Origin of the sequence: Moraxella boevrei DSM 14165 (assembly GCF_000379845.1) — a bacterium.
GTDB lineage: Bacteria > Pseudomonadota > Gammaproteobacteria > Pseudomonadales > Moraxellaceae > Faucicola > Faucicola boevrei.
In genome coordinates, this window is the sequence record NZ_KB903810.1 from 1 (window position 1) to 115,343 (window position 115,343).

Below are 115,343 nucleotides of genomic sequence, written 5' to 3' on the forward strand. Positions count from 1 at the left end.
TAGGTCGCATATTCTATCACAGTTTTTTAAGCTGTCAAGAACTTTTTTCGCTTTTTTTGTTTTCTTTTTTATGCTTTTTTTTATTTTCTTTTTTAAAAAAAAATAAATATTTAATATAAAAAAGATTTCTCTTTGAAAGAAAGCTCGCTATACCTTATACTTTCGCTTTGCCCCTATCGTGGGTGCGTATTATATAGTCTTTTTAATTCCAGTCAAGCAGTTTTTGTGAAAAAAATCGGGTTTTTTGTTGGGTTGGTTTCTAAATTATTGTTTTTAAAGCTTTTTTATTTTGAGTTTTTTCAAAAAATTGGTGGGTTAGATAAATCAACCCACTAATTTTATTATTGCGATTATCAATCAACCGTATGTTACCAATCAAATTATTTTTAGATTAAGTGGTTAAAAAACTCAAGTCTTCGTCTGGGCGAGTGGTAAAGACTTCGCAACCATTTTCTGTTACCATCAGCGTGTGTTCCCATTGGGCAGAAAGTTTGCGGTCTTTGGTAATAACAGTCCATTTGTCAGGCATAACTTTGGTTTGCCAAACGCCTTGATTTATCATAGGTTCAATGGTAAAGGTCATGCCTGTTTTTAGCTGTATGCCTGTATTTTTTTTGCCATAATGTAACACTTGTGGTTCATCATGGTATACATCGCTGATACCATGTCCACAATATTCACGCACCACGCTAAAACGCTCGGCTTCGGCAACTTTTTGAATGGCTTCGCCAATATCCCCCATATAGGCTCCATTGCGAACCGCTTTCATGCCTGCGTACAGGGCATCTTGGGCGACTTTGCAAATGCGTTGAGCCATGATAGACCCTTCGCCGATAATCCACATACGTGACGTATCGCCATGATAGCCGTCTTTAATCACGGTAATGTCTATATTAATGATGTCGCCATCTTTTAAAATACGCTCATCGTCTGGAATACCGTGGCAAACCACATGATTGATAGAGGTACAAAGGGTTTTTGGGTAGCCATGGTAGCCGACATTGGCAGGTATGGCTTTTTGTACATTGACGATATAATCATGGGCGATTTTGTCTAATGCCCCTGTACTAATGCCTTCTTTAACGTATTCGTCCAACATAACCAGCACGTCAGATGCCAGCTTGCCTGCAATTCGCATTTTTTTGACAGCTTCTGGATTATTTGCAAGTGTTTTCATAAAAATTTTGTCTTAATCAGTGAATAAAAACCGCTATTATACGTTGTTTTTGGCTTTTTCACAAAACTATGTGGTAATTTTTCACAAAATCTGTTAAATTCCTATTTTTGACAAAATCAATTAGGGGAAAAAATGAGCAAAATCAACGCAAACGCTTACCAAAAACCAAGCGATGAACAAATCCGCCAAAATCTGAGCGATGAACAGTTTTACATCACACAACAAAACGGCACAGAACGCCCATTTAGCCACGCATACGACCACCATTTTGAAAAAGGCATTTATGTGGATATCGTCAGTGGCGAACCTTTGTTTAGTTCTACTGATAAATATGATTCGGGTTGTGGTTGGCCTGCGTTTAGCAAACCCATTGACATGGCGGTGATTAACGAGTTTGAAGACAATTCACTCGCCCGCACTCGCACCGAAGTGCGTAGCCGTGTAGCGGATTCGCATTTGGGTCATGTGTTTAATGACGGTTTGCCAGAGTTGGGCGGTATGCGATACTGTATCAATGGCTCGGCATTACGTTTTGTGCCATTGGCAGATATGGAAAAAGAAGGCTATGGCGATTTGGTGGCGTTAGTGGAATAAAAGCTAAAAAATTGAGAATAGCATTGTATTCTCAATTTTTTTACGGTTTGATAAAAAATCATTTTTTATCGCCGTCTTCTTTTTTTTCTTCAACGTCTTGGTGCAGTGATAGCGACAAGGCGTCTTCTTTTTCCGCAGAGCCACGGGTAGATTTTAGTTTGATTTGTAAGCGTAATTCATTGGCAGAGTCAGCGTTACGAATGGCTTCATCGTAACTAATCGCCCCTTCGTTGTACAAGTCAAATAGGGCTTGGTCAAAGGTTTGCATGCCAAGTTCACGAGATTTGGTCATAATGCCTTTTAATTCGTGCATTTCGCCTTTTAAAATCAAATCAGCAACCAGTGGCGTGTTTAACATGATTTCCACGGCCGCACGACGACCTTTGCCGTCTTCGGTTCGGATAAGACGTTGCGAAATAATCGCTTTCATATTGGACGACAAATCCATCAATAGCTGACCTTTACGCTCTTCTGGGAAAAAGTTAATAATACGGTCAAGGGTTTGGTTGGCGTTATTGGCATGCAACGTGCCTAAGCACAAATGCCCAGTTTCGGCAAAGGCAATCGCATGCTCCATAGTTTCGGTATCACGGATTTCGCCAATCAAAATCACGTCTGGGGCTTGACGCAAGGTATTTTTCAACGCATTGTGCCAAGAATGGCTATCCACGCCCACCTCACGGTGGGTAATCATGGATTTTTTGTGTTTATGCACATATTCTACAGGGTCTTCCACAGTGATAATATGCCCTGCTGAGTTTTCATTACGAAAATCAATCATCGCCGCCAATGACGTAGACTTCCCCGAGCCTGTACCACCAACCACAAGTACCAAGCCACGTTTTTCCATAATTACGTCTTTTAGTTTAATTGGCAAGCGTAATTTTTCAAAATTAGGAATTTCGGCAGCAATGGTACGAATAACCATGCCAACTTGCAGTTGTTGCTGAAATACATTAACACGAAAACGTGAAACGCCTGGCACGTTAATCGCAAAATTACACTCTAAATGCTGTTCAAATTCTTCACGCTGTAAATCATTCATCAAACTATAAGCAAATAATTTGGTTTTATCAGCGGTCAAGGTTTTTTGGCTCAGCGGTTTCATCAAGCCTTGATGCTTGACACTTGGCGGAAATTCAGCTGTAATAAACAAATCCGAGCCACCGATTTCCACGACTTTACCGAGCATATTAAACATAATATTGCGTGCTTCGTGCAAGGATTCTTCAGCAAAGGAAAGGAGCGATTCTTCTTTTAACATACAGCCTCTGATAGTCAATAACAATAAACATGAAAAATAATCGTCTATTATAACCGATTTAATTACAAATATAATGCTTAATTTTTAAAAAATTTAAACAAAATATTTTTATCAGACAAACAAAAACCCATAATCAAAAAATTATGGGTTTTAATAGTTGTCAAACATAAAATTAACGGTCAATTTTCTCTTTAACGATTTTTAGGCTTGGATACAACATTTCAATGTCGTATTCTTGTCCGTTTTTGGTGGCTTCAACGCTTAATGACGGTTTACCACGGTAATCGTCAGCATCCACGTCCACTACATTATAGCCTTTTTGTTGCAAAAGTGTAATGGCTTTTTCTTTGGTAACATTAAAATTTTTGTCTTGATACACTTGGTTTTCAATTTGGTCATCCAAATCTTGATGGGCGTTTAAATCGGCGTGAGCCATGCCCATTCCCATTAAAAAAAATGCTGAGGCGAGACTGGTTAACAGTAATTTTTTCATACATTTTACCTTGTTTTGTTGGTTTAATAGCATTATAACAGATTTTTTTACCAATACAATCATTTTTGCCAAGCAATAACACAGCCTTACCAAAGGTTTACAATTTTTGAAATTTATCAAGGATTTGTATCTGCTTTGCAACGATGTTTCGTCAACATTTTTAGTAAGGTTTTTAGCAAAAACATAATCGTTAAGATTGTTTTTATGGTAATTATCCTTATTTAAGCCTATAATTTAGCAATTTTTTAAAAATTATTTTTTTAAACCGATTTTTAACCCTATTCACAACAATAAAAGTAGGCAATTTATGGCACTTAATAGCATTTCTGAGATTATTGATGACATTAAACACGGTAAAATGGTCATTTTAATGGATGACGAAAACCGTGAAAATGAAGGCGATTTGATTATGGCGGCGAGCCACATCACACCTGAAGCGATTAATTTTATGATTACCCACGCTCGTGGTTTGGTGTGTTTGACACTGACTGAAGCTCGTTGCCAACAGTTGGATTTGGCGTTGATGAGCGATAAAAATGGGGCAAAATTTAGTACCAATTTTACTTTGTCAATTGAAGCGTCAGAAGGCGTTACCACAGGGATTTCAGCGACTGACCGTGCCACCACGATTTTAAGTGCAGTCGCTCCGAATGCCAAGCCGTCTGACATCGTACAACCAGGGCATATTTTTCCAATTATGGCAAAAAAAGGTGGGGTATTGCACCGTGCGGGGCATACCGAAGCAGGCTGTGATTTGGCACGCTTGGCAGGGCTTGAGCCAGCGAGTGTGATTGTGGAAATTATTAAGCCAGACGGTACGATGGCTCGCCGTGATGATTTGGAAATGTTTGCCAAAGAACATGGGTTAAAAATCGGCACGATTGCCGATTTGATTGAGTATCGCCTTGCTAATGAGCAAACGGTGGAAGAAATCGCCCATTTTCCATTAACGACAACATTTGGCGAGTTTGATTTTTACCGTTTTTGTGAATATGGTTCGGACGATGTGCATTTTGCTCTTGTCAAAGGCGACCCAAAACAGGGCGTAACGGCGGTGCGAGTGCATACCTTTGAGCCATTACGAGATTTGTTTGGGATTTCGTTAAACAATAAATCTAACTGGGACAGCCATGCTAGCCTTGAGTTTTTGGCAAAATGTGAGCGTGGCGTGTTTGTGTGGATTGGGCATGGCGATGATATGGAAATGGCAAACGCCCTTGATAATCTTACCAAGAAAGTCAACCACGAAACGCCAACTGCTCGCAATGTAAAACGTCAGCCGTATAGCACGATTGGGGTTGGGGCTCAGATTTTACGCCATTTGGGGGTAAAAGATATGAAATTGTTATCCAGTGCACTAAAATTTAATGCGTTGTCAGGCTTTGATTTAAATATCGTAGAAATTGTGCAAAAAGAAAAATAATTTAACAACTATTTAAATTTATTTAATCATAAATTTAAATCTACCAAAAGGAATGTCATGTCATTTGCTCAAATTTTTACCCGTTCTGTGGTTGGTTTAAATGCCCCAAGTGTCATGGTAGAAGTGCATTTGTCGCAAGGCTTGCCGTCCATTACCATCGTCGGATTGCCAGAGGCGAGCGTGCGAGAGAGTAAAGACAGGGTGCGTTCAGCCATTATTAACTCAGGCTTTCAATTCCCCAACCGTAAACTCACCATTAACCTTGCCCCTGCTGACTTGCCAAAAGACGGTGCAAGGCTAGATTTGCCAATAGCGATTGGTATTTTGGTGGCAAGTGGCCAAATTGACGACAGTAAAGTAAAGGATTTTGAATTTATTGGTGAATTGGCATTAAATGGTGAGTTGCGACCAGTTTTTGGGGCGTTGGCGGTGGCAAGAGCCATTAAAAATAGCAAGCATACCTTGATTGCCCCCAAAGACAACGCCCAAGAAGCGGTAAAAGTGCAGGGCATTGATGTGTTGCAAGCGGATAATTTAAAACAAGTTTGCCAACACCTAAATGGCGAACAAAGTTTGCCTTATGCTGAGTTTAAAGCAAGTTATCAAGTCGCAAGCAAGCAACTAGATTTAGCCGATGTTAAAGGACAATATCAAGCACGCCGAGCGTTAGAAATTTGTGCCAGCGGTGGGCATTCGTTATTGTTCTGCGGTTCACCAGGGAGTGGTAAAACTTTGATGGCTTCACGCCTGCCGAGTATTTTACCGCCTTTAACCGATAATCAAGCCTTAGAAGTAGCAAGCATTTATTCCATTGCCAATGTGGCTTATGATTTTGGGACACGTCCGTTTCGGCAAGTGCATCACACCACATCCGCCGTAGCATTGGTCGGTGGTGGCTCAAACCCAAAACCAGGTGAGATTTCTTTGGCGAATTTTGGTGTGTTATTTTTGGACGAAATGCCAGAATTTGACCGAAAAGTGTTGGAAGTATTACGCCAACCCATTGAAAATAAGCAAATTATCATTAGCCGTGCCAATCATCAAACCAGTTTTCCTGCCAATTTTCAACTGATTGGAGCAATGAATCCTTGTCCTTGTGGTTATTATGGCGATAAATCGGGACGCTGTAACTGCCGTCCTGAACAAGTCCGCCGTTATCAAGAAAAACTGTCAGGCCCTTTGCTTGACCGTATTGATTTGTTTGTTACTGTGCCAAATCTACCCATGAGCGATTTACAATCTGCCAAAACAGGTGAAAGCTCGGCAGTCGTGCGTGAGCGAGTGATACAAGCCTACCAAATCCAACAAAACCGTCAAGGTAAACCAAATGCTGAACTAACCCCAGTTGAACTAGAACAATTTGCCAAGCTGGGCGAACAACAGCGTAATCTGTTAGCCATGGCAGGGCAACGGTTAAACTTATCTGCTCGTGGTTATCATCGAGTGTTACGAGTGGCTCGTACCATTGCAGACCTGGCAGGTGGTGAAAACATTGACAACTCACATTTGACAGAAGCCTTGAGCTATCGTGGTAATTTACAAAATTAAACGTTGGCATAAAAACCTTTTTCTCCGCTTTAGTGTAGCTATGTTATAATAGGTTCATTTTAAAAGACACAATACACAATAACGAGAAAGCCATGAGCCAACTACCGCCAAACGAACAGCCTTTTACCAGTCGTCCTGTAGAAATTTTGGAAAATCCATACGCCAATGCCAACCGAGATTTTCACGCCCAAATGCGATTGTTTGACGAGGACTTAATCAAAAAATACAACCGAGCAGGGCCACGTTACACATCTTATCCGACCGCATTGGAATTTGTGCCAATCATGGACGGCAAAGAAAGCGAAATTTTGCAAAACCGTGATGAAAAAGTGCCATTATCCTTATATTTTCATATTCCATTTTGCCGTACGCTGTGTTATTACTGTGCTTGCAACAAAATTATTACCAAAAAAAATAGCAATTCGGGTGATTATTTAGACTATTTATTTCAAGAAATTAAGCACAAACGCTCACTATTAAAGGGCAATCCGATTATAGAACAGGTACATTTTGGTGGTGGTACACCGACTTTTTTAAGTGATGATGAACTGGTGCAACTGTGGGATTTTTTGCATGAACAGTTTACATTTAGCGATAAAGATACAGCAGATTTTGGCATTGAAATTGACCCACGAGAATTACGCCCAACCACGCTTGAAACGCTGAGAAAAGCAGGTTTTAACCGTGTTAGCTTTGGCGTGCAGGATTTGGAAGAAAAAGTACAAATTGCGGTTAATCGCATTCAATCTGAAGAATTGATTAGAAATGTGATGACGGAAAGCCGAAGATTGGGTTTTCGTTCCATTAATATTGATTTGATTTATGGTTTGCCACATCAGACGGTGGACACGCTTGCCAACACGGTTGCAAAAATCATTGACATCGCCCCTGATAGACTGTCAGTGTTTAATTATGCCCATTTGCCAGAGCGTTTTACCCCACAAAAACAGATTAAAGATGAACATTTGCCGTCTCCTGCTGACAAATTGACCATGCTTGGCAACACGATTTTGGCATTAAATCAGGCAGGTTATCAATATATTGGCATTGACCATTTTGCCCTCCCTGATGATGAATTGGCAATCGCCCAACGTGAAGGCAAATTACACCGCAATTTTCAGGGCTATACTACGCATGGCGACTGTGATTTGCTGGGTTTTGGCGTGTCGTCTATCAGTCAGATTGGTCAGCATTTTTTACAAAATGATACAGTTCTATCTGAATATCAAGCAAAAATTGATAATCACCAACTACCTGCGGTGAAGCATATTGCGGTAAAACTCACCGATGCGTTACGCCGTTATGTGATTATGAATTTGTTATGTCATGATTATGTTGATTTTAAAGATGTGAATATGCGATTTAGCGTTGATGCGGTAACCTATTTTATTGATGAAATCAGCGAGCTTGGGCAAATGCAACAGGACGGTTTGGTAGATATGGACGCTAAGGGCATTCGTGTGTTGCCAAAAGGGCGACTCTTGGGGCGTAATGTGGCGATGGTGTTTGATGAGTATTTAAACAAAAAACATCAAAATCGGTTTAGTAAGGTGATTTGATAAAGGTTAAATTATGGAAAAATTTGCATTAATTACTTTGGTTGCCGTTACCAGTTTTGCCAATGCTCAAGATATTCCAAAGGCGTTTCAAGGTAAATGGGTAACTTCCGCCATTAAATATGAACAACTCAGCCCTAAACTTGTAAAACACTATTGTAATCCAAAAATGGAGAGTGATGGGGCTGTTATTTTGACAGTTTCCAACAAGAACATGGAAATGAACTACTGGGAAGCCAGCGAAACGGTTAATAACTTTAAATTCAGTCAAGTTAAACCAAATTATATATTAGGAACAGCAAGATTTGTGCAAAGCGGGTTTGTAGGAGATGAGGAAGGTAATTTAATAGATAAAGACATCATCTTAAATCGCAAGATTGAATTTACCCTTAAAAATGGTGAATTGATAGAGCTTTACCGAAATGACCAAAATGAAATAGGTAAGCCAATTTGGTACAAACGCTATTGGAAAAAATGTAACTGATTAAACTTTTAGGATAAAAAAATGCATCAAATCCCAACTGACTTATTAGCCAAATCAAAACATTGGCGACAAGATATTCAGTTTCGCCAAGAAGTGCTTGGCAAACCGTTTGACTTTGTCAGCACTTGGGGGATTTTTTCCCCTGAAAAACTGGACGAAGGCAGTCTGATGTTATTAGATTATATAGACTTTAAAGCAGATGACAATAGCATTGATTTAGGCTGTGGTTATGGTGTGCTTGGCATGACCGCAAGCCGTGAATGCCCCAATGGTCAGCATTTACTGATTGATAAAGACTTTGTAGCAGTAGAATATGCCAAAATCAACTGCCAAAAAAATGGTTTAACCAATGCAACCGTTCAGCTTTCCAATGGTTTTTATCATGTGGATAAATTGTTAAAATTTAGCCTTGTGATGAGTAATTTACCTGCAAAAGCCAGCAAGGAACAGCATTATTTGTACCTATTGGACGCTTATAACGCCATGCAAACAGGCGGACGGTTTTATGTGGTAACGATTAATGGCTTGCGTGATTTTATGAAACGTTCATTTACCGAAGTGTTTGGCAATGCGGATAAAATCAAACAAGGTAAAACTTATACCGTTACCATGGCAGTGAAAGATTAAATTTGTAAAATTTTAATCAAATCGTTTCTCAATCTTTCTAAAATATCATCAGCCAAAGCACCACCTTGTTGGTCGCTGATAAGAAACATATCTTCCACACGCTCACCAAGCGTGGTAATACGGGCAAAATGCACTTCAATTTCATGTTGCAAAAATACCTGCCCCACACGAGCAAGCAACGCAGGCTGGTCTAAGGTTTCTAACACCATCATGTGTTGCTGAGTTTCAGGGTTAAATTCAAAATTAACCTTGGTTGGCACGTTAAAATATTTTAACGCTCTGGGTAATATTTTTTTGATAACACTTGGTTTATTAAAATTACTAAAAGATTTATTTAAATACTCCATCAAATCCTGTTGGCGTAAGTTATCCGTTAAAATTGTGCCATAGCGGTCAAGCAACACATACGAGTCCAAGGCAAAATCACGACTGGCGGTAATAATCCGTGCATCCAACACGTCCAAATTCATTTGGTCAAACACCGACACGGTGGTCGCAAACAGATTGGCTTGGTCTTTGGTATAAATAAACACTTGCACCGCATCTAACGCCAGTTCTCGGTGTTCTCGCAAAATAATCAACGGCTCATCTTTTTGGGTTTTTTCATGTTCAATAATGGCTCTGGACTGCCAAATGATATCATTTGGCGTTTCTCGTAAAAAATATTCATCACCCAGCTCTTGCCACAAATTTTCAATTTGGGCAACATCTTTGGCAGATAATTGGGTGTCATTTTCCAGTAAATTGTTAGCCGTTTGTTTGTTATTGGCAATCATAGCTTGACGGTTCATCGGTGCATCAATGTCTGCACGCAAAATCCGCCGAGTTTGGGTATATAACTGTCTTAGCAAACTCGCCCGCCAGCTATTCCACAGTTGTGGATTGGTCGCATTCATATCGGCAACCGTCAAAACATACAAATGATTAAGATAGGTTACATTGCCGACTTGTTCTGCAAAATCCGCCACCACCGCAGGGTCAGAGATATCCTTTTTTTGGGCAGTCAGCGACATTAACAAATGCTGTCGCACAAGCCAACCCACCAAATCCGCATCCGCCTGACTTAACCCATGTGCCAAACAAAACGCAATCGCATCTTTTTCACCAAGCGTACTATGGTCGCCCCCACGCCCTTTGGCAATATCATGAAAAATCGCCGAAATAATTAACAATTCTTTGCGTTCAATCCGCCGATAAATACTACTCACCAAGGGTAACGACTGCTGATAATTGTCATCGGTAAAACGATGAAGCATCCGCACCAACAGTAAAATATGAGCATCCACGGTGTAACGATGAAATAAATCGTATTGCATTAAACCCACAATCTGACCAAACGCAGGTAAATATCGCCCCAAAACGCCATAACGTTTCATCACTCTAAGTCGCCAAAATAACAAATTTTGTTCTTTTAAATTTGCCATAAATAATTGTTGGTGTTGTGAGTTTTGCCGAAAATTATTATCAATCCCACGACTGGCTATCGCCAAGACTCGCAACGTGCGAGTGCGAATATGTTTAATATTCATCTGCCCCATTAACAAAAACAATTCCAAAATCGCCTGTGGCGACTGAGCAAACACTTTATTATGCACCACCGCAATCTGATTGCCTACCAATTTAAAGCGTTCATTAATCACTTTATGCACAGGTTTTTCATCATCATTTAAATATTTTTCAAAGACGACTTCATAATAATGCTGGGTTAGCATTTCTGATAAATTGGCATTAGACATCGCAAAGCGATAATAATCTCGCATAAATCGCTCCACGCCTGCATTTTTACTATCGTCTGCGGTTTGGGTATAGCCCATTTTTTCGGCGATACTGCGTTGATAATCAAACAAAAGTCGGTTTTCGTTTCGTGCCGTTATGCGGTGCAAATGATGACGCATTTGCCACAAAAAATCTTCTGCCGATTGGATTTCATCAAACTCTTTTTCGGTGATAAAACCCTGTTGCACCAAGTCATACAGCCGATTAACCCGCACATATTGTTTCCACACCCAACCAATCATGTGAATGTCTCGCAAGCCACCGGGGGCATTTTTGATATCAGGCTCAAGGTTGTATTCTGTTGCGTTATGCTTGTAATATCGTGCCTTGGCTTCCTCCATTTTGGCATGATAAAAACTCGCCTGCGTCCAATTTTTTGCCAATAACTGTAGCAGTATTTTTGCCAAACGTGTTTGCCCTGCCAAACAACGTGCCTCTAATAAACTCGTCGCCACCGTAATATCTTGGCACGCCACATCACATTCCGCCACCGACCGCACCACAATCGCAGGCTCAATGCCAATATCCCACAAATTTGTCAAAAATGGCGAAATTTTTTGGTTCAACGCTTCGTCAATTTCACCGTCATTTAACAACAAAATATCCACATCTGAGTGCGGATGCAACTCACCACGCCCATAACCACCTGTAGCAAATAATGCCATATCTGTTTGATTTAATTCATAAAAATCAAACAACGCCACGAGCAATTTATCCATGATTTGACTGCGACTTTGTACAATTTGGCGAATTGCCATTTTATTTTTTAACAACAAGTTGTCAAAAAAAATTTCACAATTTTTTAAATATAATTTAATAATTATATTGCTGTGTAAATCTGCTTTCTCCAATGTTGGCAATTCTGATACCATAATTTTCACCTTTTTAGCCCATGACACCGACTGAATAAATAAATGGCAATTTAGCATAAAATTTGGCAAAAACCTAGTAAATTGCCGATTAAACACTAAAACTGGATTGTAATCCGCCAATTTTTGGGCTAAACTGCTAAAATCTACCATCAACAAAAATTTTTATCCCTAAAAATGATGCCAAATATAACCCACCAACCAATTCACAAACTTTCCCCTGCCAAAATCAACCTATTTTTGCACATCACAAACAAACGAGATGACGGTTATCATAATTTACAAAGTGTCTTTCGTTTGATTAATCTGTATGATACGCTCACCTTTCGCCAAACAAGCCAACAAATTTCTGCAAATTTTAGCCCTGATAATTTGCCTATTGATTTAAGCATTCAACAACAAAATGGCTCAACTCAAGCGATTACTAAAAATTTATCAGATAATTTAATCGCTAGAGCCAGTCTTGCTTTGCTAGAATTTGCCAGAAATCAGCAAAAGTTGAGCATTGAACAAATTAGCCAACTGCCCATGATTGACATTCAGCTTAATAAAAAACTGCCGATGGGAGCAGGGCTTGGCGGCGGTTCGTCTAATTGTGCCACGACCTTAACCACGCTCAATGAGCTTTGGCAACTGCACTTTAGCCAACATGAGTTAATCCAAATTGGGGCAAGTTTGGGGGCGGATGTGCCGATTTTTGTGTTTGGGCAAGATGTGATTGCAGAGGGGATTGGCGAACGGTTAACACCGATTGAGTTACCGTCACAACGTTTGTTATTGCTCATGCCAAACTCGCATATCAATACCGCACAATTATTTGCTAATGCTGATTTAAAGCGGGATTGCCCTGCCCTGCCCCATGCGTTTTTGCGAGAGCATAAGGCAGATTTTACCGACCGTTTAAGTGATAATTTTGGCAATGTATTTGAGCCGATTGTCACGTTGTTATCGCAACCTGTCCATCAGGCGTTGCAGTATTTGCAAGGTTTGGCGAGCTTTACCAACACCACGCCACGCATGACGGGCTCTGGCAGTTGTGTGTTTTTGCCGTTGCCAATGCAGATAAAAAATCAAATTGGTGAACAAACGTTGATAGATTGGCAAAAAAATACCCCATGCCAAAGTGTGATAGTTGATACCTTATAATTAGCAAATTGCTGGGCAATTTTAGCAAAATAGTTAATAACTTATTTAGTATGTATGTATGAAAAAAATTATCTTTTTAAGCAGTATATTTTTCTTATCGCCTAGTTTTGCCGATGAAGGGATTTTAACCGCCGTTGTCAGTGAACTCACTCAAAAAAAATCTGAACCTGATGATAACACACCGATTACTACCGTAGCTGATAGCAACGCTACAAATACTGGCAAATCAGCCAGTGACCAAGATATCCATGCACGTATTACTGGGATTTTTAGTGAAATTGATGGTTTAGGCACGGTTAGCATTAATGTTAATCAGGGCGTGGTACGTCTATCTGGCACAGTACCGAATGAAGCCAAAGCAGTACAAGCCGTCAATCTTGCCAATCGTATCAGCGACGTGGTGGCTGTACAGGACAACATCAATCGTACACTTAGTGTGCAGGATAACGTTACACCTGTGTTCAATGATTTTGTAGAAACAAGTAAATCATGGCTCAATGCTCTACCACTATTTTTAGTAGCAATCTTAGCGTTTTTGATGGTTGCAAAATTTGGTAGTTTTTTGGCAAATCGCCACGCACTTTGGCGAAGTATCACACCAAATCCCTTTGTGGCAGAACTACTCTCTGGCACTGCGAAATTCGTGTTTATTATCTTAGGGCTGATCTTAGCACTTAGTCTTATCGGTGCCCAAAATTTGATTAGCACATTACTGGGCGGGGCGGGCGTGCTTGGGATTGCCATCGGTTTTGCCGTTAAAGATACCATTGAAAACTACATTGCAAGTCTCATGCTAAGTATTCGCCAACCGTTTCGTGCCAAAGACCATGTAATTATTAACGATAAAGAAGGGATCGTTATGCGTTTGACAAGCCGTGCAACGGTTTTAATGACACTTGACGGCAATCATTTGCGAATTCCTAATTCAGAAGTTTTCAAAGGTGTGATTTTAAATTACACCAAAAATCCTGAAAGGCGTTTTACCTTTAAGATCGGCGTGGACGCCAACAACGACCCATTGGCCGGTATTAAAGTGGGGCTTGATGCCATTCATGAACTTGATTTTGTACTAAAACAACCCAAAGCCATTGCAATTATCAACGAAATTGGCGACTCAAATATCATACTAGAATTTCAAGTTTGGGTCAATCAATCCAAAACCGACTTTGCCAAGGCACGTAGTATCGCTATCCGTGAAACCAAACATGCCCTTGAAAACCATGGATTTAGCTTGCCTGAGCCAATTTATATGGTTAATTTTGATCAAAATTTGGAAGATGCTCTAATCAGGCTTGGTAATCGTTTTGGCAGTCGTTTTGATAATCGTGTGAGTGATGTTATACAATCCAACCCAACGGACAGCAAAGAAAATCAGCAAAAAGATACGCCTAGCAAAAAACAAGCCAAGGCTCGTGCCAAAACCATTTTAGGCAATGACAATATCAGCGATATACTAAATGCCACCCCTGACCCTAAGATTATTGCAAAGGTGGAGGAAGCAATTTTGAATGAAACAGGTGAGCCTGATTTATTAGATAGGAAAAGTCCGCAAGAGTAAAAAATATGGTAATGTGCAATTATGAAGTTTTTAAAAAGCGACTTATAGGGTGGGTTAGCCCGTCTTTTTGGGCGTAACCCACCATAAAAAGATTAATATTTCGCCTAATTCGGTGGGCTACGCTATCGCTAACCCACCCTACCAAAGAACTTATAATTTTTACACTACCAAAAATATTACGTTTGATTGAATTAAAATAAGAACCCGCTCAGCCCTTACGCAAATTAAAATTTGTTATAGTCTAGCTTATACTATCCCATTTAAAAAAGCCAACTTATCAAAGTTGGCTTTTTGTGGTATGGATAATGATAAATATTATCCCCACACTTCATCGGCAATCTCTCTCACCAAATCCACTTTTTTCCACTGGGCTTCTTCGGTCAAGATATTACCCTCTTCGGTGCTGGCAAATCCGCATTGTGGCGACAGGCACAGCTGATTAATATCCACGTATTGCGTGGCTTCTTTAATGCGGGCAATCACGTCATCTTTATTTTCCAAATCGCCTGTTTTTGAAGTGATTAAACCTAGCACAACTTGTTGATTTTTAATGTGTTTTAATGGCTCAAATCCGCCTGCACGGTCGGAGTCATACTCTAAGAAAAAGCCGTCAATTCTACAATGCCCAAACAATTCTTCGGCAACAGGGGCATAACCGCCTTCTGAGAACCACGCTGAGCGAAAATTACCACGGCAGATGTGCATGGTGATTGCCATGTCGCTCGGTTTTGCGTCCACGATACGGTTTAAGAGTTTGACGTAATTTTGGGTGGTTTTGGTCAAATCAATGCCACGAGCTTCGTATTCGGCACGCTTGTCCAGTGAGCAAAATTGCCCCCAGCTCGTGTCATCAAGCTGTAAATTACGCAAACCCATTGCATAAAATTTATTCATCGCTTTAATATAGGCGTTCGCAATATCATCGTACAGTTTTTCTTCGTCTTTGTAGATGTCAAGCGGTGCGTAACTTTCATCTCTAATGGTGGCGATAATGTGGAGCATACATGGCGATGGAATGGTGAATTTGGTCGGATAATCACCCGCACAGTCCTTTAAAATCTGATAGGCTTTGACAAATGGGTGGTCGTCCGAAAAGTCCACTTTATCCACGATTTTAACGGTGTTTGCCTTAGGTTTCGCCCCTTTAAAATCCACAGGAAAATTTTCAAGGTCAATCATTTCCACGCCAGTGAGACCTGCCAAAAAGTCCAAATGCCACCACACACGGCTAAATTCACCGTCTGTAACTGCGTGTAAGCCATGCTGTTTTTGTAAATCCACCAATTTTTGTACTTCTGTTTTTAAAACGGTGTCAAACTCATCTTGGGAAATTTTGCCTGCCTTTAGGTCTGCTTTGGCATTTTGTAGATTTTCGGTACGCAAAAACGAACCGACCACATCATTGCGATAAGGGGCAGTGGTGCGTGGGGTGGTATTTGGGAATAAATTACTCATAACTTATCTCACTTGTTTTAATTTAACTGATTGAAAAAACGAATTATTTTAAAATTTTAGGGCAAATTTGGCAAATGGGGAATTTTCAGATTAAAATGAATAAAATTCATGATTTTACCAATCAAATGATTTTTTCTAACAATTATTTGATTGAGTTTCAAAGGATTGATATATTTGTATTATTATCACCCCAAAAATTCCCAATAAAAAAGAAGAAAAAAATCCGCCTTTTAAACTGCACAATTCCCAACAAAAATCATCATGAAGTGAGAATTTTTGTTGGATTTTTTATCTGCCAAATCGCCAAAAACGCCAGCACCAAAAACACACTTGCCCCCAGATACAGATGATTTTTGGTAAAGCCTAAATCAAGCAAATGCCCTGCCAAAATTGGCGAGCTAATCGCCCCAATCCGCCCCACACCAATTGCAACACCCACGCCCGTACTTCTAAAATCAGTTTCATAAAGCGTAGGGTTGATGGTGTAAAGACCTGTGATACAGCCGTTCATCACACCACCGACCAACACGGCAAAGACAAGAGCCACCGCCAAAGTTGGGCTAAAAATAAAACCGACAATCGCCAAAGATGATAAAGCGATGAACAATAATAATGTCTTTTTAGCGGTCAATTTCCCCACAAGCGTACCAAAAATTAGCGAGCCGACCGTACCGCCTAAGGATATTGCCATGCCAACAAGCTGGCTTTTGGATTTCTCTAACCCTGACGCTTCAAGTAACGCAGGTGTCCACGAACTGATAAAATAAAATGACGCCGAAATGACGATAAAACCAACCCAAATCAGTAGCGTATTTTTGCGAAATTTTGGTTCAAATAATCTTAAAATCGATACTTTTTGTACTGATTTTTCGGTGGTGTTTGGCAGAGCAAAATTGCCTGATTTGCCTATTTTTTTGGCGATATTTTGTAGTTTCTCAAGGGCATTTTTTGGTCGTTTATTGGCAATAAAATCCACCGATTCGGGCAATAAAGCGATGAGTGCGATAAGTGCCAAAGCGGTCAAAATCGCCCCTGTTAAAAACACCGAGCGAAAGCCGTAAGCGTTTTGTAGCACCACCGCTGACAGCCCGCCAAGCGTCGCCCCCACGCCAAATCCACAGGCATAGATGGCAATCGCTAGCCCACGCCATTTGTTATTGGCGTATTCGCTGACGATGACATTCGTACACGGTAAAATCCCGCCCACGCCTATGCCTGTGACAATCCGCCAAAAGCCAATCGTGGCAAACTCATGCGAAAAATAGGTCATGAGCATTCCCACAGCGGACAAGGTGGTGGCGACAATCAAAACAGGTCTGCGACCAAATTTATCGGCAAATGGGGCAAGTCCAAACGAACCAATCGCCATGCCAATAAAGCCTGCACTCATCAGACTGCCAATCGCCACACCGTCCAAGCCTAATTCTGCCTGAATGCTTTTAGCGGTAAAGGCAATTGCAAGCACATCAAAGCCGTCTAGCATATTTAAAATCACCGCCAAGGCGACAATTAGCCATTGATAGGCGGACATGGGACTGTTGGCGATAATGTGGCGTAGGTCGGTGGGTTGCGTGTAGGACATAAAATTACCGTTGTTTTTCTCAAATCTGTAAAAAGCGTCATGATAGAAACTTTTGGCAAATTTGACAAACGATAAAATTTTGACAAAAAGTGAGTAAAATTCAACTCAGAATAAAAATCATGAAAAATACGAATTTTTAAATTTTAGCTGAAAAAAAAGGAACATAATGTTCCTTTTTTATATCAAATCTTAAAATTTGATTAGTGAGCATGAGCTACACTGGCTGGGTTTGCTTCTTTAGCACCATCAACGGCATCTTTGGTTGCGTCAGCAGCTTCTTTAGCAGCTTCTTCTGCATTTTCAGCAACAGCTTCTGATTGTTCAGCAGCAGCGTCGTTACCTACAGCAACCGCAGCAGATGCGTTTGCAGCAGCAACAGAGGCAGTTGAGGCAGCAGCAACAGCAACAGATGCGGCTTGTTGTGCAGCAGCATCATTCGGAGCAGATGCAGCATCAGCCAAAGCAACAGAAGCCGCTTCTACTGCTTCTACTTTCGCTTCTTGAGCTTCTTCAGCTGGTTTTGAGCAACCCGTTAATGCTAGCGTTGCTAACAATGCAGATAATACGATTGATTGAAATTTCATACAATTTCTCCTTAAAAAGAATTTAACCCCGTCTTTACTCTGGTTAAAACTGTTAAACCCTATTAAGGGGTTTGTTAATGGAATATGCACGGGACATAAAGCGAGCGTATTTTAGCTCAGTTTTTTTGTAAAAGAAAATCTTTTTTTTGGCTAAAGTGTAACAAGATATTTAACTTTTTAAAAAAGATATCTTTTTTAAAAAAACTTCGTAACGCTTATTATAATATACAAAATCAGGTGTTGTATAGTATTTTTTTTGTTTGTTACAATTTTTTTGCAAAATTTTTATTTTTCTTGATTTTTATCAAGATTTTAGTTTAACTGTCGTTAGCTTAACCATGCCATTTTTAACGCATAAGCAATTACCAAAGGCGATACGATAATCGCAATGATACTGCCTGCCAACAATAACGCCAAAATCGGTAAGCCATTCATGCCCGTGGCAAATAAGTCTACCGCCCCTGTCGCAAAAATCAACACCGGCAACTGCATTGGCAACGCAATCAACGGCACGAGTACCGCCCCATTTTTTAGCGATAAGGTCAAACTACTGGCAATCGCCGACAGACACAGCAACAGCGGACTGCCAACAATGATTGACACGCTCAAAATCAAGGTATCCCGACCGCCAAGCCCAAATAACGGCATTGCCAACAAAGAGAGCATCGCCACCATGCCTGCACTGGTTAGCCAATGCACCATTAACCGCACCAACACCCATAACGGTAACGAAGCACGAGCCACCACGAGCTGAGCAAGCGTGCCATTATCCAACGCAGGGCGAAACAGATTGTCCATACCAATAATTAGCGACAACAGCCCTGCAATCCATACGGCAGGTACCCCAAGCTTTTGCAAAAGTTTTGGCTCCGTCCCCATGGCGAGCGGAAACAGGGTAATAATTATCAAAAACAATACCAACGGATACAGCCATTGCACTTTGTTTTGTTGTTTGATTTGCCATTCACGTTGCCAAAGGGTAGAAAAATCAACCGTATTCATGGGAAATTTGTGCTTGCCTTAAAAAATTAGAAAGAGAATTTAAAGATAAATGATGATTTTTTAAAAAATTATCGGATAAATGTTTGTAAATTTAAGGTTTTATTTGCGACTGCTACCGCTTGATGGCTGGTTAACAGCACTGTGCCACCTTGATTGGCAAAATCATGCATGATTTTTTCAACCTTAGCAATCATATTGATATCCAACGCCGTCAAAGGCTCATCCAGTAACCAAAACGGGATACTATCGGCTCGGCTTACACCAAACCATAACCGAGACAAACCTACTCGCCGAGTTTGCCCTGCTGATAGCTGATAACAGGCGATGTCTTCGTAGCCTGACAAGCCTACCCAGTCTAAGGCTTGCCAGAGTTCATCGGTGGTTGGTTTAATCCCATATAAACCCAGCAAAAATCGTAAATTTTGTTCAACCGTCAGTTGCAAATGAATGCCAACTTGGTGAGCAATGTATAGCGGTTGTATGGGCAAATTTGGCGTGCCTTGCCACAAAATTTCCCCTTGGATTAGCGGAATTAACCCTGCCAACTGCATGATAAACGTGGTTTTTCCTGTACCATTTTCACCAATCAAATGACAAATATCACCTTGATACAGTTGCAATACCACATTTTCACACAGGGCAAATTCACCCCGCTGAATGGTAACGTCATGACACGCCAACAAAGGCGTTAGGGTTGTTGGTTGGTTTGACATAAGTGATTGTATAAAACAAAAATTTGTACGTATTATAGCGAGTTATCAGTTGTTTTGCTAATTTTAATCATGTTTAAAACCATGCTTTAAAATTTTTGATAAAATAAAATGATATAACATACTGTTTTTAAAAAATTTTTTTGTTATTTTTAGTGTATTCATCACAAAAAAAATGCTAGAATAACAGTGAAAATGTTATTTTTTTTAACACGATTTTTAATTAACCATTTTTTAGCAAAAAAGGAAGCAACCATGGGTACAATGAAAGCCATGACCTACTACGGCAAAGATGACATTCGTTTTGAAGAACGTCCTGTACCGACTATTATTGAGCCGACTGATGCGATTATCCGCATGACTAAGACGACCATTTGTGGGACAGATTTGGGGATTTGGAAAGGCAAAAATCCTGAAATTGAAGCCACGGCTCGTGAAAAAACTGGCGAATGGAACGGACGTATTTTGGGACATGAAGGCATTGGTATCATAGAAGAAGTCGGCTCTGCGGTAAAAAACTTTAAAAAAGGTGACAAAGTCATCGTGTCGTGCATCAGCCGTTGCGGTTCGTGCGAAAATTGCCAAAAACAACTATACGCCCATTGTCAAAAAGAGGGTGGTTGGATTATGGGCTATATGATTGACGGCACACAAGCGGAGTTTGTACGCACGCCATTTGCGGATAATTCCTTGTATTTATTGCCAGAAAATTTGAACACGGACACGGCGGTTTTCTTATCAGATGCGTTACCAACTGGACATGAAATCGGCGTACAATATGGCGAAGTCAAACCAGGAGATACCATTGCGATTGTCGGTGCAGGCCCTGTCGGTATGGGCTGTTTGTTAACCGCTCAATTGTACTCACCTGCGACCATGATTGTGATTGATTTGGACGATAATCGTCTTGAAATGGCAAAACAAATGGGGGCAACCCATACGATTAATTCTGGCAAAGAAGATGCGGTAGCTCGTGTGCTAGAAATCACAAACGGGCGTGGCGTGGACTGTGCCATGGAAGCGGTGGGCGTACCTGCGACTTGGGATATTTGCCAACAAATTGTCAAAGAAGGCGGAAATCTCGCCAACGTGGGCGTACATGGGCAATCGGTAAGTTTGGCAATTGAAAAATTATGGATTAAAAACTTGACGATTACCACAGGGCTTGTCAATGCAAACACTACAGGCATGCTGTTAAAATCGTGCGAATGTAGCAAATTACCAATGGACAAACTTGCCACCCATCATTTTAAGTTTAGCGAAATGGAAAAAGCCTACGATGTGTTTAAACACGCATCGGAAAACAAAGCCATGAAAGTGGTGATTAGTTACGAGTAGTTTTTTCTCCTTAAAAAATCATTAAACACTATTCAACAAAAAATCCTTGCCAATTGACAAGGATTTTTTGACAATACAACGGATTAGATTATTAAACAACTTTCTGTGCGTAAGCATGGTTACGGAGTTGCCTTATATCCACCGCCTGAAGTCGGTGGTTTTACAGCAACAGAGGATAAAAAATAAAACGCCCAATCTTAATAATTGGACGTTTGTATTTAGTAGTATTTAAAAAACAATTATTTAGCAGCAGCAGCCTGTGCAGCAGCCACTTCTTCTGCGAAGTTTTCTTGTTTTTTCTCAATACCCTCACCCACTTCTAAACGTTTGTAAGCAACGACCGTCATACCTTCTGATTTTAGCACATCGCCAACCTTTTTCTCGTTGTCAATGACATAAGGTTGGTTGACCAAAGTTACTTCGTTTAGGTATTTTTGTACGCCACCTGAAATCATTTTTTCTACCACGTTGTCTGGTTTGCCAGACTCTTTGGCTTTTGCAGTGATGATATCAGTTTCACGAGCCAAGATATCTGCAGGCATATTGGCTTCGTCAACGGCGATTGGATTAAATGCAGCCACTTGCATCGCAACTGATTTACCCGTTGCTTCGTTACCACCTTGGTAAGATACCACCACACCAATACGGATACCATGACGGTAAGTCGCTAGGTTTTCGCCTTCAATCACTTCAGCACGGCGGATTTGGATATTTTCACCGATTTTTTGTACCAACGCAACACGGGCTTCTTCAACGTTTTGACCGTCTTCATAAGCCAATGCTGAAATAGTTGCAACATCAGTGGTATTGTTTGCAAGGGCAAGTTCTGCAACTTTGTTGGCAAATGCAGTGAAGTTTGCATCTTTTGCCACAAAGTCAGTTTGACAGTTCACTTCTAATAATAATGCTTTGTTGCCGTCTTGTACAATAGTGATTGCACCGTCAGCTGCGATGTTACCTGCTTTTTTAGCAGCTTTTGCTTGACCTGATTTACGTAAGTTGTCAATGGCAAGTTCGATATCACCGTTGGCTTCTTGTAGGGCTTTTTTACATTCCATCATGCCAAGACCCGTACGGTCACGCAGTTCTTTTACCAGTTGTGCTGAGATTTGTGTCATAAAATTACCTTTTTTCTTGTTGTGCATCACCCAAGCTATACCTTGTTTGGGTGATTTTGCAGTATCGTATCAATTTTTGAAAAAGGTTGGGCTTTGGTTGAAAAAGCCACAACACTTTTTTGGGCGTTGCCACGCTTTAGAGATCGCTTAGCATGCGTTACTATTTTATTTACGCTTAATCAAGATTAATAGTTGTTTACCACTTGACCTGCTTGGTCAATTTTATTTTCAACAGGTGCTGTGGCATTCGCTTGTTGAGCGTTTTGTGGGGTAGAATCTTTGCCACCTGCTTGGGCTTTGGCATATTCTTTACCTGCCAAAATCGCATCTGCCATAGCGGTCACGTACAACGTAATCGCACGGATTGCGTCATCATTTGCAGGGATAACATAATCCACGTTGTCTGGGCTTGCGTTGGTATCCACCACACCGATTACAGGAATACCTAGGTTTTTGGCTTCTTGAATGGCAATCGCTTCATGGTCAACGCCCACAACAAAAATCGCATCTGGCAAGCCATTCATGTTTTTGATACCGCCCAATGCACGCTCAAGTTTTTCCATTTCACGGGTACGCTCTAGGGCTTCACGTTTGGTTAGTTTCGCAAACGTACCATCTTCAGCTTGACGCTCGTACTCTTTTAGGCGAGTGATTGACTGGCGAATGGTTTTCCAGTTCGTAAGCATACCCCCTAACCAACGATGGTCAACGTATGGCATACCTGCACGGGTCGCTTGTTCGCTAATCACTTGGCTGGCAGCACGCTTTGTCCCAACAAATAAGATTTTGTTACCACGAGAGGCTTCACGATTGGCATAGGTTAATGCTTCGTTCAATGCCTTTACGGTATGCTCTAGGTTGATGATATGAATTTTGTTGCGAGCACCAAAGATATATTTGCCCATTTTTGGGTTCCAAAAACGGGTTTGGTGACCGAAGTGTGCACCTGCTTCTAGTAGGTCACGCATTGAAACTTGAGTTGCATTTGACATGATAGTTCCTTAAAAAAATGTTGGGTTATGCCTCCACATCGCCTATTAAACCGATTTAGCCAGTTTGTAAATTTTAGAAATTTAGCAAAATAACCAAACACCCAGTTTAAGTATTGTTTTGATAATTTTAAAAAAAATCAACAAAAACAGTGGCGGTGTGTGTGTCATGTTAAGATTAAATTTTTGTTTTGTAAATTTTTTACAAAGACAAACTGCTATTATAGCATGGATTTGTTGCCATTGACAATAAATAAGGCGAAAAGGTTTATGGAAGATTTACGTTAAATAATCAATGCTTGGTAACTTTAACGGTGGGTAGGCGGATAAATTTAGAATTTTGATAAAATCGTTGCTAAATTATCTCTATAAGTCTTTAAACTATACTCATAATTTTGCCATTCTTCACAGTTCATGTTGGCGATTTGGGCGGTTTTAAAGGCTTGTTCAAACACTTCGTTGCCTTGAAATACTTGCGGTATCATCTGTAAATCCTTTAGGTTTTTGATATAAAACAACCATTTGTCAAGATTGGTTTGTAGTTCATTTTCGCTCTTGTCAAATTTTGGCATTTCAAAATAGACAAGGGTAAATTTATCATAAAAAATCTGATTGTTTTGGTCGTCAAGATAAGTTTTGCTTAAAAGCCTTTTCTAATTTTATCGTTGCGTCATACCAAGCAGGTAATTCTGGGTTGCTATCTTGGTTGGCATTAAGTACTGCTTGCCTAAAACTCTCCATAAACTTTTCAAAGTAATGGTAACTTTCGTAAAACAAGCCGACATCTTTTTTGTCTATTAATTTTCTGTCTATCTGTTGCCAAACACCTGTCCAATATGTTAAAAACAGACTGAGACTTTCATGCTCAGTCAGTTTTTCCCTTTTGATATCTTTAGAAAAATGCAGTTCTCGCATATTTTCTTCAATTTTAAAATCTGGGTCATGTTCATAAATATGCTGGGTACCTGGTTGGTTATCATAGTTTACCCAAGCATCTACCACTGCTGTGCGGTACTCAGTCTTTTTTGATTCAGGTAGGTATTGCCATTTTACATAGATACCCCATACAGGCACATAGATTTGGCGATAAAAATCAATGCTCTGTAGTTGGTTCTGCACATCAATCGCTCGTTGTTTTTTGGTGTAGGCTTGTTGCATGGCATAAATCGTACACGATACCAATCCGCCACTGATAATCGCAGATGCGATATCTAGTAAAATTGACATGATACGTCTCCTTACTCTGACCGGACGGCACGTGCATACGCATTCTTCATATTTGTACCATATCTAGACCCAACATTACTATTGCCAAGATTAAAATTTACACCCCATGCAAGGTCATCAAATTGCACATAAGGAGATGAAGACCAATAAAAAGCAGTTTCTGTATTTGGGAATATACTTGTATTAATAGCAGGGCTATAGCATTTGGTTTCTATCAAGGACTGTAGCTCTTTGATATTGGGCAGGCGGTAGCCTTTGCCTAAGTTTTTGGCAACGGTTAAAGCCTGTTTCCATGTATGTTCGGTTGCTGTACCTGTACAGGTATTACCGTTCCATGTTTGCCCGATACTACAGCGTTGCCATATCAAGCCTGTTACATTATCTTTGACTTCTGCTCCCATGTCTTGATAGCGACTGTCTGGGCGAGTTTGTTGAATGTTGGGGCTACAGGTTTGGGCGTAGCTGGTGGTGGCTGTCATCGCCAAAATCAAAGCATAGCTAGAGATGTTAAGTATTTTTTTCATGTTATCGCTTTCCTTTGGTAGGGTGGGCTACGCCCACCTTGAGTGTATTAAAGATAGGTCAGGGCTTATGTATACGTTCTGTTAGTTGTCATGCTTCCACCCAACAAACCTACCTATCATGCTTTTCTATCTGTTGGTAAATGGTGGACTAAGCCCACCCTACTCACTACTCACAGAAAATCCCCTTTAAGGGATTTTCTCTTGCGAACCTAGCAAAGCCGTGCCTTGCTTTAACGGCTCTCACCGCACGGCACGCACATAATGAGAATTATTCTTACGAGAATTATAATCGTAGTCATATCCAGAACTGAAATATACTCCCCATACAGAATCTTTGCTAAATGTATGTGGAGATGAAGACCAATACAAGTAACTTTGCTGACCGCTCTGAATATTACTTTGTGTATAAGTAAATATTGGATCAATTGCAGGATAGGAGCGACTGTAATCCACAATACTATGTAGTTCATCTAAATTTGGTAGTCGCCAGTCGCTGTAACCACAGTAGTTGCTGTTGTTGAGCTGTTGGATATATTGGTGGGTGTTGTTACTGTTGTTTTCACTACCTGCATCACCACCATTGGTTTTTGGGTCTGGGTTGTACCATGTGTAGGTATTGTCTTTATCACGCAGTCCACCGTCATCGGTTTTTTGTTCCCATGTCAGTCCTGTTACCTTGTCTATCACGCAGGTTTCATTGTTGTACTGACGTAGCTCATAGCTCATCGGTTGCCCTGCTTGTACTTCGCCGTCTTGCAGTAGCCCACGCCAGTTGTTGTCTAGTAGGTTACAAAAGGCTCTACTACTTCTCTCCGTACCGCAACGTGTGATACCTGTGGCGGTGAGTTTGGTGGCGGTTGGGGTGATTGGCGGTAAGGTTGTCGCTGTTACTTTAAATTGTTTATTAAAGATTGTGGTTTTACCGTCTGTCCCTACAACTGATAGATTGTAGTTATCCGTTGCCGTGGCAGGAGCGGTACATTGGTAGATATGTTTATCCACCGCTAGGCTGACTTGGGTTTGGGCGTTACAGCCGTTTACGGTGAGCATTTTATCCGTGGGTAGATTTTGCCCTGTGATGATGAGTTCAAACGGTTGCCCTGTCGTAATTTGCTGTGGGGTGGTGGTGATATTGGTGATTTTGGTTGTTTTATCTTCTAAGACATTAAAGGCTAATGTCTGAGATTTTGCAGGTATTGGGAATGTACCGCCATTGGTTTTTCTAATGACAGGGGTCATTGTTAATTGATAGTCGCCTGCTTTGGTAAAGGTATATTGTAACACAGGCAAATCAGAATAAATGGTTTTATTCTCAGCTCCCAAAATACTAATTTGATAGCCGATGATAGATTTATCCAATTTATGCGTTGCGGTAAAATAAATGGGTTTGTTGATATCCACACGGTAGCTATCCGCTGTTAGTTTTGGCGGTCTGGCATATTTAATCAGCTGTGGCGATGTGATATTACCAAGTTCAATGGTGGCTTTGCTACCTGCTTTTCCTGCTAAAACTTGGTCTGACTTAGTTGCAATAGAACCTGCGTACAGTTCAATGATGGTTTGAATTTTGCTTGGGTTCATAAGGAGTGTTTTATTGTCGGTTTTGTTGGCAATATTAATAATTGCTGAGTTCCAAGCTCGTATTTTTTGTGAGTTATTTAGCTGATTATAATTGGGTATATTGGCATAGGTTTGGAAAAATAAATTACTATTACCACGCAAATCACAACCACGTAAGGCACTATCGCACAATCTATCATTACCATTTTTGCCCAAACGAATATATTCAGCAATAAAAGCTTGAGCTGTCAAGTTTTCTTTTAAACTAGCGTTTGCCTTGCTGATTTGTATGATGGCAATAGAATAGTGAGCAATTTCAGTAATATGTTGATTGGCAAATTTTGTAACATTTTCTACGCAATCCGCCGTTCCTGAAATACCTACACCATAATTTAAAGCTTCCGCACAAGCCCCACCTGTTTTCATAATTTCACTAGTAATTTCAAGTGTATTGACCCAACCATTACGTACAGCACTTTCTTCATCGCCACGAACATTATAACCTGTAGTAAATTTAACAATATCATCAACCATTTCTGTGCCAATTTTCATGGCATTATAAGTAGCATCTCTTTCTTGCAACAATCTTGCTATATTAGCCCCACTTTTAAAACTGGTTAAAATAATATTTGTAATATCTTTTGCATCTTTTTTTAATTGCTCATTACTCATATGTTCAAATGAAGCATCTAAAACTTTTGTTACAACTTCAACACATTTATCGATATTTGGTTGAGAAGTTGTAACCTTACATTCAGATGCACTAACTAATGCATCAAAAATAGCAGGTATTACTGTTTTCTTAAATTTATCTTTTATTTCCACACATTCAGCGTCTGACTTGCCAGAACACTGCCATGTTTGTGCATAATCTGATAAAGCACCCACATAATTGCCAGCAAAACCTAGCATTCTTTTCATGGCATTTTCTCTAGTTTCCGTTGATGTCGTAGGAAGTTCCGTTGCATATGCTTTCATGTATTTGGTAGTAGCTCCTATAGCATTTGCAACAATATTACTTTCTACAGCGTGTTTAATGCCTGCATGAATGGTTTGCTCATTGGTATTTTCTAAAAAATCACTGTGAAATTGTACAGCCGTGCTTCCTATATCTAAGGCGACATCTTCATAAAAAGCAATGGCTTGGGCTTTTTCACGACAAGTACGACCTTGTGTTGAAAATTTATCCTGCACACCTGGCAAATAATACGTTGAATCTGCAATAGATGTACAAACTTTATTGCGATTAGCGTGCTGATTGGCTTGTTCTGGTGATACCCAAGTTTTAGCAAAACCACCTACTTCTTCTGCATATTTTTTTAGACTATCTTGTACATATTCAGTTGGGCTTTTGAGTAAAATTTCTTGCAAACTGGTTGAGCCAACATCAACATCAAGAATTTTTTCTAATTTATATCTGTTAGCATCAGTTAACTGTATGCCATTTTCAGGGTTGTTATCACTGTCTAATATTTGCAAAGTTTGGGCGAGTCTTTCAACATAGCGTTTTCTTTCATCACTTCTACTACTAATCGTTGGCTCTATATCATAAATATGAACTTCACTTGTTGCTATTGCTTCACCAATATTTTGGTTACCAACAAAAAATTCTATTTTTTCGCCCATTTTATCATAAAAAAACTTACCATTTTTATCAGTTACACCTGTGCGTGTCGCTGTTTTATAAGTAACGCCTTCAATTTGAGCATCAATCAACCGACCTTCATAAACGCTTGGGGTTTGCTGGTTTGATGTTTGATGAGATTTATTGACACTATTCCCATTACTACACGCCGACAACGCCATAGCGGACGACACCGCTACCGCTAACAACGACAGATTTTTAGAACTTGGTTGCATAACTTTCTCCTTTATGCAAAAAAATTAAACCACTTGATAAAACTCATAAAACTCAAAACCTAAAGCGAACTTCTCACACCCAACAGCCAGCTTGTGTGTTTGGCTTTACCGCTTGGATATTGTAGGTCATCTTGAACAAGGCTTTTGCCATACTCATTCACTTGATGCGTGGCTTCCCCCAATATCGCCAAACTATCACTCAGCTGATAACTGGCTTTTGCACCGACTTGCCAGACTGTTTTTTTGTCTAACTCTTGTTCAAAGTTATGCTAGGGGACTTTGATGTCACTGATGATTTGTTTGCCAACATCTACCGATACTTCTAAGCCGATGTTTGGCGTGGCTTGGTATTGAGCGACAATCCCAGCCGATACGCTTCGCTGAGTAAAGCGTTCATCATACTGGCTAAGCTGTCTGTCCCAACGTTGGTGTTGTCCGCCGATGTTGGGTATGAGTTGGATTTTTTCTCCCACTGGTAGGGCATAGCCAACATTAGCGGATAACTTATACATGGTGTTATCGGTGATAGATTGATAAGGGATAAGCTGATTGCCTTGTTGCAAAAAACCGTCATAGTTGGTCGCCCCTGTCACGTGGGTGGCTCGTCCCTGTAACCATAAGCCTTGATGTGTGTGTTGGTAGCGTGTGTTAATGGCAAATTCGTGTATATCGGATTTTTCGGTGTTGAGAATGCCGTTGTCCACACGTTGATGGTTATCGTATTCTTGATAATCTTGTTGCATTAACCCTGTGGTAATGGATATAGTACGGTTGTTGGTTTGCCATGCTTGTGCCATACCAAGGTGGGTGGCTGTTAATAAAGCTACACCGATAGCAAGACGTAAAATTGTTACCATAGTTTTTCGCTCCGAAATTTTTTGTATATTTATACCATATTTTTCATGATAAATAACCACAAATTTATCAAAAATGTCCGAAAAATCGGACAATTTTTCATTATTTGCAAAAATTTTGTTGAATATTCAAAATTTCCATATTACTATAAAATAGTCTATTTTTTATCCAAAATTTCAATTATTGTTGAGTTTTTTCTATATGAAATCCACTTTTGAGTCTTTACCCAAAAATGATAGCCCTGCCATGGATAACGTATTTTTGAATTATTTAAGACAATATTGTAATCAACATAATTTAACTTTTATTGAGTTTTGTAAAAAAGTAGGTATTCGACGTAGCACAATGTACGACTTGATTGCTGTGAATAGTAATCCTAAAATTGGTTATTTTATTCAGCTAGGCGAAGCAATGGGGGTGCATCCCTTAGTTTTACTCAATCTCAAATGGTCGATGCTCTCTTTTCACACTAAATCTGAACAAGTAGAAAGCTTTAACAAACAATTAAATGATGCCAGTGCATTTATTGGTGAAACCATACCTGATGGTACAATTATGCCTGCAGGTGCAAAGTTTTCTAAGACTTGGACGATTCAAAATGTCGGAAAAACAACTTGGGAAGGGCGTAAACTTGTGTATCAAAATGCTCCCATGCAAAATCAATACCCAAACAGTACGTTGTTAGAAGAGCATCAACTCATTGTCGTTGAAAAATCAATCAATATTGTTAAAACCTTGCCACAACAAACCGTAACATTAGAGGCAGTTTGTATTGCTCCAAAGATTGCAGGGCATTATATTGCTTATTGGAAAATGGTGGATAATCATGGCAAATTATGTTTTCCAGATGGTGTCGGTTTATCTTTAAGCATTATTGTACGCACCGCTCAAGTTGCTTACTAGTTATCTTGCCAGCAAGTATTATTTGTGAAAAAGACGATTTTATATCACACTCTTGCTAAACAAACATTTGCCATTTGGTTAATCCAAATGATTATTTTGGTTATTCCTATGTTAGATACGTATTTTCTTATTGGTATCTCTAACCAAAATGTCGCATCGTATGCCCTAGGCAGTTCATTTTATGGCTTATGGATTTTAGTATGTAAGGGGATTTTGCAAGGTATTAGCTTCCGTGTTGCAGTAATAGCTAATGTTTACAATCACGATAACCAACAAAATTTAGCCATTCAATCGTTATATTTGGTTGTAATATTAACCCTTATTGCTTGGATGTTACTATATCTGAGCGGTATTGGCATACAACACCTGCCTATCAGTAATACTTTAAAGCACTTATCTTGGCAATACTTATATATTGCAATGTTTGGTGTTCCTGCTGTTCTAGGTGTGCGTGCACTGTCAGCATGGTATCAAGGTGTCAGTCTTGCAGGATTATTGGCAAAATGGTTTATCATTGGTATTATTATCAAAGTTTTTTTAACCAAACTATTCATTATGGGCGTTTTTGGTCAATATTGGCAAAATATTAGTGGCGTGGTTTTTGCCAATAATTTGATGTTCTGGTTTATATTTTTTGCGTTATTGATATCAATCCGCCAAGATTATCATGAGCATAATACCTCTTATACTACAACAAACTCAATTCATTATCAGCTCAATATTCATGAACAATGCCAAATTCTTCGCTATGGATTGCCTATTGGCATTGCTTATTGGTCAGAGTTTTCGATAGTTCCAATGATTACTAGCTTGATAGCCAGTCATAATGAACATCTACTAGTCATACACGAGATTTTATCCAGTGTTTACGATTGGCTTATGTCTTTACCAATTGCTACTGCATTAGCAAGTAGTATTTTGGCTAGGCAACTTTATCAATATAATTTTATAACTGCCAAATATATCAAATCATTATGCGATAAGCTATTAATCGGATTTTGTATCATGCTCTTTGGTTTAGTTTGGGCTTTTAAATATCAATGGCTATCCTTATATGATATCAATCATACCCAAACCTCGCTTGCCATTAGCATTATCCCAGTTATTTTACTACGTGCTATTGTAGAATCATTACAGACCTTATCTGCCTTTCATTTACGTGCAATTGATAAAGGTTGGTTGGTAGTTATCGTGAATGGGTTTAGTTTATGGGGCGTTACGATGTTAGGTATATACTGGCAAAGATTTTCATTATTAACTTTAGGTAGCATATGGCTATTACTAAGCCTAGGATATATGATAGGTTGGCTAATCCTACAGCTTATCTATGATAAAATACAAAATCTCAACCCAAAAATCTAAAATTATGCTAAAATAACCCTTTAATTTTTTAAATAGGATTTGTTATGTTAAACACCGCCTTTCGCACGTCAGTTTTCACTATCGCCTTACTTGGATTGACCGCTTGTCAAAGCACAAGCCTACCTTTTGCTAAAAAATCGGATATTGCTACCAACGCCCACGCCAGCCGTGTCGGTCATGTGAATTGGCAAAATTCAGGCAACAGTCCACTACTCAAACAAACCGATATCGCCGACAAACAAGCCAACCTTATATTTATCCGCCCTGCGAGCGAACTTGGCGAACAATCTGGCGTAAATATCGCCCTAAACGGTGAATATTTGGTGAGTTTGCAAGGCAATCATTACACCCAAACCCAAGTGTGTGCAGGTTCAGCAAACCTAAGCAGTCAAATCACAGGCAAAAAATCTAACGACTTAAACGCCCAAGCCCAAACCTTAAACCTGCACGCCAAACAAAACCATTATTTTTTGGTGAATGTGAACACTGATAATCAGACCATGATTACTGCGATTACGCCTGCTCAAGCCCAAGGCTATATTGGCGATACCAGCTACCAAGCCCATCAAATCAGCCGTATTCAAGCTAATTGTCAATAACTTTTAACAGTAACTTTTAACATTAAACATTGACCAAAAAAAAATCCCAATCTAGGACAGATTGGGATTTTGCTTTTTGGTGTACCCTACCACCAAAAATCATTGCGAAATTTGCAACGATTTTTGGTGGTTTATCGCAATTAGGCTTCAGTCGCCTTACGATATGACAATTTTTCTTTAATACGAGCAGATTTACCTGAACGCTCACGCAAGTAGTAAAGTTTGGCACGGCGTACATCACCACGGCGTTTTACTTCAATACCCGCAATCAAAGGTGAATGCGTTTGGAATGCACGCTCAACGCCAACACCGCTAGAGATTTTACGCACGGTGAATGCTGAGTTCAAACCACGATTACGTTTTGCGATAACCACACCTTCAAACGCTTGCAGACGCTCACGGTCGCCCTCACGTACTTTTACTTGTACCACAACGGTATCACCCGGTGCAAATGCAGGTACGTCAGTTTTTAATTGTTTGTTTTCAATTTCTTGAACCAATGGGTGTTTATTACTCATGAGAATTTCCTCATTTATAGGGGGATATAGGCTGATAGCAACGCTAAAATTAAGCTAAATCGCATTTTCCCCGTTAGTTTTTATGTATTTCGTACACGTTAGATATCCGTCAAGTGGATAATGCTATCAGTCATCCGACAACTTGGCATCGGCTAACCATTTTTGTTGCTGTTTATTGGGCAAAAAATCTTGCCACAAATCAGGGCGGCGGTTTTTGGTACGTTTGGCTTGCTCAATAAATCGCCATTTGGCAATATTGGCATGATGTCCTGATAATAACACGTCAGGGACAATATTGCCCTCAAAATCAACAGGTTTGGTATATTGTGGACAATCTAACAACCCATCCACAAACGAGTCTTGCACCGCTGATAAATCATCACCCATGACATCGGGCAAACGTCTTATCAAGCTGTCCATTAACACCATCGCTGGCAACTCACCACCTGTCAACACATAATCGCCAATAGAACATTCAATATCCACATAGTTGGCAATCAAGCGTTCGTCAATGCCTTCATAACGTCCACATAACAAAATCAATCCGTCATATCGACAAAAATCCAGCACCCCCGCTTCATTTAAGGTTTTGCCTTGTGGCGAGAGGTACACCACAGGACAGTTTTTGCCACGTTGCTGAGCTTGGTTTTTGGCAAACACAATCGCTTTTTGCAACGGCTCTGCCATCATTACCATGCCCGGCCCGCCACCAAAAGGACGGTCATCAATCCGCCGATAATTATCCGTGGTAAAATCTCTTGGGTTAATCAGCAAAATTTCGGTTTGTTGCCGAGCAATTGCCCGTCCTGTAATACCATATTGGCAAACGCTGTCAAACATTTGTGGTAAAATGCTAATCACGGCAAAAAACATTCAGTTGCACCTAAGCGTTTTGCTTTTGTTAAAACTACTATTAAAACCATTAAAACATGGCTATTAAACTTAATTAGTAATCAGAACCCCAATCCACCGTTATCATTTTTTCGGCTAAATTGACATCCAAAACCGTTTGTTTGTGCCAAGGGATTAAACGCTCTTCGCTATCTACGCTGTCATCGGTCGGTTCAACTACCATGATAGCGTGAGCTCCCGTTTCAAACAACTCTTTGACACGTCCCAAAATCACATCGTCTGTCTGACTTTTTACCGTCAAACCAACCAAATCTGCCCAATAATATTCATCGTCTGCCAAGCGACTTAAATGCTGTCTATCCGCCCACAAGGTTACGCCAAACATGGTTTCGGCGACATTGCGGTCGGGTACTTCGTTGAGTTGCACCACATAGCCTTTGCCCTGTGGTCGCCAATTTTTTACCGTTAAGGTTTTTTGTCCCAACGCCGTTTTGATAACCCAAGGTTGCATGGCAAACACCGCTTCACGGTCTTCGGTATAACTAAATAGCCACAGCCAACCTTGAATACCATAAGGTTTCTTTAGCTCGCCGATTTTTATCAAGTTATCCATGATGACACCGTTTTAGCGTGTTAATTTTGCAACGCCAAATTAGGCAGATGCGTTCTCTTTTTTGTAGGCTTTGAATAAGGCTTTTACACGGTCAGTTGGTTGTGCACCTTTGTTAACCCACGCTTCATAAGTTTCAATGTCAATACGAACAGGTACTTCTTGACCTTTTGCGATTGGGTTAAAAAAACCGATGTTTTCAATGTAACGACCATCACGTGGGCTACGTGAGTCGGTTACCACGATTTGATAAAATGGGCGTTTCTTTGCACCGCCCCGTGCTAAACGGATAACTACCATAATGTTCTCTCTATGAATGTAAATTCAGTGGTTAGAGCCTAAAAAACCTGTTGTTTTTGTCAAAAAACAGGGTAAATAAAGACCCAAACGTGTGTATTTTCTGCTGTTAAAAGCGATTTACGCCGTTTAGGTACACCAAAAAGGACAATATTTTAACACATTTTTTGACAAATCACTAGGTTTTTTGTGTTTTTTTCAAACAACCCAACAAAATTTCTTTTATCAATTATCAAGCAACACCTGAGCCGATGCGATATCTAGCGTGCCTTCATAAATCGCTCGCCCTGTGATAATGCCTTCTAAATACTCGCTATACGGTTTTAAATTTTCAATATCTTGCAAATCAGTTACGCCACCTGATGCAATCACAGGCAATCCGCTATATTTTGCCAAATTCACCGTTTGCTCTACGTTTACCCCTTGCATCATGCCATCACGAGCGATGTCGGTATAGACGATGGACGATACGCCTGCATCAGCAAAACGTTTTGCCAAATCCACCGCTTTCACATCAGTTACATTTGCCCAGCCGTGCGTTGCCACATAGCCGTCTATGGCATCAATCCCAACGATGATATGCCCTGCAAATTCTTGACAGGCTTGTTCCACAAATTCAGGCTGTTCCACCGCTTTTGTGCCAATGATAATATAAGTCAAACCTGCTTCGAGATAATGGCGAATGGTGTCAAGACTACGCACGCCACCGCCGAGCTGAATGGGCAGATTTGGGTGGGCTTTGGCAATCGCTGTTACCACATCTTTATGCACAGGCACGCCGTCAAATGCCCCATTTAAATCCACCAAGTGCAGACGTCTTGCCCCTTCATTCACCCAACGGCTCGCCATCGCCACAGGGTCATCGCTAAACACGGTGTCATCTTCCATGCGACCTTGCTTTAAACGGACACATTTGCCGTCTTTTAGGTCAATGGCAGGAATGATTAACGTGGGTTTGGTTGTTAAGATTTTATTCATAAAAAGATATCCTTTTGTTAAAAAAAAGTGAAAAATATTTACTTTAACAAACTTTTGTTAATTTTTGCACAAAAATTTTGGCTTTTATGTAAAAGAAATGTCATATTTGCTAGAATTTTTGCGTAATTTTACCGTATAATGGCAGGTTAGGTAATATTTTTTTATAAACTGATACAAATTAGAAAAGTTTTTGCTTTTCATTTGTATGAGTTTTTATGTTACACGATGTTATTTTTGGACTTTTTTTAAATTTTTCAAAATAGAAGATTGCTTATGATTACCATCAAAAAGGGGCTAGATATCCCCATTAGTGGCTCGCCAAGTAGCAATAGTAGCGACATTAGCCAGTTTAATCCAAAGCACGTTGCGTTAATCGGTTATGACTATATCGGCATGAAACCGTCCATGCTTGTGCAAGAAGGCGATACGGTTGCCAAAGGGCAAGCGGTTTTTACCGACAAAAAACGTGATGGCGTGGTGTTTACTGCACCTGCATCAGGGCGTGTGGTGGCGGTCAATCGTGGCGAACGCCGTGTGTTTGAAAGCCTTGTGATTGAAGTGGATGACAGCATCACTGCCAAAAGATTTGGGCAATATCGTTCTGATGAGTTAGCCAGTTTATCGCGTGAAAGCGTGGTTAGTCAGTTGGTTGATTCGGGTGAATGGACAGCGTTTCGTACGCGTCCATTTAGCCGTACGCCACAGATTGATAGCGTGCCTGTGGCGATTTTTGTCAATATGATGGACACCAATCCACTCGCCTTTGACCCATTGCTGATGATAAAAGAAGAACAGCAAGCGTTTGACGATGGCTTGGCGGTGTTATCTCGTTTGACTGACAAAGTGTTTGTGTGTCATGAAGGCAATGCCAATGTAGCAAAAGTTAGCTTGACAAATGTGAGTTATCACGGTTTTGCAGGGGTGCATCCTGCAGGATTGTCAGGCACGCACATTCACTTTTTGCGTCCTGTTGGACGTGGGGTAACGGTGTGGACGATTGGTTATCAAGACGTGATTGCGTTTGGTAAATTGTTTACCACAGGTGAGCTTTATACGGTGCGAATGCTAAGTTTGGCAGGACCTTCGGTGAATAAACCACGTTTAATCATCACTGACCGTGGGGCAGATTTGCGTGAGCTGACCCAAAATGAACTCGCTCAAGGCGATAACCGTGTGATTTCAGGGTCGGTATTGTCAGGACGCAAAGCGGTTGGTACATTACGCTTTTTGGGGCGTTTTCATTATCAAGTGTCAGCCTTGGCAGAAGGGCATGAACGTCCTGCGATGCACTTTTTTACGCTTGGGGCCAATCGTTTTTCGGCTATGCCGATTTATTTATCCCAGTTTTTTAAAGGCAAAAAATTTGCGATGACCACCAGTACCAACGGTTCACCCCGTGCGATGGTGCCGATTGGCAGTTATGAAAAAGTGATGCCGTTGGATATTTTGGCAACTCAGTTGCTCCGTGCAATTATCGTAGAAGATATTTTGACGGCGGAAGATTTGGGTGTGCTTGAGCTAGATGAAGAAGATTTGGCGTTGTGTACGTTTGTCAGCCCTGGTAAATACGAGTTTGGTGATATTTTGCGGGACAATCTGACACGCATTGAGCAGGAGGGCTAAACATTGAAATTTATTCATGATATGTTTGATAAGGCTGAGCCACATTTTACACATGGTGGTAAGTATGAAAAATACTTTGCTGTGTTTGAGATGTTTGACACATTTTTTCGTCAGCCTGCAAACAAAAGTTACAGTGCATCGCACGTTCGTGATGGGATTGATTTAAAACGCATCATGATTACCGTGTGGCTGTGTGCGTTTCCTGCGATGTTTTGGGGAATGTATAACACGGGTTTTCAAGCCTTAACGGCAATGGCAAAAACTGGGGCGACGGCTTCTGGTTGGCGAACCATGATTACCGATTTGGTGGGTTATAATGCGGACAGTATTTTGGCGTGTTTTACCTATGGAGCAATGCAGTTTTTACCGATTTATATCGTGACCTTTGTGGTGGGGATTTTTTGGGAAACGGTGTTTGCCATTTATCGTAAGCATGAAGTGAATGAAGGTTTTTTCGTCACGTCTATTTTGTTTGCCTTGACGTTGCCAGCGAGTATTCCACTTTGGCAGGTGGCACTTGGGATTAGTTTTGGTGTCGTGGTTGCCAAAGAAGTGTTTGGCGGTACGGGCAAAAACTTTTTAAACCCTGCTTTGGCAGGTCGTGCGTTTTTGTATTTTGCTTATCCTGCCAGTATTTCAGGCGATGCGGTTTGGACAGCCGTGGACGGCTATACAGGGGCAACGCCATTGGGACAAGCCGCCGTTGGCACGATGTCAAATACGTTTCACAATGGTTTTGACCAGACCTTGACTTGGACAAATGCGTTTTTAGGCAATATGCAAGGCTCTATCGGCGAAGTGTCAACCTTGGCAATTTTAATCGGTGCGGTTGGTTTGTTATGGACAAAGATTGCGTCATGGCGGATTATGGCAGGCGTGATGATTGGTATGGTTGCTACCAGCTTGTTGTTCAATATATTTGGTGATAACAACAGTGCCTTACAGATGATGCCTTTTTGGTGGCATTTTGTGTTGGGTGGTTTTGCTTTTGGTATGGTATTTATGGCAACTGACCCTGTGTCGGCGGCGATGACCAATATCGGACGATGGTGGTATGGGATTTTGATTGGGTTTATGACCGTGATTATCCGTGTGATTAACCCTGCATTCCCTGAAGGCATTATGCTGGCGATTTTGTTTGCCAACTTATTTGCACCGCTTTTTGATTACTTTGTCACTCAAGCCAATATCAAACGGAGAAAACGTTATGTCAGCCAAAAATAGTAATATCAGCACGATGATGACCGCTTTGGTATTATGTTTGTTCTGTTCGGTTATGGTATCAACAGCAGCAATTAGCATGAAACCAAAACAGTTATCCAACATTGAGCTTGACCGCAATAAAAATATTTTAATGGCCGCTAATATGTTTGACCCTGCCAAAAACTCGCCTGCTGATGCCGAAGCGATGTTTAAAAATGTACAAATCAAGCTCATTGATACCAAAACAGGGCAATTTGCCACAGACGAAATGCTAAAAGCTGACAACATCAGCGATGTCGGTGCGTATGATGTGGTGAAAGCATCCAAAGATATCGGTAGTCGCATTGATTTGGGTGATGATGACCCTGCCCAAGTGGGTGGTTTGCCAAAATATCTAAAAGTCTATATCATCAATGACGAAGCAGGTAAACTTAAAAATGTCGTCCTACCGATTAACGGCAATGGGCTTTGGGGACAAATTTACGGCTTTTTGACCTTAAAAGCAGATATTAACACCATTGAAGGCATTTCATTTTATCAGCACAAAGAAACCCCAGGTTTAGGGGCGTTGATTGAAACGCCAAAATGGCGTGCCTTATGGACCGACAAAAAAGCTTATGATGGTGATAAAATTATCACAGGTGTGGTTAAGTCAGGCAGTCCTAAACCCAATCCCAACTATGTGGACGGTATCACAGGGGCGACTTTAACCAGTGCTGGGGTAAACAATATGATTCAGTTTTGGTTGTCTGATAGAGCGTATAAGCCGTTTTTGGACAATTTACGTAATACTGCGACAGGGGGCTAAGATGTCAGACACAAAAAAACTTCTGCTAACGCCAATTTTTCAAAACAACCCAATCGGTGTGCAAGTACTGGGTATTTGCTCCGCATTGGCAGTGACCATTTCTATCAAAAATGCACTGGTTATGGGCATTGCCTTGACCCTTGTTACCGCATTTTCTAGCTTTTTTATCTCGCTTATTCGCAATAAAATTCCGTCAAGCATTCGTATTATTGTACAAATGGTAGTGATTGCAAGCCTTGTGATTGTCGTGGACCAAGTGCTAAAAGCGGTGGTCTATGATGTCTCCAAATCCTTGTCAGTGTTTATTGGGCTTATCATTACCAACTGTATTGTCATGGGGCGTGCCGAAGCATTTGCCATGAGTAATCCGCCTGTGCCGAGCTTTTTGGACGGCTTTGGCAATGGTTTGGGCTATTCAGTCATGCTGTTTTTGGTGGCGGTCATTCGTGAGCTGTTTGGCAATGGTTCTTTGTTTGACATTCAGATTTTGCAAAAGGTAACAGACGGCGGTTGGTATGTGCCAAATGGCTTGCTATTGTTGCCGCCGTCTGCGTTTTTTGTGATTGCATTATTTATTGCATTGTTGCGTATGAAGTATAAAAATTTGCAAGAACCTGCCGATTTTGTCATGAAACCACAATCAAAAGGCATGCTACATACCGCTCACGACCCACACCGTGATAAAAGTGGTAAATAAGGAGCAGGATTATGGAACATTATATTAATTTATTTATTACGTCTGTTTTTATTCAAAATATGGCGTTGGCATACTTTTTTGGTATGTGTACGTTTATTGCTGTCTCCAAAAAAGTCTCTACCGCCTTGGGGCTTGGCATTGCCGTAACCTTTGTAATGGGGCTGACAGTTCCTTTAAATAACTTATTGTATCAATATTTGTTAAAAGATGGGGCACTCGCTTGGGCAGGGTTTGGCAATCTAGATTTATCATTTTTGGGCTTTTTGTCTTATATCGCCTTGATTGCAGCAGTCGTGCAAGTCCTAGAAATGTTTATGGACAAGTTTATGCCTTCTTTGTACAATGCGTTGGGGATTTTCTTACCACTGATTACGGTCAACTGTGCGATTATGGGCGGTGTGCTATTTATGGTGGAGCGAGATTACAACTTTGGCGAATCGGTGGTGTATGGATTTAGTTCAGGACTTGGCTGGGCACTGGCGATTACCGCTATGGCAGGTATCCGTGAAAAGCTCAAATACTCTGATGTGCCAGCTCCTTTGCGTGGCATTGGCATTACCTTTATCACCGCAGGGCTTATGGCGTTAGGCTTTATGAGCTTTGGTGGTATGTCGTTATAAGGAGACAATATGAATTTTGGTGAATTATTTGGTGGCGTGGGTATGTTTGTCGCCATCATTATGAGCCTTGTGGTCGTTATCTTAATGGCACGCAGTCGGCTTGTAAATACAGGCAAAGTCAATATTAACATTAACGACAATGTTGATAATACGCTGTCTGTGGAAGCAGGTGGTAAGTTACTACAGACGCTGGCTGGCGAAGGTATCTTTTTATCATCAGCTTGCGGTGGTGGTGGTTCATGCGGTCAATGTCGCTGTAAAGTGGTCTCTGGTGGTGGTGATATTTTGCCTACCGAAGAGAGCCATTTTACCCAAGGTGAAATCCGTGACGGTATGCGTCTAGCCTGTCAAGTTGCGGTTAAACAAGACATGGCGATTGAGATTGATCCAGAATTCTTTGATGTGAAAAAATGGGAATGTACCGTCATCTCTAATGACAATGTTGCCACTTTTATCAAAGAATTGGTGTTAAAAATCCCAGAAGGCGAAGCAGTCAACTTCCGTGCAGGTGGTTATGTACAACTCGAAGCCCCTGCTCATGAAGTGCATTATAAAGACTTTGTCATTGACAAAGAATACCACGAAGATTGGGACAAATTTAACCTTTGGCAATATGTGTCAAAAGTGGACGAGCCTGTTATTCGTGCCTACTCAATGGCAAACTATCCTGAAGAAAAAGGCATCATCAAATTTAACATTCGTATCGCAAGCCCACCACCACGAGGCGGTGAAGGCATCCCACCAGGTAAAATGTCATCTTGGGTATTTAGCCTAAAACCGGGGGATAAAGTGACGGTTTCTGGGCCTTATGGCGAATTTTTTGCCAAAGACACCAAAAATGAGATGATTTTTATCGGCGGTGGTGCAGGTATGGCCCCAATGCGGTCTCACATTTTTGACCAATTAAAACGCCTAAACTCTGACCGTAAAATCAGCTTTTGGTACGGTGCTCGCTCTAAACGTGAAATGTTCTATGTAGAAGATTACGACAGTTTAGAAGAGCAATTTGACAACTTTGAATGGCACGTGGCACTCTCTGACCCAATGCCAGAAGATAACTGGGACGGCTACACAGGCTTTATTCATAACGTACTTTATGAAGAATACCTAAAAGACCACCCTGCCCCAGAAGATTGCGAATTTTATATGTGTGGACCACCAGTCATGAATGATGCTGTCATCAAAATGCTCAAATCACTGGGCGTAGAAGATGAAAACATCATGCTAGACAATTTTGGCGGTTAGTTTTTCAGCCATTTTATCTTCTCAAAAAAAATCTCAACCAAGTGTTGAGATTTTTTTTGCTTAAGCAAAAATTTAACAAAATTAACCTTGTAGGGCTTGTTTTACCAATTTTGAAATTATCGCTGGATCGGCACGTCCTGCAGTCTGCACTTTTAACGCATTCATGACACTGCCCATTTGTTGCATAGAAGTTGCCCCTTGCTTGGCGATTTCGGCATTCACCAACGCCACCACTTCATCTTCACTCATCGCTTGGGGCAAAAACTCGCTAATCACATCAATTTCAAACTGTTCTTTTTGTGCCAAATCTTCTCGTCCATTGGCGGTAAAAATTGCCAACGACTCTTGGCGTTGTTTGGTTTGTTTTTGTAAAATCTCTAGCACCCCCGCATCATCAAGGGTAGTTTGGCGGTCAATTTCAATTTGCTTAATCACCGCTTGCACATTGCGTAGCACTTTGACTTTTTCTAGCTCACGGGCTTTCATGGCGGTTTTTACGGTTTCGTTAAGGGTATCTTTTAGGGCGGACATTTTGAGCTCCTTTTTTAACAGCTTTAAAATTTTTTTCAAAAAAAAACCACTTTAACAAAAGTGGCTTTTATCATCTTCATATTTTGCAATAATGTTAATACATCACGCCAAATTAGTAAAGACGCGTGGTGCGGATAGATTCACGAGATACTTTCTTTTTGTAACGTTTTACCGCAGCCGCTTTTTTGCGTTTACGCTCTTGGGTTGGTTTTTCGTAGAATTCGTGTTTACGAACGTCTGCTAAAATACCTGCTTTTTCACACGCACGTTTAAAACGGCGGATAGCGATATCAACAGGTTCGTTTTCTTTTACCTTAACTGCTGGCATGAAGACTCCTTTAAGTCTAAAAGTTGAGTGGGCAAGGAACATTAATCTGGCTGTATAGTAAGTTATTTAGCCTTGCACGCCCTATAAGGCATCAGCTCAGATTAGGATAAAATATAAAAATAGACGAAAATGTTAGCATTTTTGACAAAAAAAGTCAATCTTTTTGATGATTTCAACGATTTTTGCTAAAATTTTGTGGTTTTTGGTGAAAAATCCTTTTCAAGATTGGGGTTTTAGGGTTACAATGCTGTAACACGTTAAAAAAAGTGTTATAATAAGCCTGCTTTAACCATTTTATAGCCAACCGCTAAATCTTTTTTTGAGGATATCACCATGGCAAAATTATCCGTTTTAATGGCAAGTCTTTTGGCAATGGGCATGACCCTAACCGCCTGTAACAAGCATGAAACCGCTCATCACCCAACTGAAGATATCGCCGCAGAGCAAGGCGAAATCGCCCGTGCAAATAACCCTGCTCCACAAGCCACAGAGTCTGCAACCCCTGTCGCATCAGTTGCCCCTGCGACCACCGCAACAGCGACAACATCATCTAGCGAAACCGTTACGGCGACTACAACCGCAAGCGACAGTGCGGTGGGTGAAAAATTATACAACACCACGTGTAAAACCTGCCATGAAGCCGGCTTGTTAGGTGCACCAAAATCAGGTGATAAAGCCAACTGGGCACCACGTATCGCACAAGGTAAAGACACCCTTTACAAACATGCGATTGAAGGCTTTACAGGTAAATCAGGTACAATGCCACCTAAAGGGGGGAGTAACGCCTCTGATGATGAAGTTAAATCTGCCGTTGACTATATGGTCTCAAAAAATAGCTAAGATTTGGCTTTTTTTCACTTTGTTTAAGTTTAACAATCAACCAGTTCAATTTGAGCTGGTTTTTTATTTAAAAATATTTTGATAAACTATTTAATAATTTTTATGAAAACTGGGAAAAAAAATGACGCCTGCTGTTAGCACCGCCAAAAACTTAAAACTAGACTTTTGTTTGCATGAGTACGAACACGACCCAAATATTGACAGCTATGGGCTAGAAGCGTCTGAAAAACTTGGGGTAAATCCTGCTCAAGTGTTTAAAACCTTAGTCGTGCAAGATGAGCATGGCAAATTAGCCGTGGCGTGCGTGCCTGTGCAACATTTGTTAAATTTAAAAAAAATCGCCAAAGCGTTGGGCTGTAAAAAAGTTCAAATGGCTGAGCCAAAACTAGTAGAACGTACGACAGGCTATGTGTTGGGTGGCGTCAGTCCGCTTGGACAAAAAAAGCGATTGCCAACGGTCATTGATGAAACTGCCAAAAATTTTGGCACAATTTTTTGTAGTGCAGGACGGCGTGGTTTGGAAATTGAGTTGTCACCTGTGGCATTGGCAACTGCGGTTGGTGGTAGTTTTGCAGATATTTTACAAGAATAATTTTACCCAAAATATGCGTGATTAATAAAAAACAGATAATTGTTAATTTTTTGATTTTAACATCACAAAAATTGATAAAAAAAGCGACAAACTAGCAAAAATTGCGTATAATTGGCGGGTTTTAGGTTACTTATTTTGGAGAAAAACTGATGACAAAAGCAATGGAACGAGACCCCTACGCCAACCAACGTGAGCTAACGCTTCGTGGTATGGTTCTAGGGGCATTCATCACCGTTATATTTACTGCTTCAAATCTTTATTTGGGGCTAAAAGTGGGGCTGACTTTTGCATCCGCCATTCCTGCAGCGGTGATTTCTATGGCGATTTTAAAATTTGCCAAAGACAGTAATATTTTGGAAAATAATATGGTGCAGACCCAAGCATCGGCAGCAGGGACCTTGTCGTCCATTATTTTTATGTTGCCTGCGTTATTGATGGTGGGTTATTGGACAGGTTTTCCGTTTTGGCAGACCGCTTTTTTGTGTATCGGAGGCGGTATTTTGGGGGTAATTTTTACCATTCCTTTGCGTTATGCCATGGTGGTCAATAGTGATTTACCCTATCCTGAGGGCGTGGCGGCGGCTGAGATTTTAAAGGCAGGTGAAGGCATTGTAGAGGATGATGACGGCAATGTGATACAAGCCCATGCTGAACAAAATACAGGCATTAAAGAGATTGGTATTGGAGTGTTGTTGGCAGGGGCTATCAGCTTTTTGACCAATGCATTAAAGGTGTCATCCGATGCAGCAAGTGTTTGGTTTAAGGCAGGCGGTGCGATTTTTCAGTTGCCAATGGGTTTTTCAGTTGCTTTGCTAGGAGCGGGGTATTTGGTTGGTTTGGCAGGCGGTATTGCGATTTTGCTGGGGATTTTTATTGCGTGGGGCGTTGCTGTACCGATATTTACCAGTCAAACCGTGCAACCTGCTGATGTAGAAATGATACCCTTTGCCATGCAAATTTGGAAAGAAAAAGTACGTTTTATTGGGGCAGGGACGATTGGCATTGCGGCGATTTGGACGCTGATTACCTTGATGAAACCGATGCTTGAAGGACTAAAACTGTCGGTGCGTGCCTTAAAAAGTGGCAATAATGTAGGGCTACACCGCACCGAGCAGGATTTATCGCCTAAGGCGATGATTGGCTATATGGCGGGTATGACGCTGATTTTGGCGGTGACTTTTTATCAATTTGTGGCGGATAGTAGCTTGCCTGCAGGACTTGCGTGGCTCTTGGTAATTGTTTGTACCGTTTTGACTTTTGGCATTGGCTTTTTGGTGGCGGCGGCGTGTGGATATATGGCAGGTTTGGTTGGCTCGTCATCAAGTCCGATTTCAGGCATTGGTATCATCTCTATCGTGGTTATCTCGCTTGTGCTTTTGGTGATTGGCAATATGAACCCTGATTTATTGACGCAAGCTGATGGACAGTTTGTCACTGCATTGGCGTTATTTTGTGGTTCGGCGGTATTGTGTGTGGCAACGATTTCCAATGACAATTTGCAAGATTTAAAAACAGGTTATTTGGTAAAAGCCACGCCATGGCGTCAGCAAGTTGCCTTGATTATTGGCTGTGTGGTGGGTGCTGTGGTTATCGCCCCTGTGCTTGATTTATTGTACAACGCTTACGGTTTTACAGGGGCGATGCCTCGTGCGGGTATGGACGAGTCGCAAGCCTTGGGAGCACCGCAAGCGACCTTGATGACGACCATTGCTAAAGGGATTTTTGCCCATAATTTGCAATGGAACTATATCTTAATGGGTGTAGCCATTGGCGTGGCATTGATTGTTGTGGATTTAATGCTTCGTAAAAGCTCAAATGCTCGTTATAGCTTGCCTGTTTTGGCGGTAGGTATGGGGATTTATTTACCACCTTCAGTCAATATGCCGATTTTTATCGGTACGGTTTTGGCATGGTGGGTTAAATCTCGTGTGGAAAAACACAGCACCGATAGCAACCGCAAAACCAACCTAAAAAATGTAGAGCGTACAGGCACCTTGTTTGCCGCAGGCTTGATTGTTGGCGAAAGTTTGATTGGTGTGATTTTGGCGTTTATCATCGCAGGGTCAGTAACAGCAGGTGGCTCGGATGCACCATTAGCCCTAAGCTTGGAAAACTGGGAAACCACAGGTGAGTTTATCGGTCTTTTCTTATTTGTGGCGACTTTGGTGATTTTTGGCAAACGAGTGCTTGCCAGTACCCAGTAAGTGCGTGTTGAAAATAAAAATTCCCAATTTGATGTTGGGAATTTTTTTTGGTAAAAAAATCACATCATCAAGACATTTGCTCCACTTTTAATTTTAAAATGCGTGATTGCGACGTTTCCAAAATGGTAAACAAAAACCCTTCAATCTCAATTTTGTCATCAAGCTGTGGCATATCTGCCAGTTGCGAAATAATATAACCGCCAATGGTAAACTGGTCAGCATCAATCAAAAAGTCAGGATTATCCAGCTCTAAGCGTAACTGATGTAAACTGGCTGTACCCTCAACCAACCAATCATCGCCTTGTTTGATGATTTCTGGGGTCTCATCTTCATCAGGGAACTCACCTGCAATCGCTTCAAGCACATCAAGCGGTGTTACCAAGCCTGCCACTTGTCCATATTCATCAATCACCATCGCAAGGTTGCCTTTGGCATTTTTTAACATATTTAATAACTTTAGGTTATCAATGGTTTCAGAGACAAATACGGGTTGCTGTTTGGCAAGTAGCGGTTTTATGGCGGTGTCAATGTCTGTTTCACCACTTTCTAGCAGGGCTAAAATATCTTTGGCACGCACCACGCCCAGCACTTTGTCAATATTATCACGGCATACAGGAAATAGGCTGTGTGGTGTATCTAATAGTTGCGAGCGGATTTCGTCAGGGCTTGCGTTAATATTTACCCAAGAAATTTCGGTGCGTGGGGTCATGATGGTTTGAACATCACGGTCATTTAACGCCAAAACCCCACTAATCATATAGCGTTCTTCTTGAGCAAAGGGTAGGCTATCCACGTCAAAAGGTTTTTCGGTATTTTCTGTTAATGTGTTTTCTTGTTGGGTTTTTCCGCCCATGAGTTTTAAAATCGCATCGGCCGTTCTATCACGGATTGGGATTTGATTTTCGTATTTGGTGCGGTTACGTTGGGCAAATTGGTTAAACATTTCAATCAAAATAGAAAAACCAATCGCCGCATATAAATAGCCTTTTGGAATATGAAAGCCCAAGCCTTCTACGATTAAGCTAAAGCCAATCATGAGTAAAAAACTTAAACACAAAATCACTACCGTTGGGTGTTTGCCGACAAATTCGGTCAAAGATTTGGCAGCGATTATCATCACACCCATGGCAATAATCACCGCTGTCATCATGATTTCAAGGTGTTTTACCATGCCAACAGCGGTAATCACCGCATCAAAAGAAAACACCGCATCCAAAATCACAATCTGAGCGACCACCGCCCAAAACCCTGCATACACTTGGCTTTCGCTCACATTTTCAGGTTTGCCCTCTAAGCGTTCATGCAGTTCGTGAGTGGCTTTAAATAACAAAAATACCCCACCCACAATCAAAATCACGTCCCGCACCGATAAGTCAAAATTACCATAACTCACCAATGGGTCAGTCAGCGTAATCAGCCATGACATCATGGACAGTAAAATCAACCGCATAATAAGGGCTAAGCCTAAGCCCAAATTACGGGCTTTGGCACGTTGCTGTGGCGGTAGCTTATTGGCTAAAATGGCGATAAATACTAAATTGTCAATGCCGAGTACAATCTCAAGTATGACAAGGGTGAAAAGTCCCAACCATGCAGACGGGTCGGTGAAAAGTTCTATCATAAGGTGATTTTGTGATTAAATGGGTGAAAATTTTGATATTAGACCGCATACAATAACAAATCACACAAAAAAATCAATGACTTTTTTGTGGTTTTTCTTTTATCCGTTATTGTAAACGATATTTGGCTGACAAAGCGTGAGCTTCTAAGTTTTCCTCTATTGCCAAAATGCCTGCAGTTTTGGCGAGCCCTTGGCTACCTTGTTCGCTACAATGAATGATAGAAGATTTTTTTTGAAAATCATACACCCCAAGCGGTGAGCTAAAACGGGCTGTGCCTGATGTTGGCAACACGTGGTTTGGACCTGCACAATAATCACCAATCGCTTCAGGGGTATAACGCCCCATAAAAATTGCCCCTGCATGGCGAATGTTGTCTAGCATATTTTCTGGGTCATTAACGGACAATTCTAAATGTTCTGGGGCAATTTGATTAATCACATCAACGCCCTGTTGTCTATCTTTTACCAAAATTAATGCCCCACGATTGGCTATGGCAGTTTTGGCAATGTCTGCTTTTGGCAAATATTGCAAAGCTTTTTCAATCTCTTGTTTAACGTCTTTTAATAATGTTTCACTGGTGGTTACAAAAATCGCCTGTGCTACCGTATCATGCTCTGCTTGCGATAATAAATCCATGGCAAGCCAATCCGCTCTATCACTAGCCACCCCTTCAGCATAAACAAGCACTTCGGACGGCCCTGCAATCATATCAATACCCACCTGACCAAATACCGCACGTTTGGCACACGCCACATATTTGTTACCCGGCCCTGTGATTTTGTCCACTTTTGGAATATTTTGTGTCCCATATGCAAGTCCTGCCACCGCTTGAGCCCCACCAATGGTAAATACTTTATCCACCCCTGCCAAATAACTGGCTGCCAAAACGAGTGGATTTAACTCACCATTTGGGGCAGGCACGACCATGATAATCTCGCCCACACCAGCCACTTTGGCAGGAATGGCATTCATCAAGACAGATGATGGATAGCTTGCCAATCCACCCGGTACATAAATACCAACCTTGTCTAAAGGCGTAACTTTTTGCCCCAACGTATTACCTAAATCATCGGTATAAGTCCAACTTTGTTGTAACTGTTTTTTGTGAAAGCTTTTAATACGATTTGCCGATAATTGTAACGCTGTTTTGACATCATCGTTTAAATTATCAAAAGCAGTTTTTAGCTTATCTTGAGAAATGATTAACGCATCAAAGGTTTTGGCAGGGTGATTGTCAAATTTTTGGGTCAATGCTAAAATCACATCATCACCCCCTTGTCGCACTTTGGCGATAATGTCATCTACGGTTGAGAGCAATTGTGGGTCATTGACGGTTTCAAAAGCAAGTAAATCGCTTAAATCCTTATTAAACCTTGGATTTTGGCTGTTTAAAATTCGCATAAGATTTCCTTTTTTTAGGGTTTACATGGGTTTAGTTATTGGCAAATATCAATCATCAATATTGTTATCTAACGTGATATATGACATAATTATAACCTTTTTTATCCCATTTAGTGGTTAACATAACTGAGTTTGTTGCTTTTGTCAAATAGCACATTGATGAATATTTGTGATAACTGATTTTATTGGATATAAACAACTTTTTCTAATAAATTTTTTAACAAAAAATAAAAAATAGGCTGTGTAAAATGTGGTACATGATTTTGGCATTATTGATTTGGGCAAGCTCATTTACCGCAGGTAAATACGCCTACACCGCCATTGACCCAGTACTCACAGTGCAGTTTCGCCTGTTGATTGCAGGGCTGATTGCCTTACCGATTTTTGTCAAACATTACCACCGCCTTGATAAGGCGTTACGCAAAAAATTGTGGTGGTTGGCGGTGTTAAATTTTCCGATTGCGTTAATGTTACAGTTTGTCGGCTTAAAATACACATCAGCGTCTAGTGCGGTAACGATTGTCGGGGCTGAGCCATTATTTGTCATGTTAGTTGGGGCATTATTTTTTGGGCAAAAAAATTATTGGTATGATTGGGCGTTAGGTGGTTTGGCGTTTTTTGGCATTATTTTGTTGGTGGCAGGTGGTAGCTCAGATGGTACGGTGAGTGTGTTTGGCTCGTTGCTGTTGATTTTGGCAGGTTTGGCGTTTGTGTTTTCTATGTTTTGGGGCAAAGATGTGATGCAAAAGATTGACGCAAGCATCTATACATCAGCGATTTTGGTGCTTGGGGCGGTGGCTTGCGTGCCATTTACCCTAATTTTTACCCAAAGTTGGAGCATTTTTTTAAAGCCTATGCAACCGCTTGCCGTGGGGGCGGTGCTATATCTTGGCGTGGCGTGTAGCTGGTTGGCTTATTGGCTGTTTAACAAGGGCTTGCAATACACGCCTGCCAAAATGTCCGCCATGGTTATTCCGCTTGAGCCTGTATTTGGCGTCTTGTCGGCGATGCTGATTTTGGGCGAAAACCTACAATGGCTCACTGCTGTTGGCGTGTTTTTGGTAATTAGCTCAACGATTAGCAGTGCGATTTTGCACAGTAAAAAGGCTTAAAACGAGTTGCAAATTGGCAAATTTGATGTTAAATTGACTTTATTTATAAATAATTGACAGATTGAGAACGACTATGTTAATCCAATTTTTACCCCTATTTTTGATTACATTTACCGTATTTGGGCTGTTTTTTTTGTTTATGGGTATTGGTTATATGGTTAAAAAACAACCGCTAAAAGGCTCATGCGGTGGCGTGGCAACCCTAATGGGCGATGAGTTTTGCCAATTTTGTGGTAACGACCCCAATAAATGTGCCGAAATCAATGATGAACAACAACAAAGTGGTATCAGCGAAAAAGCTAGAACACTCGGTAAACAAATCTGATTTTTATGTTAAAAATCGCCCATTCACCGCTATTTAATCACCCTGTGCCAGACAAGCACCGCTTTCCTATGCAAAAATATGACGAAATCCCCAAGCGTCTGTTAGCAGAAAGCACCATCACACATGAGCAGATTTTTTTGCCAAAATCGTTAAGTGAAGCCGAGATTTTAACTACGCATACGGCTGAATATTGGCAACAGTTAAAAAATTTGACTTTACCCAAAAAAGACGCCAGAGCTATCGGTTTTGAGTTGTCTGAACGGTTGATAGCACGAGAGAGAGCGATTGCTTGTGCCAGTTATCAATGTGCGTTATATGCCAAACAGTATGGCGTGGCGATGAGTACATCAGGCGGTACGCATCATGCGTTTGCCGACCATGGTGAAGGGTTTTGCATTTTGAATGATTTTGCAATTACTAGCAATCTTTTGTTAAATCAAGGACTTAGTAAACAAATCCTTATCATAGATTTGGACGTACATCAGGGCAATGGCACGGCTCATATTTTTGCCAATGATGAACGTGTGTTTACTTTTAGTATGCATGGTGCGAAAAATTATCCGTTCCGTAAACAATTGTCTGATTTGGACATTGATTTAGCGGACGGTACGGGTGATGATGAATATTTAGAACGGTTAAATAAAACCTTAGAAATATTAATCAAACAAGTTCGACCTGATATGCTGTTGTTTTTGGCAGGGGTGGACGTGCTTGCGAAAGATGTTTTGGGGAAATTGGCTTTGACAAGGCAGGGCTGTGCTGAACGTGATAAGATTGTATTTACAACGGCTAAACAGTATGGCATACCGATAGCCGTTACCATGGGTGGTGGTTATTCTACCAATCTTGATGATGTGGTAGAAGCACATTGCAATACGTTTAGAGTAGCGAAAAAGGTTTTTAGCACTTAGTATTCCCCCAACTCTTCACCCAAAAATCCGCCACTTTGTCTCGCCCATAGTTTGGCATATACGCCATTTAATTGCAATAATTCATCATGACTACCCATTTCCACAATTTTGCCTTTATCCATAACGACAAGCCTATCCATAGACGCAATGGTTGATAATCGGTGAGCAATGGCAATCACCGTCTTGCCTGACATCATTTCATTTAAGCTTTCGGTAATGGCGTGTTCTACTTCGCTATCCAACGCACTGGTTGCTTCATCAAGCAATAAAATTGGGGCATTTTTTAACATCACACGAGCAATGGCGATACGTTGGCGTTGTCCGCCAGAGAGTTTTACACCACGTTCGCCCACTTGTGTATCCAAACCTTGATTGCCTTTGGCATCAGCAAGATTATTAATAAAATCAAACGCATGGGCTTGTTTAGTGGCTTGGATAATCTCATCTTCGCTGGCAGTTGGGCGACCGTAATTGATATTTTCTCGCACGGTGCGGTGTAATAATGACGTGTCTTGGGTTACCATGCCGATATGTTGGCGTAAACTTTGTTGGCTGACATTGGCAATATTTTGTCCGTCAATGCTGATTTTGCCAGCATTCACATCATAAAAACGCAATAACAGATTAACTAAGGTGGATTTTCCTGCACCGCTACGACCAACTAAGCCAACTTTTTCACCTGCTTTAATTGTTAAATTAAAATTATCTAACAGTTTAATTTCTTGATTTTTACCATAACTAAAACTGACATTGTCAAACACAATATTGCCATGTTTTACGGTCAATTCATCAGCGTTTGGTTTATCAACAATGGTATGCGGTTTTGACAAGGTTTTCATGCCGTCTTGCACCGTGCCAATATGTTCAAACAAACTGGCAGTTTGCCACATAATCCAATGGGTCAAGCCGTTTAATCTAAGTGCCATTGCCGTTGCCGCCGCAATCGCTCCCACGCTTAAACCCTGATAAAACCACAGATACAAGCCAATCCCCACCGTGCTAGACACCAAAACCACACTGATAGTATGAATAATCACTTCCAATTTGCTCACCCAACGCATTTGGTCATGGACAGTTGTCATAAATTGGCTCATGGCATCTTTGGCATAGCTTAACTCTCGCCGAGAATGGCTAAATAACTTTACCGTCATGATATTGGCATAGGCATCGGTAATCCGCCCTGTCATCAATGCCCTTGCGTCTGCTTGACGACTGGCGGATTGTTTTAATTTTGGGATAAAATAGCCAATGGTTGTGATAAACATCGCTAACCACAGCAAAAATGGCAGTAACAACCAATTATCCAAACTCGCCAAAATCACGCCACTACTGACAAAATAGACAATAACATAAACAAACATATCGGCAATGCTCATGATGGTATCACGCACAGACAAGGCAGTTTGCATCACCTTTGAGGACACTCGCCCAGAAAATTCATCTTGATAAAACTGCATGGATTGACCGAGCATTTGTCGGTGAAATCGCCACCGCATTTGCATGGGAAATACACCTTGAAGGGTTTGAAAATGTATCCATGAACTAAGCATAACCACCAACGGACTGACGATTAACACGCCTGCCATCAGCATTAAATCGTTGCCTTTTTCGGCAATCAGTTGCGTGGGCGTGTAAGTGCCTAGCCAGTCCACAATTTTGCCAATCCATGCAAATAGCAAAGACTCGTAAATACCAATCAGAGCAGTGAAAAACATCAAGGCAAATAGCCAACCACGCAAGCCCTTGCTACACGCCCATAAAAATTTTAAAAAATTGTCGGTTGGTAACTGGTAATCGTCATCAGGATAGGGATTTAAACGGTTTTCAAAAAAACGAAAAATTGACATATTTGTTATCTTTTCTTAATAATTGGTGAAAATACGGTATTTATTTTAACATATTTAACGGTTGAATTTTAGACGTTTTGTGTTATGCTAAGTTTTAATTGAATAGTTGATAAAAAAGTGGAAAATATATGCAAATTTTTGGTAAACGTTGTCAAAATGGGAGGTAAGGTTGGATAGATTGGTAGATAATTTATTTGTTGTTAAATCTCGTACTTGTCCGCATGTTGATTGTGGAAAAAGTTTTGATTGCGTAGAAAGTCATCAAGGCATGGTTTTTTGTCCGTATTGCAAAAAAAATATCTTGGTTAATCCTTTGACCAAAGTATTGGAAAATCAAAGTTTTTTTGAGTTTGTAAAAAATTATTTTAAAAAATATTATAAACTTTTGCTGATTTGTTGTGCGATAATCGTGGCAATGGAAGGTTTAAGCGGTTATATTAATGATTTTGTGGGTTTTACGCTAATTTCAACGCTGATGATTGGTGTTATGGTATTTTTGGTGTGTTGGTTTGGGATAGATGTGAACAAAAGAGAGTTTTATAATCTCTCTGGCAATCCGATTTTTCAAAGTGTGGATAGTTTGTCTGACATACAATCCAACTCCAAACATCAAGTGTATAGAGAAAATTTGGAAGATAATTTTTATCTCTTTGCCTGTCATTGTCCACATTTCCAATCGCAACGTATTATACAAAAATCCAAGCAAATTTATCATTGTGAGCATTGTCGGCGTGAGTTAAGGTTTAATCAAAAAATCAAACATTATCATACAATAAAATTGACGATTATGGTTGCTTTTATGATAGTTTTTAATGGTATGATTGATTATGAAAAAGATGGGCTTTTATGGTTGATTGTTTTTGGCGGTCTGTTGCTGACAGTATTTTTAGTTCATCGTTTTATTTTTCTTAAGACCCCAAAATGGCTTATTTAACCAGTTCAATCCCCTTAGCAGAAAGGGTTCGCCCAAAAGTCCTAGCGGATATTATCGGACAGACTCATTTATTGGGTGAAAATGCCCCCATTACCAAAATGGTGCGTGAGGGTTATTTACCGTCAATGATTTTGCACGGTAATGCAGGCATTGGCAAAACCACAATCGCAAATTTGTTGGCAGATAGCGTGGGACGAGAATTTCGCCCCTTATCCGCCATCAATAGCGGTGTCAAAGAATTGCGAGAAGTCTTAACGACCGATGACGGATTATTTAGCCAGTCGCCTGTGGTATTTGTGGACGAAATTCACCGTTTTAATAAAGCCCAACAAGACGCACTTTTGGGGACGGTAGAAAGCGGACAAATTACCTTAATTGGGGCAACCACCGAAAATCCATCTTTTAGCGTGAATAATGCCTTGTTATCACGTTGTCAAGTGTATCAGCTAGAAGCATTAAGCGATGATGAAATTTTGCAAGTGTTGCAACGTGCGATAACGATTGATGAAAAATTAAAACCATTATCCATCATTTTGCACGATGTCAAAGCGATTTATCAATTAGCCCAAGGCGATGCAAGAAAGGCATTAAATCTATTAGAATTGGCGATTTATGCCTATCAAGGTGAGCCGATTGTGATTGATTTTGACAGTATTAGTAAAGTTTCAGGGCAAGCGTTAGTTCGCTATGATAAAAATAGTGACAATCATTATGATTTGATTTCTGCGATGATAAAATCGGTGCGTGGCTCTGAGCCTGATGCGTCATTGTACTGGCTTGCCAGAATGCTCACCGCAGGCGAAGACCCTGCATTTATTGCAAGGCGACTTGTGATTTTGGCAAGTGAAGACATTGGGCTTGCCAACCCCAATGCCCTACTTTTGGCGGATACAGCGTTAAGAAGTGTCAAAGAAATTGGAATGCCAGAAGCACGAATTATTCTAGGGCAAGTGGTGGTGTATTTGGCAACTTCGCCAAAATCCAATTCCACTTATAAAGCAATCAATGATGCGATGAAATTTGCTGAAAATGACAACACACCTGTGCCATTGCATTTGCGTAATGGCGTAACTTCATTTATGAAGCAATCAGGCTATGGGGCGGATTACGTCTATCCGCACGATTATCCCTATCATTATTATCCACAACGCTATTTGCCTGATAACATCAATGTGCAATTTTATCACTTTGGTGACAACCAAAAAGAACAGGCAAGTTTTAGTTTTATGAATTGGTTAAAGGGTAGGAAAAACACTTGAACTTGAGTTTACACTTGTATAAACTAAGTAAAATTTATTAGGAAAAACCCATGAATTCAGACAATTTACCAGAAATTGACCCAGATAAAATTGGCGAAAATGTGCCAAAACGTAACGGTACAATCGCCCCAAAAATCGCAAAAACTTTTTTAAAAGCAAAGGGTTGGAAAATCGTTGGCGAAATACCCAACGTCAAAAAAGCCGTACTGCTTGCCGTGCCACACACGTCTAACATGGACGGCGTGTTTGCTATTCCAACTTTACTCGCCCTTGATGTTGATATCAAACTTATGGGTAAAAAAGAATTATTTAAACTACCGATTTTGTCCCATTTTTTGCGATGGGCGGGCATTATCGCCATTGACCGTGAGAAAAAAGGCTCAACCCTGCAAGCCAGCATTGACCGTTTTAACAGCGAAGAACAATTGTTTTTGGGGCTTGCACCAGAAGGCACTCGTGGCTATACCGAAAACTGGAAAACAGGTTTTTATTATCTGGCGGTTGGGGCTGGCGTGCCGATTTTTCCTGTGGCGATAGATTATCCTAGCAAAGAAATCCGCTTTTTGCCATTATTTTACCCAACTGGCAATATTGATGAAGATTTGCCAAAAATTTATGCGTATTATCAGGGTGTTACTGGTAAAGTCGTGAAAAATATGTCAAAACCGTTACAAGATTTGCGACAATAAATCGCCAAATAAAACACAAAGTGGGTTTATTTATACAACCCACTAATAAAGCTCCAATCTCAAATAAAATCAGTCACTTAAAACATTATTAGATAAAATTAAAAGTGACGTTTTGGAGCAAATCTGGATGCAAACTTTTTGCCACAGGACAGGTTAGGGCGGTATTTGTCAAAATTTGTTGGTCTTTATCGGTGGCTACACCTTTTACTATCAGCATTACGTCAATTTGTGCCACTCGGCGTGGGTCAGTTGCCATGATTTTGACAACATCCGCTTGCGTGCCTGTCAAATCTAATCCCATACTCTCGGCTTTGATACCCATAACTGTTAGCATACAGCAAGCCAAACTTGTCGCTAACAAATCTGTCGGTGAAAACGCTTCCCCACGACCGTGATTATCGGTGGGGGCATCAGTGACAATTTTGTTGTTAGATTGCAGATGCACAGCTTGGGTGCGTAAACTGCCTTGATAAGTAATCGTTGATGTTGGCATAGTGTTCTCCTTTTTGATGTGATTGTTAAGCTTGTTTTAAATACGGCCATGCCGCTTTTAGATAAATCATCATTGACCAAAGAGTCAAAATTACCGAAATTATCATCAACATGTAGCCGACTTTTTCGAGCGATTGCCAATTTAGCAATAACACCGTAATCGCTATCATCTGAAAGGCGGTTTTGAGTTTGCCGACATATGACACCGCAACGCTCGTGCGATTGCCCAGTTCCGCCATCCATTCACGCAACGCTGAAACCGCAATTTCACGAGAAATAATCACAATCGCCGACATCGCCATGATAATATCAGGGTGCCATTGTACCAAAATAATCAACGCCGCAGCCACCATTAATTTATCCGCTACAGGGTCAAGAAACCGTCCAAATGCCGAACTTAGGTTCATTTTTCTAGCAAAATAACCGTCTAACCAATCGGTAATTGCCGCCAGCACAAACACAAATGTCAACAAAAAATGCCGTAACAAACTATCGCTAAAATGATACATCCCAATATTAGCAATCGCATTATCACTAATCGCAGGCTGATTAATCCCCATGGCAGGTGGCCAATACGCAATCGCTACAAACAGCGGTATCATCACAATGCGGGCAATCGTCAAATTATTTGGCAAGTTAAAAATACTGCGTTGCGTGGCGGTCGTGGCGATTGATTGAGAGTTTGGCGATTGGTCGGTCATGCGGTTGTTCCAAAATAATTGGCATTTAAAAGTAAAAATAATCAATAAAATTTAATGTTGGCATTGTAAGGCAAAATCACTTTTTTTAACATTTTAAAATGTAACTTGTGACAACAACTGGCAGTATGTAACGGATAATTATTCATCATTTTGCAACATTTAAGCCATTTTTATACCAAAATTATCAGAAAATGAGCATTTTTTACTTGAAATGATAAAAACTTACCCCATTTTATTGATATAATAACAACAATCACTTTACCTTTTACCTCAAAAGCCTATTGTCCACCTCCTGCAATAGGCTTTCTTTTTTGGTTATGATTATTCATAATTATCAAAATACTCTTTCACTTCGTAATAACGCTCGCCAAGTTTACGTGCCACGCATTGCAGTCGCACGGTTTCTTGCTCGGCAGGTTCGGCCTCTTGGGCTTCGCTGATACAGGCTTCATCACGGTCGGCAACCCATTGTTTTTGGTCATCGGTGAGCGATGCTTGGGCGTCGGGGCTGGCACTGTTCCATAACTGATTAAATTCTTTGCGTTTAAAGTCCACTTGGGCTTGGGCTTTGGCTTTTTCTTTAGCAAGTTTTAACATTTCCGCTTTGCTAACTGCTTGGCTATCAAATTCTGCTTGGTGATTATCCACCTTATCGGCTTCGGCTCTTGCTTGTCCTGCTGGCCCAACGGTTGACGGGTTTGGCGTTGCGGTATTTGGGTTTGTTGGGGCTGATGCTACGCTTGGAGCAGGGGCAATGACGGCTGATGCCACGATTGGGGTACTGGCGACAGTGGATGCGATTTTGGTCGCTTGGTTCATACTATTTGGCTGTTGGCTCGCATCCACAATAATTTTAGCAACAAATGTTTGCAAATCTGCCACATTGGTAAGTTCTACCGTGGGTTTATCAGGCGTGGCAGTCGGTTGGGTGCTATAAGTTACAGCTTTTTGCAATTGATCACCCATCAGGTCCACGTCTTGACGAAAGGCAAAATCTTGAATTGGTAGCTCACCATTGGCTTTACGGTTGGCTTCGGCACGTTGCAACAGCTCATTGTTTAAACCAATTACCAACGTGGCATTGCACAGATTTTTACTGCTGTCAGGGGCTTTTTGTGGATTGCCGATGTCGTCTACACTCACTTTTAAATGGCTGACTGCTTGTTTGATAAGACCGACATCGGTGTTCACATCGGTATATTGTAGGTAATTTTTGGTTTCTGCCAAGATTTGTTTTTGTAAAGTCGCTTCAATGCTGTCTAGCACCGCAGGGTCATTACAGGCGACGGTTTTTTCGGTCATGGCTTTGATTTTATCACAAGCAGTTAGACTAAATGTGCTAATCATCAGCAGACTGATTAGTGTTTTTTTAAACATGGTATTTACCTTTTTTATCAATTTTTGAAAATTTTAATCAAGTTAAGTTTATTTTAACAAATTATTGGCTAACAATAAATGCTGATTTTAGCCAAGTCGGTATCGGTGGCTGTTGCCAATTCACCTGCGATAACGCCACGTCAAAACTAACAATATCAAAGCGAATGTCATAGTCGCCAAATTCAGGATGTCGCTGTAACATGGCTTGGGTCGTGCGAATTAATTTGCGTTGTTTGCTCACAGTAATGCTGTCGCAGGCGTTACCAAATTGGCTATGTTTGCGTTGGCGAACTTCCACAACTACGAGCGTTGGCGGTGTGGTCTGGTTGTCCAACATCACCAAATCTAGCTCACCAAAGGGGGCAAATTGCCAATTTTTACCAACAAATGTTAAGCCTTGTGCTTGTAAATACCAATTCGCAAGTTGTTCAAATTTTTCGCCTTGGCGTTGTTTTGGGGCAGTTAGTTGCATTTTATTTAACATTCTTTTAAAATAAATTATAATTTTTTAAACAAAACTTTGGATTTTCGCTGTGGGTCATAGCTAGCAAAACGTTGACTTGGCAAGTTTTTGGCAGGAATTTCAGTAAAACCTAATTCTATAAACCAATGAGCGGTGCGAGTAGTTAATACAAAAATTTCAGTGCGATGTTGTTCAATGGCTCGCTGTTGCAAAAAAGCAATCAAATCCGCCCCACGACTGCCCTGACGGTAATCTGGGTGAATGGCGACACAGGCGATTTCGGCTTGGTGGTGTGAGCCGTCATCTGCTATGAGTGGATACAATGCACCACAACCAATCACCATGCCATCTCGTTCTATGATTGAGAAATAATTTAATTCACTTTCAAGTCTTTCTTGGGAGCGTCTGACCAAAATCCCTTGTTGTTCTAAGGGAGCAAGCAGTTTTTGCAGACCAACAATATCACTAATCTGTGCAGGGCGGATATGGTCATACGCTCCTTGGGTAATCAACGTCCCTGAACCATCACGACTAAATAATTCGGCAAGTAACGCCCCATTATTGGCATACGATAACACATGGGTACGTTCAATGCCTTGCTCACAGGCTTGATTAGCAAATCTTAACAATGTTTTGGCGTGCGTTGACACCGTTGGCAATAATTGTTCAATTTGTGATTGGCTAATTTCTCGGATTAGGGTTGCTTTTTGGCTGTTAAAAGACGAATAAATGCCTAATGCTTTTTGCAAAAAAATTAATTTATCTGCCTGTAAACCAATCGCCGTCTGTACTGCCACGTCTTCTACCAATAGGTTAAACATCTCGCCTGTCGCCGAATAGCCCATGGCACTTAATAGCACGATATGCCCATTTGCCAAGTTAGGCTCAATGGCATCACGGTCAATGCGACGCACCTCCCCTGTAAACTGATAATCCACGCCACTTCGCACGCCATACGGTTTAGCGGTTACAAAATTGCCTGACACCACGTCTATTTTTGCCCCATGCATGGGCGAATTTGCCAAACCCATTGATAGTTGGGCTTCTATTTGTAAACGAATTGCCCCCATCGCATTAATCACCGCAGGCAACGCATCTTTTGGGGTAACCCGCACGTCATGATACAAAGGTGTTTGACTTGGGTCAATGTTCAGTAATGCTAAATTAGCCTCAATCTGCGGTCTTGCTCCATGTACCAAAACCAAATGAATGCCGAGACTTTGCAGTAACGCAAAATCATGAATTAAATGCCCAAAATTTGGGTGTAATACCGCATCACCGTCAAACATAATGACAAAGGTTTTACCACGATGTGTATTAATATAAGGGGCTACATGACGAAACCATTGTACATATTGGCTAAAGCCCTCGGTAGCATGGATGATTGACTGTGTGGTCTCGGTGACTTGGGGCGTTTTGTTTGACATAATGGTTAACAAAAAAATAAAATTGAAAACGATAACTTACCAAATTTTCACAAAAACACAAGCAAAATTATTACAAAATTTCATCAAGCTGTTTTTATTTGTTAAAAGCGGTCAGTAAATGCGAAGTTATAGGTGTGTTTGCAGTGATTTTTTGGTATGCTATGGTGTCTTTTTTTCAATTTTAATGTAGTTTGAAATTTACAAAACGCTTAACGGAGTTTTTTTATGAAACGTTTTCACAAAATTGCCTTGCCTGCCTTAGCATTATCAGGATTGTTAGCAGGCGTTAGCACCCAAGCCCTAGCGGTAATGCCTGTGTCAGGGATGGCAACCACCGACATGAACGCTAACCCTGTGCAAAACACGTCACCAACCCAAAATGTACAGTTAGAAACCCGTATTTTGGCATCTGCATTGTCAACCGATGCCCAAGGGCAACAAGTCCTTAGCCCAATCACTGCCCAAACTAAGCTCACATCGGGCAATGTGATTGAATATCACGGTTATATTACCAACAAAAGTCCAGAACGCATCCGTAACGTCACGGTAACCCTTGATATACCTGCCAACACTGAATTACTGAGCCTCGAAGGGCTATCCCCTACGCGTGCCAAAGGCAGTGCTGACGGTGTCAAATTCCAAAATATGCCACTAAAAACCAATATCAACGGCGTTTTGCAAGATTTGCCAATGCAATATTATAAAGCGGTGCAATGGGATATCGCAGGCTTGGGCTTAAATGAAGTCGCCACTGTCAAATACCGTGTGCGAGTGAAATAATACCTTTTCACCAAATTTTAACCAACAATATCATTAATCATTTTTAATCAAAACTATTCATGATGATTAATGATTTTTGTCTTTTTGCCAAATGGTGTCCTATGCCAACGTTGCCTTTTGCTTTGCCAATTACCCAGATTTGCCAACATTTTACCAAAACTCACACAACGCCAAAATCGCTAAGCGAGCGGATTGCCGATGCCAATCAAACACTTGCCCCCTTTGTTCACATTGAACTTGGCAAGCACAATAGCGTGAGAGTAAGTTTACAACGAGCCGACAAACGCAATGCCCTAAGCTTTGCGATGATGGACAAGTTAATTTGGGTTGCCAAACAAATCCAAACGTGGCACGATGTACGAGCGGTGATTTTGCAAGGCGATGGCGAAAGTTTTTGTGCAGGGATAGATTTGGGCGATTTGAACAATCCCAAAAATATCAGCAAAGTCGCTTGGCAACTCATCAAACCGACATTAAGTACTTATCAACAGGTGTGTCTGCTGTGGCGAGAGCTTGGTGTACCTGTGATTGCCGTGGTGCATGGGCATTGTATCGGGGCAGGGTTGCAGTTGGCAATGGCGTGCGATGTGCGATTTGCCACGCCTGATTGTCAATTTGCGATTATGGAAAGCAAATGGGGCTTAGTGCCTGATATGGGACTGACCCAGTCGGCGATTGGCATTGCCCCTGACACCCTAAAAATCCTTGCGATGACCGCACGTACTTTTGATGCTGACACCGCTTTACAATATGGTTTTATTTCACAAATTTCGGCTAATCCGCTAGAACTTGCCGACAAGCTAGTCGCGGAACTTGCCGAGCGTTCGCCTGATGCCATGCTTGCCAGCAAACGTGTCATTAATCGTATGTACCGTCAATCTACGACCGCTTTGTACAACGAAAAAATTTGGCAAATCAAGCTATTACTTGGCAATAACCAAAAATTAGCCGTCAAAAAAGCCAAAGACCGCACCGTGCAATTTTTGGCACGACAATTTGATTAAGCGTGGTGATTGATGCCAGGTTTTAGTTTGTCAAATTTTTGTCAATTTTTTAAAAATAATTTAAAAAATTTATTCAATGATTTACCAAGTTATACACCGACACGCCAACATTTTTTTGCATTAATGGCGGTGTGCGTGTTGGCGCAAATTGGCATTTATTATTTTGGTAAATTACCACCTAATACTCACACCAGCAGTTACCACATCGCTGTCAATGACGAGATGGTGCATCCGCTATTACAACAACTTAACGACACGCATCCTAACCAAACAGGGGTATACCTGCTCAATGATGGTAAAGATGCGTTCGCCAGTCGGTTGATGCTTGCCAAAAATGCCAAAAAAACCCTTGATATTCAATATTATATTTGGAAAAAAGATTTGACAGGCGTGTTATTATTCCAAGCCATTCAACAATCTGCCGAACGTGGCGTACGAGTACGGCTATTGCTCGATGACAATAACACCAAGGGTTTGGACACGATTTTGTTGGCATTAGACAAACACTCAAATATTGAGGTGCGACTGTATAATCCCAACAAATATCGGCAAATTCGCAGTTTGGGATTTTTGGCAAATTTTTCCCGTTTAAACCGCCGAATGCACAACAAATCCATGACCGCTGACAACCAAATCAGCATCACAGGGGGACGCAATATCGGCGATGAGTATTTTCATGTGGCGGGCAATCCTGTGTTTGCCGACCTTGACACCTTGCTAATTGGGCATATTGTTCCAGAGATTTCGCAAGATTTTGACCGTTATTGGAACAGTGCATCGGCGTATCCACTTGGGCAAATTATTGATAAAAGTTTGCTTGGTGAATACACCGAAAACAAAGCCAGTCAAAACGATATTTTGCAACAATTATTACAAACCCAACAACGGCAAAATCCCAAATTTCAACAGATTGAACAGCAATATTTGACATCATTACAACAGCTTGATTTTACCGAACAAGTACAAAATAACCGCTTAACTTTTGATTGGGCAACGGCCAAACTCGTCAGCGATAATCCACGAAAAACGCTAAATCATTTGAACAAGCAAGCGTTAATCTCCCAGTTAATTTTTGACAATATGGGCAATCCACAACGAAACTTGACAATTGTATCACCTTATTTTATCCCAACCAAAACAGGGGCAAATCACCTCATCCAACTTGCCAAACAAGGGATTGATATCCAAATTTTGACCAACGCCATGAGTGCCACCGATGTTAAAATCGTGCATTCAGGTTATGCCAAATACCGCAAATTATTGCTAGAAAATGGCATAAAAATCAATGAGTTAAAACCCGATATCGGTATCGGAAACATCAAAGATACCTATCTGACGGGACATACAGGCACGAGTCTACACGCCAAAACCTTTGAGATAGACCGTGAACGGTTATTTATCGGCTCGTATAACCTTGACCCACGCTCAGCAAATCTGAATACCGAAATGGGCATCATCATTGAAAATCCACAGATTGCCGAGCAGTTGGCACAACGACTACAGCAAGCTCTTGGCGAAAATAGCTATCATGTGTCACTGGGTAACCACGGCAATTTGCGATGGCAAACCTTTGAAAATGGGCAATGGGTAGAATACCACAACGAACCACACACCACCGCTTTCGAGCGTGGCATGGTCTGGCTCATGGCAAAATTACCAATTGAATGGTTGTTGTAAAAGTTCACCATCATTGGTAAACATCAGTTGATAAAAGATACATTTATACAACACAATTTTGGCAAAAAATAACATCAGAACCTTGCGAAAATTTACATTTTGTTTTACCTTAGTCAGACACAATTTTTTGTGTTTTTAAACGCTTTTTAATCAATTTTAACCTCCATTTTTAAACATTAAAGGAAAAAAATATGGCAATTAGCTTAACCAAAGGCGGTAACGTAAACCTATCAAAAGAAGCACCAACTTTAACCGCAATGACGGTCGGCTTAGGTTGGAATCCTCGTGCCACAGACGGTCAAGCCTTTGACCTTGATGCGATTGCATTTTTATTGAACGATGCTGGCAAAGTGCGTGCTGACAGTGACTTTATCTTTTTTAACAACTTAAAATCAGCAGACGGTTCAGTTGAACACACAGGCGACAACCGCACAGGTGAAGGCGATGGCGATGACGAAGTTATCAAAGTAGATTTGAGCAAAGTGCCTGCAGACGTTAGCAAAATCGCATTTTGTGCGGTAATTTATGACGGTCAGGCTCGTAACCAAAACTTTGGTCAAGTGGGTGATGCCTATATCCGTATCGTGAATAGCAACGGCGGTAGCGAAGTGGCTCGTTATGACTTGTCAGAAGACAGCTCAACCGAAACCGCGATGATTTTTGGTGAATTGTACAAACACAATGGCGAGTGGAAATTCCGTGCTGTGGGTCAAGGCTTTGCAGGTGGTTTAGGGTCATTGGCAAGCTCGTATGGCGTGGCGGTTTGATATCAACCTTGCATTGATACAAACTTAATTGATTTTATAATAAAAAGTGGCATAATAATCTTTATGTCACTTTTTGTGCCGTTTTTTTATTTCTTATAGTTAGTCATAAAATAACTAATAAGTAGTAGGCAAATTTAAATTATAATTTGAACTTTGGCGGGTTATACAAACCAACCAACCCTACGAAATTTCGTGTTATAGGATAATTTTGTTTGAATACTGGTTAATAAATAGATTATTTTTTAAAATTATTTGGAGCAATTTTATGAAGTATATTATTCCATCTTTGGCTTTTGCATCATTGTGTACGTTAACAGGTTGTTCACAAAGTGAACCTGCAAAAACCGAAACGACCACAACTGAAACGACTAGCTCAATTACCGCAAGCACATCTAATACTACTCCTACATCAGGTAAAATTTATACTGTTGCCGTAGATTCAAATTTTCCTCCATTTTCATACCTTGATGAAAATGGCAAACCTATTGGTTATGATGTTGACTTAATTAACGCCATCGCCAATAAAGCAAATATGAACGTCCAAATCCTTACAAAAAAATGGTCGGAATTTCCACAAGCATTAAATGAGGATCAAGTGGATTTATGGATTGCAGGCATTTCTATTTCCGAAGAACGCAAAGCAATTATTGATTATAGCGAGCCTTACTTGACCTATAAAACAGGGGTTTTAACCAAAAATAATGCAAAAGGTATGGCAATCAATCAAGCCAACCTAGCTGAACAACGTTTGATTGCTTTAGAAAGCACGATTGATTTTGACTATGCCAAAACATTGGTGAAAAACCCTGAAAATCTACACGGTGTATCAACAAGTTTTTTAGCCATGAAGGCAATTTTGACCGATAATGCGGATGCTTTTATCAATAATAACCGTGTTTTACAATATAATGTTAAACAGTACCCTGAATACAATCTCCGAACTTTTAATATAGACTTAGCAAATGCTGGTGGTAAAGACGGCAATTTAGGCATTGCGGTTAAAAAAGGTAATATGGATCTTATCAAAAAACTTAATCAAGGTTTGGCTGATATCAAACAAGATGGCACTTATAACAAAATCAATCAACAATGGTTTGGTACAAACGAGCAATAGGAACAGCTAAAAATGGCAGTAACTTTTACCCTACTTGGCGAAAATGAACCGTTTTTGCATTGCAACCTAAAACAAGGCGACATCGTACATTGTGAAGCCAACGCCATGGTGATGATGGAGTCTAACCTTGAATTAAAAGGCTCGCTACAAGGCGGTATCATGCGAGCCTTAATGAGACGTTTTGCCAATGGTGAATCGCTATTTCAACAAAAAATTGAAGCCACCAAAGGCGAAGGCGATTGCCTACTTGCCCCAACGCTTGACGGCGATATGCAAATTCTTGATGTGGGAGCGGTGCAGTATACGCTATCGGACGGTGCGTTTGTGGCAAGCTCTGGCACGGTAGATATTAAAGCAAGTATCAACAGTAGTCTGGGCGGAGCGGTGTTTGGCGATACGGGCGGATTTTTGGTCATGCGAACCGAAGGTCATGGACAGGTTGTGGTTTCAGGCTTTGGCTCGTTGTTTGAGATTGAAGTTACCCCTGACAAACCAGTTTTGATTGACAACGGTCATGTGGTCTGTTGGGATAGCCGTTTGGCTTATGAATTGTCGGTTTCTACCAGTCAAAGTAAGGGATTTTTGGGCAATATTATCAATTCGGTAACCAGTGGCGAAGGCATGGTGCTAAAATTTAGCGGTGCAGGCAAAGTGGTGTTATGCTCTCGTAACCGTGATAATTATCAAGGCTGGCTGAGTAAAGTGTTAGGTGCTGGCAATAGCGGTAGTGGCACAAGCGGTGGCGGGTTATTTGGTGGGTTATTAACCTAATAATTTATTGTATATCTTTGAATTTTAACAATTTTTTAATAAGCACTAGGAGCTTAATATGGCAGTTAATCTACAAAAAGGTCAAAAAATTTCTTTGGAAAAAGAAGCAGGCGGTGCATTAACCCGTGTCAATATGGGTTTAGGCTGGGACGTTGCCAGTTCTGGTAAATCAGGCGGATTTTTGGGCGGTTTGTTTGGTGGCGGTGGTGGCCACGACAGCATTGATTTAGATGCCTCTGTTGTACTATTTGACAGCAACAAACAGCCGATTGACGTTGTATATTTTGGACAATTACACTCAAAAGACGGCTCAATTTCGCACTCTGGCGACAACCGCACAGGGGCAGGCGATGGCGATGATGAAGTCATTAGCGTGGATTTATCTCGTGTGCCTGCTAGCGTACAGTCGCTTGTTTTTACGGTAAACAGCTTTACAGGGCAGTCGTTTGAAAAAGTTGCCAATGCCTATTGCCGTATCGTTAATGCGGGTAACAATGGCGAAGTGGCTCGTTATAACCTGTCTGCTCAAGGCTCGCATACAGCGATGATTATGGCAAAAGTTTATCGTCACAACGGCGAGTGGAAAATGCACGCCATTGGTGAGACGGCAAACGGTCGTACCTTTAACGATTTGATGCCTGCAATTGTGCCACACGCTTGATTTTTTGGTTAAAAATTTTTGATAAACAGACATTTAAGTGATTAAAGGTCTGTTTTTTTGTGGCAATTGTTTTTTCAAACGGTTGCAAAAAATTACTTGCAACAACTTACAACAAAAAAATGAGAAATATGCTAAAATAACAACCAAAAATTTATTAACATTAGCAAAAAACACATTAAAATTACAACGTTATCCCTTGAAACTATTCAACAAACAACGCATTTTAAATACAATATTTTCATGATTAATAAGGCGACCCATGACCTACCTAGCCAACTTAAAACCAGAAACTACAACTAAAGCCGACCAAAAACCCAAATCCCCCATCACCCTACCCACCCTACAAAAGTACAAGCAAAATGGCGAAAAGTTTTCGTGTTTAACCTGTTATGATGCTTCCTTTGCCCATTTGATGGAGCTTGCCGAGATTGACACGATTTTGGTGGGTGATAGTTTAGGAATGGTAGTGCAGGGGCAATCGTCTACTTTGCCCGTTACTGTCAATGATATGGTCTATCACACCCAAAATGTCGTGCGTGCCAATCATCACGCCCTAATTATTTGCGATTTGCCCTTTATGAGTTATGCAACTTTAACTGATGCGATTAAAAATAGCCGTGCGGTCATGCAAGCAGGGGCGAATATGGTAAAAATTGAAGGCGGTAGTGAACTCGCCGAGATTGTCACGGTTTTAGCCAAAAATGGCGTACCGACTTGCGTGCATTTGGGCTTAACTCCCCAATCGGTCAATGTGTTTGGTGGCTATAAAGTACAAGGCAAAACAGACGAGCAAGCCGACCAATTATTAAAAGACTGTGAAATTTTGGTGAATGCGGGGGCGAGCATGATTTTATTAGAGTGCGTGCCTGCCAAGCTTGCCAAAAAAGTAACCAAAAGCTTTGCCGTGCCTGTCGTTGGCATTGGGGCGGGCGTGGACACAGACGGACAAGTTTTGGTCATGCACGATATGCTGGGCATTTATACCAAAAAACCTGCTAGATTTGTCAAAGACTTTTTAAAAGATGGTGGCAATGAAACAGGCGATATATTGGGTGCGTTTAAAAATTATCATCACACCGTTAAACAAAAAACCTTTCCAAGTATAGAGCATAGTTTTTGATATCATCATGAAAATTTTTAATACCATTTTAGAACTCCAAGCCGAATTAAAAACACAGCGTGATAAAAAAACTACCCCCAACATTGCATTGGTTGCGACAATGGGCAATTTGCATGATGGGCATATATCACTGGTCAAACTTGCCAAACAAAAAGCCGATATGGTCGTGGTGAGTATTTTTGTCAATCCCACGCAATTTGGCGTGGATGAGGATTTTGACAGTTATCCACGTACGCTTGATGACGATTTGGATAAATTAAAAACTGCCAATGTCGACATTGTATTTGCCCCAAGTGTCAATGAAATGTATCCCTCTTATCCACCCAATGTGCAGGTATTAAGTGGCGAGATTACCAAAATCTTATGCGGAAAGTCTCGCCCCACGCATTTTGACGGTGTGGGATTGGTAGTGAGTAAATTATTTAATATTGTCCGCCCTGATATGGCGATTTTTGGTAAAAAAGATTATCAGCAATTAGCCATTATCCGCCAGTTAAATGATGAATTAAATTTTGGTATTGAAATTATTGGAGCGGAAATTGTGCGAGCCGATGACGGCTTGGCATTGTCATCAAGAAATGGCTATTTAACGCCTGATGAGCGGGCAATCGCGCCTGTTATCCAACAGACGCTACAAAAAATTAAAGCCGATATTCAACATTCAAGCTTTGAGAATTATGCCGATATTATGCAAAAACATCACGATGAATTAACCAATACAGGGTTAAAAGTAGATTATTTATCACTATATAATGACAAATTACAAGCTGTCAAGCCGAGCGATAAAAATTTGGTGGTATTAACGGCGGTATTTGTAGGCAAGGCACGGCTTTTGGATAATTTAGAAATTGGGTTATAAAATTATAAGTAAATAGGTACAATTATGACAACAAACACCCCCAATATCATCATCGTTTCAGGGCGGTCGGGTTCTGGCAAAACTTCGGTTTTAAATATTTTAGAGGATTTTGGGTATTATTGTTTGGATAATTTGCCTTTATCGCTTGTCATTACCGCCCTTGAAAAATTAACCGAAACCGACATCAAAAAAATCGCTCTTGGCATTGATGTGAGAACCCCAAAGGCAGATTTAAAAGATTTTGAAACCATTTATCAAGCCTTAATAGACCTTTATGGGCAGTCAGCAATTAAAATCCTTTATACCACTGCCAATGACAATAGCTTAATTTCTCGTTTTGATGCCACACGCCGAGTACACCCACTCATGGCAAATGGCACAATCAAAAATCTACCCAATGCGATTAAAACCGAAAGAGAATTGTTATCGCCCATTTTTAAACTTTGTGATATTAAAATTGATACCACAAGCTTAAATATCCACGAATTAAAAGAATTGGTACGCAATCATTTCGGTGTGAATAATGTAATTACGGTCAATGTTTTATCCTTTGGTTTTAAATATGGCTCTCCCATTGATGCTGATTTTTTGTTTGATGTACGCATTTTACCCAATCCACATTGGCAAAAAGAATTAAAGGTAAAAACAGGCTTGGATAATGAAATTAAAGACTTTTTTGCCAATTATCCACAAGTCAATGACATGGTAGCTGACATTGGCAATTTTTTAATAAAATGGTTGCCAGAGTTTTTAAATAACAATCGCCACACAATAACCATCGCCATTGGCTGTACAGGCGGTAAACACCGCTCGGTGTTTATCAGCGAATTTGTGGGCAAATTATTAAGCGAGCAATTACCCAAAGCAATGACGGTGAATATCAAACACCGTGAAAAAATTTATTGGCAAGAACATTAATAAATAAAGGTAACAATTATGCTAAATTTTGCAGAAATGGATATGGTGGTGAGCCGTACTGAACAAAAAAAATCGCGTGAACGCTTGCAACTATTGGCAGAACCGCTTGCCAATTTGTCAAAAAAACAGATGAAAAACTTGCCAGCCAGTGAGTTTTTTTTGGACGATTTATTGCAATTAAACGACATCACCAGCCATGAAGCCCGCAAACGTCATGTGAAACGTCTTGGCAAATTATTGGCGGAAGAAAATCCGCATGATATCGTGGAATACCTGTTTCGCTGTACCTTTAGCCCAGAGCAACAGGCGAAAATTGAAAGCTGGCAAACTCGGTTAAATTTGCAAGACGAAAACACCTTAAAACAATTTACCAAATCATTTTTTCAAAGTGAGTTTAATACCATTAAACAGTTATTGGTTTGGGTTGCTTATGCCAAACACACGCAAGATGATGAATTGTTAGAAGAAAGTGAAAATGATTTGAACACTTATATTCGTCAGGTGGCGATTTTGTCAAAGAATAAGTAATTGATTTTTAAAAATTTTAACTATTTATCAAAGCAATCCTGCTAATTCAAAAAACTGCCGATAAGCCGAAACTTTATTGTCAAGGCTCATCGGATACGCCCGAGAGCTAGACGGCAAGCGATAAATCGTAAGATGTCGCCCAAAGATTAAGACATTTAACATTTGGTTAGTTTTTGGAGATTTTAACGGTTTTTGTTGATTTGCCGATAAATATTCGTTTACCAATTCCATTAGCACATCGGTTGCCTTACCACCTGTGGTAAACAGCCATTTGACATGGGGTAATTTTGCCAACACACTTGCTAAATCCACACGCCTGACTACCGTTAAATGGGCATCGGAGGCATTGCCTTTCTCACGGATAACGTGGGTAACGGTCGGTAGCTGACCAATACCTTTTTTGATTAAAAAGTCTTGGATTTTGTCAGCATCAAAGCGTTTTTCGTCGCCAATGCGAAAATAATCCACATCGTCAAAAAATACCTTACCATAAATCCGCCACATATCATTGTAAAAATTAGGGTAATGAAACGCCATACACCATTTCTCGGGCGTGGGTGGCATCGTCCCCATCATGAGTGCGGTAGCATGTGGCGGTAATACGGGAGCGAATGGGTGCGGTTCTACGTTCACCCACGATAACCCTGTGGGTTATTCGATTGCCAACGCCAAGTATCGGCACACATTGCTTCAATGTTTAATTTTGCTTCCCAATTTAGCAAAGTCTTGGCTTTATCGGAACTGGCGTAACAAGTGGCAATATCCCCTGCTCGTCTATCCACAATTTTAAACGGTACGTTTACGCCTGTGGTTTTGATAAAAGCATTAACAAGCTCTAATACAGACGTACCATTACCTGTACCCAGATTAATCGGTTCAAATCCAATAGATTTGTCTTGTTTTTCAATAAATTGCAACGCCGATACATGCCCTTTTGCCAAATCAACGACATGAATATAATCGCGCACACCTGTGCCGTCCAGCGTATCGTAATCATCGCCAAAAACCGATAACGTTTGTAATTTACCCACCGCTACTTGACTGATGTAAGGCATTAAATTATTAGGAATATCGCTTGGGTCTTCGCCAATCATACCCGTCTTATACGCTCCAATCGGATTAAAATACCGCAGTGAAATGATATTGAACTCACTATCCGCCTTTGCCAAATCTTCTAAAATGTACTCAACCATCAATTTACTTTGACCGTAGGGGTTGGTTGCCGAGCGTTTTGCCGTTTCCACAATCGGCAAGATTTCTGGGTCACCATAGACGGTAGCAGATGATGAAAAGACAAAGTTTTTTACACCTTTTTCTTTCATCACGTCCAATAAATTTAGCGTACCTGACACGTTATTTTGATAATATTTTAAAGGTTTGGCAACCGATTCGCCCACCGCTTTTAGTCCTGCAAAATGAATAACCGCAAAAAAATTATGCTCATTAAACGTTTTAACAAGCAAATTCCTATCCAAAATATCACCCTGAATAAAGGTTAATTTTTGATCGATGATGTTTTCGACTCGCTCAACTGCAACAGGGCTAGAATTAGACAAATTATCATAAATCACAGGCGTAAAACCTGCGTTTACAAGCTCAATAAGCGTGTGCGTGCCGATATAACCTGCACCACCAGTAACTAATATTTTTTTCATCGATTTTTACCTTTTTAATTTAACGCCCAATGCCAAAATATTCGCCTTTAAAATCAGTCACTTGACTATCTGTTAAAATATTTTTGGCATCAAAAATTGGCAAAGCAATTTTGTTTAATTGATTGATATCAGGTGGTGTTAATCCTGACCAGTTAATAATAAATAACGCATCGGCGTTCTTTAAAATCTCGTACGGCTCATTCGTAATGCTTAACAACCGATTGTCGCCGTACAATTGTTCTAATTCAAAACTGGTGTTATTTAAATAGACATTGGTTTTGATGTGATACGACCACAACAGCTTGAGTAATGGGTGAATGGCAGAATTGGTGGTAATGCCCGCCCCAATGCGATAACCCGCTCCCCAAATTGCTACCGTCTTTTGCTCAATATTGCCATCAAAATATTGCCAAAACTTACGAAAACACAGCTCTTTTTGGTCTTCGTTAATCATCAATACTGATGACAATAAGTGATTATCCACTTGATTTTGTTCAAATTTTTCTTTTAATAATGCTAATTCATTCGGCAACGATTTGCCACCAAAGCCCCAACCTGCACCCAAATAGGCATGCCCCACTCGGCTGTCATTACCCATAATACGTTCTACAGTTTTTATATTCACCCGTTCACTATCGGCAAGACGAGCAAGTTCATTCATCAGCGACAAGCGGGTGCCAAGCATTGCCATGATAGAGCTTCTAGCAAATTCGCTGGTTTTAATGTCGCTAATTTCACAAGTTTTGGCTTGATTTTTTAAAAATAATAAAATATCAGATTTTACCACACTATTGGGTATTTTTTCACCAATCAATACCAAATCAGGCTGATAAAATGAACTAAAATTCGCCCCTTCTTTCATAAAAATAAACGGTAGATAATAGACCCAATTTGTTTTGAACTGTTTGGCTATATCATTGATCTTGCCAATTTTTTTCGTACCGCTTAGGATAATGTGGGTATGTGGACTTGTCTGTTTTTGAGCAAGCAGGTCTAACTTATCATCATTGAAATTATCCAAAAATAGCCAAATTGTCTGCCCCTCTATTTTTTGAGCAAATACCAAATCAAGCTCGTGGTGCAGGATAATTTTTTGTTTACTTGTATACAACGACCAAGCCAAACCCATTTGACGGTCAAATTTATAATACAACAAAGTTTCATCAATTTCACCATCTTTGGCGTACAGATATACAATCTTGTCGAGATTGGCAAGAAAAATGGCGGTATTTATCGCTTCATGACTAGAACCAAAAATATAAACTTCATTTGACATTTAAGCAGTTCCTTTTATAACCGCCAATAACTGATTGGTCGATGAATCAAATTTATCTGTAAAATCAGTGGTTTGTAGCTCATCATACACACTATTTGCCATGACTTTGCCGACTTCCACACCCCACTGGTCAAAAGGATTAATCTGCCAAATCACACTCATGACATATACTTTGTGCTCATATAGTGCAATCAGCGAACCCAAAGTTTTTGGCGATAAGCTATTTAACAACAACGTTGTAGACGGCTGATTACCACGGTATTGTTTAAAATGGCTAAATTCGTCTCGTTTATTTTTTAGTTCATCAGGCAAGGCTTGATTACCAAATGCCATCACTTGCGACTGCGCAAGACAGTTTGACAGCGATAATTTATGCTGATTGGCAAGCGATGAATTGTAAATTTGCGAGCCGTCATAACGATGAATTGGCGTAATAAAATCGCACGACACCCTTTGCGTGCCTTGATGTAACAGTTGATAAAAAGCGTGCTGAGCATTCGAGCCTATATCTCCCCACAAAATCGGACAGGTATTATAATCGACCGCCACACCCTTACGAGTGACTGATTTGCCGTTGGATTCCATTTCTAATTGCGTCAGATAGTTGGGGAAAAAACTAAGTCGTCCATCATAAGGCAAAACGGAATGGGCATTGATGTTTAAAAATGTTGCATTCCACACGCCAATCAAGCCCAAAAGTACAGGCAAATTATGCGCAAAATCAGCGGTGGCAAAATGCTTATCCATGATATTTGCCCCCGCGAGCAATTCATAGAAATTATCCACACCAACTTTAATGGCAATGGCAAGCCCAATCACCGACCACATGGAAAACCGTCCACCAACCCAATCCCAAAGTAGCAGTTGATTATCTGTATGAATGCCCCACTCACTCATCTTATCAGGACGCGTAGAAATGCCAATAAAATGACGACGTAAAATCGTGGTGCGGTTATCATGGGCAGTGAGCAGCCAGTGCAAGGCAGTTTTAGCATTAGATAGTGTATCAATCGTACCAAATGATTTTGAAGAAATAATAAATAATGTGGTTTGTGGATTTAAAACTTTCAAAAGAACATCTAACTGAGTGCCATCCATGTTGGAGACAAAATGCACGCTGATGTCGGTGTCCGCCCATTCGGATAGAGCGGTGGTCGCCATTAAAGGTCCAAGGTCAGACCCTCCCACGCCGATATTTACCACATCCGTGATTGCCTTGCCTGAGTAGCCACGCCATATTTTTTGACGAATACGATTAACCAAAATCTCCGCTTTTGCTAGACTGTCATGCACATCTTGATTGACATCGATACCATTTATCATAAGGCTTTCACCTTTTGGAGCTCGTAAAGCAGTGTGTAGGGCTTCACGGTTTTCGGTATCGTTGACTTTTTTTCCTATTAATAAGTCATTGATTTTTTTGGATAAATCAAATTCGTTGGCAAGCGTTAATAAATTATCTAAAACCGTCTTGTCAATCGCTTGCTTACTAAAATCTATGTAAATGTCGCAAGCACTGGCGGTAAAATTCTTGCCACGTTCGCTATCAGTAGCAAAAAACGTATTTAAATCAAGGTCGTTTTTGGCAAGAGATTGTAAGGCTTGCCAAGTGACAGGCATTGTTTGGCTCATGATTTTTCCTTAGAAAGTCTTTTAAAATCAATATATTAACCTAACTGCTTACTAGCAAAATACACAAATGCCTGCATATAGCTTGTCATATCGCCTGCATCAAAGCTGTCGCCCACCATAGTGACCACATCCATTCCCTGCTCACCGATGAGTGCGTCAATGGCATCAGTGAGCTGAATTTCACCGCCTACGCTTGGAGCAGTTTTGGCAAGATAATTAAAAATCTTAGCATCAAACACATAACGCCCCACCACTGCCAAATTAGACGGTGCAACATCTGCCGATGGCTTTTCCACAAAGCCCTTAACATCAAACGATTGATTTTTATCATTTTTTTCAATGGTTTGTTTGTTATCAAGGCGAGCAATACCGTATTTATGAATATCATTCTCGGCAACTGGGTCAACAAGAATTTGACTACGACCAGATTTACTAAATTCATCTAGCATATACGTCAAATTATTCTCACCAAAACTTGGAAGAAATGGGTCAAGCACCACATCTGGCAGTAATACCGCAAAAGGATTGTCGCCAACGACTGATTGAGCCTGCAAAACCGCATGACCTAAACCAAGCGGTTTGCCTTGACGCACCGATGTGATTTTGACATCGTCAGGTAAGAAGTCCAAACTATCAGCAAGCTCATTTTTGCCTTTATTGCGAAGCTGAATATCCAATTCGCCGTTAATGTCAAAATAATTTTCAATCGCTGATTTCTGGGCGTGATTGACAAGCACGATGTGCTTAATCCCTGCTTTTATCGCCTCATCAATGACGTAATGAATACTTGGGCGATTACCAAGCGGTAATAGCTCTTTTGGCACGGCTTTTGAAAGTGGGAGCATACGAGTGCCAAAGCCTGCGGTGGGGATAATGGCGTGGGTTACTTTCATAATATCTCCAAATTATTGTTTTTGGTTTTTCACATAACCAAGTAATCCAAAAATAAAGGCTTTTAACCAAACATAATAGTGCTGTATATTTTTTTGATAAATTAAATAAAACCAACTGTATCGCCAGAACTCCTTAAAAGCAACAGTTATTTTTTTGCGTAGCGTAAAATCTTCTCGCAATTTTAACATATAAAATCGATTTCTGGTGGAATAAAATAGCTTAAAGGTATTTTTGATATGATGATAACGCTTACCTTTGATATAGTAATATTCGTCAACAGAACTTGGGTGATAGACAATTTGCTCGGTAAAGGTTGCAAATTTGAATCCTGCTCGTACAATTCTTTGGCGAAACTCTTCTTCATCTCCACGAATAAAAAACTCAGGGCGTGGACCTTTCAACTTTAGTAAAACCTTTTTATCAAATAGCACGCCGTTGAATAATTTTAATTCATCAATCTTTTCATGTTTTTGAATACTATTAACATCGCTTGATTTTTGATTATCAACTAGGTATTCGTAAGCAGTTTTATCATGATTGTGCGTATCCACGACTAAGGGTGCAACTACATCTAAATTATGATTAGTCTTAAAAGATAGCATTTTTTCAATAAAATCATTGTCTTTTGGATAAGCGTCATCATCAAAACTAAATATAAAATCACTATTTAAGTGAATGGCTTCTTTTAATCCTTTTGCAAAACCTCCCGCCCCACCTAAGTTGTTGTGTAGTTCAACTAATTTTATAATTGGGTTATTGTAATTTTTAATCAGTTCACACGTGTTATCGGTGCTATGATTATCAATAATCACAATATAATTAGGCTGATAAGTTTGTGACAATAGACAGTCCAAAAGCCTTTGGATAAAAGCTTTTGAATTAAAGGTAACAATCACGACACTAACAATAGACATAAGTATTCATGTTCAGTAAATTTACTAGACATTTACTGAATATATTTAGCAAATATCAAAGAACGGTAACCATAAATGCCGGCATTTTTCCGCCAGACTTTTGGGCATTTAAAAAACTTTTTGTCACATCTAAAGCCTCACGAATAGTCACATCCATGTCTAAATAACGATAAGTGGCAAGCCGCCCCACAAAGGTTACTTTTGTTTCTTGTTTTGCTAAATCCACATATTTTTCAAGCATGGTTTTTTCATCAACCAAGCGAATGGGATAATATGGAATGTCTTTTTCTTCAGCCAAACGGCTAAATTCTTTAAAATACACCGTTTTGTCGTGATTTTCCCAAGGGGTAAAATGCTTATGCTCGGCAATGCGAGTATATGGCACGCTCTCTTCGCCGTAATTCATCACCGCACAGCCCTGAAAATCGCCGTCTTCGATATGGCGTTCAAAATCGAGCGTACGATAACCCAAACGACCGAGTTTGTAATTATAAAAACCGTCTAGGGCACCTGTGTAAAAAAGATGCTCATAACTATCAAGTTTATCACGATAATCATCAAAACTGGTATTTAATTTTACCGTGATATTATCATGAGTTAAAATACTCTCTATAATCGGTGTATAGCCGTCTTTTGGCATACCTTGGAATTTATGAAAAAAGTAATTGTCATTATAATTAAAACGTACAGGCAAACGTTTTAAAATACTCGCTGGCAGCTTGGTTGGCGACATTCCCCATTGTTTTTGGGTATAACCTTTAAAAAAGGCTTCATATAAATCTTTGCCGACAAATTTTAAAGCCTGCTCTTCAAAATTTTGTGGCTCGCCAATACTTTTATCCGCTTGTTCATTCACAATAAAATTATGGGCTTCTTTGGGGCTAAATGCTTTGCCAAAAAATTGGTTAATGGTATGCAAATTCACAGGCAAAGAATATACCTGTCCGCCAACCGTTGACTTGACACGGTTAGTGTAAGGCATAAATGTGCCGTGCTTACCCACATATTCCCACACCTCTTTATCATCGGTGTGGAAAATGTGCGGACCGTATTGGTGTACCATGACTTCGGTGTCTTTGTCACGTTCGGTGTAGCAGTTACCTGCAATATGCGAACGCTGGTCAATAACTTCAATTTGATAACCTTGTTCAGCAAGCTCACGAGCAATAACTGCACCTGAAAAGCCTGCACCGATGATTAGGATTTTTTTATTTGCATTCATAAGAAGCTCCAAAAGAATCAAATTTTATTTCAGCAACGCTTCAATTTCTCTATGAGCATCATAGGTTCTATAAATCCTCTCAATACCATCAGAGTGGTTAAGCCCAAAATTGTATGAATTTATAATTAACCTATTTGAAAAGTTAAGGCAATCAATATAGTACTGCTCACAGGGATTTCCACAATCATAGTAAATATTATGGATAACATTTGTAATTTCACAATTATCAATGAAGGAATTGAGACTACAAATCTCACTATCTCTGTTATTAAAAGTGAAATCATTTAATACAGCTGGTCTTCTTGGCATATCGAACAATTCAACTAGTTTTCTACGATGTAATCTCTCAAGTGTTGTCTGAGGATTAAAAGTAAACGTATAGAAATTAATATTTTTATACTCACTAGCTAGCACTTCACTAAAATAAATTGAAGCAAATCCACCTGCTGACATACCACAAAATACAACCTTATGATAGTTTGTCACTATGCTCCGTAAGACTGACAATACCCTTTTGGTCTTATCAATATACCAACCAACAATAGAGCCCTCCGAAATTCTACAAATATCCACGCCTTCCATTAATGGTATAGAAAAAAACTCCCAATAACCAGTCTTGGAACCATCATACAAATGAGCGTTACCATTAAAAACTACAAATAAAGTTTTAGATATATTACTTAAAGTTAATTCAGTATTTAGCTCACTTAAAAAATATGAACCCTCATCACTTAAAAAATCCAGTGCATGATTTGTAGGATTAGCACCTAGAAGAAAATCGCCTTTAAAATGCCTGATATGCTTACCATCTAGTAACTTATAATTAAAAGTTGAACTCAACACGCCATCTTTTGTGTAAAAACTCAAACAACCATTAACAATACCCCAAGAGAATTCATTATGATGAGTATAACCACCTACTAAACCATTTTGGCAGAGCCACAAGTTATCAGAAATAATATTACCATTTTTTCCCCTAAATCTCCAACGTGTATTTGAAAGGTATTCCCTAAGACTTTCATCACTACAATACGGTTCGTAGAATTTTTGACGAAATATTTTCATTTGAATAGGTATATCATATACAGTCCAAACACCAAAAAATGAACGATTCGATATATCAATCCAAGCCGTATTTTCACCTCTAGGATTGAAAAATTCTATTCTGCTTCCCAAGACACTATATTTGTAAAAGTCTAAATTTAAATACCTTTCTATGTAACCATCCTCACCAAAAGAAAAGCTAGGACAAATTACCGCTCCATCCAAAAAACTGATAACATAGTTATCTTCATTTGTTACAATTAGTTCACTCATAAACTATCCTTTTAGACCATTTTTCATCAATAAGTCATACTCATCTGGCGTCCCGCAAAAATCAATCTGTAATAGCTCTATCAAATCATAGCGAATGTCCGCACCTTGCTCCAACATCAAATTATACATTGGGGCGATATACAGCTCACCTTTGACATAGAGTTTTTCGGTTTTGGTTTTTTCAAACAATGATTTGAAATCACCCGCTCTTTTAAAATAATAAAGCCCATCGCTACACAAATCTGAAATACGCTCTTTTTCGGTCGTGCGAATCACTTTATCATCTTCATCAATACTGACAAACGACCAATGATCCCCCTTGCCTTTAAAGACTTCTAAATAACCATCGCAGTCTTTGACAAAATCAGGCTTTTTAAAGTCGTGGCGGAATGTATCAATATTAAAAATATACAATTCCTCATCATCAGTCATCTTTTGAATGCCCAAATACACCGTCTCTGCTTGACCTTCGGTTTCACCATCTAGCACGCACAGCTCATAATTTTTAATGCCAAGATTTCGCATTTCACGCTCAACAAAGGCTTTGGTTTCATACACATCACGCAAAATAATGACAAACAAATCTGTCTCAAAATACGCCTTGAATGATTCTAGCGAACGAGCGAAAACTGTCTTGCCACCCATATCTAACTGATATTTTGGCACATCATAACCCGCTTTAAAAAAACGGCTAGAAAGTCCTGCCATTGGAATAACAATCATCTTTTTTTCCTTATTAATTTTTATCACAACACAAAATCGTGATACAACCTAAATGCATTGGTTAGCATTGCCCTTTGACGGTCAGGTCTATCATCATGCAGCGGTAGCATTGACAAAAACAACAGTACAACCGCAGGCATCACTTCTTTTACAGTAATATTCTGAAAAAACACTGTATTTAAATAATTTTGCTGAATGAGTGTCAATCTGTCATCAATATCAAACTCTATTTTAAGATTGTCACCATTCTCAATTAAACGGTAACGCCCTGCGATAATAAAATCATACATACCAATCACGGAATGCGTTAATTTCGCCAAATCATAAGTTTGATTGCCAAGTATGGTCAGATTATCATCTTCATCAATACCTCGTGGATCAATTACTTTAATTCTTTGTCCGCGAGCATCAAATAGCATATTACTAAAACACAAATCACCGTGCATAATGGTTGCCACACAAGGCAAGTCGAGCGTTTTCCGAATACTATCATGAATCACATCATTGATAGAACCCAGTGATTTATTTTGATAAATAATTTGCTTATTTAAGTCCAAATTATTATCTTCGGCATATTTAGCGATTCTGAATAAGGTTTTATCTTTATAAAGTCGGTCTGATGAACTTTTGATTTTATCAAAATTTTTTTCCAACATTAAATCAGATTTTCTGGCTTCTTCAAAATAATTTTTCACCAAACCAAAAATATTCTTCCAAAAAATTGCTGGATTTCTACCGTGTACATACAGTTCATTTAATGGCAAAATTGGCATAAATTCCAAACAATAATAAGGCGTAACACCATCTTGCCCGATGCCATCATCGATCAGTTGCGGTGCAAATTTTTTCAAATTCGCTGGCAATGACTTAAACCAGTTAATCTCCGCCTGCATTTTTTTGTGATTGGTACTGCTTTTAGTTACCAGACCACGATTGATAAGTAAAGAATTAAAAGAACGCTGCGTAGTAATACTGGCTCGGGCATTAAAATAAGGGTTAATATGTCCACAGTCGTGCCATTCTTTGGTTTCGTATAACTCTACTGCATGTGTTTCGCGATAATGGTTCACCGCTTTGACAAATTCGCCACGAGCGATCGCCAAAGACTTAACAAAATTTAGACGGTCAGCAAAACAGAAATACCCATTCCAGATAACCTCTTCACCTGTGGTAAGTTTTTCTTTATGCCAATTATAAGCTCGAGGAAATTTTGAAACTGTTACCACATTACACGTGCTAGGAATGTTACCAATCAAAGTGTCACCGTGCAATAAGCGCACCTGCTCCTCAAAACTATCCGTCTCGGTATTTAAAACATATAAGATTGCTTCGGCAAGCGTAAATTCGTCTGGCACATAACGAGTCTTAATGTTTAATTCCGAAAGCGTATTCGCCTCATTGATAGCAAGTTTGTAACTTTTTGGTAAGGATAAAACAATTTTTTCATTACCAAAAATTTCTCGCAACTTATCCACTTGCAATTCAATAATCTTTTTATTGCCAATCGGTAACATACAAGGCGGAATAACCCCAACTTCAGCCTGAAACTCTGGACTGACATAAGCAGCGGAGTTAATTAGAATCATTATGACTCTCCTATTAACTTTTTAATCTCTTCATAGGATAGCTCAACTAGCTCATTAGGACGTATGGCTTTATCATCAATATAAAAACCCTCCATACCACACCATGGTTTGCCTGTGTAGATTTCATCAAATGGAATATCATGCTTATTTAACCATTCAATAATAATTGGCAAAGTATTTTTATTAATTTCACCCACATTGCCTTTATAGGTTCTCATATTTCGGCTTGTGTTAATGACAATAGTAAAACCTAATTGTTTATATTCTTTTAATTTTTCTACCACTGGCATGATTGGCTCAGCATTTCGATAATCGCCGCCGGTGGTTTTTGACAGAGTGTCGTCTAGATCAAAAATTAAGCGCTTCATAAAACAATATTCCTATTTTTTCTCGTTCGACGCATTAAATATTTCTTGCCAAAATTCATTTTGGGTAGCTACTTCACGATATTCAATCAAATCTTTTCTGATTCGTGCCATATTTTTCATTAAAAGACCATACGATTTTGCCATCTTAACTGATAACTGAGCAATTTTTTTGCGATCAAGTTTAGCGACTTCAATACGACCTGTTAGATGGTCAAAAATATGCACCTCTTTTCGACCTGCAAAATCGTGAATATTTCTGTTAAATCCTGCTTGTGCTGTGCCAAAATTACCCTTAGTCAATCCAGCAACATTTGCTAGAAATACATAGCGAGAATATTTTGATTTAGCATTCCTTTTGACTGGATAAAATCTGCCAAAACCAAGATTTTGCACCTGTTCTTTTTCTTTTTTAAGTAGGTTGGATGCCCATCGGTGAATAGACTCTGCATCTTCTTTGTAAGTTTGACGCAAAACATGATCTACTGCATATATATTTAAACGAGCGGCAGCGTAGTTATATTTTCTGATATTCTCCCAAAATTTTTTTAATACAAACCTATTAATTAATCCCGTCATTGGTTTTGGGGTAAGCAGTGCATTAATGATCATGTTTCTAGGAAGATAATAATCCTCCATAATTTCTGAATATTTGTTGATAAATGGGTCATGCCATACACACACGCCATTTAAGCTGACAATTTCTTTTGAGCATCTAAGAGAAAATTCAACATCATCACCTCGTACAAAAATCGGCATTGGCAAACCATAATCCCGCAGAATTTTTGAACTAAATGCACAGAACCACCAGCCAGCCAAACCACGAATACTGTCATTTAAAGCATTTTCTAGAGCAACACCAAAATCTCTAGTATTCTGCGCATGCCCTTGATGATGAAAGCCATTGTTATCAAGCACAGTATTTCTTTCATACTGAAGCCAACGCTCTTCGGATGACAACATAGAACCAGACAAGAATACATCTCTTCGTTCTGGAATAATCATTTCAAAAAAACGCACTGTTCTAAACAAAGACTCAAAAGGCAACTGAATATCGTCATCCATCAGTACAATATGTGATTTACTTTTTCTAAGTGCCATCGTAATTGCTCGAGTAAAGCCGCCCGCACCACCAAGATTGCGATTTTTCTCCACGTCGATTCTCTCAGGTGTTTCAAAACCCAATGGATCACCATTATTAGAAACAAAAAATTCAACATCTAAATTATGCTTCTTTATCAGAGGCACTAATTTTTCAAAATTTTTCTTCAAGTAAGGCTGACGATTAAAAGTACATATACAAGCTCCCAACGATACTTTTTGTTGAGCAGAGTCTTTTGTGCCGAAACCACAATGGATGATTTCCACGGGCTTATTCAATGCTTGCACTCGCAGGTAAAGAATATCAAATTTTTCATGGTCAGGGATGTCCAACGCCGCTTCCTGTTTGCTCTTGACACTAGCACTAACCAAGACCTGTTCAGGAAAATAATGCCCTCTATCCATAATACCGACCACATCAACCTGAACATCTCCCACAGTTGATATGCTTAAAAAAATATTTTGAAGCCGTGCGTAAAGACGCCACTTTTTCAGTGAGAAAAAGTTATGATAGGTATTAAAATCAACTTTTTCATAAGCATATAGAACAAGATGACCATCAATCAGACGCATTTTATCAGACCCCCTGATATAAGCCTCTCGATCATTTTCATAAATTGATGTTTCTGGATATACAATATTTTGTAAAATTTTCATGACTTTAATCCTAAAATATATTGGCGAAGTGGATCGTTCATGTTTCTTTCAATCCTTTTAACACCAAATAATGCATTTAATTCATAAACTTGCCAATGATTACCACCATCGCTCATCTCGAAAGATTCGGCCAAAAATTTAGTATCCTGACCGCGTATGGCTTCAATATCTTTTTTGCTAATTTTATAAAAGGTTGAATCAAACAACTTATCATTTAACCTTTTTTTCATCATTCGGGTTATGCGACTATTGTCATTAAAAACAAAACGATAATGATCAAAATAACTCCAGAGCTTCTTATCAAAACGATGGACTTCTGACAAGATATAAGGCAAACCTTGTGATTTTAGGTTTTTAGCAACGGCAAAAGAAGAAAATAGAATCTCTTCTCGAGGATAAAACAGACCTGACTGCAACACAGGTTGGCAATTTAACAACTCATCAACAAATTCTTTTAGAAATGCAATATGATACATCGAACCTTCAATCTGAGAAGCAACTATCCTCCCCCCTCCATGTATTGCTAGCCAATCCAACAAGCGATAATCATCATATGCAACATTCCCCACCCACCAATAGGATGGCTTTCTAACATAACGATTGTGGAAAACGTAATCTTTATCTCTTAAGTAATTATAGAGACCACTACGTACTATCATGTCATTAGACGAATGAAAACATATCTTAGTGGCATCTTTTTGCTCCAGAATAAATAGGATATTTTGAATATGTGCCTGAATAATACTACCCCATCCTGTATCCACCTGCTTGGGATTTATCAAGACATTGTCAACTTTATTTTTAAGCATAAAATCATTAGCTTCTCCAATAGTAAAAGTTGCCTGCTTCGAAACATGATAAACAATCCTTGCCTCAGGGAAAAACTGCTTAAAATTATCTGCTTGATTTTTAACAACATCAAGCTTCTCATGAATGGGGATGGAAATGTAAATCATATAATTGCACCATTATAGAGTATTGTATAAACTTATCGCATCTTCTAAATTTTCAAATACAGTTAGTACGCCATTGTTAAGAACCGCAACTTTGTCACAGTATTCTCGGATGTTATGCAATTCGTGAGAGACAATCACCATTGCTTTATGTGCTCTTTTTTCAAACAGCTCAATTTCACACTTTCGATGAAAGCTGGCGTCGCCTACTGAAATCACCTCATCAATTAGGTAACAGTCAAAATCCACCGCCAATGAAATAGCAAATGCCAATCTTGCTCTCATGCCAGATGAGTACACTTTAACCGGCTCGTACAGATATTTACCAAGCTCAGCAAAAGAATCCACCATCTCCATTGCCTGTTTGTAATCAACATTATATATGCGACATACAAAACGAACATTGTCGGCACCTGTCAAACTACCCTGAAATGCACCCGTAAAGGCAAGTGGCCAAGAAATATTTATATTTCTTCTGATGATACCAGAGCTAGGTTCTTCTGCACCACTCAATATACGAATAAGAGTGGATTTACCCGCCCCATTTTTACCCAAAATACCAATCTTTTCACCAGGATTAACAATCAAATTGATACCATCCAAAACCTTTCTTTTTCCGTCTCTGACAGGATAGTATTTAACAATATTTACAAGTTCTATCAATGATGACTCTCCACCCGTTTGCTCACATAGCGAACTGCAAGCAACCCCAAAAATGAAAACACCAAGTTGCATTTTATTAAATAAATTGCATTCCCGTAGGTTTCAACCATACTTCCGTAATAGCCAAATCTAATGATTTCTGTAGCATTAACCATTGGCAAATAAAGTACATATTCTCGAAGCTGACTAGGTAGCCAAGACGCCATGTAGGCAGCACCTGAAAGTGGAAACAGTAAATAAGTAAAGGTGTGCCACAATCTGTCAACAATGTCTGACAAGGTAGCAAGCGAGCCAACAATCAAACCCAAGGCCAAAGAAAACCAGATTAGCAGCCCCCAACCTTGTACAATAATCAAGAAATCATAAGGCAGGCTCATAAGTCCAACAATGATGCACAATGCTGACAATATTAAAAATGACATAGTCGCCCCAGATACTTCTAAGAGCATTCGTGCGAGAAATACATCGATTACTTTAACATTTCTATGATATAACAGCCCAGTATTCGCCTCCACTGCATGAGTCACTCTATTAGCAACATTACGCCACAATAAAACCGTTGAATATCCCGTTATTGCAAATGGAATAATGGGCAAATCACTACCATGTGTATTTTTTAAGGTGTACCATAAAGTAGCAATACCTATGGTAAATAACATCGGCTCTACAAACAACCAAGCAAAACCAATATTATGCCGTCCATAGCGAGTGATGATTTCACGCATCAAAAGTGCATAAATTACTCTAAGTTGTATCGCAAAAGACTTATTAAAATCCTTTATGGACGTAGCAATACTAGTCATTATGCTCTTTCACCCCAGCCACAAACAATCTTAACACCCCCCACGCAAGTAGCCCAAACACAAAGCCTGATAGGATATTTTTAAGACGATTCGGCTCCAACGCTTCATCAGGTAGTGATGGCTGAGCCAATGTTGCTAAATAAAGCTGTTTTTGGCTAAAATCATTTTTTGCTTGTTCATAAGAGGCAATTGCGGATGCTAGTTGCCTATCTGCTAATTCTTTCTCAAGCTGTAGACGCTGATAACCTGCTGAGCGATTACTCAAAGAACGGTCACTAGGACCTGTTACCAAATCAGATTTTTCTTTAATTTTCTTTTCTAAAGTTTTGATTCTTAGCTGAATTGCTTGAATTTGTGGGTTATCTGGTGTTAATGTTTGCACTTGGCTAAGCTGAGCTTGTGATTGTATCAAAGCATCTTGTAGCTTAGAAATCTCTTGAAGCACAATCATTGACTGCCCTTCAGGGTTAAACACTTCTTTACCCGTACGGTAATTCGCTAGTTCTTCAGCTGCTGCAGTTGATGCTTCCTGAGCATTTTGTACTTCTTGTTGTGAATATAATAGTATGTCATTTTTGGCTTCACTGTTAATTTTATTAACAACTGCCTCACTGGTCTTTAATAGCTCAGCATTAATTTTTTGAGCATCTTCTGGTGTATAAGCTCTTACCTGTAAAGTTGAAATCGATGATGACGGATCATAGACAATTTTTACTTTGTTGGTAAAATATTCATAAAACTGCTCAAAGGTTTTATCTTGCAACAAAAAACCGAATCGACTCACTGCATCAATGCTATTAGCGGAATATTTTGCTTCAATTTTAAGATTTTGATTTAAACTTTTGACAGAATCTCGAGAGGTCAAATAATCTCTAACAATATAGCTATCATCTTGCGAAGCATTAAATCCAATATTTTTTAGCATAACCCCTAAACCAGAAACCGATTGCTGATTTGGACTTCTAATCACAAACTTAGACTCAGAAATGTAAACATCTGACGCAATTAACCCATAATAAATTGTTAAAACAATGGTAGGAATAACCACACACAGAAAAAATAGCGGGTCTAATTTTTTAAAAATATTAGAAGATGATTTCAAAACTTGTACCTACTTGATTATTTATAGCTATCAATTAAAATTTAGTAAAATAAATTATAAATCTCTAATTGCTCTGATCGAATAGACTGACTGACTTATCATATTTAAGAATTTCGCGAATTCTGTCGATGGTGCATTTGATACATAAATAACATCATTATTTTTAATTATAAAATTCTGTGCAATGATGTAATTCATTGGTTCTTTTAAATTTAACCGATAAACAACTGGCACTTGACCATTTTTAATTGCTTCTACAGGTACTTGTTTCATTTGGTTATTGGTTAGCATATAAGGTGTTTCATAACGAAAAATAAACACACCTCTAGAATCAGCACGGTTGTCGTTTAAACCACCAGAGCGTGCTAATGCTTGCATCAGCGAGATACCATTAGACTCAAAACTAATTTCATCATTTTTAACCGTTGCACCCAAAACAGTAAAGCTTTTTGATTGATAATTGACTGATACCACATCGCCTGATTGAAGCATGATATTTTGTTTGATATCTTTTATCAGCATATCCATGGGCATTTCAACCGATTTACTACCCCGATTGAGCTGAACGGTTACTTTACTACTTGGATACTTTAAACCACCCGCAGCCGCAATCGCATCTAAAACACGTTCACCTTTACCGGTCAATGGCATACGTAAGCTGTTATTGACTTCGCCAACAACGGTGATATTTGCCGAATTATTTTTACCAATGCCAACAATCGCACTTGGTTTATTCGCTTTGCGTGCTAACCCATTCACAATCATATCTTGAACTTGGTGTGGCGTTTTGCCGACCACCAACAATTTACCTAAAAAGGGAATAGTCAGTTGCCCTCTGCTATCCACCATCTGTTCAGGCAGTTTAATTTCTGCAGCACCACCCGTACTTAGGGTATCTGTGGCTCCAAATAATAATGCTGGTGGTGCTTCGTACAAATTGACATTAACCACATCACCTGCTCGTATCACTTCTTGAACCGCTGGGCTATTGGTACTGTAAAAATCTGAAAAGCGTTGTGTTGATGATAATTCACTCATTCGCTTTACCGTTTTATTATCAATATCAATAATCGTTAGACGATAATTCGCATCTTGTTCTTCAACACTCGACTCTTCTGCTATGTCGGATTGTATGGTATTATGTTTTACTTGTGATAATGTTGGACCTGCATTTGGTATTGCATTTTTCACAGATTGACAACCATTTAGACTGAGTATAGCCATCAAACTACAAACATAAAGTCTAGTTTTTTGTAAAATCATACCTTGCCACCAACAATAAAATATCATATTTATAAATTGCTTATCATACACGATACCACATAGAAATAAAAGGGGCTATATGTAAAGTTATGCTAAACTTTAACCATATTTCAATGGATTTTACCCCACCCACGCTTTTTTCAGCTGTTCGCCTTTTTTGATGTCCATTGTCGCTACTTTGCCAAGCAGTTCGTCATATTTGTCCACCAAAAAGTCGCCCGTACCTGGACGACGTACCCACAGGTTATCTTCAGTAAACACTTCACCTGCTTTGATATCCTTATAAGCCACTACCGATGCAAAGGCAAAGTCAATGGTTACTTGCTCTTCTTGTACTGCACCTTTTTTGCCACCACGGGCTTTGGCAATTTGACGACTGGCTTTAATCAATTCTGCCATACCTTTGCTATCCATAGAGCAGTTGATATCAGGACCTGGGCGGTCAAAGCTGTCGGTAAAGTGGCGTTCTAAGATGCTCGCACCCAACGCCACCGCACCCATACAGACATAGTTATCTATACAGTGATCGGATAGACCGATGACCGCATTTGGGAAGGCTTCTTCAAGCTCATTCATCGCACCTAATCGCACCAATTCTGGTGGTGTTGGATACACATTAGTACAATGAAGTAGAGCATATGGCACGCCTGCCTCTTCCATGATTTGCACCGATTTTTTCACACTTTCAATGCTATTCATGCCTGTTGAAACAATCATCGGCTTACCAAAGGATGCTACCAATTTAATCAGCGGATAGTTATTACACTCACCAGAGCCAATTTTGTAGGCTTGCACACCCATTCTTTCTAGGCGATAAGCTGCTTCACGAGAAAACGGTGTACTGATAAACATCATGCCTTTAGATTCTACATACGCTTTTAGGGCAATTTCATCTTCTTCGTTTAAGGCACAACGAGCCATAATGTCATAAATAGACACAGTCGCGTTGCCTGGAATGACTTTTTTGGCCTCGTCTGACATTTCGTCTTCCACGACGTGAGTTTGGTGTTTCACCATTTCCGCCCCTGCACGGTGAGCAGCATCCACCATTTGCTTGGCAACTTCTAACGAACCTTCGTGGTTAATGCCAATTTCGGCAATAACAAGTGGTTCGTAGTCATAACCAATCATACGATTGCCAATTTTAAAACTTGGTTTAATAGAACTCATAATATTTCCTTACAATAGTTTTTAATAATATTAAATCGTTAAATTTGTAGTATCTTTGACATACTCATTTGCCAACTGCAAATCTGCCAATGTGTCAATATCAATAGAAGACCGCTCATCCATTTCTACAAAGGCTTGCGGATTGCCAAAAAAAGACTGTTCGTTTACTAAATCCGCCATTTTTTTGACATACACTGCACCGTTAATCCGATAGGCTTTTGGCAAGGCTTGGCGTGGCATTTCCAAATCAGCCAACTCACGCACAGGGGCAAACTCGCCCATTTCGTTTAGCACCACCATTTTATAAGGGTGATGTTCACTTGGTGTAATCGTGATTGCTGAGCCTTGATTATTATTTTTCTCAAATAAATCAATCGTTTGTAAAATATGCTCACTCGTTCGTAACGGGCTAGTTGGCTGTAACAAAACGCAGATTTCATGACTTAATTGCAAATCTTGTGCCATTTCAGCAATCACATCAATGGTTTTGGTGGTATCGCTGGCGGTTTGTTCACTGCGAAAATGTACTTTTGCCCCATATTTTATCGCTTCATCAGCAATTTTTTGGCTATCGGTAGAGACGATAATCTGGCTAATTTGACTCACTTTTTGGGCTTGTATAATGGCACGAGCGACGAGCGACACACCACCTACCGTTTGTAAATTTTTATCTTTAATCCCTTTAGAACCGCCACGAGCAGGGATAATCGCTACATAGTTGTTGGTCATTTTTTTAAATCCACAAACACTTTTTGCACAGGAATTTGCCACAATTCATCGCTATTGATAAATTTTTCAAACAATTCGGTGCTATTACCTTCGCCAAAATGAGTAGATTTTTCCAAATTTAACGTGTCAATTTTGGCAATTGCTTGCAAAATATCGCTTTCATCATAACCGCAATCAATCACCGATTTACCACGAAAACGGGCATTTTGCCGAGTACCGATGTTAATGCTTGGCAAGCTGTAAAATGGGGCTTCTCGTACGCCCGCACTGGAGTTACCAACGATAAAATCAGCATTTTTTAGCAAAGTTAAAAAATACTCGAAGCGAATAGAGGGATAAATTTTAAAATTGGGCTTTTGTTGATAATTTTCTATCACGCTTAAAATTTTGCTACTGCCTGCATCATTATTTGGGTAAATGACGATATAATTATTGGGTAATTTTTGCAAAGCCGAAAATAAATTTTTTGCATATAAATCAATATGTTCTTCTTCACTGGTAACTGGGTGAAACATGACAATGGCAAATTTATCAAACACTATGTCATAATATTTTTTTACTTCTGCTAAACTTGGTAGTGAGTGCGAATTCATAATATCCAAATCTGGCGAGCCGATAATAAAAATATGTTTTTCATTTTCACCCAGTTGTATCAGGCGTTGTTTTGCTTCAAGATTTGCTACCATGTGAATGTGGGATAACTTACTAATGGCATGGCGAATAGCGTCATCAATCGTCCCTGATAACTCACCCCCTTCAATATGGCAAACCAGTAAATGATTTAAAGCCCCAACAGTTGCCCCAGCCAGAGCCTCCACCCTATCGCCATGTACCACCAGCATATCAGGCTGTATGGTGTGTACCAGTTTTGCAGTGACGCTAATGGTATTTGCCAAAATGGAATCCATCGGTTCGTTGAGATGTTGATTGGCAATCAGGTAAATATTCTGGTAATTTTGACGTTTGACTTCATGAAAAGTCGCCCCATACAGGGGCATCATGTGCATACCTGTTACCAGAATGTGCAACTCAAATTGCTCGGATTGTTCAATTTGGCTCATCAGATTTTTAATTTTGCCAAAATCTGCTCGTGTACCTGTGATAAAAAGGATTTTTTTCATAAAGACCTAAAATAACAAAACATCTCTAAAATTATAGAGATGTTTTGGCTCAAATACTAGCTGTTTTGGTTAAAATTTAGCAAAACACAGTATTATTTTTTCTTACGTTGAATGGCATGAATGGCACGACCATCTGCCGACAATACCGCTTCGTGTACTGCTTCTGATACGGTTGGGTGAGCAAATGTCATTAATTGCAAATCTTCAATGCTAGAAACAAACTCCATCGCAATCATACCTTGATGAACAATCTCGCCTGCTCCTGCTGCTACAACGTGCATACCCAGTAAACGGTCAGTTTTGGCGTCTGCGACAACTTTTACAAAACCTTGACCTTCGCCCGCTGCCAATGCACGACCATTCGCCGCTAGGCTAAATTGACCCGTTTTGACTTCATGCCCTTTTTCTTTGGCTTGCTCTTCTGTTAAGCCAACCCAAGCAATTTCAGGGTGTGTATAAATCACGCTAATAATGGTGTCATAGTTTACTTGGGCTTTTTCGCCATGTAAACGTTCAACCGCCATCATACCTTCTTCCATTGCTTTGTGTGCAAGCATTGGACCACGCACCAAATCGCCAATCGCATACACACCGTCAAGGTTGGTTTTGCATTGGTCATCAACGGCAACCAAACCACGTTCGGTGAGTTCTACGCCTGAGTTTTCACCAAGCAAGCCTTCTTTATAAGCACGGCGACCCACGCAAACAATCAATTTGTCAAACGTTTCAGTCTTGGTTTCACCTTTAACATCAGTCGTTACCACAACTTCACCATTTACCACTTCTGCGTTGGTAACTTTGGTATCCACACGGATATCAAGACCTTGTTTTTTCAATAGTTTTTCAGCTTCTTTACTGACTGCTTTGTCTGCAGCAGCTAGGAACTGTGGCATTGCCTCATACACAACCACCTCGCTACCCAAACGACGCCACACTGAACCCAATTCCAAACCGATTACGCCTGCCCCAATCACGCCCAAGCGTTTTGGCACTTCGCTAAATTCTAACGCACCTGTGCTATCTACGATGTGCTTATTATCTACTTTGGCAACTGGAATATCAATTGGCACAGAACCTGCTGCCAAAATCACATATTTTGCAGTGATGGTGCTTGGTGCAGAGCCGTCCAGTGGGGCAAATTCTACTTGTTTGTCGTTTGATTTACCGTCTAGTAGTTTACCAGTACCTTGTAACCAGTCCACGCCATTGCCTTTTAAAAGACCTGCAACGCCTGCGGTTAAGCCTTTCACAATCGCATCTTTACGAGCAAGCATTTTGCTAATGTCAATATTTACATCGCCTGTGGTGATGCCGTGTTCAGCAAGTTCATGTTTGGTCGCTTCGTAGCGGTGTGAGCTTTCTAAAAGGGCTTTTGATGGGATACAGCCCACATTTAAGCAAGTACCGCCAAGTGCAGGCTCGCCTTTGTGTACACGTTTTTCAATACAGGCAACTGAAAAGCCCAATTGAGCACCACGAATAGCAGCTTCGTAGCCACCAGGTCCGCCACCGATTACGATTAAGTCATAAGTATTTTTCATAAAAAATTCCTTAAAAATTAGGAGTTTGGATAAGAGATTAAGTTAATTTTATCAGTATATTGAAAATCTTTTTTGTTTCTTGACAATAAACCCACATCATTCACCAAAGCGGTGCTTGCAATCAAAGCATCCGCTAATTGTAAATTATGGCTTAAATTATAATCAATAATAAGCTTTTCAGCCATTTGTGCGATTTCATTGTTTAAAGAGAGCGTGTTAAAAAATGTCAATAATTCTAATAAATCTTTTAATTCTGATTTATTTCTACTACCAATCAACAATTCATAACGGTTGATACTGCTTACGCAAAGTTGATGTTGTTTTTGATATGTATTGAGTAATTGAATGGCTTGATTATTACCCCTTGTTAATTTAATCATCACATCAGTATCAATAAGCAATTTAGTCATGCTGACGGTTCCATTGCTCTTGACGCAATTGGCGTACATACGCTACAGTATCTGTCATCTCTGCTCTATCTGCCCACATACCAACAGCAAGCAATTGATTAAAATCAACAGATTCACTAATCTTGCTTTCTAATTGAGCTTTTGATGATTCATTTAAAATGGGTAAATCATCCACATTTTTATCAAAAATAACCGTAAACTTTTCTGATAATGGCATTGACATTTGTTGCAAAAATTGTCGCAATTTAACCAGTGTCGTATGATGTAATGCTAAATTTGCCATAATCAATCCGTCTGAATTATTCACATGATAAAAAGGCAAAGCAACCTTCATTACCTTGCCCTTTTGGATTATAAATCAAGCAACAACATTGCAGGATTTTCAACCAATTCTTTAATGGTTACCAAGAATTGTACCGCTTCTTTACCATCAATCAAACGATGGTCATAGCTTAATGCCAAATACATCATTGGTAAGATTACCACTTCGCCATTTACTGCCATTGGACGCTCTTTGGTGGCGTGCATACCCAAAATTGCGGTTTGTGGTGGATTGATAATTGGTGTAGACATCAACGAACCGAACACACCACCATTGGTAATAGTAAATGTACCGCCAGTCATGTCTTCAATTGCTAATTTACCTTCACGGGCTTTGCTCGCCATGTCGCCGATACCTTTTTCAATATCTGCCATACTCATTTGGTCAGTATCACGCAGAACTGGCACTACCAAGCCACGGTCAGAAGACACCGCCACACCCACATCATAGTAGCCATGATACACGATATCGTTACCGTCAATAGACGCATTCACCGCAGGGAAACGTTTTAGAGCCTCTGTCGCCGCTTTCACAAAAATTGACATAAAGCCTAATTTTACACCATGACGTTTTTCAAAACGGTCTTTAAACTCTGAACGTAAGTCCATGATTGGTTTCATGTTGACCTCGTTAAATGTGGTTAACATGGCTGTTTCTTGCGTTGCTGACAACAAACGTTCTGCGATTCTTGCACGCAAACGGGTCATTGGCACACGAGATTCAGCACGCTCACCCACTGCGGTTGCAATTACACTACCAGAGTTCGTTTTTAAGGTTGGGTTAATCATGTCAGATTTGGTAACACGACCACCACGACCCGTGCCTTCCACATCAGCAGGATTTACGCCTGTGGTGTTTGCGATTTTGCGAACGGCTGGGCTTTGGTCTTTATGGGCTTGTTCTCCCCCTTTTGCTTGAACAGGGGCAGCCACTGAATCAGGGGGTACGGTGGTGCTTGCTTCTGCTTGTGGTGCTTCTTGTGTAGGGGCTTTTGGTTCAGTAGCTGCACCTTCGGTAAATTCGCCAATTACTTCAGCTGACAATACCGTATCATCAACGCTTTTAACGATTTTAGTCAATACGCCATCCGCTGGGGCAACGACTTCTAAAACCACTTTATCGGTTTCAATTTCTGCCAAAATGGCATCACGGGTAACTGCGTCACCTTCAGCAAAATGCCATTCTACAATGGTACCGTCAGCAACTGATTCTGGGAACACGGGGGCTTTAATTTCTGCCATGGTAAACTCCTAATATATCGGCAAATTTTAACTTAAAAACTTTTAAAATCTAAGTAACTTTTTTTAAACAACACTTTAAAAGTGATTAAAAAATAAAGAATTACTTAAACGATTTATTTACATTGATTAAAAAACTTTAAATACAGTTTAAAATAATTGCTTAATTTTTACCCAATTATTTTTTGACAATCAAATTTTATTCGCTAACGCCTAATGCACCGTTAATGACGGCTTTTTGCTGTGTCGTGTGCATTTGCATTGAACCTGCGGCTGGGGCTGCCGATGACGGACGTGCAACGGCTGGCAATAGCGTGGCTTTGGTCAAGCGTTCAGTACGGCTAACTTTTGGCGGTGCGATTAAGCGGAACAAGTGTGGTGCTAAGTAGTACCAAGCCCCTTGGTTAAGCGGTTCTTCTTGAGCCCATACGATTTCTTCTAAGTTGCTGTATTTTGCCACTTCTTCCAAAATGCGTGCTTCTGGTAATGGGTACAATTGTTCAATACGCACAATCGCCACGTTTTCCAAGCCCAATTCACGGCGTTTTTCTAACAAGTCATAATAAACTTTACCACCACAAAGTACCAAACGGGTTACTTTACTGTTATCCAAGCTGTCAATTTCACTGATAACGGTTTCAAATTTACCGGTTGCCAATTCTTCCAAAGTTGACGTTGCCAATTTATGACGGAGCAATGATTTTGGCGACATGACAATCAACGGCTTACGAGCAGGGCGTTTCACTTGACGGCGTAGGGCGTGGAAGATTTGAGCAGGTGTGGTTGGGGTAATCACTTGCATATTGTCTTCGGCACATAGCTGTAAATAACGCTCCAAACGGGCTGATGAGTGTTCTGGACCTTGACCTTCGTAGCCGTGTGGCAATAGCATGGTCAAGCCTGACAAACGTTGCCACTTGGTTTCACCAGATGAGATAAACTGGTCAATCACCACTTGAGCACCGTTGGCAAAGTCACCAAATTGAGCTTCCCAAATCACCAACGCATTTGGGGTGGTGGTTGAGTAGCCGTATTCAAATGCCAATACGGCTTCTTCTGACAATAATGAGTTAAAGGTATCAAAACGTGCTTGATTTTCACTCAAGTTTGCCAATGGAATGTACATACTACCGTCTTTGATATTGTAAAGCTCTGAATGACGGTGTGAGAATGTACCACGACCCACATCTTCACCTGTGATACGCACAGGGTAGCCCTCTTCTACTAAGGTTGCGTACGCTAAGGTTTCTGCTGCACCCCAGTTAAGTGGCTCTTGACCTGTTTGCATGGCAAGGCGTTGTTCAACCACTTTGGCAACTTGACGTTGTAATTCGTAGCCTTCTGGCATCACTGCCATACGTTCGCCATAAGTTTTTAATTTTTCAATATCAACCGTGGTATCCCAGTCATCTTCTAAGTTATGACCCAAATAAGGCGTCCAATCCACGAACAATTCTTTGTTTGGCTCATGTACCAATGCACTGGCAACATAGTCACCTTTATCCAAAGAATTACGATACGCATCGTCATAGCTAATTGCGTCTTCGCTCGTAATCACGCCTTCTTTTGCCAATTTTTGGGCATACATCTCACGCGTGGTTGCCAATTTTTTAATCACTGAATACATTAATGGTTGTGTCGCTGACGGCTCATCCGCTTCGTTATGACCGTTACGGCGGTAACAATACATATCAATCACGATATCTTTGTGAAATTCTTGACGATAATCATGAGCAAGCTGAGCGATAAATACCACTGCTTCAGGATCATCACCATTCACATGGAAAATCGGCGCGTGAACCATTTTTGCCACATCGGTACAATATTCGGTAGAACGAGCATCTTCAATACGGCTTGTGGTAAAACCTACTTGGTTGTTAATCACAATGTGCAACGTACCGCCTGTAGCATACGCACGCGTTTGCGACATTTGGAAAGTTTCTTGATTCACCCCTTGACCTGCGAACGCCGCATCACCGTGTACCACGATTGGCAATACTTCATTGCCTGTTGTGTCGTTACGACGTACTTGTCTGGCTCGTACCGAACCGATTAACACGGGTGACACGATTTCAAGGTGCGATGGATTAAATGCCAATGCCAAGTGAGCTTCCCCGCCGGGTGTCATCACATTTGAGCTAAAACCATTATGATATTTTACATCACCAGAACCCACGGTTGGTTGTTTCTTACCGTCAAACTCATCAAACAAATCTTTTGGATTTTTACCCAAAATGTTAACCAACAAATTCAATCGTCCACGGTGAGCCATGCCGATGACCATCTCTTTTGTGCCATGCTCGCCCGCACGTTGAATCATCTCATGTACCATGGGAATAAAACTCTCGCCACCTTCCAAACCAAAACGTTTAACACCCGTATATTTACGAGCAAGATATTTTTCCAACCCTTCGGCAGCCGTCAAACGCTCCAAAATTGTCTTACGTTTTTCGTTATCAAATTTGATAAAACCATGATTTTGCTCAAGATATTTTTCAATCCACGCTTTTTCAGTTGCCGTAGTCACGTGCATATATTCTGCACCCACACTACCGCAATACACACGCTCAAGGATTTCAATAATCTCACGCAAGGTCGCTTTATCCTTGCCAATATTAAAATCGCTGGTCGGATACACCGTATCCAAATCCGCTTCGCTCAAGCCATGATACGCAAGGGTTAGCTCTTCGGCTTGTGGACGTGCCATCAATCCTAGCGGGTCAAGTTTGGCATGACGATGCCCACGACGGCGATAGCTAGTAATCAACTTTTGTACGCCCATTTGATTTTGACTAAACTGAGCCAACTCGCTTGGGCTACACGCACCTGAACCACCTGCGGTATTTGCTGACACTTTGGCTGACGTGGTATTGCGTGCTAATAACAGAAACTGGTCTTGAATGGCATGGTGTAATGAATTTTTATTGTCTTCCTTAGCAAATTGCTCAAAGTAAGGAGCATATTTTTCATCAACACTGGTTGGGTCTTGTAAATAATCCTCGTACAAAGACTCAAGGTAAACTGCATTATCTGCAGACAGCTCGGTGAACCGATGTGCAATATTAGAATTTTGAGTGGTCATTGTCGTACTCTTCTATTGTTTATTTAAAATTTACAATCGGTAATACAAAACGCACATATTACCCATTCCATCGTGTGCATAATCTTATTGCATACTATTAACAATTTTTAGCAAAATTTTATCAACAAATACTAAAAATCGTAAAATTATCATATTATACCATTTTTAACAACAAAATGGCGGATTTTTAATGCCAAAACTTTGTATTAAAAATGCAAAAACACCTAACTAAATAATCAGCTAGGTGCTTAAATATTCATCTAATTATCAAGGTTAATTAATGAACAAGTTCAAATTATCCTGCACGGCTTAACAACATACCACGGATATGACCAATCGCTTTGGTTGGGTTCAACCCTTTTGGACACACATTCACACAGTTCATAATACCACGGCAACGGAACAAACTAAATGGGTCGTCTAAATCTGACAAACGCTGTGCCGTATTGGTATCACGACTATCAATAATAAAACGATAACCATTTATCAATGCAGAAGGTCCTAAGAATTTGTCAGGGTTCCACCAGAATGATGGACATGACGTTGAACAGCACGCACACAAGATGCACTCATATAGACCGTTTAATTTTTCACGGTCTTCAGGTGATTGTAAACGCTCGGTCGGCGGTGCTGGCTGGTCGTTAATCAAATACGGATGTACTTTTTCGTATTGGGCATAAAACTGGTTCATGTCCACCACCAAATCACGAATTACAGGTAACCCTGGTAACGGGCGTAAGGTAATTTTATTTGGCAACGTGTTCATGTTAATCAAACAGGATAAACCATTTTTACCGTTAATGTTCATACCGTCAGAGCCGCAAATACCTTCACGGCACGAACGGCGAAAACTCAAGGTTTCGTCCATTTTTTTCAAACGAACTAACACATCCAAAAGCATACGGTCTGAGTCTAACAGCTCAATTTCGTAAGTTTGCATTCTTGGAGCTGCGTCCTTATCAGGGTCGTAGCGGAAAATCTCAATAATACGTTTGCCTCGGCTCATATTACTAAACTCCATTGGCTATTATTTAATTTTTATAAATAATTCGCTAAGTTAATTTGATAAATTTGTTAAAATGGGTAAGCTTTTACCCATTTATAAAGGGGTATCCGATTAGAACGTACGAACTTTTGGCTCAACGTACTCAACGGTCAACGGGCTCTTACGCACAGGCTTATAAATCACTTTATTACCTTCAGAGTACCAAAGTGTATGTTTCATCCACTCGTGGTCGTTACGCCCAAGCGGTGCATAGCTATCATCGGCTGGGCGTTCATAGTCCACCACCGTGTGAGCACCACGACACTCTTGACGCAGTGATGCCGAAATCATAGTCGCTTTCGCCACTTCGTAAAGGTTTGCCACTTCTAACGCCTCAATACGAGCGGTGTTAAATACTTGTGATTTATCAAGTAGTTGCACGCGGTTCACTTTTTCTTCTAATGCCAAGATTTTTTGTACGCCTTCGTTCATTGACGCTTGGGTACGGAATACACCTGCGTGTTGTTGCATGGTACGGCGGATCTCATCAGCCACATCTTGAGCATTTAAACCGTCCGCTTTGTCGGCTTCTAATTTTTGAATGCGTGCTAAGGTTTTTTCTAAAACATTTGGCGCTAATGGTTTGTAGGCTGAACGGTCGCTTGCATGGAACTCATCAATAATATGTTGTCCTGCTGCACGTCCAAATACTACCAAGTCAAGTAATGAGTTAGTACCCAAACGGTTCGCACCGTGTACCGATACGCACGAACATTCGCCAATTGCATACAAGCCTTTCACAATGGTTTGCTCAGCATATAAGCCGTCTGCATCTGTCCCTGCTTCAAGGTTTGGTTTTACCACTTGACCGTGAATATTGGTTGGGATACCACCCATTTGATAGTGAATGGTTGGCACAACTGGGATTGGCTCTTTGGTAATATCCACATTGGCAAAGTTTTTACCAATTTCATATACCGAAGGCAAACGCTTCATAATGGTTTCTGCACCCAAATGGGTCATGTCAAGTACCACATAATCACCGTTCGGGCCACAGCCACGACCTTCTTTGATTTCTTGGTCCATTGAACGAGATACGAAATCACGAGGTGCTAAGTCTTTTAAGGTTGGGGCATACCGCTCCATAAACGCTTCCCCGTCTTTGTTACGCAGTAACGCACCTTCGCCACGACAACCTTCGGTCAACAACACGCCTGCACCTGCCACACCTGTTGGGTGGAATTGCCAAAACTCCATATCTTGTAATGGAATACCTGCACGCACCGCCATGCCCAAGCCGTCGCCTGTGTTAATAAACGCATTGGTTGACGCCGCAAAAATACGACCCGCACCACCCGTTGCCAACACGGTTGTTTTTGACTGGAATACCGCAATACGCCCAGTTTCTTGCTCCAGGGCAATCACGCCATTGATATTGCCATCTTCATCTTTTACCAAATCCAACGCAATCCACTCAATAAAAAACTGCGTGCCTTGCTCCAGATTTTTTTGATAAAGAGTATGTAACAACGCATGACCTGTACGGTCAGCCGCCGCACACGCACGTTGTACCGCTTTTTCACCATAATTGGCAGTATGACCACCAAACGGACGTTGATAAATCGTACCATCCGCATTACGGTCAAACGGCATTCCCATATGCTCTAACTCATAAACCACTTTTGGGGCTTCACGACACATATATTCAATCGCATCTTGGTCGCCAAGCCAGTCAGAACCTTTAATCGTGTCATAAAAGTGAAAATGCCAATTATCCTCACTCATATTACCCAAAGATGCACCAATGCCGCCCTGAGCTGCCACCGTGTGCGAACGTGTTGGGAAAACTTTGGTCAAAACAGCGACATTCATACCGCCACGAGCCAACTGTAGTGACGCACGCATACCTGAACCGCCACCACCAACGATGACCGCATCAAAACTTAGCGTTTGGATATTGCTAATGGTATTATCTTGTGTTGTAGCCATTGCTAAACTTCCTAAGTTATTTTTTATCTAAATGTTAACAAACATCATAAATTACGAATATGGATAAAATTTTCTTTAAATTTTACTAAAAATTAAAAGAAAATCATCACACCCCAGAATAAATATACGATAACTGCAATAATCATGGCTGACTGAAGCACAAAACGCAATCCACCTGACTTAATATAATCAGTCAAAACCGTCCACATACCAACCCATGCGTGCCCCACTAAAGACAACATCGCAAGCAAAGTAAACAGACGCATTGGCAAACTTAACACAAAGCCACGCCATAGCTCAAAGGTTGGTTGATGGGTCAAAAACCATCCAAGCATCACCAACGCATACACACCCAAAACCACCGCACTAATACGCTGTACGACCCAGTCACGAGAGCCTGAACCAGTTAAACCTGTTGCACTTTTCATCAGAACATCACCCATACAAATGAACCCACGACCCAAATCGCCGCAAGCACAAAGCCAATAATAGTCGCCGTGCGACCGCTTTTTAACTCTTCATTCAACCCCATATCCGCAAGCAAATGCTTCACACCCATCACAAAGTGATAGCCAAGTGCAGCCACAAATACCCACGCCAACAGTTTTACCAGCACATTGCTAAAAATCTGCTCAAAACCTTCTGGGGTCGCAAGCGATGTTTGAAAAATCCACAACACCACAGGCACTAACAAAAATAACACAATACCCGACACACGGTGGGTAATTGAAGCCATTGCGACAGGATTTTTTGAGTTCACCTCAATCACATGACTTAATGGTAACACAACAGGTCTTCGGTTGCTTTTCACAGCGGGCATCCTTTATTTGTCGTTATGATTTTTGTATCAAAATCCCAGCCGACACAAAAATCTTCATGAAAGGAATAGCTAGCGTACTTTGCTCTGATTATTTTTTAACACCATCATTTAAAAAATTATTAAAAAAACATAATAATTTATTTTTATTAAATGATTTAAAAAACAGACAAAAAGCCACTCATAACCTATCTTTATGTTTTATATAAAAATAAGTTATCAATAGCTGACCGATAGCAAAGCTAGCCACCAATTAAAATTTTGTTAATTATAAAAGGCTTTTCTTACAAATACAAATAAAAACCGCAAAAAACTTGAAATTTTTGCAAATATTTATTAAAAAAATAACCAATATTTACGATAATAATTAAATTAATAGACAAAAGTTTATTTTTACAAAAATTTTTTCTTTTTTCTCACAATTTTCAAAAAAATCTTTTACTTTTTTGGCAAAATGCTGTTAATATAGCAAGTATCGTTATATCCCAACCGCCAACATTACTATAAAAAAGGATATCCAAATTTCAAATTTGGTCACATTAATGTTGGTTTTTTCATCACAAAACAATCTGCGAGGAATGTATGTCAGAGAACAAAGTAACATTGAACGTTAATGGTAAAGAACATGAATTACCTATCCATGAAGGCACTTTAGGCAATCCAGTCGTTGAAATAAAAGCGTTACAAGACGAGGGCTTTTGGTCTTTTGACCCAGGCTTTATGGTAACCGCTTCAACAGAATCAAAAATCACCTTTATTGACGGTGACAAAGGCGTCCTACTACATCGTGGCTACCCAATTGAGCAACTAGCAGACAAAGCGGAATACCTAGAAGTTGCCTATGCGTTAATTCATGGTGATTTACCAAATGCCGAGCAAAAAGCTGACTTCTATGAAAAAATCCGTAAGCATTCTATGGTAAATGACCAACTGCGTAAGTTCTTTGAAGGTTTTCGCCGTGATGCTCACCCAATGGCGATTATGGTTGGGGTTATGGGTGCGTTGTCAGCGTTTTATCATAACAACCTTGATGTCAGTAAACAAGACCACCGTGAGTATACGGCAATTCGCCTGATTTCAAAAGTACCAACCATTGCGGCGATGTCTTATAAATATAGTCAAGGTCAGCCGTTTACCTATCCCCGCAATGACTTAAGCTATGCTGAAAACTTTTTACACATGATGTTTGCAACCCCTGCAGATGTCAATTACAAAGTGAATCCAATCCACGCCAAAGCCATGGATAAAATCTTTACCCTACACGCAGACCATGAACAAAACGCTTCTACTTCAACAGTGCGTTTGGTTGGTTCTACTGGTGCAAATCCTTATGCGTGTATCTCAGCAGGTATCGCCGCACTATGGGGACCAGCTCACGGTGGTGCAAACGAAGCGGTGTTAAAAATGCTTGATGAAATCGGAAGCGTGGAACACGTAGAAGAATTCATGGAAAAAGTAAAACGTAAAGAAGTCAAACTCATGGGCTTTGGGCATCGTGTTTACAAAAACTTTGACCCACGTGCCAAAGTCATGAAAGAAACCTGTGATGAAGTATTGGGCGAGTTAGGGATTAAAGACCCACAACTTGAGCTTGCGATGAAACTTGAGCAAATCGCATTAAATGATCCGTACTTTAAAGAGCGTAATCTCTATCCAAATGTTGACTTCTACTCTGGTATTATTCTAAAAGCAATTGGTATTCCAACGTCAATGTTTACGGTAATCTTTGCCTTGGCTCGTACTTCTGGTTGGATTAGCCACTGGTTAGAAATGCACGCAGCACCACACAAAATCGGTCGCCCACGTCAGCTTTATACTGGCGAAAAACAACGTGATTTTGTGCCAGTTGATAAACGTAACTAATTAGTTTAACAGTGGTGGTAGCAAAAACCCTAACCAAATTTCGGTTAGGGTTTTTTTGATTTTTTTTACAAGTTTTTAACCAATTCTTAACATTATTTTGACAGAACTATCTGAAAAAAATTATTGGAAGTTATACCATGTTTACTCAAAAATCATCTTTAATTTTAATGACGCAGTTTGTCAGTGTTTTAGTTGCAAATTTTGCCTTAACCGCCTGTAGCAACGCTCCTGCACCTGATAGCACTGCTGTTGTCGTGTCTGATAATCCTGCCCCTATGCCACAAAGTACAGATATCCAAACTACAGAAAAACTCGGTACAAAATGGGGCGATGAAATTCAGTCAAATTCCGAAGTGATAGAGGCAGAGCGACTAACAGTTGAACCAATTGATGAGAAACAAGTACGTTATGCTAACAAATCATTCCAAGGTAAATCACTAAATGATATCTCGTTAGTAGCAGGAAAAATTCAGTTTAGCATTCAAAAAGACAACGGTACAACACTCCCATTATTTCGTAATAATCAAGCTTATTATCTAAAAGCCAATGCAGGTGATAGCTACCAATTACACTACCACAACAACAGCAATACGACCTATGAAATCGTCGCCAGTGTGGATGGTTTGGATGTGCTAGATGGTTCATCAGCATCACGTTATAATAACGGCTATATATTGTATCCCAACAGTGATTTGGTCATTGAAGGCTTTCGCAAAAGCCAAGAAGCCGTTGCATCATTTACTTTTAGCAAACCTGAAGATAGCTACGCCAACCACAACGTATCAGGCTCAATTGACAACACAGGCATTATTGGCATGGCGGTTTATGAGTTAGATTTACCAAAAAAACCAACCAAACAATACGCCACAGAACCAACCGATAAACCGAATGCGTTTCCTGCGGATAAATAAAAACAATATTTAAAAAACTCAGCATAAGTTAGCCAAAATCTTTAAAAGCTCAAATAAAAAAGGTGGAAAGGTCCACCTTTTAATTGATTTTTATCAAAAATAAAAATGATTTTATTTTTTCTTGGTAGGTCCAAGTAACATCCCCATTTGGCGACCTTCAACCTTCGGGGCTTGTTCCACATTACCGTATTCGGTCGTGTCCTCAATAATCCGCTCAAGCTGTTGTAACCCAATTTGTTGGTGAGCCATTTCACGCCCACGAAAGCGAATAGATACTTTGACTTTGTCTTGTTCTTGCAAAAACTCTATGATTTTGCGTAGTTTAACTTGATAATCCGCTTCTTCTGTACCTGGACGCAGTTTGATTTCTTTTAACTGGGTCTGTTTTTGGTTCTTTTTAGCTTCTTTGGCTTTCTGCTTTTGCTCGTATAGATATTTTTTGTAATCCATCACTTTACAGACAGGTGGTTTGGCACCGGCAACGATTTCAACCAAGTCAAGGTTCGCTTCACGAGCGGTTGCTAAAGCGGTTTTTAAATCAACCACGCCTGCTTGTTCGCCGTCAGCTTTTACTAAGCGGACTTCTTTGGCACGGATGTCTTCATTGATGTTTAAACGGTTTGACGGTTTAATAGGTCTTACTCCATAAAATATAAAACTTTATTGTACTTGAATTTTGGCTAAGTTACAAGGTGGTTTTGCTAAAAACACAATCTTGCATTCGTCTTTTTTGTTAAAAATAAATATAATTATTCATTACAGCTTAAATAATCATAATAAACCCAACCCAAATATTTATCATCAGAATGTCTAAAGGCTCTAACCCAAGGTTTTCCGTTGCTATCATATTTCCATTCGGTAATATATACATAAGTGCCATTTTTTAAAGTACCTAGTACTTTACCATAGGGAGCTGAGCGGTATTTTAACGGTGTACCAGACGAATCGGCAACTAAACAGGTTTCAGCAAATGCTGAAATTGGTAAAGTGGTTGCTAAAGCGATACCTGTTATCGTTAATAAAGCTTTGAACTTCATATTAATTTCCTTTAAAAATAAAATTCTTAGATTGCTACAATTTTATCCAACTAGATTAAAATTAATACGCACAAAACTCAACCTTTGTATAAGGATTTGCTTTATATTCCCTATCTGTTTTAAAGGTAATGGTATGTTTGCCTTTTGTTTCAATAAAATAAGCATAACCAACATATTCTGAATGTGGGTGATCTTCATCAAGGACTATTTTATTTTTTGAATTTTTGACAATCGGGAAAATATCTCTAACATCATCCATTAAAATTTCAAGCACTTGGGATTGATTAAGATAAAGTGTGAATTGACGATTGCCAATATCGCCACTAAAACTGCCACAATGACTTCCCTTTGCAAAAACAATTGGGGTAACTTCTGATTTTATGGGTTTGGCAAAAGTTTGACCACTAAGCACCATAAACGCACAAAAGGCTGAAACTTTAAATGTTTTCATAAAATATCCTTAGTATTAACATGGGTTGTAGAAATTATATCTTAAAAAACCAAAAAAACGATTTTTTAAAATTTTTAAAAAATCCACTCAATTTCTTGAATGGATTTAAAAAAATCAATAAGCACAAAATTCAAGTTCGGCATAAGTATGGCTGTCGTGTGGTATGTCAAATCCAATTGTGTATTTTCCCTTGTTTGCAATATGATATTTCCATTGTGCTTGCTTAATGTCGTATTTTTGACTGTATACTTTGCTATAATCAAATTCAACGCCATCACCTTTGCTATTGGTGAGGTAGGGTTTTGCAATGCCTGCAATTAAGTCAATTGTAAATGTTTGATTTTTGTTTAAATAAATGTGAAGCGTGCTACGGGTGTCAATTTCATAGGTAGCACAATAATCACCCTTTTTAAATTTGATTTCTATGTCTTTGGGCGGTTTGGCAAAACTTTGACCGCTTACCACCACCAATGCACAAACTGCTAAAATTTTAAAAATTTTCATAATTTTTCCTAAAAACCATTTTTAACATCATAACTTAATTGAAATAAAAAATCCACTCAATTGATTGAATGGATTTTTTTAATTTAAAAATCACTCACTTTTTGGCTCAACCCGCCCCTTTTTATCAATCGCTGTATCCAGCACCGCCATAAAGTCATCAAGCGACATACTGCCCAAGTTCTCGCCTTCACGGGTGCGGACATTGACCGTGCCACTTTCCACTTCTTTATCGCCCAAAACGAGCATAAAGGGAATGCGTTCAAGGGTGCGTTCACGGATTTTAAAGCCGATTTTTTCGTTTCGTAAATCGCTAATCGCTCTAAATCCTTGATTTTGCAAGGCTTTCACGGTGCTTTCTACTGCGTCCGCCTGTTTGTCGGTAATGTTCATTACCACAACCTGCTCTGGGGCGAGCCACGCAGGGAACCAACCTGCATAATGCTCAATCAAAATACCAATAAAGCGTTCAAACGACCCCAAAATCGCACGGTGGAGCATCACAGGACGCACTCGCTCGCCTGTTTCGCTGATGTATTCTGCCCCAAGTCGCTCTGGCAAATTAAAATCCAGTTGTAGTGTGCCACATTGCCAGACACGCCCCAAGCAGTCTTTTAGGCTAAATTCAATTTTCGGGCCATAAAACGCCCCTTCGCCTGCTTGTAGCTCCCACGCAAGCCCTGCGGTGTCCAAAGCGTCCGCTAGGGCTTTTTCGGCATCGTCCCACAGCTCGTCTGCACCGACTCGTTTTTCGGGGCGGGTGGAGAGTTTCATTTGCACTTCATCAAAGCCAAAATCTTTATAAACTTGTAAGGTGAGCTTAATAAAGGCTTGGGCTTCGTCTCGGATTTGTTCGTGCGAGCAGAAAATATGGGCATCGTCCTGCACAAAGCCACGCACCCGCATAATGCCGTGCAAGGAGCCTGACGGTTCGTTGCGGTGGCACGAGCCAAATTCGGCTAGGCGTAGAGGCAAATCACGATACGACTTTAAGCCTTGATTAAAGACTTGTACGTGGCAAGGGCAGTTCATTGGCTTGACGGCATAGTCGCGTTTCTCACTTGATGTGGTAAACATCATATCGCCATAATTTTCCCAATGCCCAGATTTTTCCCACAGACTTCTGTCCACGACTTGTGGGGTTTTGATTTCAAGGTAGCCGTTGTCTTTTTGGACTTTACGCATATATTGTTCAAGCACTTGCCACACCGTCCAGCCGTTGGGGTGCCAAAACACCATGCCAGGGGCTTCTTCTTGCAAATGGAACAAATTCAAGGCCTTACCGATTTTGCGGTGGTCTCTTTTTTCGGCTTCTTCAATGCGTTTGATGTAGGCTTGTAGCTCTTTTTTGTCCGCCCACGCCGTGCCATAAATGCGTTGGAGTTGTTCATTTTTGGCATCGCCTCGCCAGTATGCACCGCTCATTTTGGTCAGCTTAAACGCCTTTAAAAAGCGAGTGTTCGGCACGTGCGGCCCGCGACACATATCAATGTATTCTTGATGATAATATAGCCCCATTGCGGTTTCGTCTGGCATATCGTCAATCAAGCGTAGTTTGTATTCTTCGCCACGAGCCTTAAAGACTTCAATGACTTCCTCTCTTGGGGTCATTTTTTTGATGACATCGTAGTCTTGATTGATAAGCTCTATCATACGAGCTTCAATCGTTGCCATATCGTCTTGGGTAAAGGGTTTGTCGCTATAAATGTCATAATAAAAGCCGTCTTCAATCACAGGCCCGATGACCATTTTGACTTCGGGGAACAGTTGTTTGACCGCGTGTCCCAAAAGGTGGGCACAGCTGTGGCGGATAATCTCCACACCCTCGCTATCCTTTGGTGTGATGATTTGTACGGTGGCGTCCGTGGTGATTGGGTCACAGGCGTCCACAAGTTTACCATTAACTTTGCCTGCAACGGTGGCTTTGGCAAGTCCTGCTCCGATAGACTTTGCGATGTCCATAACGGTGGTTGTGCCGTCAAAATGCTTAACATCGCCATTGGGAAGAGTGATTGCGACCATAAAAGGCTCCTAAAATTGGCGTTGGCAGTGATATTTGCTACCATCAAATATGTGACCGCTACCAGTGGATTTAAATTCAAAAGACAAAAAAGCACATACAGGGCGTACCAAACTTTTGTATTTGCGATTAAAAACAAGATTTAGCCATTTTTAATGCAAAAACGAAATTTTTATTTTTCAGCATTTCTATTTTTTTAAGAAGTGTTATAAAGGTTTGGTACGCCCTAAGTGCTTTGGGTAGAGGCGGTATTATAGCAGGTTTTTGGGGCTAAAAAAAGGTGGACAAAGCGGTAAATGGTGGGGGTTTTGGGGTATAATGGGGGATAATTTGATATATGGTGTAAAATATAGGATTGACAAAAAAATGAGTTGTTACTCAATGAAAATCTTTGGCTTAAAAATAATTGATGAACAATGCCTTAAATTTGACAATTTTATAAAATTTTTATTTTTATAAAATTTTTATTAAAAATTGAGAAAAATTTATGAAAATTGTATCATTAAAAGACTATCTACGAGCGAGGAAACTATTTAGCCTTGCTTGTGGTATTGGGATTTTGTTAATTGGCTCGTTAATAGAACAAGCGATTGAGTGGGATTTTAATATCAGTTTTATAATGGCGATTAGCACTTATCTTTTTTCGCCCATTACCAGTCGTGTGATTTTTTATAAACATTTTCGCACCTTTTGGTTAATTATTTTAGCAATTTTTGGTTTATGGTTTTCGGTGGACGGCGTTTATTGGCTATATTGGTGTATTAAAAATCCCGAAGTGGTGGGCTTTATGCGAGACGCTAATTTTTTGCCGTCTTTGTGTTTGTATTTAATGTGTGCGTTTATTTGGTTATTTGACGGCTCATCAAAAGAATTACTAAACTCATTTTTAACATTTACACAGAATTTTGACAAAAATTAATTCAAGCAATTGTCTCGTTTATTATCCACAGCAAACACTCCGCCATCTGCATAAAACCAACGAACAAATAGTGTCAATTGTTAGTCATTTTTTTATTCAAACACCAAAGTAAAAAACTAATTGATATTCATCATTGCTAATCAATCTTTTAGCAATAAAACAACAATTTTTTGCCTGTTTTGGCGTATAATTGGACTTTTTTAAGTAAATTTTTAGGATAAATTGGGGAAAAACATGGCGGTGGATTTTTCACAGACATTGATTGTCGGTATTTCAGCAACAGCATTATTTGATTTAACAGCATCTGAAAACTTTTTTCAACAAGCGATTCGCGATGACCCTAACACAGCAGTGGAGAAATTTCGTGCCTATATGATTGAGCATGAGAATGAGCCGTTACAGACAGGGACGGGGTATCATTTGATTAAGGCGTTACTCAATATTAACAAACATTTACCGCAAGTGGAAAGCAAAGATACCACGATTGCTCCGCTGGTGGAGGTGGTGATTATGTCCAAAAACAGCCCTGATACAGGCATTCAAGTGTTAAACGCCATTCGCTCGCATGGGTTGCCAATTACTCGCTCGGCGTTTACATCTGGTGAAGGCGTGGCAGATTATGTGGCGGATTTTAACGTGGATTTGTTTTTAACCACCAACCACAGCGATGCCCAAAAAGTGACCGATGCAGGGGTGTGTGCTTGTGCGATTTTAGATGCACCGCCGATTGACATGACCGAGCTTGACACTGACCAACTCCGTATTGCTTTTGATGGCGATGCGGTATTGTTTGACGAATCTGGCGAGTTAATTTACCAACAGCATGGTCTACAGGCATTTCACGAACGAGAAGCCAAAATGAGCGATACACCGATGAACAAAGGTCCGTATGCCGATTTTTTAATCAAATTGTCCAATTTACAAAAACGCTTGCCATCAAAACCCAAATACCAACCTATTCAGATTGCACTCGTTACTGCTCGCAATGCCCCTGCCGATATGCGAGCGATTAAAACCTTGCGAAATTGGGGGGTTAATGTGGATTTGGCATTTTTTTTGGGTGGGTTGGAAAAAACCAACGTGTTAAAAACCTTTAAACCGCATATCTTTTTTGACGATTCATTGACCCATTTTGAACGTGCCAAAAACTTTGTGCCGTCTGGGCTTGTACCGTATCGCAGTCAATCGCAATTATTAACAGAACTCAATCATGCCAAACTTAAAAAAGTGAAAAGGTTGAGCAAAAAGCCAACTTAAAGGCTTTCTAAGGCTAATTTTAAATAAGCATCAATCTCGGACTGTTTGAGTAACCAATCCACATAATCACTTGGCAAATCCACAATTGCTGTGCCTTTATACTTACCAAAAGTCATGTGCGTGGGTTTACGAGCGGTTTCACTCATCTGATATAACTTAGCGATATTGTCAATGCCCAGTTTTTGGCACATACTTTTTAAAACCAAAAAAGTAAACCAAATATCATACTTTGCTCCATGTGCGTAAGACAGATTTTTTTTGGCAATCTCTGGATATAAATAGCAAAGCAATGCCCCAAGCGTATGACTATCTAAGTCAGGATAACAAAAACGTGCCAAGGCTAGGGTACAGATCCGTTTAGTTGGACTTAAGTCACATTTAGCATTAGCTAATACTTCACAGTCAAAATCAATATGATGTCCGATCAGATATTGGCAGTCGTCAGGCAACACAAAATCAGTATGCGGTGGCATATTGGCAACGTCTTCGTCAAAAATCCGTGTGATTGCCATACTGCCGTAGCTAATCTTTTGTTGTGGGTTATAGCGTTGCTCAAAGGCTTTGGCTTCAAGATATGCCAAACCTGTCTCACCAAAACCGACTTTGATGTAGGCGATTTCGGTGGCGTGGGGGTCTTTGAGAGCGTGGGCTTCGGTGTCCAAAATATAGGCGGTCATGGTTTAGCTCCGCTGACGACTGGCTTCATACAACATCATACCCGTTGCCACGCTGACATTCAGACTTTGGATAACCCCCTGTTCATTGCCCGACATCGGAATATACACGAGTTGGTCGCATGTATCCGCCGTCAATCGGCGAATACCATCGCCTTCTGAGCCCATGACAATCGCCACATTCCCTGTTAAATCAATCTGTTGCATCGATTTTGCCGTGTCGTCCAATGCTGTGCCATACACGAAAATTCCCTGTTTTTTGATATCATTTAGGGTACGGGCAAGGTTGGTCACTTGGATAAATGGAATTAATTCCGTCGCACCGACCGCCACTTTTGCCACCGCAGGGGTAATGCTAGAGCTGTGATTTTTGGGAATAATTACCGCCGATACGCCCATTGCCACGGCAGTTCTTAGACAAGCACCGAGATTGTTTGGGTCAGTAATTTGGTCAAGGATTAACAACAAAATCGCTTTATTTTGTTGTTTAAATTGTTCAATCAGTTGGGTTAAATCGCCTTCATCAGCGACCTCAGCAGGGCGAGCCTGTAGTACGATGCCTTGGTGTTGTGGGCTTTCGGCAAGTTTGGTGAGCTTGTCCTTAGCAGAAAACTGCACGCCAATGCCATAATTTTTGGCAAGTTCCAAAATTTTTTGTACGGTTTTATCGGTTTTGCCATCTTGTTTATTGTCTTGGACAAATAAATTTAGTCCGTCAATACCACGTTGTTCTAAGATTGCGTGTACCGCATGAGTACCATAATAATACACAGGTTTTGCCATATGTTTTCCAATTTTTTAGCAAAAATTTTTAACGATTAATTTAATTATCCTTCAAAATGACAGATGTATTGTACAACCGCTTCGTTTTTCATCACGTAACTGCTATGCCCTTCTACCAAAAATGCCTGTCCTGCACGGTAATAACTATATTCGCTCTCGCCCGCCCGTTTGACTTCGCATTCACCCGCTAGGATTTCAATGCGTTCTGAGGTTTCGGTTTTAAATTCGTATTCGGTAATTTCGTTATCACAGGGCATCACGATGCCAAGCATTTTTTTGCGACCATCTTCAAACCATACCGTACGGCTAAAGGTACGACCTTCGTAGTAAACATTGGCAATTTTTTCTACCGACACATGGTCAAAACGGCTAGATGAAGTCATGATATTTTCCTAACAATTAGACTTTAACACGATAAGTAAGATGGTTTATCTTACCATAATTTTGAAAAAAATAGTTGATGAAAATTTGTTTTTTACACAAAAAATTGTAAGTTTTCCACTTGGCTAAAATTTATTGTGATAAAAGGTTAAAAGTTTGCTTAAAAATGGTAAAATATCGCTTCATTGGCAGATTATTTATTGGCAAATCATGGAAAAATGTGTATGCTTACCCAACTGACTTTACAAAATTTGGCACTGGTGGAACACGCCGAAATACAGATGCACCAAGGCTTTAACGTAATTACAGGTGAAACAGGGGCAGGAAAATCTTTACTGCTAGATGCGTTGCAACTTTGCCTGGGTGGACGTACCGATGCAGGGCTTATCCGTCATGGCAAAACCAGTGCCGAAGCCTTTGCCGAGTTTGACCTAAGTCAATTACCCAATGCAAAAGCATGGTTACACGCCCAAAACTACGAAATAGATGACAATTGTCTGTTAATTCGCCGTCAATTAAGCCAACAAAATGGCACAGTACGCAGTAAAGTATGGCTCAATGGCTCACCAATTAGCATGAGTGAATTAAAAACACTGGGTAATTTGTTAGTAAATATTCACAGTCAGCACGCCCAACATAGCCTATTACGTCCGCAATTTGTCATGGAATGGCTAGACAGTGCCACAGGCTTAAATTCACTGGCCACATCCGTTCACCACGCATTTTTGCACTATGATAAACTCAAATCCCAAGCAGAACGCCTTGCCAAAGATGAACAATTACGCCGACAACAAATCCAGCTTTTAGAAAATCAACTAGCCGATATTGAACCAATTGCACAGATTAACTATCAACAGCTTGAAGCAGAATATGATGAATTATCTAATCTGGAAAATTTGATGCAACAAGCAGCTATTTCTTTACAACTATTGGATAATGACAGCGACGAGCCTGCAATTATGTCATTATTGAGCCGTGTGATTAAACTGTGCGAAAATCAAGCCGATATTAGCCAAACTTATGCCGACTGTGTAGAGCAATTATACCAAGCTCAAAGTATTCTAAGCGATGTCAGCAGTAGCCTTGCCGATTATGGCGAAGAGCAAAGCCTTGACCCTGAACGCTTAGCAGAACTTGACGAACAGTTGTCTACTTTTCACCGTTTGGCACGCAAATATCAGACCACACCTGAACAATTGTTGGTAGATAGTGCAGATTGGCAAAACCAGTTAGATGAATTAACCGCCGTGATGTCGCCTGAAGCCTTGGCAGAAGAGATTGAACGGGCCTATCAAGCGTATCTAACTTTGGCAAAACAGCTAGACGATGTTCGCCAACAGCACGCTGAAAAACTCGCAACGGTGTTGGTTGAGCGGTTAAGATTATTGGCATTGCCCAATGTGCAGGCCAAATTTTGTTTTGAAACCTTGGAAAAACCACAAAGTTTTGGTCTGTCAAATATTGAACTTTTGTTTAGTGCCAATGTCGGTATGCCGTTGCAACCGATTCACAAAATCGCTTCAGGCGGTGAATTATCTCGATTAGCATTAGTGATGCAAGTGATTGATGCACAAGGGATTTGTCGTTATCAAAAAGAACAAAACAACACACCAACTCCTAACTCAACCAAACAATTGTTGGTTTTTGATGAGGTAGATGTGGGGATTAGTGGTGGCACGGCTCAAGTGGTGGGCGAGTTGTTACGAGAACTTGGCGAAGAGCAACAAATTATTGCCATAACCCACCAAGCCCAAGTTGCATCACAAGCACACCAGCATATCTTGGTGTATAAAACCCAACAGGAACAAGCCCAGTCGCATTTACAAATTATCAGCGATGATGCCCAAGTGCAGGAATTAGCCAGAATGTCAGGCGGTGTCAATATTACCCAAACCACATTAGATCACGCTCGCAGTTTGTTGACAAATCGGCAAAATGGGTGAAATAATTAATTAAATCTTTTAAATAAACTTATCGTTCTTTGGAAAATATTAACTTATGTTTAACAATTTTTATCCTTTAACACCTAAGAAAAAACCGATTTTTGATTTTACCCATCATTTTTTGCTTGCCACGCCGAATATTACAACAGGGATTTTTGCCAATGCCGTCATTTATGTGTGTCGCC

The 115,343-nt window shown here is 40.1% G+C and carries 112 protein-coding genes and 1 pseudogene (1 of these 113 running past the window's edge); 44 read left to right on the top strand and 69 right to left on the bottom strand.

The window, feature by feature from the left end:
• Positions 1-391: 391 nt before the first annotated feature.
• Positions 392-1,177, bottom strand: a complete 786-nt coding sequence (map, locus tag A3G3_RS0111040) for a type I methionyl aminopeptidase (protein WP_019520581.1) — start codon at positions 1,175-1,177, stop codon at positions 392-394.
• A 132-nt stretch (positions 1,178-1,309) separates the two neighbouring features.
• On the opposite strand from map, the gene msrB reads away from it, so the two are divergent.
• Positions 1,310-1,771 carry a peptide-methionine (R)-S-oxide reductase MsrB gene (gene msrB, locus A3G3_RS0111045; RefSeq protein WP_019520582.1) on the top strand — a complete coding sequence of 154 codons (462 nt, stop codon included), beginning with the start codon at positions 1,310-1,312 and terminating at the stop codon, positions 1,769-1,771.
• A 58-nt stretch (positions 1,772-1,829) separates the two neighbouring features.
• Here the strand turns inward: msrB and A3G3_RS0111050 are convergent, their stop codons facing one another.
• Positions 1,830-3,035, bottom strand: coding sequence for a PilT/PilU family type 4a pilus ATPase (locus tag A3G3_RS0111050; protein ID WP_019520583.1), 1,206 nt, complete (start codon positions 3,033-3,035; stop codon positions 1,830-1,832).
• 172 nt (positions 3,036-3,207) lie between these two features.
• On the bottom strand, positions 3,208-3,528 hold the full coding sequence (locus tag A3G3_RS0111055; RefSeq protein ID WP_019520584.1) for a PepSY domain-containing protein: 321 nt from the start codon (positions 3,526-3,528) through the stop codon (positions 3,208-3,210).
• A gap of 307 nt (positions 3,529-3,835) precedes the next feature.
• On the opposite strand from A3G3_RS0111055, the gene ribB reads away from it, so the two are divergent.
• The 5 genes from ribB (at position 3,836) to A3G3_RS0111080 (ending at position 9,166) form a co-directional block, all read left to right on the top strand.
• On the top strand, positions 3,836-4,951 hold the full coding sequence (gene ribB / locus A3G3_RS0111060; protein WP_019520585.1) for a 3,4-dihydroxy-2-butanone-4-phosphate synthase: 1,116 nt from the start codon (positions 3,836-3,838) through the stop codon (positions 4,949-4,951).
• 57 nt (positions 4,952-5,008) lie between these two features.
• Complete coding sequence (locus A3G3_RS0111065) at positions 5,009-6,499, top strand: YifB family Mg chelatase-like AAA ATPase (RefSeq protein WP_019520586.1); 1,491 nt, start codon at positions 5,009-5,011, stop codon at positions 6,497-6,499.
• A gap of 92 nt (positions 6,500-6,591) precedes the next feature.
• Positions 6,592-8,058 (top strand): oxygen-independent coproporphyrinogen III oxidase, encoded by a 1,467-nt coding sequence (gene hemN / locus A3G3_RS0111070; RefSeq protein ID WP_019520587.1) that lies wholly within the window; start codon positions 6,592-6,594, stop codon positions 8,056-8,058.
• 13 nt (positions 8,059-8,071) lie between these two features.
• A complete protein-coding gene (locus A3G3_RS0111075; protein WP_019520588.1) occupies positions 8,072-8,539 on the top strand; it encodes a hypothetical protein in 468 nt (155 codons plus the stop codon).
• 21 nt (positions 8,540-8,560) lie between these two features.
• Positions 8,561-9,166, top strand: coding sequence for a class I SAM-dependent methyltransferase (locus tag A3G3_RS0111080; RefSeq protein WP_019520589.1), 606 nt, complete (start codon positions 8,561-8,563; stop codon positions 9,164-9,166).
• Here the strand turns inward: A3G3_RS0111080 and glnD are convergent.
• Positions 9,163-11,700: a [protein-PII] uridylyltransferase gene (gene glnD / locus A3G3_RS13725; protein ID WP_228702732.1), complete on the bottom strand. Its 2,538-nt coding sequence runs from the start codon at positions 11,698-11,700 to the stop codon at positions 9,163-9,165. The two genes, A3G3_RS0111080 and glnD, sit on opposite strands and share 4 nt — an antisense overlap.
• Before the next feature lie 288 nt (positions 11,701-11,988).
• Between glnD and ispE the strand changes: the two genes are divergently transcribed.
• Positions 11,989-12,957, top strand: a complete 969-nt coding sequence (gene ispE / locus A3G3_RS0111090; RefSeq protein WP_019520591.1) for a 4-(cytidine 5'-diphospho)-2-C-methyl-D-erythritol kinase — start codon at positions 11,989-11,991, stop codon at positions 12,955-12,957.
• A gap of 58 nt (positions 12,958-13,015) precedes the next feature.
• Positions 13,016-14,515: a mechanosensitive ion channel family protein gene (locus A3G3_RS0111095; RefSeq protein WP_019520592.1), complete on the top strand. Its 1,500-nt coding sequence runs from the start codon at positions 13,016-13,018 to the stop codon at positions 14,513-14,515.
• Positions 14,516-14,830: 315 nt separating this feature from the next.
• On the opposite strand, the gene A3G3_RS0111100 is transcribed toward A3G3_RS0111095, so the two are convergent.
• The 5 genes from A3G3_RS0111100 to ccmA form a co-directional block, all read right to left on the bottom strand.
• Positions 14,831-15,970 carry a 5-methyltetrahydropteroyltriglutamate--homocysteine S-methyltransferase gene (locus A3G3_RS0111100; protein ID WP_019520593.1) on the bottom strand — a complete coding sequence of 380 codons (1,140 nt, stop codon included), beginning with the start codon at positions 15,968-15,970 and terminating at the stop codon, positions 14,831-14,833.
• 259 nt (positions 15,971-16,229) lie between these two features.
• Positions 16,230-17,552 carry an MFS transporter gene (locus tag A3G3_RS0111105; RefSeq protein WP_019520594.1) on the bottom strand — a complete coding sequence of 441 codons (1,323 nt, stop codon included), beginning with the start codon at positions 17,550-17,552 and terminating at the stop codon, positions 16,230-16,232.
• A gap of 200 nt (positions 17,553-17,752) precedes the next feature.
• Positions 17,753-18,136, bottom strand: coding sequence for a hypothetical protein (locus A3G3_RS0111110; protein ID WP_019520595.1), 384 nt, complete (start codon positions 18,134-18,136; stop codon positions 17,753-17,755).
• Positions 18,137-18,463: 327 nt separating this feature from the next.
• Positions 18,464-19,138, bottom strand: coding sequence for a heme exporter protein CcmB (locus A3G3_RS0111115; RefSeq protein WP_019520596.1), 675 nt, complete (start codon positions 19,136-19,138; stop codon positions 18,464-18,466).
• A gap of 68 nt (positions 19,139-19,206) precedes the next feature.
• Positions 19,207-19,851, bottom strand: coding sequence for a heme ABC exporter ATP-binding protein CcmA (ccmA, locus tag A3G3_RS13730; protein ID WP_019520597.1), 645 nt, complete (start codon positions 19,849-19,851; stop codon positions 19,207-19,209).
• A gap of 252 nt (positions 19,852-20,103) precedes the next feature.
• On the opposite strand from ccmA, the gene A3G3_RS0111125 reads away from it, so the two are divergent.
• Positions 20,104-21,186: a zinc-dependent alcohol dehydrogenase family protein gene (locus tag A3G3_RS0111125; RefSeq protein WP_026213010.1), complete on the top strand. Its 1,083-nt coding sequence runs from the start codon at positions 20,104-20,106 to the stop codon at positions 21,184-21,186.
• A gap of 239 nt (positions 21,187-21,425) precedes the next feature.
• Here A3G3_RS0111125 and tsf read toward each other — a convergent pair whose 3' ends face one another.
• The 8 genes and pseudogenes from tsf to A3G3_RS0111165 all read right to left on the bottom strand — a co-directional run bounded on the left by tsf (position 21,426) and on the right by A3G3_RS0111165 (position 29,321).
• Positions 21,426-22,304 (bottom strand): translation elongation factor Ts, encoded by an 879-nt coding sequence (tsf, locus tag A3G3_RS0111130; protein ID WP_019520599.1) that lies wholly within the window; start codon positions 22,302-22,304, stop codon positions 21,426-21,428.
• 185 nt (positions 22,305-22,489) lie between these two features.
• Positions 22,490-23,296 (bottom strand): 30S ribosomal protein S2, encoded by an 807-nt coding sequence (rpsB, locus tag A3G3_RS0111135; protein ID WP_019520600.1) that lies wholly within the window; start codon positions 23,294-23,296, stop codon positions 22,490-22,492.
• 347 nt (positions 23,297-23,643) lie between these two features.
• Positions 23,644-23,925, bottom strand: a pseudogene (locus A3G3_RS13735) (PD-(D/E)XK nuclease family transposase); the annotation flags it as partial.
• The gene (locus A3G3_RS0111145) at positions 23,918-24,520 is read right to left on the bottom strand and encodes a hypothetical protein (protein WP_019520602.1); all 603 of its coding nucleotides are present in this window, start codon (positions 24,518-24,520) and stop codon (positions 23,918-23,920) included. The pseudogene A3G3_RS13735 and the gene A3G3_RS0111145, both read right to left, overlap by 8 nt.
• Before the next feature lie 11 nt (positions 24,521-24,531).
• Positions 24,532-25,044 carry an Lcl C-terminal domain-containing protein gene (locus A3G3_RS0111150; protein ID WP_019520603.1) on the bottom strand — a complete coding sequence of 171 codons (513 nt, stop codon included), beginning with the start codon at positions 25,042-25,044 and terminating at the stop codon, positions 24,532-24,534.
• 240 nt (positions 25,045-25,284) lie between these two features.
• Positions 25,285-28,464 carry an Lcl C-terminal domain-containing protein gene (locus tag A3G3_RS14125; protein WP_019520604.1) on the bottom strand — a complete coding sequence of 1,060 codons (3,180 nt, stop codon included), beginning with the start codon at positions 28,462-28,464 and terminating at the stop codon, positions 25,285-25,287.
• Positions 28,465-28,523: 59 nt separating this feature from the next.
• On the bottom strand, positions 28,524-28,655 hold the full coding sequence (locus tag A3G3_RS14875) for a hypothetical protein (protein WP_267283251.1): 132 nt from the start codon (positions 28,653-28,655) through the stop codon (positions 28,524-28,526).
• Positions 28,656-28,733: 78 nt separating this feature from the next.
• The gene (locus A3G3_RS0111165) at positions 28,734-29,321 is read right to left on the bottom strand and encodes a hypothetical protein (protein ID WP_019520605.1); all 588 of its coding nucleotides are present in this window, start codon (positions 29,319-29,321) and stop codon (positions 28,734-28,736) included.
• Positions 29,322-29,520: 199 nt separating this feature from the next.
• On the opposite strand from A3G3_RS0111165, the gene A3G3_RS0111170 reads away from it, so the two are divergent.
• From A3G3_RS0111170 to A3G3_RS14130, 3 genes are read left to right on the top strand one after another with little or no spacing between them, the layout of a single operon-like run.
• Entirely contained in the window at positions 29,521-30,222 is a 702-nt protein-coding gene (locus A3G3_RS0111170; RefSeq protein WP_019520606.1) for an NBR1-Ig-like domain-containing protein, read from the top strand.
• Positions 30,223-30,246: 24 nt separating this feature from the next.
• Positions 30,247-31,584 (top strand): MATE family efflux transporter, encoded by a 1,338-nt coding sequence (locus A3G3_RS0111175; RefSeq protein WP_019520607.1) that lies wholly within the window; start codon positions 30,247-30,249, stop codon positions 31,582-31,584.
• A 44-nt stretch (positions 31,585-31,628) separates the two neighbouring features.
• The gene (locus tag A3G3_RS14130) at positions 31,629-32,183 is read left to right on the top strand and encodes a hypothetical protein (RefSeq protein WP_019520608.1); all 555 of its coding nucleotides are present in this window, start codon (positions 31,629-31,631) and stop codon (positions 32,181-32,183) included.
• A 140-nt stretch (positions 32,184-32,323) separates the two neighbouring features.
• Here A3G3_RS14130 and rplS read toward each other — a convergent pair whose 3' ends face one another.
• The 5 genes from rplS to hisA form a co-directional block, all read right to left on the bottom strand.
• A complete protein-coding gene (gene rplS, locus A3G3_RS0111185; RefSeq protein ID WP_019520609.1) occupies positions 32,324-32,701 on the bottom strand; it encodes a 50S ribosomal protein L19 in 378 nt (125 codons plus the stop codon).
• Between the two features lie 126 nt (positions 32,702-32,827).
• Positions 32,828-33,574 carry a tRNA (guanosine(37)-N1)-methyltransferase TrmD gene (gene trmD / locus A3G3_RS0111190; protein WP_019520610.1) on the bottom strand — a complete coding sequence of 249 codons (747 nt, stop codon included), beginning with the start codon at positions 33,572-33,574 and terminating at the stop codon, positions 32,828-32,830.
• A gap of 73 nt (positions 33,575-33,647) precedes the next feature.
• Complete coding sequence (gene rimM, locus A3G3_RS0111195) at positions 33,648-34,166, bottom strand: ribosome maturation factor RimM (RefSeq protein WP_019520611.1); 519 nt, start codon at positions 34,164-34,166, stop codon at positions 33,648-33,650.
• 39 nt (positions 34,167-34,205) lie between these two features.
• Entirely contained in the window at positions 34,206-34,463 is a 258-nt protein-coding gene (rpsP, locus tag A3G3_RS0111200) for a 30S ribosomal protein S16 (protein ID WP_019520612.1), read from the bottom strand.
• Between the two features lie 222 nt (positions 34,464-34,685).
• On the bottom strand, positions 34,686-35,438 hold the full coding sequence (gene hisA / locus A3G3_RS0111205; protein ID WP_019520613.1) for a 1-(5-phosphoribosyl)-5-[(5-phosphoribosylamino)methylideneamino]imidazole-4-carboxamide isomerase: 753 nt from the start codon (positions 35,436-35,438) through the stop codon (positions 34,686-34,688).
• A gap of 273 nt (positions 35,439-35,711) precedes the next feature.
• Here hisA and A3G3_RS0111210 point away from each other — a divergent pair, with 273 nt between their 5' ends.
• Genes A3G3_RS0111210 through nqrF form a run of 6 tightly spaced genes read left to right on the top strand, consistent with a single transcriptional unit; the run spans position 35,712 to position 41,634 of the window.
• Positions 35,712-37,061 carry a Na(+)-translocating NADH-quinone reductase subunit A gene (locus A3G3_RS0111210; protein WP_019520614.1) on the top strand — a complete coding sequence of 450 codons (1,350 nt, stop codon included), beginning with the start codon at positions 35,712-35,714 and terminating at the stop codon, positions 37,059-37,061.
• A 3-nt stretch (positions 37,062-37,064) separates the two neighbouring features.
• Complete coding sequence (locus tag A3G3_RS0111215) at positions 37,065-38,285, top strand: NADH:ubiquinone reductase (Na(+)-transporting) subunit B (RefSeq protein WP_026213011.1); 1,221 nt, start codon at positions 37,065-37,067, stop codon at positions 38,283-38,285.
• Positions 38,269-39,072 carry a Na(+)-translocating NADH-quinone reductase subunit C gene (locus A3G3_RS0111220; RefSeq protein ID WP_019520616.1) on the top strand — a complete coding sequence of 268 codons (804 nt, stop codon included), beginning with the start codon at positions 38,269-38,271 and terminating at the stop codon, positions 39,070-39,072. The genes A3G3_RS0111215 and A3G3_RS0111220 overlap by 17 nt, the downstream gene beginning before the upstream one ends.
• 1 nt (position 39,073) lies before the next feature.
• Complete coding sequence (locus A3G3_RS0111225; protein WP_019520617.1) at positions 39,074-39,769, top strand: NADH:ubiquinone reductase (Na(+)-transporting) subunit D; 696 nt, start codon at positions 39,074-39,076, stop codon at positions 39,767-39,769.
• 11 nt (positions 39,770-39,780) lie between these two features.
• The gene (gene nqrE, locus A3G3_RS0111230; protein WP_019520618.1) at positions 39,781-40,389 is read left to right on the top strand and encodes an NADH:ubiquinone reductase (Na(+)-transporting) subunit E; all 609 of its coding nucleotides are present in this window, start codon (positions 39,781-39,783) and stop codon (positions 40,387-40,389) included.
• A gap of 9 nt (positions 40,390-40,398) precedes the next feature.
• Positions 40,399-41,634, top strand: coding sequence for an NADH:ubiquinone reductase (Na(+)-transporting) subunit F (nqrF, locus tag A3G3_RS0111235; RefSeq protein WP_019520619.1), 1,236 nt, complete (start codon positions 40,399-40,401; stop codon positions 41,632-41,634).
• An 81-nt stretch (positions 41,635-41,715) separates the two neighbouring features.
• Here nqrF and A3G3_RS0111240 read toward each other — a convergent pair whose 3' ends face one another.
• Positions 41,716-42,165, bottom strand: a complete 450-nt coding sequence (locus tag A3G3_RS0111240; RefSeq protein ID WP_019520620.1) for a GatB/YqeY domain-containing protein — start codon at positions 42,163-42,165, stop codon at positions 41,716-41,718.
• 112 nt (positions 42,166-42,277) lie between these two features.
• Positions 42,278-42,493 carry a 30S ribosomal protein S21 gene (rpsU, locus tag A3G3_RS0111245; RefSeq protein ID WP_009766941.1) on the bottom strand — a complete coding sequence of 72 codons (216 nt, stop codon included), beginning with the start codon at positions 42,491-42,493 and terminating at the stop codon, positions 42,278-42,280.
• 333 nt (positions 42,494-42,826) lie between these two features.
• Between rpsU and A3G3_RS0111250 the strand changes: the two genes are divergently transcribed.
• From A3G3_RS0111250 to A3G3_RS0111260, 3 genes are all read left to right on the top strand, one after another.
• Positions 42,827-43,333: a c-type cytochrome gene (locus tag A3G3_RS0111250; protein ID WP_026213012.1), complete on the top strand. Its 507-nt coding sequence runs from the start codon at positions 42,827-42,829 to the stop codon at positions 43,331-43,333.
• A 121-nt stretch (positions 43,334-43,454) separates the two neighbouring features.
• On the top strand, positions 43,455-43,925 hold the full coding sequence (gene ybaK / locus A3G3_RS0111255; RefSeq protein WP_019520623.1) for a Cys-tRNA(Pro) deacylase: 471 nt from the start codon (positions 43,455-43,457) through the stop codon (positions 43,923-43,925).
• A 149-nt stretch (positions 43,926-44,074) separates the two neighbouring features.
• Positions 44,075-46,129 carry an OPT family oligopeptide transporter gene (locus tag A3G3_RS0111260; protein ID WP_019520624.1) on the top strand — a complete coding sequence of 685 codons (2,055 nt, stop codon included), beginning with the start codon at positions 44,075-44,077 and terminating at the stop codon, positions 46,127-46,129.
• A gap of 67 nt (positions 46,130-46,196) precedes the next feature.
• On the opposite strand, the gene A3G3_RS0111265 is transcribed toward A3G3_RS0111260, so the two are convergent.
• Both A3G3_RS0111265 and hisD read right to left on the bottom strand, forming a co-directional pair.
• Positions 46,197-47,750 carry a TerC family protein gene (locus A3G3_RS0111265; RefSeq protein WP_019520625.1) on the bottom strand — a complete coding sequence of 518 codons (1,554 nt, stop codon included), beginning with the start codon at positions 47,748-47,750 and terminating at the stop codon, positions 46,197-46,199.
• A 106-nt stretch (positions 47,751-47,856) separates the two neighbouring features.
• Positions 47,857-49,152, bottom strand: a complete 1,296-nt coding sequence (gene hisD / locus A3G3_RS0111270; RefSeq protein WP_019520626.1) for a histidinol dehydrogenase — start codon at positions 49,150-49,152, stop codon at positions 47,857-47,859.
• Between the two features lie 248 nt (positions 49,153-49,400).
• Between hisD and A3G3_RS0111275 the strand changes: the two genes are divergently transcribed.
• The 3 genes from A3G3_RS0111275 to A3G3_RS0111285 all read left to right on the top strand — a co-directional run bounded on the left by A3G3_RS0111275 (position 49,401) and on the right by A3G3_RS0111285 (position 51,500).
• Complete coding sequence (locus tag A3G3_RS0111275; protein ID WP_019520627.1) at positions 49,401-50,264, top strand: DMT family transporter; 864 nt, start codon at positions 49,401-49,403, stop codon at positions 50,262-50,264.
• Between the two features lie 73 nt (positions 50,265-50,337).
• Positions 50,338-50,589 (top strand): (Na+)-NQR maturation NqrM, encoded by a 252-nt coding sequence (gene nqrM, locus A3G3_RS0111280; protein WP_019520628.1) that lies wholly within the window; start codon positions 50,338-50,340, stop codon positions 50,587-50,589.
• 5 nt (positions 50,590-50,594) lie between these two features.
• Positions 50,595-51,500, top strand: coding sequence for a histone deacetylase family protein (locus A3G3_RS0111285; RefSeq protein ID WP_019520629.1), 906 nt, complete (start codon positions 50,595-50,597; stop codon positions 51,498-51,500).
• On the opposite strand, the gene A3G3_RS0111290 is transcribed toward A3G3_RS0111285, so the two are convergent.
• Positions 51,497-53,347 carry an ABC transporter ATP-binding protein gene (locus tag A3G3_RS0111290; RefSeq protein ID WP_019520630.1) on the bottom strand — a complete coding sequence of 617 codons (1,851 nt, stop codon included), beginning with the start codon at positions 53,345-53,347 and terminating at the stop codon, positions 51,497-51,499. The two genes, A3G3_RS0111285 and A3G3_RS0111290, sit on opposite strands and share 4 nt — an antisense overlap.
• 148 nt (positions 53,348-53,495) lie before the next feature.
• Between A3G3_RS0111290 and A3G3_RS14135 the strand changes: the two genes are divergently transcribed.
• Genes A3G3_RS14135 through A3G3_RS0111305 form a run of 3 tightly spaced genes read left to right on the top strand, consistent with a single transcriptional unit; the run spans position 53,496 to position 56,229 of the window.
• The gene (locus A3G3_RS14135; RefSeq protein WP_169333209.1) at positions 53,496-54,281 is read left to right on the top strand and encodes a hypothetical protein; all 786 of its coding nucleotides are present in this window, start codon (positions 53,496-53,498) and stop codon (positions 54,279-54,281) included.
• On the top strand, positions 54,269-55,540 hold the full coding sequence (locus tag A3G3_RS0111300) for a replication-associated recombination protein A (protein WP_019520632.1): 1,272 nt from the start codon (positions 54,269-54,271) through the stop codon (positions 55,538-55,540). Before A3G3_RS14135 ends, A3G3_RS0111300 begins: the two co-directional genes overlap by 13 nt.
• Before the next feature lie 50 nt (positions 55,541-55,590).
• The gene (locus A3G3_RS0111305) at positions 55,591-56,229 is read left to right on the top strand and encodes a lysophospholipid acyltransferase family protein (RefSeq protein WP_019520633.1); all 639 of its coding nucleotides are present in this window, start codon (positions 55,591-55,593) and stop codon (positions 56,227-56,229) included.
• Positions 56,230-56,317: 88 nt separating this feature from the next.
• Here A3G3_RS0111305 and A3G3_RS0111310 read toward each other — a convergent pair whose 3' ends face one another.
• The 5 genes from A3G3_RS0111310 to argA form a co-directional block, all read right to left on the bottom strand.
• Positions 56,318-56,722, bottom strand: a complete 405-nt coding sequence (locus A3G3_RS0111310) for an OsmC family protein (RefSeq protein ID WP_019520634.1) — start codon at positions 56,720-56,722, stop codon at positions 56,318-56,320.
• A gap of 25 nt (positions 56,723-56,747) precedes the next feature.
• A complete protein-coding gene (gene pgsA, locus A3G3_RS0111315) occupies positions 56,748-57,422 on the bottom strand; it encodes a CDP-diacylglycerol--glycerol-3-phosphate 3-phosphatidyltransferase (protein ID WP_019520635.1) in 675 nt (224 codons plus the stop codon).
• A gap of 321 nt (positions 57,423-57,743) precedes the next feature.
• Positions 57,744-58,799, bottom strand: coding sequence for a lysozyme inhibitor LprI family protein (locus A3G3_RS14140; RefSeq protein ID WP_019520637.1), 1,056 nt, complete (start codon positions 58,797-58,799; stop codon positions 57,744-57,746).
• 61 nt (positions 58,800-58,860) lie between these two features.
• Positions 58,861-59,271 (bottom strand): YraN family protein, encoded by a 411-nt coding sequence (locus A3G3_RS0111330; protein WP_019520638.1) that lies wholly within the window; start codon positions 59,269-59,271, stop codon positions 58,861-58,863.
• A 26-nt stretch (positions 59,272-59,297) separates the two neighbouring features.
• On the bottom strand, positions 59,298-60,689 hold the full coding sequence (argA, locus tag A3G3_RS0111335; protein ID WP_083908874.1) for an amino-acid N-acetyltransferase: 1,392 nt from the start codon (positions 60,687-60,689) through the stop codon (positions 59,298-59,300).
• A 225-nt stretch (positions 60,690-60,914) separates the two neighbouring features.
• On the opposite strand from argA, the gene A3G3_RS0111340 reads away from it, so the two are divergent.
• The 11 genes from A3G3_RS0111340 (at position 60,915) to yjgA (ending at position 70,888) form a co-directional block, all read left to right on the top strand.
• Positions 60,915-61,469 (top strand): hypothetical protein, encoded by a 555-nt coding sequence (locus A3G3_RS0111340; RefSeq protein ID WP_019520640.1) that lies wholly within the window; start codon positions 60,915-60,917, stop codon positions 61,467-61,469.
• Positions 61,470-61,570: 101 nt separating this feature from the next.
• A complete protein-coding gene (locus A3G3_RS0111345) occupies positions 61,571-62,473 on the top strand; it encodes a crotonase/enoyl-CoA hydratase family protein (RefSeq protein WP_156802165.1) in 903 nt (300 codons plus the stop codon).
• 12 nt (positions 62,474-62,485) lie between these two features.
• A complete protein-coding gene (locus A3G3_RS0111350) occupies positions 62,486-64,150 on the top strand; it encodes a phospholipase D family protein (protein ID WP_019520642.1) in 1,665 nt (554 codons plus the stop codon).
• Positions 64,151-64,341: 191 nt separating this feature from the next.
• Positions 64,342-64,917 carry a TerD family protein gene (locus tag A3G3_RS0111360; protein WP_019520644.1) on the top strand — a complete coding sequence of 192 codons (576 nt, stop codon included), beginning with the start codon at positions 64,342-64,344 and terminating at the stop codon, positions 64,915-64,917.
• A 265-nt stretch (positions 64,918-65,182) separates the two neighbouring features.
• Positions 65,183-66,031 carry a transporter substrate-binding domain-containing protein gene (locus A3G3_RS0111365; RefSeq protein WP_019520645.1) on the top strand — a complete coding sequence of 283 codons (849 nt, stop codon included), beginning with the start codon at positions 65,183-65,185 and terminating at the stop codon, positions 66,029-66,031.
• Positions 66,032-66,043: 12 nt separating this feature from the next.
• The gene (locus A3G3_RS0111370; protein WP_019520646.1) at positions 66,044-66,802 is read left to right on the top strand and encodes a TIGR00266 family protein; all 759 of its coding nucleotides are present in this window, start codon (positions 66,044-66,046) and stop codon (positions 66,800-66,802) included.
• A 58-nt stretch (positions 66,803-66,860) separates the two neighbouring features.
• Complete coding sequence (locus A3G3_RS0111375; protein ID WP_019520647.1) at positions 66,861-67,463, top strand: TerD family protein; 603 nt, start codon at positions 66,861-66,863, stop codon at positions 67,461-67,463.
• Between the two features lie 259 nt (positions 67,464-67,722).
• Positions 67,723-68,583, top strand: coding sequence for a 3-methyl-2-oxobutanoate hydroxymethyltransferase (panB, locus tag A3G3_RS0111385; protein WP_019520649.1), 861 nt, complete (start codon positions 67,723-67,725; stop codon positions 68,581-68,583).
• Between the two features lie 7 nt (positions 68,584-68,590).
• A complete protein-coding gene (gene panC / locus A3G3_RS0111390; protein WP_019520650.1) occupies positions 68,591-69,442 on the top strand; it encodes a pantoate--beta-alanine ligase in 852 nt (283 codons plus the stop codon).
• 24 nt (positions 69,443-69,466) lie between these two features.
• Positions 69,467-70,360 (top strand): RNase adapter RapZ, encoded by an 894-nt coding sequence (gene rapZ / locus A3G3_RS0111395; RefSeq protein WP_019520651.1) that lies wholly within the window; start codon positions 69,467-69,469, stop codon positions 70,358-70,360.
• 18 nt (positions 70,361-70,378) lie between these two features.
• Entirely contained in the window at positions 70,379-70,888 is a 510-nt protein-coding gene (gene yjgA, locus A3G3_RS0111400; RefSeq protein WP_019520652.1) for a ribosome biogenesis factor YjgA, read from the top strand.
• Between the two features lie 27 nt (positions 70,889-70,915).
• Here the strand turns inward: yjgA and A3G3_RS0111405 are convergent, their stop codons facing one another.
• The 29 genes from A3G3_RS0111405 to sdhC form a co-directional block, all read right to left on the bottom strand.
• Positions 70,916-71,464, bottom strand: coding sequence for a DNA glycosylase (locus A3G3_RS0111405; RefSeq protein WP_323806858.1), 549 nt, complete (start codon positions 71,462-71,464; stop codon positions 70,916-70,918).
• Between the two features lie 53 nt (positions 71,465-71,517).
• Positions 71,518-72,543, bottom strand: coding sequence for a UDP-glucose 4-epimerase GalE (gene galE, locus A3G3_RS0111410; protein WP_019520654.1), 1,026 nt, complete (start codon positions 72,541-72,543; stop codon positions 71,518-71,520).
• A 19-nt stretch (positions 72,544-72,562) separates the two neighbouring features.
• Positions 72,563-73,819: a hypothetical protein gene (locus A3G3_RS0111415; protein WP_019520655.1), complete on the bottom strand. Its 1,257-nt coding sequence runs from the start codon at positions 73,817-73,819 to the stop codon at positions 72,563-72,565.
• Positions 73,820-75,451, bottom strand: a complete 1,632-nt coding sequence (gene pgi / locus A3G3_RS0111420; protein ID WP_019520656.1) for a glucose-6-phosphate isomerase — start codon at positions 75,449-75,451, stop codon at positions 73,820-73,822. It abuts the gene before it with no gap.
• Positions 75,452-75,486: 35 nt separating this feature from the next.
• A complete protein-coding gene (locus A3G3_RS0111425; RefSeq protein ID WP_026213019.1) occupies positions 75,487-76,347 on the bottom strand; it encodes a UTP--glucose-1-phosphate uridylyltransferase in 861 nt (286 codons plus the stop codon).
• Positions 76,348-76,356: 9 nt separating this feature from the next.
• Entirely contained in the window at positions 76,357-77,259 is a 903-nt protein-coding gene (locus A3G3_RS0111430; RefSeq protein WP_019520658.1) for a glycosyltransferase, read from the bottom strand.
• Positions 77,260-77,314: 55 nt separating this feature from the next.
• Entirely contained in the window at positions 77,315-78,481 is a 1,167-nt protein-coding gene (glf, locus tag A3G3_RS0111435) for a UDP-galactopyranose mutase (RefSeq protein ID WP_019520659.1), read from the bottom strand.
• A 24-nt stretch (positions 78,482-78,505) separates the two neighbouring features.
• Positions 78,506-79,798 carry a hypothetical protein gene (locus A3G3_RS0111440; protein WP_019520660.1) on the bottom strand — a complete coding sequence of 431 codons (1,293 nt, stop codon included), beginning with the start codon at positions 79,796-79,798 and terminating at the stop codon, positions 78,506-78,508.
• A gap of 3 nt (positions 79,799-79,801) precedes the next feature.
• Positions 79,802-80,521 (bottom strand): glycosyltransferase family 2 protein, encoded by a 720-nt coding sequence (locus A3G3_RS0111445; protein ID WP_019520661.1) that lies wholly within the window; start codon positions 80,519-80,521, stop codon positions 79,802-79,804.
• 23 nt (positions 80,522-80,544) lie between these two features.
• Positions 80,545-82,107, bottom strand: a complete 1,563-nt coding sequence (locus A3G3_RS0111450; RefSeq protein WP_019520662.1) for a hypothetical protein — start codon at positions 82,105-82,107, stop codon at positions 80,545-80,547.
• Positions 82,107-82,475 carry an HAD-IIIC family phosphatase gene (locus A3G3_RS0111455; RefSeq protein ID WP_019520663.1) on the bottom strand — a complete coding sequence of 123 codons (369 nt, stop codon included), beginning with the start codon at positions 82,473-82,475 and terminating at the stop codon, positions 82,107-82,109. The genes A3G3_RS0111450 and A3G3_RS0111455 overlap by 1 nt, the downstream gene beginning before the upstream one ends.
• Positions 82,476-82,487: 12 nt before the next feature.
• On the bottom strand, positions 82,488-84,230 hold the full coding sequence (locus tag A3G3_RS0111460) for a glycosyltransferase family 2 protein (protein ID WP_019520664.1): 1,743 nt from the start codon (positions 84,228-84,230) through the stop codon (positions 82,488-82,490).
• Positions 84,227-85,186, bottom strand: a complete 960-nt coding sequence (locus A3G3_RS0111465) for a hypothetical protein (RefSeq protein ID WP_019520665.1) — start codon at positions 85,184-85,186, stop codon at positions 84,227-84,229. The genes A3G3_RS0111460 and A3G3_RS0111465 overlap by 4 nt, the downstream gene beginning before the upstream one ends.
• A 12-nt stretch (positions 85,187-85,198) precedes the next feature.
• Entirely contained in the window at positions 85,199-85,846 is a 648-nt protein-coding gene (locus A3G3_RS0111470; protein WP_019520666.1) for an ABC transporter ATP-binding protein, read from the bottom strand.
• Positions 85,843-86,649, bottom strand: a complete 807-nt coding sequence (locus tag A3G3_RS0111475; protein WP_019520667.1) for an ABC transporter permease — start codon at positions 86,647-86,649, stop codon at positions 85,843-85,845. Before A3G3_RS0111475 ends, A3G3_RS0111470 begins: the two co-directional genes overlap by 4 nt.
• Positions 86,642-87,751 carry a hypothetical protein gene (locus tag A3G3_RS0111480; RefSeq protein ID WP_019520668.1) on the bottom strand — a complete coding sequence of 370 codons (1,110 nt, stop codon included), beginning with the start codon at positions 87,749-87,751 and terminating at the stop codon, positions 86,642-86,644. The genes A3G3_RS0111475 and A3G3_RS0111480 overlap by 8 nt, the downstream gene beginning before the upstream one ends.
• Before the next feature lie 54 nt (positions 87,752-87,805).
• The gene (locus A3G3_RS13760; RefSeq protein WP_169333210.1) at positions 87,806-88,975 is read right to left on the bottom strand and encodes a polysaccharide biosynthesis/export family protein; all 1,170 of its coding nucleotides are present in this window, start codon (positions 88,973-88,975) and stop codon (positions 87,806-87,808) included.
• A gap of 159 nt (positions 88,976-89,134) precedes the next feature.
• Positions 89,135-90,184 (bottom strand): N-acetylneuraminate synthase, encoded by a 1,050-nt coding sequence (neuB, locus tag A3G3_RS0111490; protein WP_019520670.1) that lies wholly within the window; start codon positions 90,182-90,184, stop codon positions 89,135-89,137.
• Positions 90,185-90,214: 30 nt separating this feature from the next.
• Positions 90,215-90,913, bottom strand: coding sequence for an acylneuraminate cytidylyltransferase family protein (locus tag A3G3_RS0111495; protein WP_019520671.1), 699 nt, complete (start codon positions 90,911-90,913; stop codon positions 90,215-90,217).
• A complete protein-coding gene (gene neuC / locus A3G3_RS0111500) occupies positions 90,910-92,034 on the bottom strand; it encodes a UDP-N-acetylglucosamine 2-epimerase (protein WP_019520672.1) in 1,125 nt (374 codons plus the stop codon). Before neuC ends, A3G3_RS0111495 begins: the two co-directional genes overlap by 4 nt.
• A gap of 92 nt (positions 92,035-92,126) precedes the next feature.
• Positions 92,127-93,575: a dihydrolipoyl dehydrogenase gene (gene lpdA, locus A3G3_RS0111505; RefSeq protein WP_019520673.1), complete on the bottom strand. Its 1,449-nt coding sequence runs from the start codon at positions 93,573-93,575 to the stop codon at positions 92,127-92,129.
• 17 nt (positions 93,576-93,592) lie between these two features.
• Positions 93,593-93,985 (bottom strand): type II toxin-antitoxin system VapC family toxin, encoded by a 393-nt coding sequence (locus A3G3_RS0111510; protein WP_019520674.1) that lies wholly within the window; start codon positions 93,983-93,985, stop codon positions 93,593-93,595.
• Positions 93,978-94,319, bottom strand: a complete 342-nt coding sequence (locus tag A3G3_RS0111515; RefSeq protein ID WP_019520675.1) for a hypothetical protein — start codon at positions 94,317-94,319, stop codon at positions 93,978-93,980. Before A3G3_RS0111515 ends, A3G3_RS0111510 begins: the two co-directional genes overlap by 8 nt.
• A 17-nt stretch (positions 94,320-94,336) precedes the next feature.
• On the bottom strand, positions 94,337-95,548 hold the full coding sequence (odhB, locus tag A3G3_RS0111520) for a 2-oxoglutarate dehydrogenase complex dihydrolipoyllysine-residue succinyltransferase (RefSeq protein ID WP_019520676.1): 1,212 nt from the start codon (positions 95,546-95,548) through the stop codon (positions 94,337-94,339).
• A 196-nt stretch (positions 95,549-95,744) separates the two neighbouring features.
• Positions 95,745-98,627 carry a 2-oxoglutarate dehydrogenase E1 component gene (locus A3G3_RS0111525; protein WP_019520677.1) on the bottom strand — a complete coding sequence of 961 codons (2,883 nt, stop codon included), beginning with the start codon at positions 98,625-98,627 and terminating at the stop codon, positions 95,745-95,747.
• A 295-nt stretch (positions 98,628-98,922) separates the two neighbouring features.
• The gene (locus tag A3G3_RS0111530; RefSeq protein ID WP_019520678.1) at positions 98,923-99,633 is read right to left on the bottom strand and encodes a succinate dehydrogenase iron-sulfur subunit; all 711 of its coding nucleotides are present in this window, start codon (positions 99,631-99,633) and stop codon (positions 98,923-98,925) included.
• 111 nt (positions 99,634-99,744) lie between these two features.
• The gene (sdhA, locus tag A3G3_RS0111535) at positions 99,745-101,601 is read right to left on the bottom strand and encodes a succinate dehydrogenase flavoprotein subunit (protein WP_019520679.1); all 1,857 of its coding nucleotides are present in this window, start codon (positions 101,599-101,601) and stop codon (positions 99,745-99,747) included.
• 92 nt (positions 101,602-101,693) lie between these two features.
• Positions 101,694-102,029, bottom strand: a complete 336-nt coding sequence (gene sdhD, locus A3G3_RS0111540; protein WP_019520680.1) for a succinate dehydrogenase, hydrophobic membrane anchor protein — start codon at positions 102,027-102,029, stop codon at positions 101,694-101,696.
• Positions 102,029-102,421 (bottom strand): succinate dehydrogenase, cytochrome b556 subunit, encoded by a 393-nt coding sequence (sdhC, locus tag A3G3_RS0111545; protein ID WP_083908873.1) that lies wholly within the window; start codon positions 102,419-102,421, stop codon positions 102,029-102,031. Before sdhC ends, sdhD begins: the two co-directional genes overlap by 1 nt.
• A gap of 579 nt (positions 102,422-103,000) precedes the next feature.
• Here sdhC and gltA point away from each other — a divergent pair.
• Both gltA and A3G3_RS0111555 read left to right on the top strand, forming a co-directional pair.
• Positions 103,001-104,281, top strand: coding sequence for a citrate synthase (gene gltA, locus A3G3_RS0111550; protein WP_019520682.1), 1,281 nt, complete (start codon positions 103,001-103,003; stop codon positions 104,279-104,281).
• 137 nt (positions 104,282-104,418) lie between these two features.
• Entirely contained in the window at positions 104,419-105,192 is a 774-nt protein-coding gene (locus tag A3G3_RS0111555; protein WP_019520683.1) for a hypothetical protein, read from the top strand.
• A 111-nt stretch (positions 105,193-105,303) separates the two neighbouring features.
• On the opposite strand, the gene infC is transcribed toward A3G3_RS0111555, so the two are convergent.
• The 5 genes from infC to thrS all read right to left on the bottom strand — a co-directional run bounded on the left by infC (position 105,304) and on the right by thrS (position 109,203).
• Positions 105,304-105,801, bottom strand: coding sequence for a translation initiation factor IF-3 (gene infC / locus A3G3_RS0111560; protein WP_051076945.1), 498 nt, complete (start codon positions 105,799-105,801; stop codon positions 105,304-105,306).
• Positions 105,802-105,941: 140 nt separating this feature from the next.
• On the bottom strand, positions 105,942-106,229 hold the full coding sequence (locus A3G3_RS0111565) for an SH3 domain-containing protein (protein WP_019520685.1): 288 nt from the start codon (positions 106,227-106,229) through the stop codon (positions 105,942-105,944).
• Between the two features lie 61 nt (positions 106,230-106,290).
• A complete protein-coding gene (locus A3G3_RS14145) occupies positions 106,291-106,680 on the bottom strand; it encodes a hypothetical protein (protein ID WP_019520686.1) in 390 nt (129 codons plus the stop codon).
• Between the two features lie 114 nt (positions 106,681-106,794).
• Positions 106,795-107,184 carry a hypothetical protein gene (locus A3G3_RS0111575; protein ID WP_019520687.1) on the bottom strand — a complete coding sequence of 130 codons (390 nt, stop codon included), beginning with the start codon at positions 107,182-107,184 and terminating at the stop codon, positions 106,795-106,797.
• 90 nt (positions 107,185-107,274) lie between these two features.
• A complete protein-coding gene (gene thrS / locus A3G3_RS0111580; protein ID WP_019520688.1) occupies positions 107,275-109,203 on the bottom strand; it encodes a threonine--tRNA ligase in 1,929 nt (642 codons plus the stop codon).
• Between the two features lie 485 nt (positions 109,204-109,688).
• On the opposite strand from thrS, the gene A3G3_RS0111590 reads away from it, so the two are divergent.
• A complete protein-coding gene (locus A3G3_RS0111590; RefSeq protein WP_019520690.1) occupies positions 109,689-110,120 on the top strand; it encodes a hypothetical protein in 432 nt (143 codons plus the stop codon).
• Positions 110,121-110,354: 234 nt separating this feature from the next.
• Positions 110,355-111,377, top strand: coding sequence for a 5'-nucleotidase (locus A3G3_RS0111595; protein WP_019520691.1), 1,023 nt, complete (start codon positions 110,355-110,357; stop codon positions 111,375-111,377).
• On the opposite strand, the gene A3G3_RS0111600 is transcribed toward A3G3_RS0111595, so the two are convergent.
• The 3 genes from A3G3_RS0111600 to ppnP are packed head-to-tail and all read right to left on the bottom strand — an operon-like array spanning position 111,374 to position 113,217.
• Positions 111,374-112,054 (bottom strand): putative quorum-sensing-regulated virulence factor, encoded by a 681-nt coding sequence (locus A3G3_RS0111600; protein ID WP_019520692.1) that lies wholly within the window; start codon positions 112,052-112,054, stop codon positions 111,374-111,376. The genes A3G3_RS0111595 and A3G3_RS0111600 overlap by 4 nt on opposite strands.
• Positions 112,055-112,057: 3 nt before the next feature.
• Positions 112,058-112,834, bottom strand: coding sequence for a 23S rRNA (guanosine(2251)-2'-O)-methyltransferase RlmB (gene rlmB / locus A3G3_RS0111605; protein WP_019520693.1), 777 nt, complete (start codon positions 112,832-112,834; stop codon positions 112,058-112,060).
• A 44-nt stretch (positions 112,835-112,878) separates the two neighbouring features.
• A complete protein-coding gene (ppnP, locus tag A3G3_RS0111610; RefSeq protein ID WP_019520694.1) occupies positions 112,879-113,217 on the bottom strand; it encodes a pyrimidine/purine nucleoside phosphorylase in 339 nt (112 codons plus the stop codon).
• A 222-nt stretch (positions 113,218-113,439) separates the two neighbouring features.
• Between ppnP and recN the strand changes: the two genes are divergently transcribed.
• Both recN and A3G3_RS0111620 read left to right on the top strand, forming a co-directional pair.
• Positions 113,440-115,158 (top strand): DNA repair protein RecN, encoded by a 1,719-nt coding sequence (gene recN / locus A3G3_RS0111615; RefSeq protein WP_019520695.1) that lies wholly within the window; start codon positions 113,440-113,442, stop codon positions 115,156-115,158.
• 55 nt (positions 115,159-115,213) lie between these two features.
• Positions 115,214-115,343: the 5' portion of a YqgE/AlgH family protein gene (locus A3G3_RS0111620; RefSeq protein ID WP_019520696.1), read on the top strand. It continues 470 nt past the right edge of the window; 130 of the gene's 600 nt are visible here — the first part of the coding sequence; its start codon is at positions 115,214-115,216; the stop codon falls past the right edge of the window.

What these genes read in the sequence shown, in the direction of transcription:
- map (WP_019520581.1), bottom strand. Translation starts at nt 1,177, where the DNA reads ATGAAAACACTTGCAAATAATCCAGAAGCTGTCAAAAAAATGCGAATT.
- msrB (WP_019520582.1), top strand. Translation starts at nt 1,310, where the DNA reads ATGAGCAAAATCAACGCAAACGCTTACCAAAAACCAAGCGATGAACAA.
- A3G3_RS0111050 (WP_019520583.1), bottom strand. Translation starts at nt 3,035, where the DNA reads ATGTTAAAAGAAGAATCGCTCCTTTCCTTTGCTGAAGAATCCTTGCAC.
- A3G3_RS0111055 (WP_019520584.1), bottom strand. Translation starts at nt 3,528, where the DNA reads ATGAAAAAATTACTGTTAACCAGTCTCGCCTCAGCATTTTTTTTAATG.
- ribB (WP_019520585.1), top strand. Translation starts at nt 3,836, where the DNA reads ATGGCACTTAATAGCATTTCTGAGATTATTGATGACATTAAACACGGT.
- A3G3_RS0111065 (WP_019520586.1), top strand. Translation starts at nt 5,009, where the DNA reads ATGTCATTTGCTCAAATTTTTACCCGTTCTGTGGTTGGTTTAAATGCC.
- hemN (WP_019520587.1), top strand. Translation starts at nt 6,592, where the DNA reads ATGAGCCAACTACCGCCAAACGAACAGCCTTTTACCAGTCGTCCTGTA.
- A3G3_RS0111075 (WP_019520588.1), top strand. Translation starts at nt 8,072, where the DNA reads ATGGAAAAATTTGCATTAATTACTTTGGTTGCCGTTACCAGTTTTGCC.
- A3G3_RS0111080 (WP_019520589.1), top strand. Translation starts at nt 8,561, where the DNA reads ATGCATCAAATCCCAACTGACTTATTAGCCAAATCAAAACATTGGCGA.
- glnD (WP_228702732.1), bottom strand. Translation starts at nt 11,700, where the DNA reads ATGGCAATTCGCCAAATTGTACAAAGTCGCAGTCAAATCATGGATAAA.
- ispE (WP_019520591.1), top strand. Translation starts at nt 11,989, where the DNA reads ATGATGCCAAATATAACCCACCAACCAATTCACAAACTTTCCCCTGCC.
- A3G3_RS0111095 (WP_019520592.1), top strand. Translation starts at nt 13,016, where the DNA reads ATGAAAAAAATTATCTTTTTAAGCAGTATATTTTTCTTATCGCCTAGT.
- A3G3_RS0111100 (WP_019520593.1), bottom strand. Translation starts at nt 15,970, where the DNA reads ATGAGTAATTTATTCCCAAATACCACCCCACGCACCACTGCCCCTTAT.
- A3G3_RS0111105 (WP_019520594.1), bottom strand. Translation starts at nt 17,552, where the DNA reads ATGTCCTACACGCAACCCACCGACCTACGCCACATTATCGCCAACAGT.
- A3G3_RS0111110 (WP_019520595.1), bottom strand. Translation starts at nt 18,136, where the DNA reads ATGAAATTTCAATCAATCGTATTATCTGCATTGTTAGCAACGCTAGCA.
- A3G3_RS0111115 (WP_019520596.1), bottom strand. Translation starts at nt 19,138, where the DNA reads ATGAATACGGTTGATTTTTCTACCCTTTGGCAACGTGAATGGCAAATC.
- ccmA (WP_019520597.1), bottom strand. Translation starts at nt 19,851, where the DNA reads ATGTCAAACCAACCAACAACCCTAACGCCTTTGTTGGCGTGTCATGAC.
- A3G3_RS0111125 (WP_026213010.1), top strand. Translation starts at nt 20,104, where the DNA reads ATGGGTACAATGAAAGCCATGACCTACTACGGCAAAGATGACATTCGT.
- tsf (WP_019520599.1), bottom strand. Translation starts at nt 22,304, where the DNA reads ATGACACAAATCTCAGCACAACTGGTAAAAGAACTGCGTGACCGTACG.
- rpsB (WP_019520600.1), bottom strand. Translation starts at nt 23,296, where the DNA reads ATGTCAAATGCAACTCAAGTTTCAATGCGTGACCTACTAGAAGCAGGT.
- A3G3_RS0111145 (WP_019520602.1), bottom strand. Translation starts at nt 24,520, where the DNA reads ATGTCAATTTTACTAGATATCGCATCTGCGATTATCAGTGGCGGATTG.
- A3G3_RS0111150 (WP_019520603.1), bottom strand. Translation starts at nt 25,044, where the DNA reads ATGAAAAAAATACTTAACATCTCTAGCTATGCTTTGATTTTGGCGATG.
- A3G3_RS14125 (WP_019520604.1), bottom strand. Translation starts at nt 28,464, where the DNA reads ATGCAACCAAGTTCTAAAAATCTGTCGTTGTTAGCGGTAGCGGTGTCG.
- A3G3_RS0111165 (WP_019520605.1), bottom strand. Translation starts at nt 29,321, where the DNA reads ATGGTAACAATTTTACGTCTTGCTATCGGTGTAGCTTTATTAACAGCC.
- A3G3_RS0111170 (WP_019520606.1), top strand. Translation starts at nt 29,521, where the DNA reads ATGAAATCCACTTTTGAGTCTTTACCCAAAAATGATAGCCCTGCCATG.
- A3G3_RS14130 (WP_019520608.1), top strand. Translation starts at nt 31,629, where the DNA reads ATGTTAAACACCGCCTTTCGCACGTCAGTTTTCACTATCGCCTTACTT.
- rplS (WP_019520609.1), bottom strand. Translation starts at nt 32,701, where the DNA reads ATGAGTAATAAACACCCATTGGTTCAAGAAATTGAAAACAAACAATTA.
- trmD (WP_019520610.1), bottom strand. Translation starts at nt 33,574, where the DNA reads ATGTTTTTTGCCGTGATTAGCATTTTACCACAAATGTTTGACAGCGTT.
- rimM (WP_019520611.1), bottom strand. Translation starts at nt 34,166, where the DNA reads ATGGATAACTTGATAAAAATCGGCGAGCTAAAGAAACCTTATGGTATT.
- rpsP (WP_019520612.1), bottom strand. Translation starts at nt 34,463, where the DNA reads ATGGTAGTTATCCGTTTAGCACGGGGCGGTGCAAAGAAACGCCCATTT.
- hisA (WP_019520613.1), bottom strand. Translation starts at nt 35,438, where the DNA reads ATGAATAAAATCTTAACAACCAAACCCACGTTAATCATTCCTGCCATT.
- A3G3_RS0111210 (WP_019520614.1), top strand. Translation starts at nt 35,712, where the DNA reads ATGATTACCATCAAAAAGGGGCTAGATATCCCCATTAGTGGCTCGCCA.
- A3G3_RS0111220 (WP_019520616.1), top strand. Translation starts at nt 38,269, where the DNA reads ATGTCAGCCAAAAATAGTAATATCAGCACGATGATGACCGCTTTGGTA.
- A3G3_RS0111225 (WP_019520617.1), top strand. Translation starts at nt 39,074, where the DNA reads ATGTCAGACACAAAAAAACTTCTGCTAACGCCAATTTTTCAAAACAAC.
- nqrE (WP_019520618.1), top strand. Translation starts at nt 39,781, where the DNA reads ATGGAACATTATATTAATTTATTTATTACGTCTGTTTTTATTCAAAAT.
- nqrF (WP_019520619.1), top strand. Translation starts at nt 40,399, where the DNA reads ATGAATTTTGGTGAATTATTTGGTGGCGTGGGTATGTTTGTCGCCATC.
- A3G3_RS0111240 (WP_019520620.1), bottom strand. Translation starts at nt 42,165, where the DNA reads ATGTCCGCCCTAAAAGATACCCTTAACGAAACCGTAAAAACCGCCATG.
- rpsU (WP_009766941.1), bottom strand. Translation starts at nt 42,493, where the DNA reads ATGCCAGCAGTTAAGGTAAAAGAAAACGAACCTGTTGATATCGCTATC.
- A3G3_RS0111250 (WP_026213012.1), top strand. Translation starts at nt 42,827, where the DNA reads ATGGCAAAATTATCCGTTTTAATGGCAAGTCTTTTGGCAATGGGCATG.
- ybaK (WP_019520623.1), top strand. Translation starts at nt 43,455, where the DNA reads ATGACGCCTGCTGTTAGCACCGCCAAAAACTTAAAACTAGACTTTTGT.
- A3G3_RS0111260 (WP_019520624.1), top strand. Translation starts at nt 44,075, where the DNA reads ATGACAAAAGCAATGGAACGAGACCCCTACGCCAACCAACGTGAGCTA.
- A3G3_RS0111265 (WP_019520625.1), bottom strand. Translation starts at nt 47,750, where the DNA reads ATGATAGAACTTTTCACCGACCCGTCTGCATGGTTGGGACTTTTCACC.
- hisD (WP_019520626.1), bottom strand. Translation starts at nt 49,152, where the DNA reads ATGCGAATTTTAAACAGCCAAAATCCAAGGTTTAATAAGGATTTAAGC.
- A3G3_RS0111275 (WP_019520627.1), top strand. Translation starts at nt 49,401, where the DNA reads ATGTGGTACATGATTTTGGCATTATTGATTTGGGCAAGCTCATTTACC.
- nqrM (WP_019520628.1), top strand. Translation starts at nt 50,338, where the DNA reads ATGTTAATCCAATTTTTACCCCTATTTTTGATTACATTTACCGTATTT.
- A3G3_RS0111285 (WP_019520629.1), top strand. Translation starts at nt 50,595, where the DNA reads ATGTTAAAAATCGCCCATTCACCGCTATTTAATCACCCTGTGCCAGAC.
- A3G3_RS0111290 (WP_019520630.1), bottom strand. Translation starts at nt 53,347, where the DNA reads ATGTCAATTTTTCGTTTTTTTGAAAACCGTTTAAATCCCTATCCTGAT.
- A3G3_RS0111300 (WP_019520632.1), top strand. Translation starts at nt 54,269, where the DNA reads ATGGCTTATTTAACCAGTTCAATCCCCTTAGCAGAAAGGGTTCGCCCA.
- A3G3_RS0111305 (WP_019520633.1), top strand. Translation starts at nt 55,591, where the DNA reads ATGAATTCAGACAATTTACCAGAAATTGACCCAGATAAAATTGGCGAA.
- A3G3_RS0111310 (WP_019520634.1), bottom strand. Translation starts at nt 56,722, where the DNA reads ATGCCAACATCAACGATTACTTATCAAGGCAGTTTACGCACCCAAGCT.
- pgsA (WP_019520635.1), bottom strand. Translation starts at nt 57,422, where the DNA reads ATGACCGACCAATCGCCAAACTCTCAATCAATCGCCACGACCGCCACG.
- A3G3_RS14140 (WP_019520637.1), bottom strand. Translation starts at nt 58,799, where the DNA reads ATGTTTAAAAAAACACTAATCAGTCTGCTGATGATTAGCACATTTAGT.
- A3G3_RS0111330 (WP_019520638.1), bottom strand. Translation starts at nt 59,271, where the DNA reads ATGCAACTAACTGCCCCAAAACAACGCCAAGGCGAAAAATTTGAACAA.
- argA (WP_083908874.1), bottom strand. Translation starts at nt 60,689, where the DNA reads ATGTCAAACAAAACGCCCCAAGTCACCGAGACCACACAGTCAATCATC.
- A3G3_RS0111340 (WP_019520640.1), top strand. Translation starts at nt 60,915, where the DNA reads ATGAAACGTTTTCACAAAATTGCCTTGCCTGCCTTAGCATTATCAGGA.
- A3G3_RS0111345 (WP_156802165.1), top strand. Translation starts at nt 61,571, where the DNA reads ATGCCAACGTTGCCTTTTGCTTTGCCAATTACCCAGATTTGCCAACAT.
- A3G3_RS0111350 (WP_019520642.1), top strand. Translation starts at nt 62,486, where the DNA reads ATGCCAGGTTTTAGTTTGTCAAATTTTTGTCAATTTTTTAAAAATAAT.
- A3G3_RS0111360 (WP_019520644.1), top strand. Translation starts at nt 64,342, where the DNA reads ATGGCAATTAGCTTAACCAAAGGCGGTAACGTAAACCTATCAAAAGAA.
- A3G3_RS0111365 (WP_019520645.1), top strand. Translation starts at nt 65,183, where the DNA reads ATGAAGTATATTATTCCATCTTTGGCTTTTGCATCATTGTGTACGTTA.
- A3G3_RS0111370 (WP_019520646.1), top strand. Translation starts at nt 66,044, where the DNA reads ATGGCAGTAACTTTTACCCTACTTGGCGAAAATGAACCGTTTTTGCAT.
- A3G3_RS0111375 (WP_019520647.1), top strand. Translation starts at nt 66,861, where the DNA reads ATGGCAGTTAATCTACAAAAAGGTCAAAAAATTTCTTTGGAAAAAGAA.
- panB (WP_019520649.1), top strand. Translation starts at nt 67,723, where the DNA reads ATGACCTACCTAGCCAACTTAAAACCAGAAACTACAACTAAAGCCGAC.
- panC (WP_019520650.1), top strand. Translation starts at nt 68,591, where the DNA reads ATGAAAATTTTTAATACCATTTTAGAACTCCAAGCCGAATTAAAAACA.
- rapZ (WP_019520651.1), top strand. Translation starts at nt 69,467, where the DNA reads ATGACAACAAACACCCCCAATATCATCATCGTTTCAGGGCGGTCGGGT.
- yjgA (WP_019520652.1), top strand. Translation starts at nt 70,379, where the DNA reads ATGCTAAATTTTGCAGAAATGGATATGGTGGTGAGCCGTACTGAACAA.
- A3G3_RS0111405 (WP_323806858.1), bottom strand. Translation starts at nt 71,464, where the DNA reads ATGATGGGGACGATGCCACCCACGCCCGAGAAATGGTGTATGGCGTTT.
- galE (WP_019520654.1), bottom strand. Translation starts at nt 72,543, where the DNA reads ATGAAAAAAATATTAGTTACTGGTGGTGCAGGTTATATCGGCACGCAC.
- A3G3_RS0111415 (WP_019520655.1), bottom strand. Translation starts at nt 73,819, where the DNA reads ATGTCAAATGAAGTTTATATTTTTGGTTCTAGTCATGAAGCGATAAAT.
- pgi (WP_019520656.1), bottom strand. Translation starts at nt 75,451, where the DNA reads ATGAGCCAAACAATGCCTGTCACTTGGCAAGCCTTACAATCTCTTGCC.
- A3G3_RS0111430 (WP_019520658.1), bottom strand. Translation starts at nt 77,259, where the DNA reads ATGTCTATTGTTAGTGTCGTGATTGTTACCTTTAATTCAAAAGCTTTT.
- glf (WP_019520659.1), bottom strand. Translation starts at nt 78,481, where the DNA reads ATGAATGCAAATAAAAAAATCCTAATCATCGGTGCAGGCTTTTCAGGT.
- A3G3_RS0111440 (WP_019520660.1), bottom strand. Translation starts at nt 79,798, where the DNA reads ATGAGTGAACTAATTGTAACAAATGAAGATAACTATGTTATCAGTTTT.
- A3G3_RS0111445 (WP_019520661.1), bottom strand. Translation starts at nt 80,521, where the DNA reads ATGATTGTTATTCCAATGGCAGGACTTTCTAGCCGTTTTTTTAAAGCG.
- A3G3_RS0111450 (WP_019520662.1), bottom strand. Translation starts at nt 82,107, where the DNA reads ATGATTCTAATTAACTCCGCTGCTTATGTCAGTCCAGAGTTTCAGGCT.
- A3G3_RS0111455 (WP_019520663.1), bottom strand. Translation starts at nt 82,475, where the DNA reads ATGAAGCGCTTAATTTTTGATCTAGACGACACTCTGTCAAAAACCACC.
- A3G3_RS0111460 (WP_019520664.1), bottom strand. Translation starts at nt 84,230, where the DNA reads ATGAAAATTTTACAAAATATTGTATATCCAGAAACATCAATTTATGAA.
- A3G3_RS0111465 (WP_019520665.1), bottom strand. Translation starts at nt 85,186, where the DNA reads ATGATTTACATTTCCATCCCCATTCATGAGAAGCTTGATGTTGTTAAA.
- A3G3_RS0111475 (WP_019520667.1), bottom strand. Translation starts at nt 86,649, where the DNA reads ATGACTAGTATTGCTACGTCCATAAAGGATTTTAATAAGTCTTTTGCG.
- A3G3_RS13760 (WP_169333210.1), bottom strand. Translation starts at nt 88,975, where the DNA reads ATGGCTATACTCAGTCTAAATGGTTGTCAATCTGTGAAAAATGCAATA.
- neuB (WP_019520670.1), bottom strand. Translation starts at nt 90,184, where the DNA reads ATGAGTTCTATTAAACCAAGTTTTAAAATTGGCAATCGTATGATTGGT.
- A3G3_RS0111495 (WP_019520671.1), bottom strand. Translation starts at nt 90,913, where the DNA reads ATGACCAACAACTATGTAGCGATTATCCCTGCTCGTGGCGGTTCTAAA.
- neuC (WP_019520672.1), bottom strand. Translation starts at nt 92,034, where the DNA reads ATGAAAAAAATCCTTTTTATCACAGGTACACGAGCAGATTTTGGCAAA.
- lpdA (WP_019520673.1), bottom strand. Translation starts at nt 93,575, where the DNA reads ATGAAAAATACTTATGACTTAATCGTAATCGGTGGCGGACCTGGTGGC.
- A3G3_RS0111510 (WP_019520674.1), bottom strand. Translation starts at nt 93,985, where the DNA reads ATGACTAAATTGCTTATTGATACTGATGTGATGATTAAATTAACAAGG.
- A3G3_RS0111515 (WP_019520675.1), bottom strand. Translation starts at nt 94,319, where the DNA reads ATGAAGGTTGCTTTGCCTTTTTATCATGTGAATAATTCAGACGGATTG.
- odhB (WP_019520676.1), bottom strand. Translation starts at nt 95,548, where the DNA reads ATGGCAGAAATTAAAGCCCCCGTGTTCCCAGAATCAGTTGCTGACGGT.
- A3G3_RS0111525 (WP_019520677.1), bottom strand. Translation starts at nt 98,627, where the DNA reads ATGACCACTCAAAATTCTAATATTGCACATCGGTTCACCGAGCTGTCT.
- A3G3_RS0111530 (WP_019520678.1), bottom strand. Translation starts at nt 99,633, where the DNA reads ATGAGCCGAGGCAAACGTATTATTGAGATTTTCCGCTACGACCCTGAT.
- sdhA (WP_019520679.1), bottom strand. Translation starts at nt 101,601, where the DNA reads ATGGCTACAACACAAGATAATACCATTAGCAATATCCAAACGCTAAGT.
- sdhD (WP_019520680.1), bottom strand. Translation starts at nt 102,029, where the DNA reads ATGAAAAGTGCAACAGGTTTAACTGGTTCAGGCTCTCGTGACTGGGTC.
- sdhC (WP_083908873.1), bottom strand. Translation starts at nt 102,421, where the DNA reads ATGCCCGCTGTGAAAAGCAACCGAAGACCTGTTGTGTTACCATTAAGT.
- gltA (WP_019520682.1), top strand. Translation starts at nt 103,001, where the DNA reads ATGTCAGAGAACAAAGTAACATTGAACGTTAATGGTAAAGAACATGAA.
- A3G3_RS0111555 (WP_019520683.1), top strand. Translation starts at nt 104,419, where the DNA reads ATGTTTACTCAAAAATCATCTTTAATTTTAATGACGCAGTTTGTCAGT.
- A3G3_RS0111565 (WP_019520685.1), bottom strand. Translation starts at nt 106,229, where the DNA reads ATGAAGTTCAAAGCTTTATTAACGATAACAGGTATCGCTTTAGCAACC.
- A3G3_RS14145 (WP_019520686.1), bottom strand. Translation starts at nt 106,680, where the DNA reads ATGAAAACATTTAAAGTTTCAGCCTTTTGTGCGTTTATGGTGCTTAGT.
- A3G3_RS0111575 (WP_019520687.1), bottom strand. Translation starts at nt 107,184, where the DNA reads ATGAAAATTTTTAAAATTTTAGCAGTTTGTGCATTGGTGGTGGTAAGC.
- thrS (WP_019520688.1), bottom strand. Translation starts at nt 109,203, where the DNA reads ATGGTCGCAATCACTCTTCCCAATGGCGATGTTAAGCATTTTGACGGC.
- A3G3_RS0111590 (WP_019520690.1), top strand. Translation starts at nt 109,689, where the DNA reads ATGAAAATTGTATCATTAAAAGACTATCTACGAGCGAGGAAACTATTT.
- A3G3_RS0111595 (WP_019520691.1), top strand. Translation starts at nt 110,355, where the DNA reads ATGGCGGTGGATTTTTCACAGACATTGATTGTCGGTATTTCAGCAACA.
- A3G3_RS0111600 (WP_019520692.1), bottom strand. Translation starts at nt 112,054, where the DNA reads ATGACCGCCTATATTTTGGACACCGAAGCCCACGCTCTCAAAGACCCC.
- rlmB (WP_019520693.1), bottom strand. Translation starts at nt 112,834, where the DNA reads ATGGCAAAACCTGTGTATTATTATGGTACTCATGCGGTACACGCAATC.
- ppnP (WP_019520694.1), bottom strand. Translation starts at nt 113,217, where the DNA reads ATGACTTCATCTAGCCGTTTTGACCATGTGTCGGTAGAAAAAATTGCC.
- recN (WP_019520695.1), top strand. Translation starts at nt 113,440, where the DNA reads ATGCTTACCCAACTGACTTTACAAAATTTGGCACTGGTGGAACACGCC.